This is a genomic window from Natronohydrobacter thiooxidans, from assembly GCF_001884735.1.
GTDB lineage: Bacteria > Pseudomonadota > Alphaproteobacteria > Rhodobacterales > Rhodobacteraceae > Roseinatronobacter > Roseinatronobacter thiooxidans_A.
Genome location: NZ_MJAP01000033.1, coordinates 1 through 111123, shown reverse-complemented (window position 1 = coordinate 111123; position 111123 = coordinate 1). Strand labels below are relative to the sequence as shown.

At 63.6% G+C, this 111123-nt stretch carries 117 protein-coding genes and 4 tRNA genes (1 of these 121 only partly in view); 59 read left to right on the top strand and 62 right to left on the bottom strand.

From position 1 onward, the window contains the following. Nucleotides 1-332: the 5' portion of an MFS transporter gene (locus BG457_RS14425; protein ID WP_071797906.1), read on the bottom strand. 916 nt of this gene lie to the left of the window's left edge; only the first 332 of its 1248 coding nucleotides appear in the window; the start codon lies at nt 330-332; its stop codon lies beyond the left edge, outside the window. An 84-nt stretch (nt 333-416) separates the two neighbouring features. Then, nucleotides 417-1466: a tRNA preQ1(34) S-adenosylmethionine ribosyltransferase-isomerase QueA gene (gene queA, locus BG457_RS14420; RefSeq protein ID WP_071797904.1), complete on the bottom strand. Its 1050-nt coding sequence runs from the start codon at nt 1464-1466 to the stop codon at nt 417-419. A gap of 99 nt (nt 1467-1565) precedes the next feature. Here queA and BG457_RS14415 point away from each other — a divergent pair, with 99 nt between their 5' ends. The 4 genes from BG457_RS14415 to BG457_RS14400 all read left to right on the top strand — a co-directional run bounded on the left by BG457_RS14415 (nt 1566) and on the right by BG457_RS14400 (nt 5050). Next, nucleotides 1566-2027 carry a peroxiredoxin gene (locus tag BG457_RS14415; RefSeq protein ID WP_071797902.1) on the top strand — a complete coding sequence of 154 codons (462 nt, stop codon included), beginning with the start codon at nt 1566-1568 and terminating at the stop codon, nt 2025-2027. Continuing rightward, nucleotides 2024-2836: a ferritin-like domain-containing protein gene (locus BG457_RS14410; RefSeq protein ID WP_084657656.1), complete on the top strand. Its 813-nt coding sequence runs from the start codon at nt 2024-2026 to the stop codon at nt 2834-2836. Before BG457_RS14415 ends, BG457_RS14410 begins: the two co-directional genes overlap by 4 nt. 308 nt (nt 2837-3144) lie before the next feature. Further along, nucleotides 3145-4488 (top strand): DUF5930 domain-containing protein, encoded by a 1344-nt coding sequence (locus BG457_RS14405; protein WP_071797899.1) that lies wholly within the window; start codon nt 3145-3147, stop codon nt 4486-4488. Then, nucleotides 4478-5050 (top strand): bactofilin family protein, encoded by a 573-nt coding sequence (locus BG457_RS14400; protein WP_071797897.1) that lies wholly within the window; start codon nt 4478-4480, stop codon nt 5048-5050. The genes BG457_RS14405 and BG457_RS14400 overlap by 11 nt, the downstream gene beginning before the upstream one ends. A gap of 99 nt (nt 5051-5149) precedes the next feature. On the opposite strand, the gene BG457_RS14395 is transcribed toward BG457_RS14400, so the two are convergent. Beyond that, nucleotides 5150-5233: transfer RNA gene (locus BG457_RS14395), tRNA-Leu, on the bottom strand. Nucleotides 5234-5451: 218 nt separating this feature from the next. Here BG457_RS14395 and BG457_RS14390 point away from each other — a divergent pair. Continuing rightward, a complete protein-coding gene (locus BG457_RS14390; protein ID WP_071797895.1) occupies nt 5452-6888 on the top strand; it encodes a DEAD/DEAH box helicase in 1437 nt (478 codons plus the stop codon). 58 nt (nt 6889-6946) lie between these two features. Here the strand turns inward: BG457_RS14390 and BG457_RS14385 are convergent, their stop codons facing one another. The 5 genes from BG457_RS14385 to BG457_RS14365 form a co-directional block, all read right to left on the bottom strand. After that, nucleotides 6947-8038 (bottom strand): ABC transporter ATP-binding protein, encoded by a 1092-nt coding sequence (locus BG457_RS14385; protein WP_071797893.1) that lies wholly within the window; start codon nt 8036-8038, stop codon nt 6947-6949. Between the two features lie 19 nt (nt 8039-8057). Then, a complete protein-coding gene (gene bglA, locus BG457_RS14380) occupies nt 8058-9710 on the bottom strand; it encodes a beta-galactosidase BglA (RefSeq protein ID WP_084657654.1) in 1653 nt (550 codons plus the stop codon). Nucleotides 9711-9721: 11 nt separating this feature from the next. Further along, nucleotides 9722-10873, bottom strand: a complete 1152-nt coding sequence (locus tag BG457_RS14375; RefSeq protein WP_071797891.1) for a carbohydrate ABC transporter permease — start codon at nt 10871-10873, stop codon at nt 9722-9724. 16 nt (nt 10874-10889) lie between these two features. After that, a complete protein-coding gene (locus BG457_RS14370; protein ID WP_071797889.1) occupies nt 10890-11867 on the bottom strand; it encodes a carbohydrate ABC transporter permease in 978 nt (325 codons plus the stop codon). Nucleotides 11868-11993: 126 nt separating this feature from the next. Continuing rightward, the gene (locus BG457_RS14365) at nt 11994-13346 is read right to left on the bottom strand and encodes an ABC transporter substrate-binding protein (protein ID WP_071797887.1); all 1353 of its coding nucleotides are present in this window, start codon (nt 13344-13346) and stop codon (nt 11994-11996) included. 272 nt (nt 13347-13618) lie between these two features. Between BG457_RS14365 and BG457_RS14360 the strand changes: the two genes are divergently transcribed. Beyond that, the gene (locus tag BG457_RS14360) at nt 13619-14644 is read left to right on the top strand and encodes a substrate-binding domain-containing protein (RefSeq protein WP_071798016.1); all 1026 of its coding nucleotides are present in this window, start codon (nt 13619-13621) and stop codon (nt 14642-14644) included. Nucleotides 14645-14753: 109 nt separating this feature from the next. Beyond that, the gene (locus BG457_RS14355) at nt 14754-15704 is read left to right on the top strand and encodes a glucokinase (RefSeq protein ID WP_071797886.1); all 951 of its coding nucleotides are present in this window, start codon (nt 14754-14756) and stop codon (nt 15702-15704) included. On the opposite strand, the gene BG457_RS14350 is transcribed toward BG457_RS14355, so the two are convergent. Further along, nucleotides 15686-16306: a Pr6Pr family membrane protein gene (locus BG457_RS14350; protein WP_139257772.1), complete on the bottom strand. Its 621-nt coding sequence runs from the start codon at nt 16304-16306 to the stop codon at nt 15686-15688. The two genes, BG457_RS14355 and BG457_RS14350, sit on opposite strands and share 19 nt — an antisense overlap. Nucleotides 16307-16503: 197 nt before the next feature. On the opposite strand from BG457_RS14350, the gene recO reads away from it, so the two are divergent. Further along, complete coding sequence (gene recO, locus BG457_RS14345) at nt 16504-17223, top strand: DNA repair protein RecO (RefSeq protein ID WP_071797882.1); 720 nt, start codon at nt 16504-16506, stop codon at nt 17221-17223. 144 nt (nt 17224-17367) lie between these two features. Beyond that, entirely contained in the window at nt 17368-19014 is a 1647-nt protein-coding gene (gene xrtE / locus BG457_RS14340; protein ID WP_084657653.1) for an exosortase E/protease, VPEID-CTERM system, read from the top strand. A gap of 79 nt (nt 19015-19093) precedes the next feature. On the opposite strand, the gene BG457_RS19735 is transcribed toward xrtE, so the two are convergent. The 7 genes from BG457_RS19735 to folK form a co-directional block, all read right to left on the bottom strand. Continuing rightward, a complete protein-coding gene (locus BG457_RS19735; RefSeq protein WP_245771012.1) occupies nt 19094-19261 on the bottom strand; it encodes a VPEID-CTERM sorting domain-containing protein in 168 nt (55 codons plus the stop codon). Nucleotides 19262-19480: 219 nt separating this feature from the next. After that, a complete protein-coding gene (gene acpS / locus BG457_RS14330) occupies nt 19481-19882 on the bottom strand; it encodes a holo-ACP synthase (RefSeq protein WP_071797880.1) in 402 nt (133 codons plus the stop codon). A gap of 10 nt (nt 19883-19892) precedes the next feature. After that, nucleotides 19893-20651 carry a pyridoxine 5'-phosphate synthase gene (locus BG457_RS14325; protein WP_071797878.1) on the bottom strand — a complete coding sequence of 253 codons (759 nt, stop codon included), beginning with the start codon at nt 20649-20651 and terminating at the stop codon, nt 19893-19895. A 72-nt stretch (nt 20652-20723) separates the two neighbouring features. Continuing rightward, nucleotides 20724-21311 carry a DUF2062 domain-containing protein gene (locus BG457_RS14320; protein WP_245771011.1) on the bottom strand — a complete coding sequence of 196 codons (588 nt, stop codon included), beginning with the start codon at nt 21309-21311 and terminating at the stop codon, nt 20724-20726. A gap of 89 nt (nt 21312-21400) precedes the next feature. Beyond that, nucleotides 21401-23518, bottom strand: a complete 2118-nt coding sequence (locus BG457_RS14315; RefSeq protein ID WP_071797874.1) for a RelA/SpoT family protein — start codon at nt 23516-23518, stop codon at nt 21401-21403. A gap of 59 nt (nt 23519-23577) precedes the next feature. Beyond that, complete coding sequence (gene rpoZ, locus BG457_RS14310; RefSeq protein ID WP_071797872.1) at nt 23578-23937, bottom strand: DNA-directed RNA polymerase subunit omega; 360 nt, start codon at nt 23935-23937, stop codon at nt 23578-23580. A 31-nt stretch (nt 23938-23968) separates the two neighbouring features. Further along, nucleotides 23969-24661 carry a 2-amino-4-hydroxy-6-hydroxymethyldihydropteridine diphosphokinase gene (folK, locus tag BG457_RS14305; RefSeq protein WP_084657651.1) on the bottom strand — a complete coding sequence of 231 codons (693 nt, stop codon included), beginning with the start codon at nt 24659-24661 and terminating at the stop codon, nt 23969-23971. 72 nt (nt 24662-24733) lie between these two features. Here folK and BG457_RS14300 point away from each other — a divergent pair, with 72 nt between their 5' ends. Continuing rightward, nucleotides 24734-25309 (top strand): LabA-like NYN domain-containing protein, encoded by a 576-nt coding sequence (locus BG457_RS14300; protein ID WP_071797868.1) that lies wholly within the window; start codon nt 24734-24736, stop codon nt 25307-25309. A 132-nt stretch (nt 25310-25441) separates the two neighbouring features. Here BG457_RS14300 and BG457_RS14295 read toward each other — a convergent pair. Then, nucleotides 25442-25517, bottom strand: a tRNA-Thr gene (locus BG457_RS14295). A gap of 177 nt (nt 25518-25694) precedes the next feature. On the opposite strand from BG457_RS14295, the gene BG457_RS14290 reads away from it, so the two are divergent. Further along, nucleotides 25695-26570, top strand: a complete 876-nt coding sequence (locus BG457_RS14290) for a hypothetical protein (protein ID WP_071797867.1) — start codon at nt 25695-25697, stop codon at nt 26568-26570. A gap of 66 nt (nt 26571-26636) precedes the next feature. Here BG457_RS14290 and BG457_RS14285 read toward each other — a convergent pair whose 3' ends face one another. Then, on the bottom strand, nt 26637-26894 hold the full coding sequence (locus BG457_RS14285) for a DUF2312 domain-containing protein (RefSeq protein WP_071797865.1): 258 nt from the start codon (nt 26892-26894) through the stop codon (nt 26637-26639). Nucleotides 26895-27033: 139 nt separating this feature from the next. Here BG457_RS14285 and BG457_RS14280 point away from each other — a divergent pair, with 139 nt between their 5' ends. The 5 genes from BG457_RS14280 to hpaR are packed head-to-tail and all read left to right on the top strand — an operon-like array spanning nt 27034 to nt 31562. Beyond that, nucleotides 27034-27981: a metal ABC transporter solute-binding protein, Zn/Mn family gene (locus BG457_RS14280; protein WP_071797863.1), complete on the top strand. Its 948-nt coding sequence runs from the start codon at nt 27034-27036 to the stop codon at nt 27979-27981. Then, a complete protein-coding gene (locus BG457_RS14275) occupies nt 27978-28724 on the top strand; it encodes a metal ABC transporter ATP-binding protein (protein ID WP_071797861.1) in 747 nt (248 codons plus the stop codon). The genes BG457_RS14280 and BG457_RS14275 overlap by 4 nt, the downstream gene beginning before the upstream one ends. A gap of 1 nt (nt 28725) precedes the next feature. Next, a complete protein-coding gene (locus tag BG457_RS14270) occupies nt 28726-29850 on the top strand; it encodes a metal ABC transporter permease (protein WP_071797859.1) in 1125 nt (374 codons plus the stop codon). Further along, entirely contained in the window at nt 29843-31000 is a 1158-nt protein-coding gene (locus BG457_RS14265) for a metal ABC transporter permease (RefSeq protein WP_071797857.1), read from the top strand. The genes BG457_RS14270 and BG457_RS14265 overlap by 8 nt, the downstream gene beginning before the upstream one ends. A gap of 58 nt (nt 31001-31058) precedes the next feature. Then, a complete protein-coding gene (hpaR, locus tag BG457_RS14260) occupies nt 31059-31562 on the top strand; it encodes a homoprotocatechuate degradation operon regulator HpaR (protein WP_071797855.1) in 504 nt (167 codons plus the stop codon). 97 nt (nt 31563-31659) lie between these two features. Here the strand turns inward: hpaR and BG457_RS14255 are convergent, their stop codons facing one another. The 3 genes from BG457_RS14255 to BG457_RS14245 all read right to left on the bottom strand — a co-directional run bounded on the left by BG457_RS14255 (nt 31660) and on the right by BG457_RS14245 (nt 34896). After that, nucleotides 31660-32871 (bottom strand): beta-ketoacyl-[acyl-carrier-protein] synthase family protein, encoded by a 1212-nt coding sequence (locus BG457_RS14255; RefSeq protein ID WP_071797854.1) that lies wholly within the window; start codon nt 32869-32871, stop codon nt 31660-31662. After that, complete coding sequence (locus BG457_RS14250) at nt 32868-33155, bottom strand: acyl carrier protein (RefSeq protein WP_245771009.1); 288 nt, start codon at nt 33153-33155, stop codon at nt 32868-32870. The genes BG457_RS14255 and BG457_RS14250 overlap by 4 nt, the downstream gene beginning before the upstream one ends. Before the next feature lie 136 nt (nt 33156-33291). Further along, a complete protein-coding gene (locus tag BG457_RS14245; protein WP_071797852.1) occupies nt 33292-34896 on the bottom strand; it encodes a L,D-transpeptidase family protein in 1605 nt (534 codons plus the stop codon). Nucleotides 34897-35288: 392 nt separating this feature from the next. Here BG457_RS14245 and mepK point away from each other — a divergent pair, with 392 nt between their 5' ends. The 4 genes from mepK (at nt 35289) to BG457_RS14225 (ending at nt 40455) form a co-directional block, all read left to right on the top strand. After that, nucleotides 35289-35858, top strand: coding sequence for a peptidoglycan L,D-endopeptidase MepK (gene mepK / locus BG457_RS14240; RefSeq protein ID WP_071797850.1), 570 nt, complete (start codon nt 35289-35291; stop codon nt 35856-35858). A gap of 255 nt (nt 35859-36113) precedes the next feature. Beyond that, entirely contained in the window at nt 36114-36767 is a 654-nt protein-coding gene (locus tag BG457_RS14235) for an ABC transporter ATP-binding protein (RefSeq protein ID WP_071797847.1), read from the top strand. Then, nucleotides 36751-38619 (top strand): KpsE/RkpR family capsule polysaccharide export protein, encoded by a 1869-nt coding sequence (locus BG457_RS14230; protein WP_071797846.1) that lies wholly within the window; start codon nt 36751-36753, stop codon nt 38617-38619. Before BG457_RS14235 ends, BG457_RS14230 begins: the two co-directional genes overlap by 17 nt. Before the next feature lie 174 nt (nt 38620-38793). Further along, the gene (locus BG457_RS14225) at nt 38794-40455 is read left to right on the top strand and encodes an acyl-CoA dehydrogenase family protein (protein WP_071797845.1); all 1662 of its coding nucleotides are present in this window, start codon (nt 38794-38796) and stop codon (nt 40453-40455) included. Nucleotides 40456-40500: 45 nt separating this feature from the next. Here the strand turns inward: BG457_RS14225 and mutL are convergent, their stop codons facing one another. From mutL to BG457_RS14185, 8 genes are all read right to left on the bottom strand, one after another. Beyond that, nucleotides 40501-42333: a DNA mismatch repair endonuclease MutL gene (gene mutL / locus BG457_RS14220; RefSeq protein ID WP_071797844.1), complete on the bottom strand. Its 1833-nt coding sequence runs from the start codon at nt 42331-42333 to the stop codon at nt 40501-40503. A 38-nt stretch (nt 42334-42371) separates the two neighbouring features. Then, nucleotides 42372-43670, bottom strand: a complete 1299-nt coding sequence (locus BG457_RS14215; RefSeq protein ID WP_071797843.1) for a M16 family metallopeptidase — start codon at nt 43668-43670, stop codon at nt 42372-42374. Then, entirely contained in the window at nt 43667-45010 is a 1344-nt protein-coding gene (locus tag BG457_RS14210) for an insulinase family protein (RefSeq protein ID WP_071798011.1), read from the bottom strand. The genes BG457_RS14215 and BG457_RS14210 overlap by 4 nt, the downstream gene beginning before the upstream one ends. Before the next feature lie 109 nt (nt 45011-45119). Further along, complete coding sequence (locus BG457_RS14205) at nt 45120-45644, bottom strand: DUF3035 domain-containing protein (protein ID WP_071797842.1); 525 nt, start codon at nt 45642-45644, stop codon at nt 45120-45122. Nucleotides 45645-45749: 105 nt separating this feature from the next. Then, complete coding sequence (gene lspA, locus BG457_RS14200) at nt 45750-46229, bottom strand: signal peptidase II (protein WP_071797841.1); 480 nt, start codon at nt 46227-46229, stop codon at nt 45750-45752. A gap of 5 nt (nt 46230-46234) precedes the next feature. Further along, entirely contained in the window at nt 46235-47824 is a 1590-nt protein-coding gene (gene purH / locus BG457_RS14195) for a bifunctional phosphoribosylaminoimidazolecarboxamide formyltransferase/IMP cyclohydrolase (protein WP_071797840.1), read from the bottom strand. Between the two features lie 18 nt (nt 47825-47842). Beyond that, complete coding sequence (locus BG457_RS14190) at nt 47843-49588, bottom strand: heparinase II/III family protein (RefSeq protein WP_071797839.1); 1746 nt, start codon at nt 49586-49588, stop codon at nt 47843-47845. 119 nt (nt 49589-49707) lie between these two features. Then, nucleotides 49708-50979, bottom strand: a complete 1272-nt coding sequence (locus tag BG457_RS14185; protein ID WP_245771008.1) for an RsmB/NOP family class I SAM-dependent RNA methyltransferase — start codon at nt 50977-50979, stop codon at nt 49708-49710. A gap of 66 nt (nt 50980-51045) precedes the next feature. Here BG457_RS14185 and BG457_RS14180 point away from each other — a divergent pair, with 66 nt between their 5' ends. Further along, nucleotides 51046-51255, top strand: a complete 210-nt coding sequence (locus tag BG457_RS14180) for a DUF1674 domain-containing protein (RefSeq protein ID WP_071798009.1) — start codon at nt 51046-51048, stop codon at nt 51253-51255. 125 nt (nt 51256-51380) lie between these two features. Here BG457_RS14180 and BG457_RS14175 read toward each other — a convergent pair whose 3' ends face one another. The 4 genes from BG457_RS14175 to BG457_RS14160 all read right to left on the bottom strand — a co-directional run bounded on the left by BG457_RS14175 (nt 51381) and on the right by BG457_RS14160 (nt 55187). After that, on the bottom strand, nt 51381-52208 hold the full coding sequence (locus BG457_RS14175; RefSeq protein ID WP_071797837.1) for an MBL fold metallo-hydrolase: 828 nt from the start codon (nt 52206-52208) through the stop codon (nt 51381-51383). A gap of 399 nt (nt 52209-52607) precedes the next feature. Continuing rightward, nucleotides 52608-53666 carry a M48 family metallopeptidase gene (locus tag BG457_RS14170; RefSeq protein WP_175546805.1) on the bottom strand — a complete coding sequence of 353 codons (1059 nt, stop codon included), beginning with the start codon at nt 53664-53666 and terminating at the stop codon, nt 52608-52610. A gap of 13 nt (nt 53667-53679) precedes the next feature. Further along, entirely contained in the window at nt 53680-54735 is a 1056-nt protein-coding gene (locus BG457_RS14165; RefSeq protein WP_084657648.1) for a YjgN family protein, read from the bottom strand. Between the two features lie 149 nt (nt 54736-54884). Next, on the bottom strand, nt 54885-55187 hold the full coding sequence (locus BG457_RS14160) for a DUF6476 family protein (RefSeq protein WP_071797835.1): 303 nt from the start codon (nt 55185-55187) through the stop codon (nt 54885-54887). Between BG457_RS14160 and BG457_RS14155 the strand changes: the two genes are divergently transcribed. Next, nucleotides 55186-56241 (top strand): RluA family pseudouridine synthase, encoded by a 1056-nt coding sequence (locus BG457_RS14155; protein WP_071797834.1) that lies wholly within the window; start codon nt 55186-55188, stop codon nt 56239-56241. The genes BG457_RS14160 and BG457_RS14155 overlap by 2 nt on opposite strands. A 125-nt stretch (nt 56242-56366) precedes the next feature. Beyond that, entirely contained in the window at nt 56367-57263 is an 897-nt protein-coding gene (rpoH, locus tag BG457_RS14150) for an RNA polymerase sigma factor RpoH (protein WP_071797833.1), read from the top strand. Between the two features lie 459 nt (nt 57264-57722). Here rpoH and BG457_RS14145 read toward each other — a convergent pair whose 3' ends face one another. Both BG457_RS14145 and msrB read right to left on the bottom strand, forming a co-directional pair. Then, complete coding sequence (locus BG457_RS14145; RefSeq protein ID WP_071797832.1) at nt 57723-59180, bottom strand: protein adenylyltransferase SelO; 1458 nt, start codon at nt 59178-59180, stop codon at nt 57723-57725. Between the two features lie 64 nt (nt 59181-59244). Beyond that, the gene (msrB, locus tag BG457_RS14140) at nt 59245-59688 is read right to left on the bottom strand and encodes a peptide-methionine (R)-S-oxide reductase MsrB (RefSeq protein WP_071797831.1); all 444 of its coding nucleotides are present in this window, start codon (nt 59686-59688) and stop codon (nt 59245-59247) included. Between the two features lie 148 nt (nt 59689-59836). On the opposite strand from msrB, the gene BG457_RS14135 reads away from it, so the two are divergent. Then, on the top strand, nt 59837-60211 hold the full coding sequence (locus BG457_RS14135; RefSeq protein ID WP_071797830.1) for an NADH:ubiquinone oxidoreductase subunit NDUFA12: 375 nt from the start codon (nt 59837-59839) through the stop codon (nt 60209-60211). Nucleotides 60212-60294: 83 nt separating this feature from the next. After that, a complete protein-coding gene (locus BG457_RS14130; RefSeq protein WP_071797829.1) occupies nt 60295-60684 on the top strand; it encodes a DUF2155 domain-containing protein in 390 nt (129 codons plus the stop codon). On the opposite strand, the gene aat is transcribed toward BG457_RS14130, so the two are convergent. From aat to ribB, 4 genes are read right to left on the bottom strand one after another with little or no spacing between them, the layout of a single operon-like run. Next, the gene (gene aat / locus BG457_RS14125; RefSeq protein WP_071797828.1) at nt 60648-61286 is read right to left on the bottom strand and encodes a leucyl/phenylalanyl-tRNA--protein transferase; all 639 of its coding nucleotides are present in this window, start codon (nt 61284-61286) and stop codon (nt 60648-60650) included. The two genes, BG457_RS14130 and aat, sit on opposite strands and share 37 nt — an antisense overlap. Before the next feature lie 9 nt (nt 61287-61295). Continuing rightward, entirely contained in the window at nt 61296-61787 is a 492-nt protein-coding gene (gene nusB, locus BG457_RS14120; protein WP_071797827.1) for a transcription antitermination factor NusB, read from the bottom strand. Next, on the bottom strand, nt 61784-62329 hold the full coding sequence (locus tag BG457_RS14115) for a 6,7-dimethyl-8-ribityllumazine synthase (protein WP_071797826.1): 546 nt from the start codon (nt 62327-62329) through the stop codon (nt 61784-61786). Before BG457_RS14115 ends, nusB begins: the two co-directional genes overlap by 4 nt. Nucleotide 62330: 1 nt before the next feature. After that, nucleotides 62331-63458 (bottom strand): 3,4-dihydroxy-2-butanone-4-phosphate synthase, encoded by a 1128-nt coding sequence (gene ribB, locus BG457_RS14110; protein ID WP_175546804.1) that lies wholly within the window; start codon nt 63456-63458, stop codon nt 62331-62333. A gap of 160 nt (nt 63459-63618) precedes the next feature. Here ribB and BG457_RS14105 point away from each other — a divergent pair, with 160 nt between their 5' ends. Beyond that, nucleotides 63619-64218 (top strand): holin-associated N-acetylmuramidase, encoded by a 600-nt coding sequence (locus BG457_RS14105; RefSeq protein ID WP_071797824.1) that lies wholly within the window; start codon nt 63619-63621, stop codon nt 64216-64218. Continuing rightward, the gene (locus BG457_RS14100; RefSeq protein ID WP_071797823.1) at nt 64215-64730 is read left to right on the top strand and encodes a holin family protein; all 516 of its coding nucleotides are present in this window, start codon (nt 64215-64217) and stop codon (nt 64728-64730) included. Before BG457_RS14105 ends, BG457_RS14100 begins: the two co-directional genes overlap by 4 nt. Nucleotides 64731-64737: 7 nt before the next feature. Here the strand turns inward: BG457_RS14100 and BG457_RS14095 are convergent, their stop codons facing one another. From BG457_RS14095 to BG457_RS14070, 6 genes are all read right to left on the bottom strand, one after another. Next, on the bottom strand, nt 64738-65067 hold the full coding sequence (locus BG457_RS14095; protein WP_071797822.1) for a DUF3775 domain-containing protein: 330 nt from the start codon (nt 65065-65067) through the stop codon (nt 64738-64740). Between the two features lie 84 nt (nt 65068-65151). Further along, the gene (locus BG457_RS14090; protein ID WP_071797821.1) at nt 65152-65889 is read right to left on the bottom strand and encodes an SDR family NAD(P)-dependent oxidoreductase; all 738 of its coding nucleotides are present in this window, start codon (nt 65887-65889) and stop codon (nt 65152-65154) included. After that, nucleotides 65886-66446, bottom strand: a complete 561-nt coding sequence (locus tag BG457_RS14085; RefSeq protein ID WP_071797820.1) for a DUF3833 domain-containing protein — start codon at nt 66444-66446, stop codon at nt 65886-65888. The genes BG457_RS14090 and BG457_RS14085 overlap by 4 nt, the downstream gene beginning before the upstream one ends. Before the next feature lie 2 nt (nt 66447-66448). Continuing rightward, nucleotides 66449-67705 carry an MFS transporter gene (locus BG457_RS14080; protein ID WP_071797819.1) on the bottom strand — a complete coding sequence of 419 codons (1257 nt, stop codon included), beginning with the start codon at nt 67703-67705 and terminating at the stop codon, nt 66449-66451. Next, nucleotides 67702-68472 carry a DUF1365 domain-containing protein gene (locus tag BG457_RS14075; RefSeq protein WP_071797818.1) on the bottom strand — a complete coding sequence of 257 codons (771 nt, stop codon included), beginning with the start codon at nt 68470-68472 and terminating at the stop codon, nt 67702-67704. The genes BG457_RS14080 and BG457_RS14075 overlap by 4 nt, the downstream gene beginning before the upstream one ends. After that, nucleotides 68469-69770 carry an NAD(P)/FAD-dependent oxidoreductase gene (locus BG457_RS14070; protein WP_071798007.1) on the bottom strand — a complete coding sequence of 434 codons (1302 nt, stop codon included), beginning with the start codon at nt 69768-69770 and terminating at the stop codon, nt 68469-68471. Before BG457_RS14070 ends, BG457_RS14075 begins: the two co-directional genes overlap by 4 nt. Before the next feature lie 254 nt (nt 69771-70024). Between BG457_RS14070 and BG457_RS14065 the strand changes: the two genes are divergently transcribed. The 3 genes from BG457_RS14065 to BG457_RS14055 all read left to right on the top strand — a co-directional run bounded on the left by BG457_RS14065 (nt 70025) and on the right by BG457_RS14055 (nt 71638). After that, a complete protein-coding gene (locus tag BG457_RS14065) occupies nt 70025-70567 on the top strand; it encodes a sigma-70 family RNA polymerase sigma factor (RefSeq protein ID WP_071797817.1) in 543 nt (180 codons plus the stop codon). Nucleotides 70568-70581: 14 nt separating this feature from the next. Continuing rightward, nucleotides 70582-71232 (top strand): ChrR family anti-sigma-E factor, encoded by a 651-nt coding sequence (locus tag BG457_RS14060; RefSeq protein ID WP_071797816.1) that lies wholly within the window; start codon nt 70582-70584, stop codon nt 71230-71232. A 67-nt stretch (nt 71233-71299) separates the two neighbouring features. Then, the gene (locus BG457_RS14055; RefSeq protein ID WP_071797815.1) at nt 71300-71638 is read left to right on the top strand and encodes a carboxymuconolactone decarboxylase family protein; all 339 of its coding nucleotides are present in this window, start codon (nt 71300-71302) and stop codon (nt 71636-71638) included. 155 nt (nt 71639-71793) lie between these two features. Here the strand turns inward: BG457_RS14055 and BG457_RS14050 are convergent, their stop codons facing one another. The 4 genes from BG457_RS14050 to BG457_RS14035 form a co-directional block, all read right to left on the bottom strand. Next, complete coding sequence (locus BG457_RS14050; RefSeq protein WP_071797814.1) at nt 71794-72897, bottom strand: site-specific DNA-methyltransferase; 1104 nt, start codon at nt 72895-72897, stop codon at nt 71794-71796. A 106-nt stretch (nt 72898-73003) separates the two neighbouring features. Next, nucleotides 73004-73633, bottom strand: coding sequence for a ribonuclease HII (locus BG457_RS14045; protein ID WP_071797813.1), 630 nt, complete (start codon nt 73631-73633; stop codon nt 73004-73006). 76 nt (nt 73634-73709) lie between these two features. After that, entirely contained in the window at nt 73710-73958 is a 249-nt protein-coding gene (locus tag BG457_RS14040) for a hypothetical protein (RefSeq protein ID WP_071797812.1), read from the bottom strand. Between the two features lie 133 nt (nt 73959-74091). Next, entirely contained in the window at nt 74092-74706 is a 615-nt protein-coding gene (locus BG457_RS14035; protein WP_071797811.1) for a hypothetical protein, read from the bottom strand. Nucleotides 74707-74856: 150 nt separating this feature from the next. Here BG457_RS14035 and BG457_RS14030 point away from each other — a divergent pair, with 150 nt between their 5' ends. From BG457_RS14030 to BG457_RS14005, 6 genes are all read left to right on the top strand, one after another. Then, on the top strand, nt 74857-75147 hold the full coding sequence (locus BG457_RS14030) for a hypothetical protein (RefSeq protein ID WP_071797810.1): 291 nt from the start codon (nt 74857-74859) through the stop codon (nt 75145-75147). After that, nucleotides 75122-75826 carry a winged helix-turn-helix domain-containing protein gene (locus BG457_RS14025; protein WP_071797809.1) on the top strand — a complete coding sequence of 235 codons (705 nt, stop codon included), beginning with the start codon at nt 75122-75124 and terminating at the stop codon, nt 75824-75826. Before BG457_RS14030 ends, BG457_RS14025 begins: the two co-directional genes overlap by 26 nt. A gap of 66 nt (nt 75827-75892) precedes the next feature. Further along, nucleotides 75893-77338, top strand: coding sequence for an aldehyde dehydrogenase family protein (locus BG457_RS14020; RefSeq protein ID WP_071797808.1), 1446 nt, complete (start codon nt 75893-75895; stop codon nt 77336-77338). 4 nt (nt 77339-77342) lie between these two features. Continuing rightward, nucleotides 77343-77726, top strand: coding sequence for an HIT domain-containing protein (locus BG457_RS14015; protein ID WP_071797807.1), 384 nt, complete (start codon nt 77343-77345; stop codon nt 77724-77726). Between the two features lie 37 nt (nt 77727-77763). Beyond that, nucleotides 77764-77837, top strand: a tRNA-Cys gene (locus BG457_RS14010). 141 nt (nt 77838-77978) lie between these two features. Next, nucleotides 77979-78401 (top strand): DUF4177 domain-containing protein, encoded by a 423-nt coding sequence (locus BG457_RS14005; protein WP_071797806.1) that lies wholly within the window; start codon nt 77979-77981, stop codon nt 78399-78401. Nucleotides 78402-78410: 9 nt separating this feature from the next. Here BG457_RS14005 and BG457_RS14000 read toward each other — a convergent pair whose 3' ends face one another. Next, nucleotides 78411-78668, bottom strand: coding sequence for a BolA family protein (locus BG457_RS14000; protein ID WP_071797805.1), 258 nt, complete (start codon nt 78666-78668; stop codon nt 78411-78413). A gap of 121 nt (nt 78669-78789) precedes the next feature. On the opposite strand from BG457_RS14000, the gene BG457_RS13995 reads away from it, so the two are divergent. Continuing rightward, nucleotides 78790-79425 carry a J domain-containing protein gene (locus BG457_RS13995; protein WP_071797804.1) on the top strand — a complete coding sequence of 212 codons (636 nt, stop codon included), beginning with the start codon at nt 78790-78792 and terminating at the stop codon, nt 79423-79425. Nucleotides 79426-79717: 292 nt separating this feature from the next. On the opposite strand, the gene BG457_RS13990 is transcribed toward BG457_RS13995, so the two are convergent. After that, complete coding sequence (locus BG457_RS13990; protein WP_071797803.1) at nt 79718-79930, bottom strand: hypothetical protein; 213 nt, start codon at nt 79928-79930, stop codon at nt 79718-79720. A gap of 189 nt (nt 79931-80119) precedes the next feature. Here BG457_RS13990 and BG457_RS13985 point away from each other — a divergent pair. Both BG457_RS13985 and BG457_RS13980 read left to right on the top strand, forming a co-directional pair. Further along, a tRNA-Gly gene (locus BG457_RS13985) sits at nt 80120-80194 on the top strand. 382 nt (nt 80195-80576) lie between these two features. Next, a complete protein-coding gene (locus BG457_RS13980) occupies nt 80577-84224 on the top strand; it encodes a vitamin B12-dependent ribonucleotide reductase (protein WP_071797802.1) in 3648 nt (1215 codons plus the stop codon). Nucleotides 84225-84292: 68 nt separating this feature from the next. On the opposite strand, the gene BG457_RS13975 is transcribed toward BG457_RS13980, so the two are convergent. Both BG457_RS13975 and dapB read right to left on the bottom strand, forming a co-directional pair. After that, entirely contained in the window at nt 84293-84646 is a 354-nt protein-coding gene (locus tag BG457_RS13975) for a hypothetical protein (protein ID WP_071798005.1), read from the bottom strand. Nucleotides 84647-84746: 100 nt separating this feature from the next. Further along, on the bottom strand, nt 84747-85553 hold the full coding sequence (gene dapB / locus BG457_RS13970) for a 4-hydroxy-tetrahydrodipicolinate reductase (RefSeq protein WP_071797801.1): 807 nt from the start codon (nt 85551-85553) through the stop codon (nt 84747-84749). Between the two features lie 108 nt (nt 85554-85661). Here dapB and rbfA point away from each other — a divergent pair, with 108 nt between their 5' ends. The 4 genes from rbfA to BG457_RS13950 are packed head-to-tail and all read left to right on the top strand — an operon-like array spanning nt 85662 to nt 88279. Then, on the top strand, nt 85662-86084 hold the full coding sequence (gene rbfA / locus BG457_RS13965; RefSeq protein ID WP_071797800.1) for a 30S ribosome-binding factor RbfA: 423 nt from the start codon (nt 85662-85664) through the stop codon (nt 86082-86084). Beyond that, nucleotides 86074-86820 carry a phosphodiester glycosidase family protein gene (locus BG457_RS13960; RefSeq protein WP_425434932.1) on the top strand — a complete coding sequence of 249 codons (747 nt, stop codon included), beginning with the start codon at nt 86074-86076 and terminating at the stop codon, nt 86818-86820. The genes rbfA and BG457_RS13960 overlap by 11 nt, the downstream gene beginning before the upstream one ends. Nucleotides 86821-86849: 29 nt before the next feature. Continuing rightward, nucleotides 86850-87758 (top strand): tRNA pseudouridine(55) synthase TruB, encoded by a 909-nt coding sequence (gene truB, locus BG457_RS13955; protein WP_071797798.1) that lies wholly within the window; start codon nt 86850-86852, stop codon nt 87756-87758. Beyond that, nucleotides 87758-88279: a DUF1643 domain-containing protein gene (locus BG457_RS13950; RefSeq protein WP_071797797.1), complete on the top strand. Its 522-nt coding sequence runs from the start codon at nt 87758-87760 to the stop codon at nt 88277-88279. The genes truB and BG457_RS13950 overlap by 1 nt, the downstream gene beginning before the upstream one ends. Here BG457_RS13950 and BG457_RS13945 read toward each other — a convergent pair. From BG457_RS13945 to BG457_RS13925, 5 genes are all read right to left on the bottom strand, one after another. Next, nucleotides 88276-89079, bottom strand: coding sequence for an SPOR domain-containing protein (locus tag BG457_RS13945; protein ID WP_071797796.1), 804 nt, complete (start codon nt 89077-89079; stop codon nt 88276-88278). The two genes, BG457_RS13950 and BG457_RS13945, sit on opposite strands and share 4 nt — an antisense overlap. A gap of 78 nt (nt 89080-89157) precedes the next feature. Beyond that, the gene (upp, locus tag BG457_RS13940) at nt 89158-89793 is read right to left on the bottom strand and encodes a uracil phosphoribosyltransferase (RefSeq protein ID WP_071797795.1); all 636 of its coding nucleotides are present in this window, start codon (nt 89791-89793) and stop codon (nt 89158-89160) included. Beyond that, the gene (locus BG457_RS13935) at nt 89790-90764 is read right to left on the bottom strand and encodes an adenosine deaminase (RefSeq protein WP_071797794.1); all 975 of its coding nucleotides are present in this window, start codon (nt 90762-90764) and stop codon (nt 89790-89792) included. The genes upp and BG457_RS13935 overlap by 4 nt, the downstream gene beginning before the upstream one ends. Then, complete coding sequence (locus BG457_RS13930) at nt 90761-91963, bottom strand: phosphopentomutase (protein ID WP_071797793.1); 1203 nt, start codon at nt 91961-91963, stop codon at nt 90761-90763. The genes BG457_RS13935 and BG457_RS13930 overlap by 4 nt, the downstream gene beginning before the upstream one ends. After that, on the bottom strand, nt 91963-92355 hold the full coding sequence (locus BG457_RS13925; RefSeq protein WP_071797792.1) for a cytidine deaminase: 393 nt from the start codon (nt 92353-92355) through the stop codon (nt 91963-91965). Before BG457_RS13925 ends, BG457_RS13930 begins: the two co-directional genes overlap by 1 nt. A 163-nt stretch (nt 92356-92518) precedes the next feature. On the opposite strand from BG457_RS13925, the gene BG457_RS13920 reads away from it, so the two are divergent. From BG457_RS13920 to BG457_RS13880, 9 genes are all read left to right on the top strand, one after another. After that, a complete protein-coding gene (locus BG457_RS13920) occupies nt 92519-94798 on the top strand; it encodes an NADP-dependent malic enzyme (protein ID WP_071797791.1) in 2280 nt (759 codons plus the stop codon). Nucleotides 94799-94996: 198 nt separating this feature from the next. Next, a complete protein-coding gene (locus BG457_RS13915) occupies nt 94997-96895 on the top strand; it encodes a propionyl-CoA synthetase (protein ID WP_071797790.1) in 1899 nt (632 codons plus the stop codon). 152 nt (nt 96896-97047) lie between these two features. Then, nucleotides 97048-97407, top strand: coding sequence for an Hpt domain-containing protein (locus BG457_RS13910; RefSeq protein ID WP_071797789.1), 360 nt, complete (start codon nt 97048-97050; stop codon nt 97405-97407). Continuing rightward, nucleotides 97404-98777 (top strand): sigma-54-dependent transcriptional regulator, encoded by a 1374-nt coding sequence (locus BG457_RS13905; RefSeq protein WP_071797788.1) that lies wholly within the window; start codon nt 97404-97406, stop codon nt 98775-98777. Before BG457_RS13910 ends, BG457_RS13905 begins: the two co-directional genes overlap by 4 nt. Beyond that, nucleotides 98752-99606, top strand: coding sequence for an SDR family oxidoreductase (locus tag BG457_RS13900; protein WP_071797787.1), 855 nt, complete (start codon nt 98752-98754; stop codon nt 99604-99606). Before BG457_RS13905 ends, BG457_RS13900 begins: the two co-directional genes overlap by 26 nt. Nucleotides 99607-99686: 80 nt before the next feature. Further along, complete coding sequence (locus BG457_RS13895) at nt 99687-99893, top strand: twin transmembrane helix small protein (RefSeq protein WP_071797786.1); 207 nt, start codon at nt 99687-99689, stop codon at nt 99891-99893. A 1-nt stretch (nt 99894) separates the two neighbouring features. Continuing rightward, a complete protein-coding gene (locus tag BG457_RS13890) occupies nt 99895-100467 on the top strand; it encodes a cob(I)yrinic acid a,c-diamide adenosyltransferase (RefSeq protein WP_071797785.1) in 573 nt (190 codons plus the stop codon). Between the two features lie 120 nt (nt 100468-100587). Next, entirely contained in the window at nt 100588-101349 is a 762-nt protein-coding gene (locus tag BG457_RS13885; RefSeq protein WP_071797784.1) for an electron transfer flavoprotein subunit beta/FixA family protein, read from the top strand. Continuing rightward, nucleotides 101349-102275 carry an electron transfer flavoprotein subunit alpha/FixB family protein gene (locus BG457_RS13880; RefSeq protein ID WP_071797783.1) on the top strand — a complete coding sequence of 309 codons (927 nt, stop codon included), beginning with the start codon at nt 101349-101351 and terminating at the stop codon, nt 102273-102275. Before BG457_RS13885 ends, BG457_RS13880 begins: the two co-directional genes overlap by 1 nt. 141 nt (nt 102276-102416) lie before the next feature. On the opposite strand, the gene BG457_RS13875 is transcribed toward BG457_RS13880, so the two are convergent. After that, nucleotides 102417-103406 carry a P1 family peptidase gene (locus BG457_RS13875; RefSeq protein WP_071797782.1) on the bottom strand — a complete coding sequence of 330 codons (990 nt, stop codon included), beginning with the start codon at nt 103404-103406 and terminating at the stop codon, nt 102417-102419. Then, nucleotides 103403-103732, bottom strand: coding sequence for a hypothetical protein (locus BG457_RS13870; protein WP_071797781.1), 330 nt, complete (start codon nt 103730-103732; stop codon nt 103403-103405). Before BG457_RS13870 ends, BG457_RS13875 begins: the two co-directional genes overlap by 4 nt. A 289-nt stretch (nt 103733-104021) precedes the next feature. Here BG457_RS13870 and mbhE point away from each other — a divergent pair, with 289 nt between their 5' ends. From mbhE to mnhG, 7 genes are read left to right on the top strand one after another with little or no spacing between them, the layout of a single operon-like run. Next, nucleotides 104022-106289: a hydrogen gas-evolving membrane-bound hydrogenase subunit E gene (gene mbhE, locus BG457_RS13865; RefSeq protein ID WP_071797780.1), complete on the top strand. Its 2268-nt coding sequence runs from the start codon at nt 104022-104024 to the stop codon at nt 106287-106289. Then, a complete protein-coding gene (locus BG457_RS13860) occupies nt 106286-106708 on the top strand; it encodes an MnhB domain-containing protein (RefSeq protein WP_071797779.1) in 423 nt (140 codons plus the stop codon). The genes mbhE and BG457_RS13860 overlap by 4 nt, the downstream gene beginning before the upstream one ends. 1 nt (nt 106709) lies before the next feature. Continuing rightward, a complete protein-coding gene (locus BG457_RS13855) occupies nt 106710-107075 on the top strand; it encodes a Na+/H+ antiporter subunit C (protein ID WP_071797778.1) in 366 nt (121 codons plus the stop codon). Continuing rightward, a complete protein-coding gene (locus BG457_RS13850) occupies nt 107072-108571 on the top strand; it encodes a Na+/H+ antiporter subunit D (RefSeq protein ID WP_071797777.1) in 1500 nt (499 codons plus the stop codon). The genes BG457_RS13855 and BG457_RS13850 overlap by 4 nt, the downstream gene beginning before the upstream one ends. Continuing rightward, on the top strand, nt 108568-109047 hold the full coding sequence (locus BG457_RS13845) for a Na+/H+ antiporter subunit E (protein ID WP_071797776.1): 480 nt from the start codon (nt 108568-108570) through the stop codon (nt 109045-109047). The genes BG457_RS13850 and BG457_RS13845 overlap by 4 nt, the downstream gene beginning before the upstream one ends. Beyond that, on the top strand, nt 109044-109373 hold the full coding sequence (locus BG457_RS13840) for an MrpF/PhaF family protein (RefSeq protein WP_071797775.1): 330 nt from the start codon (nt 109044-109046) through the stop codon (nt 109371-109373). Before BG457_RS13845 ends, BG457_RS13840 begins: the two co-directional genes overlap by 4 nt. Next, nucleotides 109366-109668 (top strand): monovalent cation/H(+) antiporter subunit G, encoded by a 303-nt coding sequence (gene mnhG / locus BG457_RS13835; protein ID WP_084657644.1) that lies wholly within the window; start codon nt 109366-109368, stop codon nt 109666-109668. Before BG457_RS13840 ends, mnhG begins: the two co-directional genes overlap by 8 nt. A gap of 70 nt (nt 109669-109738) precedes the next feature. Here the strand turns inward: mnhG and BG457_RS13830 are convergent, their stop codons facing one another. Continuing rightward, nucleotides 109739-109945 (bottom strand): cold-shock protein, encoded by a 207-nt coding sequence (locus BG457_RS13830; protein ID WP_071797773.1) that lies wholly within the window; start codon nt 109943-109945, stop codon nt 109739-109741. A 161-nt stretch (nt 109946-110106) separates the two neighbouring features. After that, a complete protein-coding gene (locus BG457_RS13825) occupies nt 110107-111084 on the bottom strand; it encodes a type I glyceraldehyde-3-phosphate dehydrogenase (RefSeq protein WP_071798003.1) in 978 nt (325 codons plus the stop codon). Nucleotides 111085-111123: the final 39 nt, after the last annotated feature.

Below are 111123 nucleotides of genomic sequence, written 5' to 3'. Positions count from 1 at the left end.
ACCCCGGAAAAGGCAAATCCGATCAGCACGCGCAGCAGCGTCCAGGCCACCCAGTCAGGGATTGCGGCATACAGCACCAGCACCGCCGAAATCAGCGAGCCGAGTGCCGCAAAGACCCGCACATGGCCCACGCGCCGGATCATTTCCGGCGTGGCGCGCGATCCGATCAGGAAGCCAAGGAAATAGGCCGACATGACAATCGACATCTGCGTGGTCGAGAAGCCCTCGATCGCGCCACGGATGCCCAGCAGCGTACCCTGCACGCCGTTGCCCACCATCAGGAACAACATGCCGAGCAAAAGCGCCCATGATGCCGTGAAAACCTTGAACATTCCTATACCCTGATTTGATGCCGCCCCACATTAGCCCGAGACTCGTCTCAGAACCATGACGAATACGACCGGCCCCGGTTCCATTCACGGCAAGAGAAGCGAGGCATCCCCGTAAGAGAAGAACCGATACCCGCGCGCAATCGCGTGGTCATAAATCGCCATGATCCGCGCGCGCCCCATCAGGGCAGAGACCAGCATCATCAATGTGGATTTCGGCAGATGGAAATTCGTCATCAACCCGTCGGCCAGTTGAAACCGGAAACCGGGCGTGATGAAGATATCGGTCTTGCCGGTCCATGCCTCGATCCGGCCGGGCGCGGTGGCGGCCGTCTCGATCAGGCGCAGCGCCGTGGTGCCCACCGGGATCACGCGACCGCCAGCCGCTTTGGTAGCCATGATCCGTGCTGCCGCCTCGGGCGTGACCTGCCCCCATTCGGCGTGCATCTTATGGTCGCGCACATCATCCACCTTGACCGGCAGGAACGTACCCGCGCCCACATGCAATGTCACTTCTGCAAAGCCCACGCCCATGGCGCGCAGCCGCTCCAGCAACCCCTCATCGAAATGCAGCGACGCCGTGGGCGCCGCCACCGCCCCCGCATCCCGCGCGAAAACCGTCTGATAATCCTCGCGATCCTGCGCATCCGCGGCGCGGCGTCCGGCAATATAGGGTGGCAGCGGCATCTGCCCGGCAAGGTCCAGCGCCGCGTCGAACGCATCCCCGCTCAGGTTGAAGCGCAGCACCACATCCTCTGGCCCGCGCTCGATCACCTCGGCGCGCAACTCGCCGGTGAAGAGGATCTCCTCGCCCGCCGCAAGTTTGCGCAACGGCTTGGCCAGCGCACGCCAGCTTCCATCGGGCTGCGGCTCGGTCAGGGTGATCTCGACACGCGCGCTGACCGGCCCTTGTGCTGTATTGCGCGGGCGCTGGCCTGTCAGCCGTGCGGGAATGACCTTGGTCGTGTTGATCACCAGCAGATCACCGGGACGCAGGATATCCGGCAGATCCGCAACATGGCGATCCGATATCGCATCCCCCTCGGCCAGAAGCAGCCGCGCCGCCGGACGCGGGCGCACCGGGCGCGTCGCGATCAGCGCTTCCGGCAGGTCGAAATCGAAATCCGACAGTTTCATCCCCTGCCCCTTTTGCGCGAGATTTTCGGTGCTGGCCCTTTAACTTGGGCGCAAGGTCGCTACAACAGGCGCAACGCTTTCGTGAGAAGGAGATGGAAAATGCCCGACACTGGCGAGATGGCCCCTGATTTCACCCTGCCCGCCAATGGCGGCGGCGAGGTAACACTATCAGCGCTGCGACCCGCGCATGTGGTGGTCTATTTCTACCCGCGCGACGACACGCCCGGCTGCACCACCGAAGCGCAGGAGTTTACCGCGCAGATCGCCGAATTCGAAGCCGCAGGCGCAAAGGTCATCGGCATCTCGAAAGACACTGTGGCCAAGCATGACAAATTCGCAGCCAAGTATGATCTGGGCGTGATCCTGGCCTCGGATGCAGAGAGCGATACCTGCGAGCGTTATGGCGTCTGGGTCGAGAAGAACATGTATGGCAAGACCTCGATGGGGATCGAGCGCGCGACATTCCTGATCGATGGTGACGGCCGGATCGCGCGGGTCTGGCGCAAGGTGAAGGCCAAGGGCCATGCAAGCGAGGTGCTTGAGGCGCTGCGCAACGCATGAGTCTGAGCTTGCGGGAAATGGCGGTGGCGGTTCTGACCACCGCCGATGGGCGCGCGAAAACCGCGCTTTCGCGCCAATACGCGGCGACATGGTTCGCCGCTCGCAAGGCGAGCACGCCGGTGCCCTTGGGCATGGCGACACCCCCCGACTTTCCCGCGCGCCCGGATAAGCCCGAATTGCTGGACCCGCGCGACGTGCCCAAACGCAAGCCCGGCAGCCCGGAAGGGCGTATCGCGCTTCTGCACGCGATTGCACATATCGAACTTAATGCAGTCGATCTCCACTGGGATATGGTCGCACGCTTTCACAAAACCGATATGCCGCTCGGATTCTTCGATGACTGGGTGAAAGCGGCGGATGAGGAATCGAACCACTTCAACCTGATCTGCGATTGCCTGGAGGCGCAGGGCAGCCACTACGGCGCCCTGCCCGCCCATGCCGGAATGTGGCGCGCCGCCGAAGATACGGCAGATGACATTCTGGGCCGCCTCGCGGTCGTGCCGATGGTGCTGGAGGCGCGCGGGCTGGATGTCACACCCGGCATGATCGAAATCTTCAAACGCGCGAAAGACACCCGATCCGTGGCCGCGCTCGAAGTGATCTATGCCGAGGAAGTGGGCCATGTCGCCTATGGCTCTAAATGGTTCAACTTCCTCTGCGGGCGCGACAATCTGGACCCGCAACCGGTCTTTCTCGACCTCGTGCGCCGCTATTTTCACAGCCCCCTGCGCCCGCCCTTCAACGAGGAAAAGCGCGCGCAGGCCGGTCTGCCCCCCGATTTCTACTGGCCGCTGACCGAAACCGGCTAGCACAACCATAGCGCGAAAACATTTGAGCACGCCCTGAACAAACAGGGACAATCCTCTGATTTGCCCGCGTCACATCGGCAGGTTCCCGCCCATTTCGGCCCTATCGCCCCCCGACAGCGCAGAAAATGCCGATAGCGGGTTGCCCGCCCGGTCACCGCCTCTTAACAGAAGTTAGTTTTGCTCTTGTTCGCCGGGGCGCTCGTGGCTCTGGCGTGTATGTGTCGAGTGTCAATGCGGTTTGTCAGAGCAAAGATCAGCGTTGGCCGCCCCGGCCTTCAAACGAGATAGCGGAAAACGGGACGCTTGCCTTGAAAAGACTACTTGTTCGCGCGAATCAGCGGCTTGAACGCCACCTGCCAGAACAACGCCTATTCCTGCGTTCAGACAAGACGACCCGGTATGTCCGGTTGCGTCCGATCACGCAGGCGGTGACGATCGCCTCGGTGGCCAGCTTCTTCGCCTGGGGCGTGATCGCCACCTCGATCCTGCTAATGGATGCCATCGGCTCGGGCAATCTGCGCGATCAGGCCCTGCGCGATCAGGCGAATTACGAACAACGCCTGAACCAGCTCGCCACGGAACGCGACATGCGCGCCGTGGAAACTGAAGCTGCGCAATCGCGCTTCGCCGAAGCAATGGAACGCATCTCGGAAATGCAGATGCAGCTTCTGGCCTCGGAACAGCGCCGACTGGAACTCGAAACTGGCATTGACGCGATCCATAACACCATCCGCCGCGTCACCCGCGAACGCGACGAGGCCCGCGCGCGTCTGACCGAAGTGACGCAGACACTGGAGGCCGAAACCGGCTCCAGCCGCACCGCCGCAGACCGCAGCCGCGACACCGAGGAGATGCTCGACTACCTGCTGGTCGCGATGGACCGCGCCTCGAAAAACACCCATGAACTGGGCATCGACGCCGAACAGGCGCGCATTCAGGCCCAGCATCTCGCGCTTGAAAACGAGCTTCTCAAGGACCGCAACCACGTCATCTTCTCGCAGCTCGAAGAGGCGCTCGATACGGTCGTGGCCCCGCTGGAGCGCGTGTTCCGCAGCGCCGGGGTCTCGCCTGACCAGATCCGCCGCCTTGTCCGTCAGGGGGCGAATTCACAGACCGAAGCGCTGCGTCCGATTGCCGTGTCGACCTCGGGCACGATGGGGCCAAGCCAGGACATCGCCCGCGCCAATGCCATACTGGACCGCATGGCAGATGTGCACGCCTATCGTCAGGGCATCGACCGCCTGCCGGTGGCACGCCCGGTCAGCGCCGGTGCGGTGCGCCAGACCTCGGGCTTCGGGATGCGCCGCCATCCGCTGACCGGTCGTTCGACCATGCATAACGGGCTCGACTGGGCCGGACCGCGCGGCACCGCCATCGCGGCCTCGGCCGATGGTGTCGTCAAAAGCGCCGGGCGTCAGGGCGGTTACGGCAATCTGGTGATCATCCAGCATGACTTCGGAATCGAGACCTATTACGCGCATTTGAACAGCATTGACGTGCGCCCCGGACAAAGGGTCTCGCGCGGCCAGAGGATTGGTGGTATGGGCACCACAGGGGCGTCGACCGGCGTGCATCTGCACTATGAGGTGCGTGTGAACGGTCGGGCCGTCAATCCGATCACCTACATAAGGGCTGGACAGCATGTTTTCTAAAAGTCGTATCAATGAACCGGGTCCGAAGGCAGCGCCGGAAGCCGCGCCATCCAAATCTGTGGACACCGCACCGTCTTTCATGCGCTCGGCCCCTGCTGATTCGGGTTCCACCCATGTCACCAAGTCAAAACCCGCCGCGTCGGTACTGGCTGCCGATCTGACTGTCACGGGCAATCTGAAAACCACCGGCGATATCGTCATTGAGGGTGTCGTGGACGGCGACATTCGTGCGCATCTTCTGACCGTTGGCGAAACAGCGACCATCCGCGGCGAGATCGTGGCCGATGACATCGTCATCAATGGCCGGGTGATCGGACGGGTGCGCGGGCTGAAAGTGCGACTGACCTCTTCGGCTCAGGTCGAAGGCGATATCATCCACAAGACCATCGCCATCGAATCCGGTGCGCATTTCGAGGGGTCCGTGCAGCGCCAGGACGACCCGCTGCAAACCAATCGCGAATCCGCGCAAGCGCCTGCACCGGCACCTGCACCGCAGCCGCGCAAAGAAGGTTCTGAGATCGTGAAGCAGGCCGCAGAGGCCAAGAAAAGCGTCACCTCCTGAGCGCATCGCGCGATCAGTGACCATAGAAAAACCGCGCCGGGTGGCGCGGTTTTTTCATGTCTCGCGAATCAGTATCCCGTGACATTTTCAGATCAGGGCTGGTGCGGGTGGAGAGACTCGAACTCTCACGCCTTGCGGCGGAGGATTTTGAATCCTCTGCGTCTACCGTTCCGCCACACCCGCAGCGCCAGCGAGGCTTGGATACTCTGGAACAGCGCGACCTGCAACTGCCCATCTGCGCGCATGACGAAAATGATGGAAAAACCTGTGCAGATTGACCTTTCGGCCCGGATAGGCTATGCGCGAGGGCACTGTCGACTGACGACAGTCCCGATAGCGGGGCGCGGTGAAAATGCGTCCCAGAACAGATCACGGCCCGATGCCGTATCAGATGGACGCATATGACTCAATTTTCTGACCTGAAGCTGGACCCCAAGGTCCTCAAAGCCATTCATGAAGCTGGCTACACCACCCCCACCCCGATCCAGGCGCAAGCCATCCCGCACGCGCTTGAAGGGCGCGATGTGCTGGGGATTGCCCAGACCGGAACCGGCAAGACCGCCTCTTTTACCCTGCCGCTGATCACCCGTCTGGGGCGGGGCCGCGCGCGGGCACGGATGCCGCGCAGCCTTGTGCTGGCGCCGACGCGCGAACTGGCCGCGCAGGTGGCCGAGAATTTCGACACCTATGCCAAACATACCCGGCTGACCAAGGCGCTCTTGATCGGCGGCGTGGCCTTTGGCGAACAGGACAAGCTGATCGACCGCGGCGTGGATGTGCTGATCGCCACTCCGGGCCGCCTGCTCGATCATTTCGAGCGCGGCAAGCTGCTGCTCACCGGCGTCGAGGTCATGGTCGTCGATGAGGCCGACCGCATGCTCGACATGGGCTTCATTCCCGATATCGAGCGCATTTTCGGCCTGACCCCCTTCACCCGGCAGACCTTCTTCTATTCCGCGACCATGGCGCCCGAGATCGAGCGCATCACCAATACCTTCCTGTCCAATCCCGCCCGGATCGAGATTGCGCGTCAGGCCACCGCGTCGGAAACCATCGCGCAGGAACTGATCGAGCTGCCCGCCACGCGCCGCGATACCGCAGCCAAGATGAAACGCGACGCCCTGCGCGCGATCATCGCCGCAGAGGGTGACAAGATCGAGAATGCGGTGATCTTCTGCAACCGCAAGGTCGATGTGGATATCCTCGCGAAATCGCTGGCCAAATATAAACTGGACGCCGCCCCCATTCATGGCGACCTGGACCAGTCCATGCGCACCCGCACGCTGGAGAAGTTCCGCGCCGGTGAATTGCGCCTGCTGATCGCCTCTGACGTGGCCGCACGCGGGCTGGACGTGCCCTCGGTCAGCCATGTGTTCAATTTCGACCTGCCCTCCCATCCCGAAGATTATGTCCACCGGATCGGGCGCACCGGCCGGGCCGGGCGCTCGGGCAAAGCCATCTCGCTGATGGTGCCTGCCGATCAGAAATATCTCGAACAGATCGAGAAACTGCTGCAGAAAGCGCTGCCGCGCGGCACCGCCCCCGAGCTTGACGCACCGGCGGCCCCCGCCCGCGCTCAGGAAGAACGCCCCAGCCGCGCACGCAGCCACAAGATCAAGACCCCGCAACCGTCCGAGCCCGCCGCGAACGCCTCAGTCGCCCCCGTGGCCAAGACGCCGGAGCCCGCACGCCCCGAGCCGCAGCGCGCCGCCCCCCAACGCCGCGAACCGCGCGAGCGCGATCAGGGGCGCAACCGGCGCGACACCAACCGCGACTCCGTGGTGGGCATGGGCGATCATGTGCCCGATTTCCTGATGCGGGAATTTCGCGTCGCCTGACATGCCATCAAAAAAGCCGCCCCGTTGAGGCGGCTTTTTTATCGGCTGTCCCGCATGCTCAGCGATAGAGAAGCGACACCTTGTTATGAAACAGGTGGATCTTGGACGGATCCGCCTTCAGCTTCACCGAGCGCGCCTTCAGGTCCGTGTGGATCCCCGCCAGCTTCGCCAGCACAGGTGCCGCACCCGCACTTTCCGGGCGGAAATACAGCACGGTCAGTTCGCCCAGCGCTTCCAGCAACTCGACCTCGCCCTGATACAGGAAATCATCCCCGTCCGTGGCCACCAGATCCTCGGGTCGCGCCCCCACATTGACTTTCAGCCCCATATCAGCCGCAGTCGTGGGGATATTCGCCACTGCCTGGCCGCCGCCATCCAGCTTGACCGTGGTCTGTGCGCCGGTGCCGACAATCTCGCCGGGCAGCAGGTTCATCGCAGGCGAGCCAATGAACTGCGCGACAAATTCCCCGTTGGGGCGCTCGTAGAGTTCCAGCGGTGTGCCCACCTGCGCAATCCCGCCTCCGGCCAGAACCACGATCCGCGAGGCCAGTGTCATCGCCTCGACCTGATCATGGGTCACATAGATCATGGTCGAATTGGGCATCGACTCCTTGAGCTTGGCGATCTCGATCCGGGTCGCGACACGCAAGGCCGCGTCAAGGTTTGAAAGCGGCTCGTCAAAGAGATAGACCTTCGGATCGCGCACAATCGAGCGGCCGATCGCCACCCGCTGCCGCTGCCCACCCGAAAGCGCCTTGGGCAGACGGTCAAGATACGGGGTCAGTTGCAGGATATCGGCCGCGCGCGCCACCGCCGCATCGATCTCGGCCTTGGACTTCTTGGCGATCTTCAGCGCGAAGCTCATATTGTCGCGCACGGTCATATGCGGATACAGCGCATAGGACTGGAACACCATGGCAATCCCGCGCTGCGAGGGCGGAATGTCATTGACCACCGTGCCGTCAATTTCCAGCGTCCCGCCGGTGATCTTCTCCAGACCCGCAATCATGCGCAAAAGCGTCGATTTTCCGCAACCCGAAGGCCCGACAAAAACGATCAACTCGCCCTGCTTGATATCCAGATCGATATTCGACAGCACCTTGACTTCGCCATAGGCCTTCGCGACATCCGTAAGCTTCAGATCGGCCATGATGCCTCCTCCCCCGTTGTTACCGTTTTACGACCAGGCAAGGCTGCCATGGCCCAAGATGCACCAGCCCGTCCTCTCCCGGACCAGAGCTGTTCAGTTCCTGCCCGACCGCCAGCCAGTTTCCCTTCGGCAGGCGCAGGGTCGCAGGATCGTGGCTCAGGTTGAACGCGCAGAACACTGTCTCGCCCGCCTCTTCGCGCAGGAAGGACAGCACATCGCCCTCAGCCGTGATCTCGGTCATCGCCCCGCGCATCAGCGCCGGATGGGCATGCCGCAGCGCAATCGCACGCCGGTAGTGATGCAACAGCGCGTCGGGCGCGCGCTCCTGCGCGTCCACGGCCAGATGCAGATGTTCCCGCGCGACCGGCAACCACGGATTGCCCTGCGTGAACCCCCCGTTCTGATTGTCCGGGGCCCAGACCATTGGCGTTCGGCACCCGTCGCGGCCCTTGAATTCGGGCCAGAACTCGATGCCATACGGATCCCGCAAATCCTCAAAGGCCAGTTCGGCCTCCTGCAACCCCAGTTCCTCGCCCTGATACAGGCAAACCGACCCGCGCAGGCACAACAGTAATGTGGCATAGCAGCGCGCTGCGGCGGGTGTCAGATCCCAGCGCGTGATATGGCGCATGACATCATGATTGGAAAACGCCCAGCAGGCCCAGCCCTCGGGCGCCGCCGCGTCAAGCTGGCCGATGACTGCGGCAAAATACGCGGCTTGCGGTGCCACGGGCGACAGGAATTCGAACGCGTAGCACATCTGCACCTTGTCGCCACCCGATGTGTACTCGCCCAGAATCTCCAATCCGCGCTGCGCATCGCCCACTTCGCCGACCGCCGCCGCGTCATACTCGTTCAGAACCGCACGGAAGCGGCGCAGGAACTCCAGATTCTCGGGGCGGTTCTTGTCGTAAAGGTGCTCCTGATGGTTATAGGGATTCACGGCAGGCGCGATGGTGGCATTGCGCATCTCCGGGGGCAGCGCCGGATTGTTGCGCAACTCAGCGTCATGGACGTAGAAATTGATCGTATCCAGCCGGAACCCGTTCACCCCGCGTTCCAGCCAGAACCGCGCCACGTCCAGAAGCGCCTCCTGCACCTGCGGCTCGTGGAAGTTCAGATCGGGCTGCGAGGTCAGGAAGTTGTGCAGGTAGTATTGCAGGCGCGTGGCATCCCATTGCCATGCCGATCCGCCAAAGATCGACAGCCAGTTGTTGGGCGGCGTCCCGTCCGGCTTGGGATCGGCCCAGACATACCAGTTCGCACGCGCATTCTCACGGCTGGAGCGGCTCTCAATGAACCACGGATGCTGGTCAGAGGTATGCGACAGCACCAGATCGATCAGCACCTTGATGCCCAGCCGATGCGCCGTCGCCACCAGCGCGTCGAAATCCGCGAGCGTGCCGAACATCGGATCTACATCGCAGTAATCCGACACATCATAGCCGAAATCCTTCATCGGCGAGGTGAAGAAGGGGCTGATCCAGATCACATCGACCCCAAGCGAGGCGATATAGGGCAGCCGCTCCATGATCCCACGCAGATCGCCGATCCCGTCGCCATTGCTGTCCTGATAGCTGCGGGGATAGATCTGATAGATCACCGCCCCGCGCCACCAATCCGGGGTGTGCTCCAGCCCCGACCGGGGCTGCAACAGGGTTTGAGCAGTCACGTTGTCATTCCTTACTTGACAGAGCCAGCCAGAAGGCCGCGCACCAGATAGCGTTGCATTGTGAAGAAGACGATCAGCGGCACGGCAATCGAGACAAAAGCCGCCGTCGCCAGGATGCCCCAGTCGCCGCCGCGAGACCCCAGCAGGTCATCGGCGATCTTGACCGTCATCACCTGACTTTCCGCACCCGATGGCAGGAATACCTTGGCCACCAGCAGGTCATTCCATGTCCAGAGGAACTGGAAGATCGCGAAAGAGGCGAGTGCAGGGAAGCTGAGCGGCAGGATGATACGCACGAAAATCTGGAAATCCGTGGCCCCGTCCACCTTGGCGCTCTCGATGATATCGCGCGGCAGCCCGACCATATAGTTTCGCAAGAGATAGACCGCGAGTGGTAAGCCAAAACCCGTATGCGCAAGCCATATGCCAAGGAAACTCTGGCCGATGCCGATTTCCGTATGCAGCTTCAGCAGCGGCACCAGCGCAAGCTGCAAGGGCACGACCAGCAGCCCCACCACAGCGGCGATCAACAGCCCGCGTCCGGGGAAATCCATCCAGGCCAGCGCATAGGCTGCAAAAGCCGCGATCAGGATCGGGATGATCGTTGCCGGTATGGTCACGGTCAGGGTGTTGATGAAAGCGCGGTCCATCCCGTCGGCGAAAAGCACGGTCCGGTAATTGTCGAGCGTGAATTTCGGCGGCGTGCGCGCCTCGAAATAGAGTGTCGGGCCACGATCCAGCGGCTCGGCAGTCTCGATCCGGTAGCTGCCATCCGCGTTGACAACCAGCGTTCCGTCGCCGCGCAGCTCGGTCACCTCACCTGCGGGAAACTCGCCCGGTGCAACCGCGCGCGTGCCAAATGCGGAGACAGTACCCGCGCTGTCAGGGAAATTCGCGCGCAGCGCGGGGTCAGCAAAGACATTCCCCTCCAGAATGAAGACCCCATTCTCCTCGCGCGCTCCATCGGTCGCAATCCGCGTGCGGAAGTTCAGATCGACCGCCATCGGCGCCTGCCACCAGCCCGAATTGGAAATCTGGTCGCGGTCGCGGAAGCTTGACACAAACAGCCCGATGGTCGGCAGAAGCCACAGCACCACGAGGATGAAGACAGTGATATTCGCGGCGAATTTGTTGCTCGCGTTTTGTCCGGCGATATTGTCCATATCTCTCCCCTCCCCCTCAGCGCATTTCTTTCCGGGCCTGCCGGATATTCGAGATCATCACCGGCAGCACGAGGATCATGATGACAAAGGCCACCGCCGTCGCGCGCCCGTCATCGCGGAACATGTAGGTCATCATGTAGCTGGGCAGGATATGCGTGCCGAAATTGCCGCCCGTCATGGTGTAGACAATATCAAACACCTTCAGCGTCAGGATCGTGATCGTGGTCCAGACCACGATGATCGTCCCCATGATCTGCGGCACCTTGATCTTGAAGAAGACCTGAAACGGATTGGCCCCGTCGATAATCGCCGCCTCAATCGTTTCCTCGGGGATCCCGCGCAGCGCCGCGGACAGGATCACCATTGCAAAACCGGTCTGGATCCAGACCAGGATGAACATCAGGAAGAAATTATTCCAGAACCGCACCTGCAACGGATCCAGCGCCACCATCCCCATACTGTCGCGGATCGCGTTGATGATGCCGATATCCGGGTTGGCCGAATAGACAAACCGCCAGATCAGCGAGGCACCGACGAAGGAAATCGCCATCGGCATGAAGATCAGCGATTTCGCGATATTACCCCAGCTCAGCCGGTCGGTCAGCTGCGCGATCAACAGCCCGAAGAAGGTCGCCGCCGCCGGCACGAAGAGCACCCAGAGCAGGTTGTTGAACACCGCCGTGCGGAACGCACCCTCGTTGAACAGGTCGAAGTAATTCCCCAGCCCGATGAAATTCGCCCCCGACCGGTCAAAGAGCGAGCGCCAGAACGATCCCACCACGGGATAGGCCAGATAGAGCCCCAGCGCGAACATGGCGGGAAACAGGAACAGCCAGGGTCGTACCTGATTGGCGCGGTTGATATTGCGCCCGGCCTGCGGTCCCTTCGCCGGGAAGATCACCTTGTCGAGGATCATGTTCGAAAAGTAGAAATAGCCCACACATCCACCGACACCGATGATGATGGTCAGCATACCCTGCACGACTGGCGACATCTTCCCCTCCCCTGACCTGTCAGCGACCGCACCCTCCCGGCGCGCGCCCCTTGGTCACTTATGCTGTTCTGCAAAGCCGAAACTGCGCAACAGGGCCGCATTACGCGGCCCTGTCGAGATTGCTGCTTACCGCATCGCGTCCCAACGCGCCTGAATGGCGTCGGCCGCAGCTTGCGCATTCCCTTGCGTGGTGTAATCCACCATCCCTGTCCAGAAGGCGCCTGCACCGATCTCGCCCGGCATCAGATCGGATGCGTCAAAGCGGAAGGTCGTGGCATCCAGAAGGATCTGGTTCATCGCCCGCAGCGCATCCGTCGAGAACACATCGAGATTCACACCCGTATGCGGCGTCAGGAAGCCCGACTGCGCCATCCAGACCTCATGCGCGATGGGCGTCTTGAAGAACTCGATCAGACCACGTGCGGCAGGGCTGTCATTGGTGATACCAAAGAGCGTGCCCGCGCCAAGCACCGGGTTGCCCAGATCACGCTCGGCCGAGGCCGGGAAGTAGAAGAAGTCATAATCCTCGCCATAGACCGAACCATCCGGGAAGAAGGTCGGGATGAACGAGGCCTGCTTGTGCATGTAGCAGGCAGGCGGGATCTGGAACAGGCCCGCCGGGCTGTCACGGAAATCGGTCGTGGCGGATGCTTCCGCCCCACCCTGCGCCCAGCCATCCGAACGCACGAAAGTGCCATAAAGCTCGATGGCTTCGACGACTTCGGCCGAGTTGAAGGGCAGCTCATTCGTCACCCACTGGTCATAGATCTCGGGCTCATGCAGGCGCAGCATCATGTCCTCGACCCAGTCGGTCGCAGGCCAGCCTGTCGCGGCGCCCGATCCCAGACCGATGCACCAGGGCGTGCCGCCATCATCGACGATCTGCTGCGACAGGGCTTTCAGATCTTCCAGCGTCTCGGGGATATCATAGCCCGCCTCGTCAAACTGATCGGGCGAATACCAGACAAGCGATTTCACATCGACCTTGTAGAAGAAGCCGAAGAAGTCATCCTCGCCATCCGGCCCGGCAAAGCTGCCCAGATCGACCCAGGACTGACCCGCCGCGTAATTCTCGACCATCCAGTCCGCCGCTTCCTGCCCCAACGGGGCCAGTGCACCGCGCCCGGCCAGATCCGCCGCGAGACCCGGCTGCGGAAAGACCGCAAGGTTCGGCGCGGAATTGGCCTGTACTGCGATCACGATATCCTGCTCGAAACTGTCAGAACCCGAATAGCGCACATCCGCGCCCGTTGCTGCCGCGAAATAGGCCAGCATGTTGTTGACCATCTGACCATCTGCCCCGGTCCAGGGGCCGGTGATCGTCAGCGTCTGACCGGAAAAATCATTCGCTTCGGCAAAAGCGTCAAAGCTGTCCCAGTTGAATCCCTCGGTGCCCTGCTCGATGATCAGATTCTGCGCATTCGCGCCAGCGGCCATCAGGGCAAGCGTGGCCACGCCTGCGTAAAGTCCAGATTTCATTGTCATCCTCCCCGGTTGACTTCATTTTTGCGCAGGTCTTTCGCCCGCACCCAATCCATCCCAGCGGCGCGGAATCACATCCCCAAACCGCTTTGGATTGTCTCACTTATGCCCATGTCTGACGGGCTGTCAAACAAATTGTCGCAAAGCCCCTGTATTTGCTGGTCATTTCGCAGGTGCAGAAAATATTGAACATGCGAAAAACTCTTTTCAGCAGGTGCAGAATTTGCATAGTATCCCCGCAATCCAATACGGTTTGAAGAACAATGAGCGTGACTTTGAAACAACTTGCGGCCTCGCTGGGCCTGTCGCCCACGACGGTCAGTCGCGCGCTCAATGGCTTTCCCGAGGTCAATGCCGCCACCCGCAAACGCGTGCAGGACGCAGCGGAACGCGCCAATTACCGCCCCAACACCCGCGCCAAATCACTGGCCACCGGGAGATCCATGGCGATCGGGCATGTGATCCCGGTCTCGACCAGCCATGAAATCGTGAACCCGGTCTTTGCCGATTTCATCGCCGGTGCAGGCGAGACCTATTCGCGCGCTGGCTATGAAATGCTGATGCGCGTCGTCCCCGATGCCGATGAGGCTCAGGCGTATCGCGATCTGATCGCGCGCGGCGCGGTCGACGGGATCATGGTACATGGCCCCCGGCTCAAGGATGCGCGGGTCGATCTGCTGGCGGAACTGGGCATCCCCTTCATGATCCACGGACGTACCAGCCAGATCGAGCGCCCCTATTCCTGGCTCGACATCAACAACCAGCGTTCGTTCCGGCGCGCGACACAGTTCCTGATCGATTTCGGGCATCGCCGCATCGCGCTGGTCAATGGTCTGGAGGATCTGGACTTCGCGACCCGCAGGCGGCGCGGCTATCTTGACGGGCTCGAATCCGCCGGGATCACGCCGGACCCGGCGCTGATGCGCCAGGCCGAGATGACCGAGCCCTATGGCTATCGCGCGCTCATGGACATGATGCGCCTGCCCGAGCCGCCGACCGCCTTCCTCTCATCCTCGATGATCGTGGCCTATGGGTTGCGGCGCGGATTGTCGGATCTGGGGCTGAAACTGGGGCGCGATGTTTCGATCATCACCCATGACGATGACCTCTCATATCTGCCCAATGACGGCGATGTGCCGATGTTCACCGCCACGAAATCCTCTGTGCGCGAAGCCGGTCGGCGTGCCGCGCGGATGCTGCTGCGTCTGGTGGAAGATCCGCAATGCGGCCCGCTGACCGATCTGATGGAGGCCGCGCTGATGGTCGGGGCCTCGACCGGACCCGCGCCGCGATGAGCCCGTCCCGACGCAGGCCCGCGCATATTGGCGGCTTGAAGCGCAACGCAAAAGCATCGTATCAGGCTGCCTGCAAGCGCCTGCCACCCGCAAGTCACGAAGGAACGCCATGACCACCGAAAACAGCCCGGTTCTCGTTGTCGATGTGGGCGGCACCAATACGCGCGTGGCGCTGGCGCGTGGGCGCACGCTGGTTGCAGGCTCGACCGAGCGGTTCCGCAACGCCGATCATCCCGGTCTGGATTCGGTGCTCGCGCAATATCTGTCGCGCCACAGCCTGACCCCGGCGCGCGGCGCCGTGGCGCTGGCAGGGCCCGTGCGCGGCAGCCATGCCGAGATGACCAATCTGGGCTGGTCGGTCGAAGCCGAAACGCTGGCCGCCCATCTGGGCATGCAGGAAATCGCACTTCTCAACGACCTGCAGGCGCAGGGCCACGCATTGGCCCATCTGCCCGAAACCCATCTGCGCCGGGTCCGTTCGGGCCAGCCCGAGGATGGCCCCAAACTCGTCGTGGGCCTGGGCACCGGCGTCAATGCCGCCCCGGTCTATCCTTCCGGCGCAGGCCATGTCGTCCCCGCCGCCGAGGCAGGCCATATCCACCTGCCCCTGCACGGCCCCGAGGATTACCGCCTCGCCGACTGGCTGATCGCGCGGCGCGGCTTTGCCTCGGTCGAGGATGTGCTGGCCGGATCGGGGCTGGAACGCCTCTATGCCTATCACGCGCAGGACGCCCATTCCGGCAAAAGCCTGGATGCAGGCGCGATCATGGCCGCGATGGACAGCGGCGACGCGCTCGCGCAATCCGTGGGCAAGCATTATGTCCGGCTTCTGGCCCATGTTCTGGCCGATCTGTCACTGATCACCCTGCCCTTTGGCGGGATCTATCTGATCGGCGGCGTCAGCCGCGCCTTCGCGCCCTGGCTGGAGCGCTTCGGGTTCGAGGCCGCCTTCACCGATATGGGCCGCTTCTCGGATCTGGTCGCGCGCTTCCCCGTCGCCATCGTCGAGGATGACTATGCCGCCCTTGCCGGATGCGCCGCCTATCTGGATGCGCGCTGATCCCGGAGCGGCATACTCTGCCCGATGAAATACAGCGCATAGGCCAAAGCGGCGAAACCCAGCAGCAGCCCGGCCATGGTCATCGCGACCGTGGCCAGCCCCAACTGGTCGACATTCAGAAACGGATAGGAATAGCGCCCCGAGAGCGCCCCGCGCAGCATGGCATAGACCGCGTAGCCCGCAGGCCAGATCAGCCATGTCAGCGGCTGCCCCGCGCGCGGCGCGTGGCGGCTGGTCTCCATCAGCCAGAACCACAGCATCACTGCAGGCAGGATCGTGTGCAGCGCCTGATCGATCCACCAGCGCAATCCGCTGAGGATGAACAGATGCGCCAGCAGCATGTGATAGACCAGCCCGACCATGATCATCGAGACAGTGAGCATGCTCATCCACCCAAAGGACATCCGCCGTCCCGTCACGGCAATGGTCAGCATGGTCAAGGCCATCAGCAGATTGGTCAGGATGGTGAAAAACCCCGCCAGCCCCCAAAGGGCAGTCCACAGATCCACCCCTCGCGCCAGCCACAGGTAAAGCTGCGTGCCAAGAGCGGAGAGGCCAAGTGCACCGATCAATCCGGCCGTGATACGATATTTCGGGTCCATGAGTTTTCCATCTGCCATCACAAGGCATTATCTAAAGCGTTTCGACGTGTCATTGAATCGTCGAAACGCTTTAACCCTTGTTCTGTCGCAGTTGCGAACTGAAAAAGTCTATCAACTTTTTCTGAAATTGTTTTGACGCGCCCCGTGGCGATGAAAATCCCTTGCCGTGACTTCCTGCAGGCGGCAAGCCTTGGCGCATGGATTGGCGAGATGAAGGAATATTGCTGCGCACACAACGTCATGGCGAAGCCACGGCGATCATCGAGGTATTCTCGGCCCTGCATGGACGCCATGCCGGGGCAGTGCGCGGGGGCGGATCGCGCAAGATGGCTGCGACCCTGCAACCGGGCGCCCAGCTCGATCTGACATGGCGCGCGCGGCTGGAAGAGCATCTGGGCAGTTTCTCGGTCGAACTGCTGCAGGCGCGCGCGGGCCGGATCCTCGGCGACCGTCTGGCGCTTGCCGCGCTGAATTCGGTTTGCGCACTCTGCCGCTATGCCCTGCCCGAGCGGATGGCCTATCCGGGATTTTACGCCCGGACGGTCGATCTGCTGGACCAGTTGGGCCAGCCGGGCTGGCTGCGCCTCTATGCGCTGTGGGAAGTGCATCTGCTTGAAACCGCAGGCTTCGGGCTGGATCTGCAGCAATGCGCGGTCACCGGTGCGCAAAGCGGTCTGGCCTATGTCTCGCCCCGCACCGGGCGCGCCGTAACCGTCGCAGGTGCCGGCGCCTATGCCGACCGCCTGCTGACCCTGCCCGCCGCGCTGATTGACGCGCGCGCAGGTTTCAGCACCACAGAGTTGCGGCAGGCCCTGCATCTGACCGGCTATTTCCTGCAGCACTGGCTGGCGGAAAGCACAGGCCGCGCCCTGCCCGAGGCCCGCGCCCGATTAGTGGCCCTGCTCGAAACGCCCTGACCGTCACGGTTCGGAAACAGACCGCGGTATTCCCTGAAATTGTTGCGCAATCAGCGAAGATTGCCGCCCCAATGCCAAAATATGGCCGTTATTCGCCTGCAAGAACTCCCGATCCGCCCGCAAACCGCATAACAGACCGAAGCCATGTTTCCTGCCCAGAGCCGTTCCGAACCCGCCCTTGAGGCCACGCAACCCCGCAGTGGCCTGCGGCTGCATCGCGCGTTCTATCTCGCCGGGATCGTGCTGCTACAACTGGTTGCGCTTGCAGGGCTCTATCAATTCGTCATCGAAATCGACTGCGCAGCGACCGGCTCCTTTGAGCTTTGTCGTGGCCTGCGTTCCGCGCTCGGCCGCGGACTGGCCCTGATGACAGGGATCGGTGTTCTGGTGCTCGCGCGCCCGGCGATTTTCGCCGCTTTCGCACGCCGCGCCGCGATCACATCCCGCACCACCCTTCTCGCCGGGCTGGGCGCATGGGCCGGTTTTGCCGTGCTTCTGCTGCCTGCCCTGCTGCTGGCAAAGGGGGCAGGCCCTGAGGAATTCGCGCGCGCCGTGCCGGTCTGGCTGCTGGGCGGCGCGCTGATCATCCCCGCCACATTGCGCTGGACCGCGCGCTGGTCTGACTGGGCATGGCTCTTGCGACAACTGGGCTGGCTCGGTGCCGCAGTTCTGGCTTTCGTCATGATCATGCCGGAACTGGCGCAGGCGGTGCAGCCCTTGTGGAATATTCAGGCCCTGACCTTCCTGACCTTCGCGCTGGTTTTCGTGCTCCTGCGCCTGCTCGGAACCGATGCTTTCGCCGATCCCGACACCTTCATTCTGGGCGTCAATGATTTCGCAGTCCATATCGCCGCGCAATGTTCCGGCGTCGAGGGTTTCGTGCTGGTGGGGGGCTTTGTTGCGCTCTATGCGGTGCTGTTTCACGCCACGATCCGCCATGGCCGCTTCTGGCTGATCGTGCTGCCGCTGGCGCTGCTGGCCAGTTGGGTGCTCAATATCATCCGCATTGCGGTGCTGGTGCTGCTGGGCGCGCATGTCTCGCCCAAATTGGCCGTGGACGGGTTTCACAGCTATGCGGGCTGGATTTTCTTCACCCTGCTGGCACTGGCCATTCTGGCGCTGGTGCACCGCTCGAACGCCTTGCACCGGACCGAGGCCCGCGCGCCCTCGACCCCGATCACCAGGGATATGACCGCCGCGCAGATCCTGCCTTTCGTGGCCTTCATGGTCTCGGGCCTGATCGCGGCGGCGCTGTTCGATCCTGCCGCCCTTGGCTATCCGCTGCGCGTGGCGATCATGGCGGCCGCCATCATCCCCTTTCTGGCGCTGCTCCGCGCCCTGCCCTGGCGGATGGATCCCCTCTCCTGGGCGCTGGGCGGGGGCGTGGGGCTGCTCTGGATCGCATCGCAAGGCGGCGCATCGGCATCGGGGGCAGAACTGGCCGCGATGCTGGGGGGCATGTCACTGGCGGCGGCTGTGGGCTGGAGCGTGCTGCGCCTGATCGGCACGATCCTTCTGGTGCCACTGATCGAAGAGCTGTTCTTTCGCGGCTATATCCTGTCGCGGCTGGATGGTGACGGCTGGCCCCGCAAGCTGCTGGCCGTCACCGTCTCGACGGCGGTCTTTGCCGTCCTGCATGGCCGCTATCTGGAAGCCACGCTGGCCGGGCTGGTCTTCGCCTGGTGCGCCCTGCGCCGGGGTCGGGTCACTGATGCCGTGCAGGCGCATATCGCTGCGAATGCCGTGGTCGCACTGGGGGCGGTGATCACCGGCGATTGGGGATTAATTTGAAAAACGATTTCACCAGATGAAAAAACGCGCCGTGGCAGCACAGCGCGTTTTTTTCCATTTTATGCTTTGCGTATCAGGACTATTTGCCCGCAGCCATCCGCCGACGACGTTCCCAGGCAAAAAGCACCGCCGCGCCAACCGCCGCCATCGCCAGCAGCCCGGTGGAGGCGTCAATCTCGGGCACTGCAGCAACATTGGTGTGCGAGCCACTGCCACCTGATCCGAACCAATTCCAGAAATTGAACATGATGCACCTTGTATCGGTTGTCTGTAGTTCCGTGGTGCACTCGAATCGCGGCATTTCGCAAGCATTTTATGGGATTTGACGCATGCGACAGAGACCTGATGTAAACTTGAGCGGCTATTCGTGAACAATTCATCGGAGTTGAGCAGAATTGATCACAGAGCCGAAAGAATGACTCCCGCAGGCACTCGGGAAACAGGCGAGAGAAAACTGATCACCGACTCAGGGCAGCTTGCGCGCCTCGATCACCACGAAAGCCTGCGCCCAGGGGGCATCATCGGTCAGGCTGACATGGATCACCGCCTCATGCCCTTCCGGCGTCAGCGCTGCAAGACGTTCCGCCGCCCAGCCCGAGACATGCATCACCGGCTGCCCGCCTTTCAGGTTGGTGACCCACATGTCGCGCCAGGATATGCCCATCGCCAGCCCTGTGCCCAGCGCCTTGGAGCACGCCTCTTTCGCGGCCCAGCGCTTGGCATAGGTCGCGACATCATCCCCCCGCCGCGCGGCGCGCGCGCGCTCTTCCTCGGTGAAGACGCGGGCGCGGAAGCGGTCGCCGAAACGCGCAAGCGTACCCGCGATCCGGTCGATATTGGCCAGATCCGTGCCGATGCCGATGATCATGCCCGCGCCCTCACATACGCGCGAGGTTCATCTGCCGGCGCATTTCCCGAATCGCGGCTTCCAGCCCGACGAAAATGGCCTCGCCCATCAGGAAATGGCCGATGTTCAACTCTACCACTTCGGGAATCGCCGCGATCGGGCCGACATTGACGAAGTTCAGCCCATGCCCGGCATGAACCTCCAGCCCGATATCCTGCGCGAGCGAGGCGGCGGCAAAAAGCCTGTGCAATTCAGCATCACGCGCCGCATCGTCCCCAGAGGCGCAATGCTCGCAATAGCTGCCCGTATGCAATTCGACCACCTGGGCGCCAACCTGCGCCGCGGCTTCGACCTGCGCCTCATCGGGCGCGATGAACAGCGAGACCCGCGCCCCCGCCGCGGCAAGCGGCGCAATAAAAGAGGTCAGCCGCGTGGCATCGCCCGCCACTTCCAGCCCGCCCTCGGTGGTGCGTTCCTCGCGGCGTTCGGGCACCAGACAGATCGCATGCGGACGATGCGCAAGAGCGATGGCCTGCATTTCGGCGGTTGCGGCCATCTCCAGATTGATTGGAATCTGCACGGCCTGCAGGATCGCGGGCAGATCGGCGTCGATGATATGGCGACGATCCTCGCGCAGATGCAATGTGATCCCGTCCGCGCCCGCCTGCTGCGCCAGAAGTGCCGCGCGGGCCGGGTCAGGGTCCACCCCGCCCCGCGCATTGCGCAACGTGGCCACATGGTCGATATTCACCCCCAGCCGAAGGGGCGCATCCGGTCTCGGCAGCGTCATGGTCGATCCTCATTCCTGATATGTCCGACAATACGGCAGTTGCACAGGAACTCAATAAGCCTGCCGCTGAAATTACTGGTTCTTTTCCCGCTGTTTGCGCGCAAGTTCAAAGCGTTCCTGCAGTTTCTTCAACCTGCGATTGCGATAGGCCCGGATCACCGGTAGCGACAGGAAATAGGCGGGCACTGCACAGATCACCCCGATGATCACCCCGCCCAGCATATAGGGTGCGAAGATCTCCCAGCCGAATCTGGCCAGCTTTTCCCAATGGAACGGCGCATCCGTGAAGACGGCGAGAAAATTCCGGCCGAATTCGCCCCAGATCTCGCCAAAGGCGCGGATCGCCTCGGGGGCCTTGGTCGAGCGCTCGCGCCCCAGAAGAAAGCTGCCCAGTTCGAGGGCGGACACCGCAATCACCGGAAAAGTGAAGGGATTGCCGAAGAACGTGGCCAGGAGCGAGGCAAGAATATTGCCGCGCAAGGCCCATGCCAGCGAGGCGGCGGCCACGAAATGCAGCCCGAAAAGCGGCGTGCAACTCACCGCAACCCCTGCCGCGATCCCCTTGGCGATCCGTTCCGGGCTGTCGGGCAGCCTGCGCAGACGGTGCATGACGTAGTTCGCAGACCGGCCCCACCCGCCACCGGGGATCACCAGGTTCACCAGCTTCTCGCGGAGATTCCTCGGAGATCGACGTTTGAAGACCAAACCCGCTCACTTCCTCTATTCGATGCCTGCCCCACAGGTGCAGGTCAGGGGCGCAGGGACGAATCCTGCGACCGCGCGACCTGTGCGACAGCGGTTTCTGCCTCCAACGCCGTCAAGACCTGATGCAGATGCGATATGCCCTGCAGATTCACCTCTAGCAACAATCGGTAAAAATCAGGCTTGCGGTCAATGAAGCGCAGGTCAGAGATATTGGCCTTATGCTCGCCAATCAAGCTGCAGACACGCCCAAGTACGCCAGCGTCATTGGAAATCGTCAGATCCAGTGTCACGCCATAGACTGCCGGATGACTGCCGTCGAGCCAGCGCAGGTCGATCCAGCGTTCGGGCTGGTCCTCGAAATCCGCCAGCGCCTCGCAATCCATGCAATGCGCGACAACGCCCTTGCCGCGATAGGTGATGCCGATGATCCGTTCACCCGGCAGCGGCTGGCAGCAGGGGGCGCGGCGGAAGGACTGATCCGCCTCCAGCCCGGCGACCGGGCGCGAGGCATCAACCTCGGGCTGGGACAGGCCGATTTCGGGATAAAGTGCCGTCACCACGCGGCGGGCACTGATCTCGGCCGCGCCCACGCGCGCGCGCAATTCACCGGCATCGGGGATGTTCAGAAGCTTGGCGGCGGTGGTCAGCGCCTTGGGGCTGAGATCGCGCCCGGCGGATTCAAACGCCAGACGCAGAAGCTCGTTGCCCAGACGGCTGAAGCGCTCGCGATCCTCGTCGCGCAGCGCGCGGCGGATGGCGGATTTCGCGCGCCCCGTCACCACGATATCGATCCAGCTTGATTGCGGGCGCTGGCCCTCGGCGGTGATGATCTCGACCGACTGGCCGTTGCGCAGCCGGGTCCAGAGCGGCACGCGCAACCCGTCCACCTTGGCCGAAACGCAGCTATCGCCGATCCTTGTATGGATGGCATAGGCGAAATCGAGCGGTGTCGCGCCGCGCGGGAGCTGGATCACATCGCCCTTGGGCGAGAAGCAGAAGACCTGATCCGAATACATCTCAAGCTTCACATGCTCAAGGAAGGCATCGTAATCGTCTTCCGAATCAAACCCTTCGGTCAGGGTGTTGATCCATTTTGCCGGGTCCACGGCAAAGGGGTTCTCCGAACGCTGGCCATCGCGGTAGGCCCAATGCGCGGCAACCCCGGCTTCGGCCACTTCATGCATCTCGCGCGTGCGGATCTGGATTTCCACGCGCTTGCCGTCGCGCCCCGAGACTGTGGTATGGATCGAGCGATAGCCGTTCGATTTGGGCTGGCTGATATAATCCTTGAACCGCCCCGGCACCGCGCGCCAGCGCGCATGCACGGCCCCCAGCACGCGGTAGCAATTGTCCGGCGTGTCGGTGATGATGCGGAAGCCATAGATATCGGACAGACGCGAGAAGGCCAGTTCCTTCTCCTGCATCTTGCGCCAGATCGAATAGGGTTTCTTCGCGCGCCCGTAGACATCGGCCTCTATGCCCGTGCGGTCGAGTTCGGCGCGGATATCGGCGCTGATTCGATGCACGACATCACCGGCCTCGCGTTGCAGCGTGATGAAGCGGCGCAGGATCGAGTTGCGCGCTTCGGGGTTGAGCACGCGGAAGGACAGGTCTTCCAGTTCCTCGCGCATCCATTGCATACCCATCCGACCCGCAAGGGGGGCGTAGATATCCATGGTCTCGCGCGCTTTCTGGGCCTGTTTCTCCATCCGCATCGAGCGGATGGTGCGCATGTTGTGCAGCCGGTCGGCGAGCTTTACCAAAATCACCCGCAGGTCGCGCGACATGGCGATCAGGAGCTTGCGGATATTCTCGGCCTGCTTGGCTTCGGAGGAGGAGAGCTGAAGATTGGTCAGCTTCGTGACACCATCGACCAGTTCGGCAATCTCTGCGCCAAACAGCCGCGCGACTTCGGAGAAGGTCGATTTCGTGTCCTCTATCGTGTCGTGCAGAAGGGCCGTGATGATGGTCGCATCATCCAGCCGCATTTCGGTGAGAAGCGCCGCGACCGCGACAGGATGCGTGAAATAGGGCTCGCCGGAATGGCGGAACTGCCCTTCATGCATGCGCGCGCCATAATCCCAGGCCTGCCGGATCAGGGCCTCGTCGCAGCGTGGATTGTAATTGCGCACAAGCGCGACCAGATCATCCTGCGAGATCACGCCTGTGGCCCTTTCTGCCCCTCACGCCTGCCGATCACGCCTGCCAAGGCAGGCGACGATCAGCCAGCCTGCCCCTGCGCCTCCATCAGAGCGCGCAGCATCTGGGCTTCATTCATCCCGTCCTGCTCGGGCTGATCGTTCTCGGCCCCGCCAAGCAGCAGCGCCATATCGTCATCCTCGGGCATGTCGACTTCGATCTGGGTCTGCAGGCTCTCGATCATGCGCTCGCGCAGTTGATCGGCAGCCTGGGTTTCCTCGGCAATCTCACGCAGGGCCACGACCGGGTTCTTGTCGTTGTCGCGGTCAACCGTGATTGGCGCACCCGCCGCAATCTCGCGGGCACGATGCGAGGCAATCGCCACCAGCTCAAAGCGGTTGGGCACCTTGTCGACGCAATCTTCCACCGTCACGCGGGCCATAAGCAAGCTCCATCTCGTCTGAAAATCCGGATCAAGCGCCGTCCTTACTGCGATGCGGCGCGCATGACAAGCCATCGCGCGGCAAAACCCCGTGAATTTCATGTGAAACCGGCGTAATCTGGTCCAGATCCGCGGCGGGAAGCCCGGCAAGCATCTGCGTAACGCTCTTGCCCAGCACCGGGTGACGCCAGTCCGGCGCGATATCGGCCAGTGGCACCAGCACAAAGGCCCGGTCCTGCAGGCGCGGATGGGGCAGGATCAGCGTCTCGGGCGTGTGGATGCGCTGCGCCTCGGCGGGCAGCGTGCGCCAGTGATTGTAGCGCTCCGGATCCGGCAACACCAGATCGCCCACGGCCAGCAGATCGATATCGATCACCCGCGGCGCCCAGCGCGCGCCTCTGGCGCGCCCGGCCTGCTCTTCGATCTGGTGCAGGCGCGCAAGTATCTCTGATGGTGGCAGGGCGCTGCGGCACGCGACCGCCGCATTCACGAAATCGGGACCGGAACCGGGTGGAAAAGCGGGCGTACGCCAATATCTGCTGATGGAAGCAAGTCCAAGATCCGCTGCGGAAATTTCGGCTATCGCCGCGTCGATCTGCGCAATGGGGCTATCCATTTGCCCTTTCAGGTTACCCCCTAACGCCAACAGCACGAGATTGCATTTCTCTTCATGCTGGTTATCTATCGTGCTATGTTGGGACGCAATGGTGTTTGATGGGCTCATTTTCATCCTGAGGCTTGGGGGTCCGGCTACTGCGTTTTCTCCCTGAACTCTACTTCTTACAAGGTCACCGAAATGTTCTATAAAGACGAACGGCTTGCGCTGTTTATAGATGGGGCGAACCTCTATGCTGCCGGCAAGGCACTGGGGTTCGATATCGACTACAAGCTCTTGCGGCAAGAATTCATGCGTCGCGGCAAGTTGCTGCGCGCCTTTTATTATACCGCGCTGCTTGAGAATGACGACTACTCCCCGATCCGCCCGCTGGTCGACTGGTTGCACTATAATGGTTACAATATGGTGACAAAGGCCGCGAAAGAATACACAGATTCCATGGGCCGCAGAAAAGTCAAAGGCAATATGGACATCGAACTGGCCGTGGATGCGATGGAACTCGCGCCGCGTCTGGATCATGCCGTGTTGTTCTCCGGCGACGGCGACTTCCGGCCGCTCGTTGAGAGCCTGCAGCGTCAGGGCGTGCGCGTCTCGGTGGTCTCGACCATCCGCAGCTCTCCGCCAATGATCGCGGATGACCTGCGTCGGCAGGCCGACAATTTCATCGAGCTGGATGAATTGCGCGACGTGATTGGCCGACCGCCTCGCGAACCCCGGTTCGAACGTGAGCCAAACGCGGAACTGACCGACCAGTAATTGCGGCTGTGACAGATGCTTGCGGAGGGGCTGCCCGAAAAGGCGGCCCCTTTGTCATATCACGGGACCGCATGAAAGGGACTGCGCCAAAGGATGTCGCCTGCAGGCCGGTAGTTCGGACACGTCGGGATCTGGTGCCGGCTGAGGGACTCGAACCCCCGACCTTCGGTTTACAAAACCACTGCTCTACCAACTGAGCTAAGCCGGCCTCTGGGGCCTCCATAAGGGTAATCGCGCTCCGGCTCAATATGTGAAAACGCCGGAAGACGTCGTGTTTGACGATTCACGACCCGTTAACATTCGTCATACTGTGGCCTTTATCATGTCCAAAGGCGGTCACATTCCAATGGCAAGTTTTCCGCACTAGCAGGAAGGCGCAAGCACCATGGAAATCGCATTGCATCTGGGCGCACATCTGACGGACGATTCGCAGTTGCGGGATTGTCTGATGGCGAATTCGGACATGCTTGCCGCGCAGGGGATACTGGTGCCGCGGGCGCGCGACTTTCAGTCTCTGCTGAACGACGCAGCGGATCATATCGCTTCGGGCCATGGCGCACCGAGAGCCTTCGAGCGGCTTCTGACCGCCACCGGGGCCGGGGCAGATACACGCAGGCTGGTGCTCTCGGCGCAACGCCTCTTGTCGCGGCTGCCCGATTGCCTTGATGAACGCCGCTTCTACCCCGGTGCCGCGCGGCGAATCGCGGCCTTGCGCAATATCTTCGCAGGTCATCAGGTCGAGATATTCCTTGCCGTGCGCAACCCCGCCTCTTTCGTTCCCGCTTATCTGAGCAATGGTCAGGTGCAGGCGCAGGGCGGACCCAGCCTGCAGATCGCGGGCACGGATCTGCGCTGGTCGGAACTGACCGAGGAATTCCGCCTGATCTGGCCAGAGGCGAAACTGACGCTCTGGTGCGACGAGGATACGCCCTTCATCTGGCACCGGGTGCTGCGGCTGGTCGCGGGCTACAGCCCCGAGCAGGAATTCGAGAACAGTTTCAACTGGTTTGACACTGTGCTTGTCGATGGCGCGTCGCAGAAACTGGCGGCCTATCTGGCGGCCTCTCCGCCGGTGGATGACGCGCACCGCCAGAAGGTGATTTCGGTCTTTCTCGACAAGTTCTGTGACGATCAGAAGCTGGATGTCGATGTCAGCGCGACGGGCTGGGACGAAGCCCATGTCGATCTGCTGACGGAGCTTTATGAAGAAGACACCGCGCGGATCGCGGCGATGGAGGGTGTGTCCCTGATCCAGCCCTGACGCTGATGCGGGCCGCCCGAAGCGCCATCCCGGCCCCTGTCCGGAGGCCGGGATGGCGAATTCCGCTTATTCCATGCCCAGAGCGGCCTTGTAGAGCTCAAGCACCGCTTCTTCCTCGGCAATCTCGTCGGGCTTGCGTTTGCGCATGGCGATGATCTTGCGCAGCACCTTGGTATCGTAGCCGCGCCCCTTGGCCTCGGCCATCACTTCCTTTTGCTGGTCGGTGATGTCTTTCTTCTCGGCTTCCAGATGCTCGTAACGCTCGATGAACTGGCGCAGTTCATCGGCGGTGACGTTATAGGCGTCCTGGGTGATATCGCTCATGCTCGGATCCTGTCCTGATTTGTCAGTTATGCGGTGGTGATGCCCAATCACGCGGGGCGCTGCAAGACTTGAAAGAGGAATTGACATGCGCCGTTTTTGAGAATAATTCTCATTTGCAATTCAACCACAGGAGATCCTCATGCGATATCTGGCCGCCCTCACGGCGCTTGCCCTGCCCTATCCCGCCCTCGCGACAGAGCCTTTGCGGGTGCTGTCCACAATCGGGATGCTGTCTGACATGGTGCAGGCGATTGGCGGGGAATGCGTGGCCGCCGAGGCGCTGATGGGGCCAGGCAGTGATCCGCATCTCTACACCCCGCGCGCGTCGGATATCGGTCGGCTCGATCAGGCGGATGTGATCCTCTATCTGGACCCCGCGCTGGAGGCGCAGATGACCCGCCCGCTGGAGGCGATGCGCGGGCGCAAGCCGGTTCTGGGGGTTCTGGCCGCGACCTATGCCCCCGAAGATCTGCTGGATGATGACGGCCAGCCCGATCCGCATGTCTGGATGGCGGCCGGTCTCTGGGCGCAGGCCATCCCGCAGGTATCGCAACTCCTGTCCAAGGCGCGACCGGATTGCGCGGAGGCCATGGCGCAGAATGCCGCCGAATATTCCGCCCAGCTGGAAGCGCTTGATGACTGGGCACGCCTCGCGATAGACTCGATCCCGGAAGAGACCCGGCTTCTGGTGACAGCGCATGATGCCTTCAACTATTTCTCGCGTGCCTATGAGATCGAGGCCTCGGAGGCCGTTGCCGGGATCAGCACGGATGCCGAACCCTCGATTGCTGATATCCGCGAGGTTGCGGCATTCGTCGTCGAACATGGCGTCCCGGCGGTATTCGTGGAAACCACGATCAACCCGCGCAGCATCGAGGCGCTGGTGGCCGAGGTCCGGGCGCAGGGGCATGAGGTGGTGATCGGGGGCGAGCTGTTTGCCGATGCCATGGGCGAGCCCGGCCAGTTGGGCGAGGATTATATCGGCATGATCTGGTCGAATATCGCCACGATCACGGCCGCGCTTGGCGGCACCCTGCCCCCGGTGCCCGAGGCACTGGCCGATTGGGCGGAACAGGCGTTGCGATGAGCGATCTGCACGAGCCGCAATTCGCGCTGCATGTCGAGGATCTGACGGTCACCTACGGGGCGGAACCCGCCCTGTGGGATATCGACATTGACGTGCCGCCGGGGGTAATGGCGGCCATTGTCGGACCGAATGGCTCGGGCAAATCGACGCTGATCAAGGCGGCTCTGGGGCTGGTGCCCCCTGTCGCGGGGCATATCCGCCTGTTCGGCCAGCCCATAACCCGCATGCGCAAGCGCATCGGCTATGTCCCGCAGCGCTCGACCGTGGATTGGGATTTCCCGACCGATGTGCTGGATGTGGTCACGATGGGGCTCTACGGGCAGCTGGGCTGGTTGCGCCGCCCCGGCGCGCGCGAGCGCGAGAAGGCGATGGAGGCGCTCCGTGCCGTCGGCATGCAGGATTACGCCCGCCGCCAGATCAGCCAGCTTTCAGGCGGCCAGCAACAGCGGGTGTTCATCGCCCGCGCGCTGGTGCAGGATGCCGATCTCTATTTCCTCGATGAACCCATGGCGGGCGTCGACCGCCCGACCGAGGATATCATCATCGCGCTGCTGAAATCCCTGCGCGACCGGGGCAAGACCCTGATCGTGGTGCATCATGACCTCTCGACGGTGGAGCAGTATTTCGACTGGCTGGTGATGCTAAACACAAGAATCGTGGCGCAAGGCCCGCTGCGCGCGACCTACACGCCCGAGAACCTGCGCCAGACCTATGGCCATAGTGCCGCACTGATCCGGGGCTGAGATGGGCGCAGTTCTTTCGAGCCAGATTGTGCAGACCGTTCTGCTGGGCGCGGCGCTTCTGGGGCTGATCAGCGGGGCGTTGGGCGCCTTTGCGCTGCTGCGCGGTCAGAGTCTCCTGGGCGATACGGTCAGCCATGCCGCCCTTCCGGGGATCGTGCTGGGCTTTCTGATTGCAGGCGGGCGCGATCTGGGCGCGATCCTGACCGGTGCCGCACTCTCGGGCGGGCTGGCGGCGCTGGCCGTGATCGCGATCACAAGGCAGACGCGGCTGAAACCCGATGCGGCGCTGGGTGTGGTGCTGGGGGTGAGTTTCGCCATCGGCATCGTGCTGCTCAGCCATGCGCAGGGGCAGTCGGGCGCAGCCAGTGCGGGCCTGTCTGCCTTTCTGTTCGGGCAGGCCGCCGCGACCCTGCGCAGTGATCTGTGGATCATGGGCGGGCTGGCACTGGCCGCGCTGAGCATCCTTGCGCTGGTCTGGAAAGAGGCGAAGCTCGTGAGTTTCGATCCCGATTTCGCGCAGGCGATCGGCCTGCCTGTCGGGGGCGTGCAGGCCCTGCTGACGGTGATGGTGGCGCTGGCCATCGTCGCCGGGTTGCAGATGGTGGGGGTGATCCTGATGGTGGCGCTGCTGATCGCGCCTGCAGCGGCGGCCCGGCAATGGGCGCGCTCGCTGGGGGCGATGGTGTTTCTGTCGATGGGATTTGCCGTCGCCTCGGGCGTGATCGGCGCGCTGATCAGCGCAGGCGCGCGGGGGCTGGCCACTGGGCCGGTGGTCGTGTTGGTGGCGACGGGTTTTGTCGCGCTCTCGATGCTGGCAGCACCGGGGCGCGGGCTGGTCTGGCAGGAACTTGCCCGGCGCAGGCGCGCGCGCAATCTGCGCTCGGATCAGGTGCTGGGCACGATCCATGCGCTGGCCCGTGCCCATGATGACCCGGATTACCCGGCCGAACAGGGGATGCTGCGTCTGGAACACCGGGCCGCGACCGATGCCGCGCTGTCGGATCTGACCGCGCGCGGATTGCTGCGCGAAACCACCCATGCGCCCGAAACCACGCCGCATTGGCAACTGACGCCCAAGGGCCGCGCCCGCGCCGAGGCATTGGAGAAAGGCGCAAAGGATGCTTGAGGCGTTTTTCACCTCAATCCCGGCGATGATCCTGACGACCGGGCTATTGGTGGGGCTGTCCGGCGCACTACTGGGCTGCTTTCTGATCCTGCGCGGTGCGGCGATGCTGACCGATGCGATCAGCCATGCGATTGTTCTGGGGATCATCACGGTCTGGATGCTGACCGGCCATCTGCATGGGCCGGTGCAACTGGCGGGGGCGGTTGTCACCGGGCTGATCACGGTGGCGCTGACCCAGCTTGTGCACCGCACCCGGCTGGTGCAGATGGATGCCGCCATCGGGCTCGTGTTTCCGGCCATGTTCGCGCTGGGGGTGCTGCTGATCAACCTCAATGCGCGCAACCTGCATCTGGATGTCGATGCGGTGCTTCTGGGTGAAATCGCCTTTGTCTGGATCGACACGATGCCGGTTCTGGGCCAGCCCGTGCCCGTGGCCACGCTGGCGCTGGCCGTGGTCTTCGCCATCAACCTGACTTTTGTGAGCCTGTTCTGGAAGGAACTGAAACTCGCGAGTTTTGACCCGGCACTGGCCACGGCGCTGGGGTTCGCGCCGGGGCTGATCTTCTATGCGCTGCTCGCGCTGACCTCGGTCACGGCGGTCGCGAGCTTCGAGGCGGTGGGGGCGATCCTGTTCATCGCCTTCGTGATCACGCCCCCCGCCACGGCCTTTCTGCTGACGCGCCGACTGGCGCCCATGGTGCTGATCGCCGCCGCCCTGTCGGCCCTGTCTTGCGTGACCGGCTATGCGCTTGCGCAGCATTGGGATGTCAATATCGGCGCCATGATGGCCGCCATGACCGGGGTTTTCTTCACCTTGGCGCTGGTTCTCAGCCCGCAGGACGGGCTGATCACACGCCGCCTGCGCGCCGGGCAGAACCAGCGCCGCATCGACAGCCTGACCCTGATCCTGCATCTGGCGGCGCATGAGGGCTCTGCCCATGCCGCGACCGAGAACAGCCGCGCGGCACTTGTGTCGCATCTGGGCTGGCCGGAAAAGCGCGCCCGCGCCGCGCTGCGCCGCGCGCTTGATGACGGGCTGATCCGGCGCAGCCTTGATGCGGGCGCGGATCAGCCCAGCCTGCACCTGACCGAGGCCGGTCGCGCCCGCGCGCAAAGCCAGATGCGGTTTTTTTCCGCAGATGCAAAATAGTTTTCATTTGAAAATACGCCGCAGGCTGGTAGAGTTCCAAAACTTTGGAAAGTGACCCATGGCGCCACAGCACAAGACATCGCTCAGAAAATTCGAGAAATCCCTGCCCATCGCGCTCTTGCGCTCGCGCGAGGCGACGACGCGGCTCTTCAAACCCTTTATCGACAGCCATGATCTGACCATGCCGCAATGGCGCGTGTTGCGCGCGCTGGCCGAGGCCGAGGCGCTGGATGCCAAGACCCTCGCCGAACGCTGCGTGATCCTGCCGCCATCGCTGACGCGCATCTTTCGCTGCCTGACCCAGCGCGGGCTGATTGCACAGGTCGATTGCAATGACGCACGCCGCCATATGGTGCGGCTTACCGATGCGGGCCGGGCGCTGTTCGAAGAGGTGGTCGAGGAATCCGAGCCCAGCTACCGCCGCCTTGCCGAAGCTTTCGGGGCCGAGCGCCTGGATATGCTGCTCGACCTGCTGAATGAATTGCGCGACACAGTGCAGCAGATGGACAATACCCCCATGGAAGACGCCCTGCCCCCGCTGCGACGCGCGGCGGGCCGCTGATCGGCAAGGCATTCTACCCGGATATACCGCAGCGCAGCCCGGCGCGCAGGATCCCGCCTCTGGCGACAGGGGCAGCGCGCCCCTTGCCAGCTCGGGATCAGGTATACCGCTTCAGGATCAGCACCGCGTTCAGCCCGCCAAAGGCAAAGGCATTCGACATCACCGCATCAACCCGCGCCTCGCGCGCGGTATTGGGCACCGGGTCGAGGGCAATCTCGGGGTCGGCTTCGGTGAAATTGACCGTGGGTGCGATGATCCCGTCGCGCAGCGCCATCACCCCCGCCAGCAATTCCACGGCGCTGGTGGCCCCGATCAGATGGCCATGCATGGATTTTGTCGAGGACACCGGCACCCGGTCCAGATGATCGCCCAGCACCGCGCGCAAGGCGCGCGCTTCAACCCGGTCATTCGCCGCCGTGCCGGTGCCATGCGCATTGACATAGCCGATATCTTGCGGCGCCAACCCGGCATCGGCAAGCGCTGCACGCATCGCGCGGACCGGGCCGTCCAGATCCGGCATGACGATATCGCCCGCATCCGAACTCATCCCGAAGCCTGCGACTTCGGCCAGTATCTCGGCGCCACGCGCGCGGGCATGGTCCAGTTCCTCGAACACGAAAACTGCTGCGCCCTCGCCCTGCACCATGCCGGAGCGATCCTTCGAGAACGGGCGGCAGGTGTCGCGCGACATGACGCGCAGCCCTTCCCAGGCCTTGATGCCACCGAAACAGAGCATCGCCTCTGACCCGCCGGTCAGCATGATATCCGCCACGCCGCCCCGGATCAGCTGCGCCGCCTGCCCCATCGCGTGATTGGCCGAGGCACAGGCGGTCGAAACGGTGAAACTCGGCCCCTTCAGCCCGAATTCCATCGCCAGATGCGAGGTCGCGGCATTATGCATCAGCCGCGGCACCACGAAAGGGTGAACGCGGTTCTTGCCCTCTTCATAGACCGTGCGGTAATTGTCATCGACCGTGGTATTCCCGCCCCCGGCCGTGCCAAGGATAACGCCCGCGCGCAGCGCCGCATCGGCAGACAGATCCAACCCCGCCTGCCCCATCGCCTGCCGCGCAGAGACCAGCGCGAACTGGCTGAACCGGTCCAACAGGGTGAGTGTATTGCGGGCGAAATGCGCTTCAGGGTCGAAACCGCGCACTTCCGCGCCGATCTGGACCGAAAGTCGCTCGACATCGCGGCAGGTCAGCGGCCCGATGGCGCAGTGACCGGCCTGCATGGCGGCGAAACTCGCAGACACGTCCTCGCCGAGCGGGTTGAGCGTGCCCGCCCCCGTGATGACAACGCGCCTCATGCCGCCCGGCGTGCCACCAGCTTTTCCACTTCGGCGATGATCGCGCCGACCGACGAAATATCAAAGCCCGGCTGATCCGGCGTATTGGCATTGAACGGCACGGTGATCCCGAAGGCTTCTTCGATCCCGAAAATGCACTCGACCACCCCAAGGCTGTCGATGCCCAGTTCAGCGAGTTGAGAGTCCTGCGTGATATCCTCGGGCTCCAGCATCGCCTGTTCTGCAATAATCGCGATCACGCGTTCGGCAACCACATCCATCTCTTGCCTGATATCGAGTCCCATGGGAGGCGCTCCTGTATGTATTGACCCCATCCCTTTTCTCCGCTGGAACTGTAACAGTTTCGTAACAGCGGGCAACTCAAAATCTCGCGTGTGCGGCAAAAGAGGACACCATGCCTGTGGTGCCCCCGCCGTTTTTTCAGATTCGCAGATCGTCCCGCACCGCCCCGGCCCGGCGCAGCGCCTCGAAGATTTTCGCGTCGCGGCCATACATGTCGTTGCGGAAATTCAGCTCGCCGCGCACATTGGTAAAGGCCGTGCGATAGACCAGATGCACAGGGACGGGCTCGTCCAGATAGACGCGGGTCTGCTGCCCGGTGTTCAGGGTGCGGTGATACAGGCCCTGCGGGTCATCGGTCTGACGCGACAGTAACTCATAGGCAAAATCGCGCGGATCGTTCAGCCGGATGCAGCCTGAGGAATGGGTGCGCACGGTGGTGCGGAACAGGTGCCGCTCGGGCGTGTCATGCAGATAGATCGCATATGGATTGGGGAACATGAATTTCACTTCGCCCAGCGCGTTGCTCGGCCCGGGGGGCTGGCGCACGTTGAAGGGAAAATTCGCCGGGGTGTAGCGCGCAAAATTGATCGCTTCGCGCGGCACGACACGACCGCGCGCATCGACGACCTGCAAATGCCGCGCGCCCCCTGAGGCCAGCGCCCCCCAATAGGAACGGGCCAGAATCGAGCGCGGCAGCGTCCAGTCGGGATTGATCTCCAGATAGCGCATCATGTCGGAGAATTCCGGCGTCTGGCGATCATCCGCCTGCGCACCGACCACCGAGACCGTTTCAAAAGTCACCTGATCGTTATCAATGATCTTCGAGGTGAAATCCGTGAGATTCACCCAGATATGCCGTTCGCCACGCGGGATATTCAGCCAGCGCTCGCGCTCCATCGCGACGATCACCGATTTCAGCCGCTCTTCGGGGGGCACATTCAGCGCGCGGATCGTGGCGCCTCCGGCGATCCCATCCGCATCTATCCCGTGATTGATCTGGAAGTTCATCACTGCCATTTGCAGGGCCGAATCATAACTTGCCGCAGCGGAGCGCTCCAGATAGCCCATCGCAATCAGACGGTTGCGCAGCGCGACGACCTCTGCGCCCGAGGTGCCGGGGGCGAAGCGGGCTTCAGGGACGCGCGCGCCCCAGCCGCCCTGCGCGATCACTTCCTCCAGCGCCTTGCGCGCGCGCAGGAGCCTGCCATATTCCGGCGCGACCGGGATCAGGTTACGCAGCACCGAGGTCGCGGGCGACTGGTGCAGCTTATGCAACAATTCCTCCGGGTCCGGGCGCGGCAGGGCACGCACGATACTGCGGTCAATCGTGCGCGGATCCAGCACGCCGCTGGTGATATCGCGGGCATATTGCAGGAAAACCTTGGTCACTTTCGCTTCAAGCAGCGCGCGGTCGCGCTCGCTTTCGACCTGCTCGAAAGCCGCAATCAGGCCCGGCAGGTCATAGCGCCCTGCTGGCAGACCGTGCTCCGGGGCCCGTGACAGCGCGCTCAGCAGCGCCTCGCGCCGCGCGGCACTGTCCGCGCCGGTCCAGAGCGGCGCATAGTCCGTGTCGCGATAGAAGGCGGAGACCTTGCTGTTCTCGGAAACCTGCTCGGCCAGCGCCTGCCGGAAGGCCGGAAACTGCTGGGCCTCGACAGGACCGGCAAATCCAAGCGTCACTATGAGCGCAAGCGCCGGTGCCAGCCCTGCCCCGCCGCGCGGCTTTCCAGAAAAATTCAGCATTTCACATCCCTTAATGCACAGACTGCAATCTAGGCAGATTATCGCTCAAGGCGTCCATTCACAAGCGCGCGAGGGGAAACAGCGGGTTTCGGGACGTGACGTTCAGCTTTCGTGAAGGAATTTATCCTATCCCGGAACCTATGGCATATCGACACGTTCATGACTCTGGCCTGCCGCACGGCATGCACCCGGCGGAAAACCGGCAAAAATCCGCTCAAAACAGGGTGCTGGAGGCACTGTTGCCCGGAAACCACTTGGGCAAGCCGGGTTTTTATGGCACCAAGCTCGCGCGAGGCAGAGACTGCCAAGGAAGAGGGACCGTGCCAAAGATCCGCCAAGACGGCATCGCCGCAAGGACGGGCACGATACAGGGACAAAGGACCAGCCGTTTCATGCTTGATGCAGCGACGACTTCCATGACGCGCCGTGCGATCCTCGGGGCGTTCGCGGCGACAGCCATCAGCGCAGCACCATTTTTCCCCGGCGTGACAGCCTATGCGCGTGGCGCGGGCGATATCCGCCGGATCCGCTTCTACTCCGGGCGAACCGGCGAGAACGTCAATATCATCTACTGGATCGACGGGCAGTACATTCCTGAATCCATGGGCGAAATCAATCACTTCTTCCGGGATTGGCGCAACAATCAGGTCCATAACATCGACGTGCGCACCATCGATTTTCTGGCCGCGGCGCATAACATCCTGCGGGTCAGCGAACCCTATATGCTTCTGTCGGGCTACCGCTCGCCTGCCACCAATGCCATGCTGCGCGCCCGCTCGAACAATGTCGCACAGGATTCGTTGCATCTGCGCGGACAGGCGGCGGATGTGCGCCTGAATTCGCGATCGGTCAATCAGATCGCCCAGGCCGCCATCTCCTGCAATGCCGGGGGCGTCGGGCGCTATTCGGGTTCGAATTTCGTGCATTTCGATTGCGGCGCAAACCGGTCCTGGGGGCGGTAACGCATCTGGCATGCCTTGGCCGGACGCGGCCCGAACACGGCAACATGCCCCTTCAAGCCCATGATGCACCTGTCTTTTTCCGAACAGGCTTCACACCCACTTTACCTGTGCAATGCCAGGATTGCCCGGACCCCTGTTCGGGGCGTATAGTCCGGGGTGACGGGGCCTGCGCACGGATGGTCTGGCGCGGGCTTTCCGGCTATTATCGGTATTTTGCCATTTGCTCTGGCAAACTGGCCCGCAAGGCGTGCAGGCATGTTGGAATTTGATAATGTCAGCAAGTCCTTCTGGACAGGAAGACAGCGCAAGATCATCCTTGATAAGGCGAGTTTCACCGTCCGTCGCGGCATGAATCTGGGGATTCTTGCAAAGAACGGCACCGGCAAGACCACTGTCATCAACATGATGGCCGGTCTGGAAAAGCCCGATGAAGGGCGCATCCATCGCCGCTGCAGCGTCTCTTTCCCGCTTGGCTTCATGGGGGGGCTGGATAACAAGCAGTCGGGCACCGAGAATGTGCGCTATATTGCATCGCTCTACAGTCTGGACCCGGATGAGGTTGAAGCCTTCTGCCGCTGGCTGTGCGATATCGGCGAATATTTCAGCATGCCTATTGGCACCTATAGTCAGGGGATGCGCGCGCGCCTGTCGCTGGCGCTGATGCTGGCCATGAATTTCGACCTCTATCTTGTCGATGAAGGCATGCCCTCGACCACCGATGTGGCGTTCAATCGGCGGGCGGGCGCGGTGATGCGCGAGAGATTTGAATACTCGACGCTGGTGATCGTGTCACATCAGATGGAAATTCTGCAAAAATTCTGCAATTCTGCTGCTGTCCTCTGCGACGGGAAGCTTTTTTTCTTCGACACGCTCGAAGAAGCCAAGGAACTCTATGACTACACAAGTTAAATCCAAGCGTTTCCGTCTGCGCCGCACCGCTTCGGCGCAAGACAGTGTTATCCCCCCTGCACAGGGGGCATCGCAGGTCTTGCCGCCGCGCAGCACGCCTTTCATGGCCCCAGCGCAGGTCTACGAGGCGGAGCTTGCAGATGAGGACAGCCCTGCCCCGCCCGCAGCGCCGGAACCCCCGCGCGCATCGGATGCGCCGGTGCAGATCCGCAAGGAATCGCGTAACGCGCCCAAGGAACGCACGCGCGAGTCGGACCCCGAGCAGGCCGATGCCGCTCCGCCGGAACAGCCCGAGAAAGCCCCGCAGGAGAAGACCGCCGAGACTTCCGGCCCGGCTGCGGAAGCGGCGGGGCAGGATCAGGCCGCGAATACCGATCTCGAAGGCAAGCCCGAGGTGCTGGACACGATCGAATCCGTCCGCGCCGAGGGGTTGACCGGGCGGCAATTGCGTATGGCGATGCGTGTGGCGCAGAAGCACGGGCTGCGCCCGACCTCCTCCCATGACGCAGTGCTGATGCTGCGCGAACGCGGCATTGATCCTTTCACCCGTGGCAAGATCCTCGATCTGGTCAGCACCGACCAACCCGAACAGAGCCGCGCGCTGACCACCCGGCCGGAGACAAGCCCGGCAACGCAGGAGGATGCCTCTGACCCTGTGTCAGTCGCCAAGGACCGTATGGCGCGACTGGCGGCGGATCGCGAAAAGGAATTGCGCAAGGTTCAGCGCGACATCGCCCGGCGCCGCCGCAAGCGGCTGTTGCATCTGGGCGCGCGCCTGCTCGTGTTCGTGACCCTGCCCACATTCATTGCGACATGGTATTTCTACGTCATGGCGACGCCGATGTATGCCACCGAAAGCCAGTTCGTGATCCAGCAGGCCGATGGCGGCGCACCGGGGGATCTGGCCGGCATGCTGCCTTCGGCGGCGGGCATGGGGCTTGGGGGGCAGAATGAAGCCGCCTCGGTGCAGAGCTATCTGCAATCGCGCGCGGCGATGCAGCGGCTGAACAACGAGGAAGGGTTCAAGGATCATTTCATCGACGACCGTATCGACCTGTTGCGCAGGCTTCCGGCGGATGCGACCGACGAGGCCGCTTTCCGCCTGTTCAAGCGCCATGTGCTGATCGGCTATGACCCGACCGAAGGTGTGGTCCGGCTGGAAGTGATCGCCGCCACGCCCGAGGACAGTGAGCGGTTTTCGCGCGCGCTGATCCGCTTTGCCGAAGAGCATGTCGATATGATGACCCAGCGCCTGCGCGACAGCCAGATGAATGAGGCGCGCCAAAGCCTGGAAGACGCGCAGCAAAAGCTGATCGAGGCGCGGCTTGCGGTGGTCGATCTGCAAGAGCGCTCTGCGGTCATGTCGGGCGAGGTGGAATTGTCGCTTCTGTCGCAGCAGATCGGCGCGCTGGAGGCGGAACTGACCCAGACCCGGCTGAGCCTGCAGGAAATGCGCTCGAATCCCCGGCCAAACCCCGCCCGGCTGCAACCGCTGGAGCGACGCGAAGAAGCGCTGCGCGCGCAGATCGAGGCCTTGCGCGGCTCGATGACGCGCGATTCGAATGACGGTGCGTCGCTCGCGCGGACGCAAAGCCAGTTGATCATGGCCGAAGCCGAGGTCCAGACGCGCGAGATGATGCGCGCGCAGGCGATGCAGCAACTGGAATCCGCGCGGATCGAGGTCAGTCGGCAGGTGCGCTATCTGGCGCTTTCAGTCGAACCCGTCGCCCCGGATGAGCCGACCTATCCGCGCAAGCTGGAAAACTCGGCACTGGCTTTCCTGATCTTCCTCGGGATCTATCTGTTTGTCTCGATGACCGGATCGGTGCTGCGCGAGCAAGTCACGGGCTGAGCGCCATCGGGACGGGGCGCATGGCTTCGGCAAGCGCCCGGAATTGGCGCTTGCCCTGCGACATAAATGCAAAGAATGTAAAACCTGCGCGTATTTTTGTTGCGCAGCCGATCTTGGGGGCCTATGTAATGCTGCAATTGCATAATACCCGGATGACAAGGATCGGAGTGACCCATGCCGCATGATGGACAAGCCCTGCCCGCGCCCGTGATCGCAGACCTGCTGAGCGTGACCCGCGCCGCCCTTCCCCCGGCAGAGCATGTGCTGGAGCAGGCGCTTGTGGCAATGCGCGCCCGCGTCGCCCCCGGCGGCAAGGTCGATGCGACGCTGCTGGAGACCGATCAATATGCGACACATGGGCTGGCTTGGCTTGCCACCTATGTCGAAAGCCTGCGCCAGATGCAGGGCTGGGCCGAGCGTCTGCAGGATGAAGGCCGCTTTGGCGAGATGGAACAACTGATCCTGCAAATCGGCTTTGGCGAATATCTGAACCAGATCGCGGGCGGCATCCCGATGAATCAGGGCGAGGTTGCGCGCCTGTCGGATCTGGGCGTGACAGGTGATCTCGACAGCGGCGCCTGCGGCCAGTTGCGCCGCGAGGGCAATACGGATGCCGCCCGCATGGCGCTGGTGGCGCTGATGCGCTCGAACCATGGCCGCGCGACCTTTGGCGCGACAGGGCTGGACGAAGAGCTGGAAATGATCCGCGACCAGTTCCGCCGCTATGCCGATGAACAGGTCGTGCCCCATGCGCATGACTGGCATCTGAAGGATGAGCTGATCCCGATGGAGGTGATCGGGCAATTATCCGACATGGGGATCTTCGGCCTGACAATCCCGGAAGAATATGGCGGGCTGGGCATGCCCAAAGCCGCGATGGTGGTGGTCTCGGAAGAGCTTTCGCGCGGCTATATCGGGGTGGGCAGCCTTGGCACGCGCTCGGAAATCGCGGCGGAACTGATCCTCTGCGGCGGCACTCAGGAGCAGAAGGAACAGTGGCTGCCGAAACTCGCCTCGGGGGAGATTCTGCCGACGGCGGTGTTTACCGAGCCCAATACCGGCTCTGATCTGGGCAGCCTGCGCACCCGCGCGGTCAAAGAGGGCGATGACTGGGTGATCAACGGCAACAAGACCTGGATCACCCATGCCGCCCGCACCCATGTCATGACGGTTCTGGCACGCACCATCCCCGACACCAAGGATTATCGCGGGCTGTCGATGTTTCTGGCGGAAAAGACGCCCGGCACGGATGAGACCCCCTTTGTCGATCAAGGGCTTTCGGGCGGCGAGATCGAGGTTCTGGGCTATCGCGGCATGAAGGAATACACGGTCAATTTCGACGATTTCAAGGTCAAGGGCGAGAATCTGCTTGGCGGCGTCGAGGGTCAGGGCTTCAAGCAATTGATGCAGACTTTCGAGTCCGCGCGCATCCAGACCGCGGCCCGCGCGATCGGGGTTGCGCAGAATGCGCTGGAAGTGGGGATGCAATATGCCGAGGATCGCAAGCAATTCGCCAAATCGCTGATCGAGTTTCCGCGCGTGGCGGCGAAACTGGCGATGATGGCAGTCGAGATCATGATCGCGCGGCAACTGACCTATTTCAGCGCCCGCGAAAAAGACGCCGACCGGCGCTGCGATCTGGAAGCGGGCATGGCGAAACTCTTGGGCGCGCGTGTGGCCTGGGCCTGTGCGGATAATGCGCTGCAGATCCATGGCGGCAACGGCTTCGCGCTGGAATATCAGATCAGCCGCATCCTCTGCGATGCGCGTATCCTGAATATTTTCGAGGGCGCGGGCGAAATTCAGGCGCAGGTCATCGCGCGCCGCCTGCTGTGACATTCCCGCCTGTGCGCGCGCGCCCCGCGCGCACAGGCCGCGCGCCTATCTGCGCCCGAATAGCTTCTCGATATCCGCCAGCGACAGCGTGACCGAGGTGGGCCGCCCATGGTTGCACTGGCCCGAAAGCGGCGTGGCTTCCATCTCGCGCAACAGCGCATTCATTTCCTCGACCCGCATCTGGCGCCCCGAGCGCACCGAGCCATGACAGGCCATGCGCGAGAGCACCGCGTCAATCCGCGCCTCCAGCCCCTGAGAATGGCCCAGATCGGTCAGTTCATCCAGGATATCGCGGATCAGCCCGCGCGCATCGACCTGCCCCAGAATGGCAGGCGTCTCGCGCACCATGATGCTGCTGCCGCCAAAGCCCTCGATCACCAGACCAAGCTGCGCCAGATCCGGGGCCAGAGCGAGCATCTGCGCCGCTTCCAGACTGGACAATTCGATGATTTCCGGGATCAGCAGCGCCTGCGCGGCAACCCCGCGCTCTGCGCGCTGGTGCTTGAGGCGCTCATAGACCAGCCGTTCATGCGCGGCATGGGCATCGACAATCACCATCCCGTCGCGCGTCTGGGCGATGATGTAGTTTTCATGCAGTTGCGCGCGCGCAGCCCCCAGCGGGGCGTCAAGGCTGTCATTAACTTCAGGCACCGGGCGGGCCGAAACCGTCTCTGGCGCGGACCAGAGCGCGGGCGCTTCCTGCAGCGCCTGCGGGGCCTGAAGCTGATGGGCGCGGCCCAGAGCATGGCTTGAAGGGCGGTCCACCTGATAGCTCCGGCCGGGCTGTTGCTGCGGCTGCATCGCACCCAGCATTGCCCCCGCAACGGTGCTCGACGCGCGGTGCCCGGCCCCGGCCAGCGCATGGCGCAAGCCACTCACGATCAGCCCGCGGGCAAGCCCCGGATCGCGGAACCGCACTTCGGATTTCGCCGGATGCACATTCACATCCACCAGTTCCGGCGCGCAAGTCAGGAAAAGGGCCACAACCGGGTGCCGGTCGCGCGAGAGCACATCGGCATAGGCCGCCCGCAGCGCGCCCAGCAGCATCTTGTCGCGCACCGGGCGGCCATTGACGAAGAGATATTGCGCAACCGCCGCGCCGCGCGAATAGGTCGGCAGCGCGGCAAAACCCGTCAGATGCAGCCCTTCGCGTTCCGCGTCGATGCGGAGCGCATTGTCGGTGAAATCTCGCCCGATCACGCTGGCCATGCGCTCTTCCAGCGCGTCAAACAGCGCGCCTTGCGCGGCGTCGGCGCGGAAGATCTCGCGCGGCGCATCGGCAGAGACATCGCTGAGGGTGAAGCTGACATAGGGTTCGGCCAGCGCCAGCCGCTTGACCACATCGGCAATCGCCTGCGCTTCGGCCCGGTCGGAGCGCATGAATTTCAGCCGCGCGGGCGTGGCATAGAAGAGATCGCGCAGCGTGACTGTCGTGCCGTAGCGTGCGGCCTCCGGGCGCACGGTGCCCATGCGCCCGCCTTCGACCGAGATGCTTGCGCCCTCCTCGCCCGCCGTGCGGCTGGTGATGCTCAGCCGTCCCACCGCCCCCAGCGAGGGCAGCGCTTCGCCGCGAAACCCGAAGGAATGGATATTCAGCAGATCCGACCCGTCGATTTTCGAGGTGGCATGGCGCGAAAGCGCCAAAGGCAGGTCCGCGCCGCGCATCCCATGGCCATCATCGCTGACGCGGATCAGGGTCTTGCCGCCATCGGCATAGGAAATCCCGATGCGCTGCGCGCCTGCGTCGAGCGCATTCTCGACCAGTTCCTTGACCGCAGAGGCCGGGCGCTCAACCACTTCGCCCGCGGCAATGCGGTTGACGGCAGCTTCGTCGAGCTGGCGGATTTCAGGGCGTATGTTGCGGTCAGGAGCATTCATCCTACAGGATGTAGCATGAATACCCTTGCCCTGCCAAGCTAGTTCAGCCCTACCGGCTGGCCCACGACGACGAAAAACAGCGCTTCGGGGTCATAGAGGCGCGCGGCCATCGCGTTGACTTCTTCGAGCGTCAAGGCGCGGATCAGGTCATTGCGGATATTGACGTAATCCTGATCAAACCCCTGATATTGCATCGAGGCCATGATCGAGGCGATGGAAGCATTGCCATCAAAGCGCAGCGGATAGGCCCCGGTCAAATAGGTCTGGATGCGTTCCAATTCTTCTGCGCTGATCCCGTCACGGGCCATACGCGCCCATTCCTCGCGCAGGAGTTCTATCACTATCTCAACATTGGCATTGTCGGTGGACAGACGCCCCTGATAGCTTTCGCCCAAAGCACCGGCGGATAAAAACGCGCCGATACCGTAGGTAAGCCCGCGCTCTTCGCGTAAAGCGCGCATCAGCCGTGTGCCGAAGCGCCCGCCGCCGAATACTTCATTTACAACATAAGCCGTCAGAAAGTCGGGATCGTCCCGCGCGATCCCGTCATGGCCGAACGCCACCACCGATTGCGGCCCGTCAAAGGGAATGACCTCCAGCCCCGGCCCGGCCAGAAACGCGGCGCGTTCGGGGATCGGGGCGCCGGTTTCCGGGATGCCCTCGAACAGCCGGTCCAGCAGGGCGGCCAGTTCCTCTGCCCCGATATCGCCCGCCGCGCCGATAAACACCCGGTCGCGCGCTATCGCGCCCTGATGGGCGCTGACAAGCGCCTGCCGGTCCAGCGCGGCCACCGTCTCGGGCGTGCCATTGGTTTCGCGCCCGTAAGGATGTGCACCAAAGGCCGCGCGGGCAAAGCCGCGCGAGGCCAGTGTGTTGGGGTCCAGGTTTTCCCGGCGCAGATTAGCCAGAACCTGCCCGCGCACCCGCGCGATGGCCTGCTCGTCAAAGCGTGGTTCGGTCAGGGCAAGGCGCAGATGGTCGATCACGGCTTCCGCATCCTCGGTCAGAAAGCGCGCGGACACCGAAACCGAATCGCGCCCGGAACTGAAGCTGATCCGCGCGGCCAGTTCTTCGGTGCGCGCGGCAAAAGCCTGCGCGTCCAGATCGCCCGCGCCTTCTTCCAGAAGCGCCGTCATCAGATTCACCGCCCCCGCCTGATCGTCGCTTTCAATCGTGGCGCCACCGGCAAAGATCAGTTCCAGCGTGACGAAAGGGATAGAGCGTTCCTCGACCAGCCATGCCTGCAGGCCGGATTCGGAAGTGACCGGGGTGATATCGACCTCTGCGCGCAGCGGAAAAGCGACGACAAGGAAAAGCGCGATCAGGCGTTTCATCAGTTCACCTCGGATGTCTGCGGACGGGTCAGATGGCCGGTGACAGAGGCCCGGCGGTCGAGCAACTCGCGCCCGGCGGCGATGACATCTTCCGGCGTGACGGCTTCCAGCGCCGCGATCCAGCCATCGATATCCGCGACCGTCAGCCCGATGCTCAGGCCGGTGCCATATTGGCGCGCGCGCGATTGCGTATCATCCAGCCCGTAGATTTCCGAGGCCCGGATCTGGCGACGCACGCGCTCGAACTGCTCCAGATCGACGCCGTTTTCCAGAAACCCGGCAACAACGCGGTCCATTGCGGCCTCGGCCTCATCCAGCGAAACGCCCTCGACCGGGACAATGCCCAGCATGAACATGCCATAATCGCGCATCATGCCCGAGTAACTGGCCCAGGCCGACAGCGCGATACCTTCCTCGAAATTCAACTGCCGTTCCAGAACCGAGGTCGTGGCCGACCCGCCCAGCAGCGCCGCAAGCATCTGTAGCGCGGCCGCTTCCGACTGGTCGCCGCTGCGACGTGGCGGCACCAGATAGATGCGGTTGACATAGGGGTTGCCCACGCGCGCATCTTCCATCAGCACCCTGCGTTCAGCCAGATGGGGCGGCTCTGACGGGCGGATCACCGGCGCAATCGCGGGATTGGCGGGGATCGCGCCGTAATGGGTCTCGGCCATCGCCAGCGCCTCTGCCGTATCCACATCCCCGGCAACGACAAGGATCGCGTTGTTGGGCCCGTAATGGGCGGCATAGAATTCCATCGCCATATCGCCGGTCAGCCGCGCCATATCGTGCCGCCAGCCGATGATCGGCACGCCGTAAGGGTGGGATTTGAACAGCGCGGCCAGAAGCGCCTCGTTGAATTGCGCACCGACGCGGCTTTCCAGCACCTGACTGCGTTCTTCCAAAATCACATCGCGCTCGGGGCGCCATTCGGCCTCGGTGAAAGACAGGTTCTGCATGCGGTCGGCTTCCATTTCCATCATCAGCGCCAGCCGGTCAGAGGCGACGCGCTGGAAATAGCCCGTGTAATCCCAGGAGGTGAAGGCATTGTCGCGCCCGCCATTGGCCTCGACCACAGCGGAAAATTCGCCCGGGGCCTGTGTATCGGTGCCCTTGAACATCAGATGTTCAAGGAAATGTGCGATGCCCGATTGCAGCGGCGGCTCATCTGCCGCGCCGACCGGATACCAGACCATATGCACAACGACCGGGGCGCGGCGATCCTCGATGACAACGACTTCCAGCCCGTTTTCAAGCGTGGCATGGGTGACGGGGCTGGCCTTGGCAGCGGCGAGGCTGCCGATAACAAGCAATCCCGCAACGAACAGGCTGCGCGCAAACATCTTCATCCTCCAAAGAGAGTTTCCCGGCAAGCTACCGTCTTCACGAGGGGATTCAAGCCCGCCCACGCAAGCGTGAGCGGGTTCGGGCGTTATTCCACAGTGATTGTGATCACTCGGCAGGCGGCGGGGCCGTCGGTGTCCGCACCCCGGCGCGGCGCCAGCGTTCGAGTTCAGCATATTTGTCAAGCCACATATGCTGATAGGCATTGTGATAGACATTCACCGCGAAAATGCGCTCCAAGAGCCGCCCGCGATTGCGCTGGCGATGCGCCAGATCCTCGGCGGCCAGCTGCTCGCGAATCCCGGCCTCGCGCCCGAAGCGGCTGGCATGGTTGACGATACCGCCATCCACGGCACCGGGGGCCATTGCCACTGCCGGATTGCCGCCCAGCGCGCGGGCGATATCGGCCTCTGGCTGCGGATCGACCCGGTTCACCCCACCGGGATTGGGCGTCGGCAATTCGGTCAGGCTGGGGGGCATTTCAAGCGGGCGTGTGGGCAGGATCGAAAACTCGTCCGGGCCGCGGGTTTCGCTGCCGGCATGCATCAGGATCGGGTTATCCGCGTCCGAGCAGGCCCCGAGCGTCAGGGTTGCAACGCCCAAAGCGGCGAAGATCACCTGTCTGACTGCCATCTGGACCCCCTTTGTCAACTCGTCCGGCGCCTTGGTCTTAGCCTATTCCTCTGGCCGCGTCACGCCCTGCTGTCATCTTTTCAAACCGCCCCGAATCCGGTGGCGCTAGCTGTTCCGGTGATTGCTCCTGCGCCCCGAAAACAGGATCAGCACAAAGGCCCCGGCAAAAATCGCAGCATCTGCAATGTTGAAAGAATACGGATTTCTGAACCCGCAACAAGACATGTTGATGAAATCCGCCACCGCCCCCCAGCGGATGCGGTCGATCACATTGCCCAGCGCGCCGCCGATCAGAAGCCCCGCGCCGATCTGCATCATCCGGCTGGCCCCGTCGCGCCGGACCCAGGCCCAGACCACGACGCAGATCACCAGCGCCAGCGCGATCAGAAACCAGCGCATCACATCGCTGTCGGAGCCGAACAGACCGAAATTGATGCCCTGATTCCAGGCCATCGCGAAGACCAGATAGGGGTCAAACACCGGGATATAGAGGCGCTGATCGAGCGCCATGCGCTCGATCACCCACCACTTGCTGGCCTGATCGACGATTAGGGTCAGCGCCAATGTTCCGGTTGCGATCCGCATGGCGCTCAGTGCCGGAAATGACGCTGGCCGGTAAAGACCATCGCCAGCCCCGCCGCATCTGCCGCCGCGATCACCTCGTCATCGCGCATCGAGCCACCGGGCTGGATGATGGCTGTCGCCCCGGCTTCGGCCGCGGCCAGCAGCCCGTCCGAGAAGGGGAAGAACGCGTCCGACGCCACGACCGAGCCTTGCGTCAACGGCGCGGACAGTTCCAGCACTTCGGCCATGTCGCGTGCTTTCTGCGCCGCGATCCGGGTCGAATCGATCCGGCTCATCTGGCCCGCGCCCACGCCCACGGTTGCCCCATCCTTCACATAGACGATGGCATTGGATTTCACGTGCTTTGCGACCTTCCACGCGAACAGCAGATCGGCCAGTTCGGCCTCGGTCGGCGCGCGTTTCGTCACCACGCGCAGATCATCCGCCGTGATCATGCCATTATCGCGGTCCTGCACCAGAAACCCGCCCGAGACCTGCTTGAAGGCCAGCCCGCGACTTGCCGGATTGGCGAGGCCGGGCGTCGTCAGCAGGCGCAGGTTCTTCTTGCTCTGGAAATGCGCGATGGCGTCATGCGTAGCACCCGGCGCGATCACGACTTCGGTGAATATCTCGGTAATCGCCTGGGCGGTTTCCAGATCCAGCGGGCCATTCACCGCGATAATGCCACCGAAAGCCGAGGTGCGGTCGCAGTCATAGGCGCGCTGGTAGGCTTCGGCCAGCGTCGCGCCGCGCGCCACACCGCAGGGATTGGCGTGTTTGATGATCGCGCAGGCCGGGCCGTCGGAAGGCAGGAATTCAGAGACCAGCTCAAAGGCCGCATCCGTGTCGTTGATGTTGTTGTAGCTCAGTTCCTTGCCCTGATGCTGGGTCGCAGTCGCCACACCGGGCCGGTCCGAGCCATCGCGGTAGAAGGCCGCGGCCTGATGCGGGTTCTCACCATAGCGCAGGGTCTGGGCAATCGTTCCGGCAAAGGCCCGTCTGCGCGGGGCCGCTTCGGAAATCGCGCCCGCCATCCAGGTCGAGACCGCCGCATCATAGGCCGCCGTGCGCGCATAGGCGCGCTGCGCCTGACGCTGGCGGAAAGCCAGCCGCGTCTTGCCGTCCTGCGCATCAAGTTCCGACAGTAGCGGCAGGTAATCCTCGGGATCCGTGACCACGGTAACGAAAGCATGGTTCTTGGCGGCGGCGCGAATCATCGCAGGTCCGCCAATGTCGATATTCTCGATGGCCTCGGCATAATCCGCGCCGCGCGCGACCGTCGCCTCGAACGGATAGAGGTTCACCACCAGCAGATCGATCGCCTTGATCTCATGCGCCTGCATCGCGCCCATATGCGCCTCGTCATCGCGCAGCGCCAGCAGCCCGCCATGTACACCCGGATGCAGCGTCTTGACGCGGCCATCCATCATTTCAGGAAAACCTGTCAGATCCGACACATCCTGCACGCGCAGCCCGGCTTCGCGCAGCGCGCGGGCAGTGCCACCGGTCGAGACAAGCTCGACCTTGCGCGCGGCCAGTGCCTTGGCCAGATCGATCAGGCCGGTCTTGTCGGACACGGACAGCAACGCGCGGCGCAAGGGGGCAAGGTCAGTCATGGGTCATCCTCGGATCATTTAGAGTTGCGGCACGGCCAGCGGGTTGTCCTGTTCCAGATCGCGCAGCGCGGTCGGTGTCTCCTGCGCCTTGGCCATGCTCCAGTTGATCTGCGTCGTATCCTCCAGCGCGCGCAAGGACAACACGATCTGTTGGCTGGGGCGCGGTTTCAGGCGGCCTTTTTCCAGATAGACCGACGGGGCCAGCGTCAGATCCAGCCCTTCGGCGCGGAACACCCAGATCTCACCCGAACGCAGGGCCACCGACACGGCGGTGCCATTCATGTCGAGCGAGGCTTCGGCCTCGGGATGCAGATGAAAACGCAGCGCGAAGGGCACCCCTGCCCCGCCGCTGCGCGCCAGCACGTCACGGAACCGGTGCTTGTCGGCCTTGGTCATGGCGACCAGCGTATCGGCGCCACTCAGCACCCGCCCGTCCGCAGAGAGATCGAGATAGCGCAGATGCTCCAGCCCGTGGCTGGCGAGATAGCCGTCATGCGACAGCGCAACCGCGCGCTTGTGGGGCGCATGGCGCAACTCGACGCCAACATGGCGCGGGCCTTCGGCCAGTTCGGGCCGCGCCTTGGACCGGGCCGCGAAACGCGACGAGGAATAGCCCTCGAAGGCCAGAGTGGAATGCGAGGCAGTGGCACGGCTGGCGCGGTGCCAATCCGCCCCGAAACTGCGCCCGTCGCCGCAGGACACGATCACCGGGCGGCGATTCGAACTCAGTTCAAACGCCAGGGTCGAGGCATGGGCCGACCCGGCCGCCGCGCGGATCGGCGGGGGCGCCGCATCTATGATCACCGTGCAGCGCCCTGCGGCCAGACGCAGATAGCCCATCGCGCGCTCCCCCACCGGGCCAAGCCGCTGCGTGCAAAGGCGGTCATGGATGACCAGCGCTTCGGCCAGCGCGCCCTCGGTGCCGCGCCCGCCGCCGTGAAAGCGCGCAAGCCCGCCATCGGCATGGCGCAGCACCCGCAGGCTGCCCGCGATCCGGTCAAGCTGGTCCAGCAGCGCCTTGGGGGGCGTCTGGCCCTGATCGGCCAGCGCCTGTGCCGCCCAGCCAAGCAGTTCGAAAACCTGCAGCAATTCTTCGGGGTTGCGCGTGGCGATACCGCCATCCTTGTCGATCAGCGCCTCGCTGGCCGCGACCATATGGCGGGTGACGAAAGGCACGGTGCCCGACAGCCCCTCCAACGCCAGCGCGGCATAGAGATGGCCCACCTGCGCCTCGATCCGGGGCAGACCGGGTGCTGCGCGCGCGGCGCGGCGGGCAAGATAATCGGCATGCAGCCCGATACTGTGCAACAGGCGCGTCTGGTCCTGGGCCGCCATCCCTTGCAGCAGAAACAGCGCATGCGCGATCATGCGGATCACCCGCCGCCCGGCAAGCCCCGGCACCCAGCCCGGCCCGGCCCCGCGCCCATAACGTGTGATCCAGTCCAGCACGCCCGATTGCGCCAGTGCGCGTGCCCTGGCATCGCCCACAACCGCCAGATGGTCCAGCCATTCAAACCCGTGCAAGGCATCCACGGCTTCCGCGCTCCGCGCGCTGAAGGGTATGCGGCCCGGCGCCTCGATCAACTCACCCGCGATCAGGAAATTCCCCGCGATCATCTGCCGCCCACGCGCATAATGCCCGACCATGCGCGGCTCGGGATTCGAGACCAGCACCGAGGGCGCAATCCGTACCGCGCGCCAGCGCACCAGAAGCCGGTCGATCAGCCGGACAGGTGTGGTTCCGCTGGAGCTTGGCTCGGTCACTTAGGCGGCGCCTCTCGCAGAGATGAGACCGCGTTCATCTTGCGGTCGGTGCATTCCAGATACCTATATCTGGCCAGCCGGGCAAGGATTCGGCGCGCGTAGCGGATCAGGCGCGGCACTCAGGCCACATGCGCGAGCATGGCCATGAAAAACCCGTCCATTCCGCCGCGCTCTGCCCAGAAATCGGGCCTTGTGCGCAATCCGCCCTGCACCTGCGCCTCGGGGGGCAGGCCGGGCAGGTCAAGGGGCAAAAGCCGCGCGCTGTGGCGCTCAAGGGCGCTTGCGATCTGCTCTTCCCCCTCGGAGGGGAGAAGCGAGCAGGTGCAATAGACCACGCGCCCGCCGGGTCTGAGCAGGCCCTGTGCCGGGTCCAGCACGCGGTCCAGAAGCGCGGCTTGCAGGGATTGCAGCGCCTTCACCTCGTCGCGCGCGCGGATCAGCGGCAATTCGGGGTGGCGGCGGATTGTGCCAGTGGCCGAACAGGGCGCGTCCAGCAGGATCGCGTCAAAGGGCTGATCCGGCTGCCATGTCAGCGCATCCTCGGTCACAAGATCCGCCGCAAGGCCGGTGCGGGTCAGGTTCTCGCGCAGCCGCGCCATACGCGCCGCCGAAATATCGAGCGCCGTCACCTGCGCCCCCCGTGCCGCAAGCTGCATCGTCTTGCCGCCGGGTGCCGCGCAAAGGTCGAGCACGCGCAACCCGGCCACATCCCCCAGCAATTGCACCGGCATTGCGGCGGCGGCGTCCTGCACCCAGAATGCGCCGTCAGTGTATCCGGGCAGCGCCGAAATCTGCCGGGGATCGTGCAGACGCAGGCTGCCGGTCGGCAGCATCTCGCCCTCCAGCCCTGCAGGGATTCCAGCTTTCAGCGTCAGATCGACCGGAGCGGGGTGCTGATGCGCCGCTTCAATCGCCTGCGTGAGTTTCGCGCCATAGGCGTTCTGCAACGCGCCGCGCAGCCAGTCGGGCAGACGCGGCACCGGGGTGGCGTCCCAGCCCCCCACCTCGGCAACCTGCCGCAAAACGGCGTTCACCAGCCCGGCGAGTTTCGGAAATTCCTCGCGCCGCACCAGTTCCACAGCGTCATTGATCACCCCATGCGCCGGGGCACCAAGACCCAGCATCTCGACCACCGCCAGCCGCAGCACCCAGAGGACCGGCTCGGGCGGGGTCTTGCGCATGGCACGGCGCAGCAGCGTATCGGCCCGGCCATGCTGGCGGAATGTCTCGACGGCCAGACGCTGCGCGCGGGCGCGGGCCTCGGGGGGCAGGTCGCGGAAGCTTTCGGGCGGACGTGGCAGCACTTCGCCAAGCCCCATGCGCGTGCCGATCACGCTGGCGATCAGGTCTATGGCCGCCATGCGCGGCGCGAGAGAGGGGCTTTTGGGCATTGCAGTTCTTGTCCTGTGGTGCTGGCGCGGTATATCACGGACCAGCCAGAGGCAAGGAAAAGCGCCATGAGTGAGCCATCAGACACCCCGCCCCAAAGCGAAGAGACCCGCCGCGCCGCCCTGCCCGCCGCGGCCCGCCGGGCGCTGGAAGAGGCCGATGCGCGCCGCGCGGCAGAGGGGCAAGAGCCGCGCCCGGTCGAGCTTGGCGGGCGCAAGGGGCCGGAACCTGTGCGCTATGGCGATTGGGAAAAGAAGGGCATCGCGGTCGATTTCTGAACGCGGGCGGCTGGAATGAGGCGCCGCAGTCGGGCGTAGGATAAGCGGAGCCTCGTCAGGCGCGTTGCTTTGACCGACCTGTGACTGATCCCCCTTTCCCCCGATGGGATCTGGATGCCGGGCGATTAACGGCCCGGCTCCAGCGCGTAGCCCGCGCCCTTGCGCGTCACCCGGTTGAAGGCCGGCTGCAGGAAATGCCCGCCGGTGAAGAGCGTGCCGTCGCTGGCCAGTTGATCCAGCAGGCGCTTGCGGGTGAGGCGGGCGGTTGCCATGTCGATATCGAAGCTGATCCCCACTTCGGGGTCGGGGATCTGCAGCGCGGGGGCGTGGACGATATCGCCGACATGGATCAGGCTCGCGCCGTCACTGTCCAGCCGCCAGCCGGAATGCCCCGGCGTGTGCCCCGGCAACGCGAAGCCGCTCAGCCCCGGCGCGGCCTCCTGCCCCTCCGACAGGATCTCCAGCCGGTCGCCATAGGCGGCCAGCACCGCCTGCGCCAGTTTCGCCCAATCGGCGATGCCCGAGAGCGCCCCGGTAAAATTCGCATCTTCCGACCAGAAGGCGCGGTCCGCCTGCGCCACATGCAGCGTGGCATTGGGAAAGACCGCCTGCCCGTCAGAAGTGATCATGCCCGCCACATGGTCCGGGTGCAGATGGGTGGCCAGAAGCGTGTCCACCTCTTCGGGTTTGACGCCCAGTTCCGCCAGCCCCTCGGGCAGAAAGCCGCAAGTCGGGCCGAAGAGATCGCGTGGCCCTGCATCGGCGAGGATCACGCGCCCCCCGTTGCGGATCAGGACCGCGTTGAAATTCGTCTCGATGGGCGCATCGCCGCGCAGGGCGTCGATATGGGATTCGGAGGTTTCAGGAAACAGATCGGGGGTAAAGGTCACCGCCCCATCCGTGATGATGCTGACCTGCGCGGTGCCGAGTGTTGTGGTGACTGTGCGTGCCATAGGCGATCCTCCCTGTTTGGGTGCAAGAAAGCCAGTTTTCGCCCCCAGACACAACCTTCCACTGCGCAATAAGTCATTGGGGATGAGGGCTGCGGAATGGGACAAAGGGGACGGCCCTGAATACACCCCCAGCGGGCGCAGGTTCGGTCCGGGATTGCACCGCCGCGCGGCGCCCAACCGCGGGTGGGCGCTCCTGCCGGTTCTGGCTGGCAGTTTATGGTGCGGCAAATTCGGGCGGTATCGAGACGCGCGACGGTGAAAAGCGCCCGCCCAGTGGGGCGGTCGGGCGCTGCGCGGCGGCCTGCGGCCTTGATTCCGCGCGGGGCTTCTGAATGATCACCAGCAATGCGCTCAAACCGGTCACTGGATGTCCTCGCTCCTGCGCAGACAGCCCCCCGGCTACCGGGCGGGAAGCGCCGCAATCTGCGCCCGAATCGCTGCCACGCGTTCATCATGCGGCGGATGGGTGCTGCCCCAGGACGGCATCGGATCCACCAGCCCCATCTCGGTCAGATGCTCGAAAAACCGGATCATGCCTTCGGGGTCAAAGCCCGCGCGATGGGTGATCTCGACGGCAAAAGCATCGGCCTCGAATTCATGCTCGCGCGAATAGGCCAGTTGCAGCAGCAGGTTGCCTTCGAGCAGGATCGCTTCAAGGACCGGGCCGGTTTCGCCCGCCAGAAACCCCACCAGCGTGGCAATCCCCAGCGCGCGGTAGATCTGACGCAGGCTGTGACGATGGGTGACATGGCCGATCTCATGGCCCATGACGCCCGCCACCATGTCGGGATCATCGGCTAGCCGCACCAGATCATCGGTCAGGATGACCGTGCCGCCGGGCATGGCGAAAGCGTTCGGTCCGATCGGGCCAGAGCGGAATTCCAGCCGCAGGGGGGTATGCGCCTCGGAAGCGGCGAGAGCCTCGGCAAGACGGACGAAATCCGCCTGCAGCCGGGCTTGCTCGGCCGCGTCCAGCGTCGTCGGCTGCAACATCACACGGTCGAACACCGCCAATGTCTGATCATCAATCACACGGGCGAATTGCGGCGGCGTGATCCAGACCGCAGCACTGACCAGCAGCGCCAGCCCGTAGCGCCAGACCACGAAAGCGGCCAGCAGTGTCAGGGCGACAAAACCGATCAAACGCGGGCGGAAAGCTTCGGCCCCGTGCAACCCCTTGGCGCCGCGCGAGGGGTTGAGCGCATCCAGCGCGGCATGCTCGCTGGTCTCGAAGAGCGCGCCATCGGGCAAGGTGACCCGACGCGGCGCGCGCCCGATCGGGGTCTCGAAGCGCAGTTGCGCCAGATCGCCCGAGGCCCGCACCGTCTCGCTGTCATCTGTCACCGTGAACTGCCCCGGTGCCGTGTACAGCACCGCGTCGATCATGCGCGAGCTTCCCGGCAGCATCAGCTTGCCGGAAATCCTTGCGCGCGCGGGGAGTGTCAGATCTCTGGACAAAAGCACATCCCGTTCAAACTGGCAGCCCGACGTCGATGGCCTCCAGATCCGTATAGGCATCGCCGAATGCGCCACCTTCGGGAATGATATCTCCGATGAAATCATCCAGATCACCATTCACGATCACTTCAGTCTGATCCGCCAGATAGCGCGCCATGCGCACCTTGGCCCAGGGCAGCATCAGCCCCAGCGTCAGGATGATCGCCAGCGCATTGGTCAGGGAAATCCAGACATAGCGCGGAATAGAGACTGTCGAGCGCAACCGGTGCCCGCCCTCGATCCATGTCGCCCCGAACAGGATATTGCGGATGATCGCGGCATAGACGATCCCCGCGATGACGAAAGCCGCAATCACCCCGATATAGGCCTGCACGATCAGCATCATATTGCCCAGAAGAAAGGCGTCATTCTCCAGCAGGCGAATGTCACTGACCAGCGCCAGCAGGACCGGCAGCGCGCTGGCAAGGCTCAGCGCCAGCACGATCAGCACGATCCCGAGAAAGGCGAAAAAGGCGCCGTAAAATTGTCCGATCCCGGCATCCAGCGTGAAGCGCGACTGGCCAAGGCTGTGATGGCCGATGGCATATTTGCGCCGCGCGCGATCCACGAAAGGCCAGGCCAGAAACAGCGTGAAGATCACCAGAAACGGATAGAGCAGATAGACCAGAAACGCGCCCCCGGTCTTGCCATGGAAATTGAAGCGCACATTCGACCAGGATGTAACCCGCGCATTGAAACGCAGCGAGCGCACCAGAAGCCAGGGAAAGACAAAGATAAACGCTACCATGACCACGGCCAGCGCGATGGGAACCAGCGCCAGGATCTGCACGGCAATAAAGCCAAGGACGATGATGATGCGTCCGATCAGGATCTGCCCGCCCGTGGCGTGATAGTCAAACCGCCGCCCGCCAATCTCGGTATTCTGGTAGAAATACTTGTTGGTGCGCACCTTGGCCCAGGCCGAGTAGATGCCCAGGGTGACAATCGACAGCAGCAGATTGACAATCCAGATGCCAAAATACTCTCTGGCCGTGCCGTGAAACTTTACGGGAAATTGGGTTTTGTCCATGTCCTAGTCCTTGCTTTGCAATGAAAAGATTCGAAATCTCGCCGCGCTAGGTGACAGAAGCGCATGGCACAATCAAGAAGATGTTATAATGGCCCTGCAGCACGCAAGGGTTGCGGCCCTGCCCCGCATCCGGTCGCGATGCCGCGCCCTCACTCCACCGCAAGCGTGATGCGATGACGCAGCCTGCCGCTGGCACGGTCATAAAACAGCGCCTCCCCTTCCTGCGTCACCACGATGACCCAGCGCTCGGAGAGGGTCATCGCCTCGACCCGCGCCCCTTCGGGCAAGGACACGCTGTCGGGCAGCGCCAGTGGAGCCGGTGCCAGCCCCAGACGGGTGACAAGCAGGCCGACAATGACTATCAGGCCCAGAATCATCACGCTTGTCAGCACCACGACCAGCCGCTTGATCAGGCGGACTTCGGGGGGCGGCAGATCCGGGGGCATCGTCATGTCTGAGGCACCTTTCAGCGAAATCACGGTCATCATCGGGCCAGAGCCCCCTGCCCGGCTTGATAAGGCGCTTGCGCGCGATGTGCCAGAGGGGCTGGGCCTGTCCCGCTCGCGCCTGTCGAGGCTGATCGAGGAAGGCGCGGTCCTGCGCGCGGGCGCGGCACTGACTGACCCGCGCGCGAAAGTCGCCGAAGGCGATGCGCTGGTGATCCGCATACGCGAAGCGGCCCCGGTCGAGACCCGCGCGCAGGAGATCGCGCTCGAAATCGTCTGGGAGGATGCGGATCTGATCGTGCTGAACAAGCCTGCGGGCATGGTCGTGCACCCGGCCCCCGGCAGCCCCGATCAGACGCTGGTCAATGCGCTGTTGCACCATTGCGGCGACAGCCTGTCAGGCATTGGCGGCGAGAAACGCCCCGGCATCGTGCACCGGATCGACAAGGAAACCTCGGGGCTGCTGGTGGTGGCGAAATCGGATCGCGCGCATCAGGGGCTGGCCGCGCAATTCGAGGCCCATAGCGTCATGCGCCGTTATTTGGCGGTCTGCTACGGGGTGCCGGACGCCAATGACCCGCGCCTGCGCGGCGTGAAGGGCACGAGTTTCGAGCAGGGCAATATCCTGAAAATCCAGAGCCAGCTGGCCCGCAGCAAAAGCGACCGGCAGAAACAGGCGGTGGTCTGGCAAAATGGCCGCCATGCCGTGACCCGCGCGCGGGTGATCGAGGCTTTCGGCACGCCCCCTGCCGTGGCGCTGCTGGAATGCTGGCTGGAGACCGGGCGCACGCATCAGATCCGGGTGCATCTGGCGCATGCAGGCCATGGGCTGGTCGGTGATCCGGTCTATGGCGGGCGGCGGAAACTTTCGGAACGCGCGCTCGGGGCCGCAGGCGTGGCCGCCTGCGCGGGTTTCACGCGGCAGGCGCTGCATGCGGCGACGCTGGGTTTTGTCCATCCGGTGACGGGCGCGGCGCTCGATTTCGCAGCCCCCCTGCCCACGGATATGGCCGGGCTGGTGGACAGTCTGCGCGGATCACAGCGCGACACAATCGAGTGAGGCCTGCGGCGGAAACCCGATGCTCTGCGTATAGAGAGTGTTAGGAAAACAATGCTAAGGCAGGGTTGCAGGCGCAGGATCGCGTTCCTATCTGCAAATGTCGGCCCTTTGGACAGGATGTTTTTATGAGCAGCTATGCCAATCTTCCAGCCCCCAGCCCCGAACAGGGTCTGAACCGCTATATGCAGGAAATCCGCCGCTTCCCCATGCTGGAACCGGAAGAGGAATTCATGCTGGCCAAGCGCTGGGTCGACCATCAGGACACGGATGCCGCGCATAAGCTGGTGACATCGCATCTGCGCCTCGCCGCCAAGATCGCGATGGGCTATCGCGGCTACGGCCTGCCGCAGGCCGAGGTGATCTCGGAAGCCAATGTCGGGCTGATGCAGGCGGTCAAACGCTTTGACCCGGACAAGGGATTCCGGCTGGCCACCTATGCGATGTGGTGGATCCGGGCATCGATTCAGGAATATATCCTGCGGTCCTGGTCTCTGGTGAAACTGGGCACGACCAGCGCGCAGAAAAAGCTGTTCTTCAACCTGCGCAAGGCGAAATCCAAGCTTGGCGCGCTGGAAGAGGGCGATATGCGCCCGGAAAATGTGGCCCGGATCGCACGGGATCTGAATGTGACCGAGGATGAGGTCATCTCGATGAACCGCCGCCTCTCGGGCAGCGATTCCTCGCTCAATGCCACGATGGGCAGCGAGGAAGGCGCGTCAAGCTGGCAGGACTGGCTCGAAGACGAGGATGCCGATCAGGCCGCCGATTACGCCGAACGCGACGAGCTGGAACTGCGCCGCGAATTGCTGATGGAAGCGATGGATGTGCTCAATGAGCGCGAGCGCGACGTGCTGACCCAGCGCCGCCTGAGCGACGAGCCAGTGACGCTGGAAGATCTGTCGCAGCGCTATGATGTGAGCCGCGAGCGGATCCGCCAGATCGAGGTCCGCGCCTTCGAGAAGCTGCAGGGCCGGATGCGCACATTGGCGCGCGAAAAGGGCATGGTGGTGCCGGTCAACTGACGGGCAAGGCGCAACCCGGGTTTTCGGGTGCGCCCCGCACGCGCGAGGGGCGAGCCATGCGTAAGCTGCGCAGAGGGGAACGACTCCGGTGCGCCCCGCGCGCGCGGGGGGCGCACCGCTTCATGCAGTCCCTGCGCCACTGGCAGACCTCGTGTCCCGCACGCGCGGGAGCAATCTCATGGCTTGTCCTTTCCGAATGGCGTGTTGGGTGTGCCCCGCACGCGCGCAGGGGCGATCCCACGCGATCTATAGCGCGGCGCTACAGCATGGCGTGCCCGCGCGCGCGGGCGCGATCATGTGCGGGCTGACGGGACGATTGTGCGGTCAGTGGCCTACCCGCGCGCACGGGGGCGCTGCGCATCGTCAGGCTTGAGTGGTTTCGCCATTCACTCCCGCACGCGCGGGGGGGCGATTCAACGGCGTGGCCCCCCCGAGCCTTCCGCCCCGGTCGCCGCCCGGTCATGTCCCGCAAAAGGTCACGATTTTCGGCGCATCCCCGGGGGCGGGGCGGGCATAGTCATCTGCCCCCGAAACCTCGGTGAACGGGGCCTGAACCCGCTCCAGAAGCGCAAGGAAAGGGGCCATATCACCCTGATCCGAGGCGGCGGCTAGCGCCGCTTCGACCAGATGATTGCGCGGGATATAGAGCGGGTTCACCGCATCAAGCTGCGCCACATCCCCAGCCTGCGCCAGAAAGGCCGCGCGATAGTCCCTGAGCCAGTCAGCCAGCGCCTGATCAGGCGCTTGGAAAAGCGCCGCCACAGCGCTGTCATCACCCCCCAAGACCTGCGGCAAAGCGCGGAAAAACGAGGTGAAATCCACCCCCTGCCCGGTCCAGAGCGCGTGCATCGCCTCGATCAGACCGGCATCGGGGTCACGCAACCCCAGTTTGGCCGCGAAAACCCCCAGCCATTCCTCGCGGTAGCGCGCGCGCGTGGCCTCGATCACCTCGCTTGCCCTTGCGATGGCGCGCGTCTCATCCGCATCAATCAGCCCCAGCAAAGCCTCGGCCAGCCGCGCAAGGTTCCACAAGAGGATCGCGGGCTGGTTGCCATAGGCATAGCGGCCCTGATGGTCGATGGAACTGAACACGGTCGCAGGATCATAGCCCTCCATGAAAGCGCAGGGGCCATAATCGATGGTTTCGCCCGAAATCGTCATATTGTCGGTGTTCATCACCCCATGGACAAAGCCCAGCCCCATCCATTGCGCCACCAGCCGCGCCTGACGCGCGCCCACACGCTCCAGAAAGCGTAATGCCGCATCATCGGCCCCGCTCAAATCCGGGTCATGGCGCGCAATCGCGTACTCCAGCAACAGGCGCAACTTGTCGCCCTCGCCGCGCGCCGCGAAGAACTGGAAGGTGCCGACCCGCAGATGGCTGGCGGCCGTGCGCGCCAGCACGGCGCCGGGCTCCAGCCCGTTCTGGCGCAGCACCCGGTCGCCCGTGGTGCAGACCGCCAGCGCGCGGGTGGTGGGCACGCCCAGCGCGTGCATCGCCTCTGAGATCAGGTATTCGCGCAGCACCGGCCCCAGCACGGCCCGGCCGTCGCCGCCGCGTGCAAAGGGCGTGCGGCCAGAGCCTTTCAGATGCAGGTCGTGGCGCTGGCCCTGCGGATCAACAATCTCGCCCAGCAGCAGCGCGCGCCCATCCCCAAGCTGGGGTGAGAAGCCGCCGAACTGATGGCCCGCATAGGCTTGCGCCAGCGGGCGCGCGCTTGCGGGAAGCCCCTGCCCGGTCAGCAACTGCGCACCTGCATCGCCCTGCAACGCCTGCGCATCAAGGCCGAGGCGTTCGGCAAGAGCCGTGTTCAGCAGCAGCACCTGCGGATCGGGCCAGTCCTGACCCTGCCAGGGCAGGTAAAGCCCCTGCAATTCCTCGGCATAGCTGTTTTCAAACCGGATCGCGACCGACATGGCGTGGCTCCTTCATGGCTTTGCCCGGTCAGGATCTAAGCCCTGACCCCGGTGGGGTCCAGCCTCACCCCTCGACCTGATCCAGCCAGTCGCCATAGCCCTCGGCCTCCATATCCTCGCGCGGGATGAAGCGGAGGCTGGCGGAATTGATGCAATAGCGCATCCCGCCCCGGTCCGGCGGCCCGTCGGGAAAAACATGGCCCAGATGGCTGTCGCCATGGCGCGAACGCACCTCGACCCGCACCATCCCATGCGTGGTGTCGGTTTTCTCGACGACATGTTCCGCGATCAGGGGTTTGGTGAAACTCGGCCAGCCACAGCCCGAGTCGTATTTGTCGCCAGAGGCAAAAAGCGGCTCGCCCGAGACGATATCGACATAGATGCCTGCGCGCTTGTTCTCGTTCAACGCGCCGGTCCATGGGCGTTCGGTGCCATTTTCTTGCGTGACATAATACTGGATCGGGTCAAGCGCCGCGATAACCTCGGGACGGCGTTCGAAACGGGACATGACGGATCTCCTGACTACTCTTCTGTGCAGATAGTCGCATTGCATCACTTTTCCATGCAATGTCCCGTAACAGCGGCCCTTGGCTCTGGATTCTGCGCGCGCCTTGCGGCATAACCCCGCCAAGCCTGCTGTCCCGAGGGAGTCCGCGATGAAATTCCTGCTGCGTTTTCTCACATGGTGGAATTTCTCCACCCTGAACACCGCCTTCTTCACCTGGCGCAACGGCGTCAAGGTCGGCGAGGATGTGCAGGGCAATGTCTATTACCGCTCGCGCGACGGCAAGAAGCGCTGGGTGATCTATAATGGCGAATCCGAGGCGAGCCGCATTTCCCCCGACTGGCATGGCTGGCTGCATCACACCTGGAACGAGACGCCCGATGATCGCCCGCTGGCGCGCAAGTCCTGGGAAAAGCCGCATCAGGAGAACCTGACCGGCACGCCGCTCGCCTATGCGCCCGAAGGCTCGATCCGCCGCGTAAACCCTGCCCCGCGCAAGGATTACGAGGCCTGGAGCCCGGAATGAACCTGAACCGGATGATCCGCCTTTTGCTGAAGCTCTTGCGCATTCAGCAGCGCAATCAGCGCCGCAACCGCCGGAAATAGCCGATGCGCAGATTGTTTCTGGCCTGCGCCCTGATCTGCGTGAACGGCCTCGCGGCACTTGCACAGGATGAAGAGGTGCCCACCGCCTCGGACCGTATCGCGAATGCCGATGGTGCCGTGCTGCGCGGGCTGGATCGCGTCGCGGGCACCAGCGAGGATATCACGCTTGCGCGCGGGGGCGAAGCACGGGTCGGCCATCTGGTCGTCATGCTGGAAGAATGCCGCTACCCGGTCGAAAACCCCGCAGGCGAAGCCTATGCCTGGATCGATATTTTCGACACGCGCGCCGATGAGATGATCTTTTCTGGCTGGATGGTCGCTTCCAGCCCGGCGCTGAATGCCCTCGATCACGCGCGCTATGATCTGTGGGTATTGCGCTGCACCACCTCCTGAGGGGTCGGCAACGGGCAGCGGTCAAAGGCCGCATCCGCCCGCAGAGCCTGCTCCAGCAGGGCGCGATACTGCGCGCGCGGGATCTCGATCCCGCCAAGGCTGGCCAGATGATCGGTCAGATATTGCGTATCAAACAGCGTGAAGCCGCAGCCGCGCAGATGCGTGACCAGTGTTGCCAGCGCGATTTTTGATGCATCGCGGCGGCGCGAGAACATGCTTTCGCCGCAAAACACCCCGCCCAGCGCCAGACCATAGACGCCCCCGACCAGCGCCGCGCCGTCCCAGACCTCGATCGAATGGGCATGGCCCTGTGCGTGCAGCAGGTTGAACTGCGCGGCAATCTCGGCATTGATCCAGGTCGAGGGACGATCCGCACAGCCCGCCAGCACGCCCGCGAAATCCTCGTTCAGGCTCAGGCGGAAAGGCGCGGCCAGTATCCGTCGGCGCAGGGATCGTGACAGCCGGAACCCGTCCAGCGGCAGGATCCCGCGCTGCAACGGGTCGAACCAATAGAGCGTATCCTCCCCCGCGCTTTCGGCCATGGGAAACACGCCCTGCCGATAGGCTTGCAGCAAGATCTCGGGCGTCAGAGCAAGCCGCATCGGCCCGGCTCAGAACTCGGCCGCACGGGCCTCGCGCGCCATATGGTCCAGAACCGCATTGACGAAATTCGCCTCGCGGCCTTCGGGAAAGAACGCGCGCGTGATATCGACGAATTGCGAGATGACGACCCGCGCCGGGGTCTCTGCTCCCAGCATCTCGGCGCCCGCTGCACGGAAGAGCGCGCGCAGGGTCGGGTCAATCCGGGCAATCGGCCATTTCGCCACCAGCGCCCGGTCCGTCAACTGGTCAATCGCGGCCTGCCGGTCCACCGTGATCTCGATCAGGCGGCGGAAATGCGCGAGATCGGCCTCGACCCAGGTTTCCTCGGGCGTTTCCACCCCGATGCGATGGGTCTCGAACTGGCGCGTGATCTCGCCGATCGGCACATCCGAGGCTTCCATCTGAAACAGCGCCTGCACCGCGTAGAACCGCGCCGCCGCCTTGCGTTCGCGCCTCTCATCCTGCGTGGGGCGTTTCTTGCGCGGAGGTGTCTCAGTCATGCGATGGGCCCTTTGGTGCTGGCGATCTGGATCTCGTCGCGCTCCGGCAGAAAGCCCACCGAGCGTTTCGCGCCGCCCCAGCGCCGCGACAGCGCGATCAGATGCAATGCCGCCGCTGCAGCCCCGCCGCCCTTGTTCTGGCCCGCCGCTTCGGCACGCACTTCGGCCTGCGTGCGGTTCTCCACGGTCAGGATACCATTGCCGATACAGGCGCCTTGCAAGCCCAATAGCGTGATCGCACGCGAGCTGTCATTGCACACGGTGTCATAATGCGTGGTCTCGCCCCGGATCACGCAGCCAAGTGCCACGAATCCGTCGAAATGCGCCATGCGGAAGGCCTGCCCGATGGCGGTCGGCACTTCCAGCGCGCCGGGCACCTCGATGGTTTCATGCGTGCCCCCGACCTTCTCGATCTCGGCGCGCGCGCCCGCCACAAGCTGATCGGCAATGTCCTTGTAATAGGGCGCGACCACGATCAGGAGTTTCGGCGCCTGTTCAAAGCTCGGCAGGGGAAGCGTGTAATGTGTCTCATTCGCAGCCATCTCATGCCCCTCGTCTTGCAGGGATCTTGCGCGTACCGGTGATCGACAGCCCGTAGCCATCGAGCCCGACAATGCGCGGTGTGCCGGAATTGGTGAGCAGGATCAGATCATGCAATCCCAGCGAGGACAGGATCTGCGCCCCAAGCCCGTATTGCCGCAAGGTTTGCGGCGAGGCATCGGAAGTAGCCATTTTCATATGCGTGTCGCGCAACAGCACGACCACCCCGCGCCCCTCTTCGCCGATCAGATGCATTGCATCGGCGAATTCATCAGACCGGACAGCCCCCGCCGTTCCCACCATGTCCAGCAGCGGGTCAAACGCATGCATCCGCACCATGACCGGCTCCGGGGTCGTGATATCGCCCTTGATCAGCACGACATGTTCGGCGCCCTGCGTCGTGTCGGAATAGACACGCATCGTCCAGTCGCCCCCATAAGCAGAGGTGATCTGGCTCTCGCTCATCACCCGCACCAGATTGTCATGACGACGGCGATAGGCGATCAGGTCGGAAATCGTGCCGATCTTCAGCCCGTGCCGCTGCGCGAACGCCACCAGATCGGGCAGACGCGCCATCGAGCCGTCTTCCTTCATGATCTCGCAGATCACGCCCGACGGGTTCAGCCCTGCCAGCCGTGAAATATCGACCGCCGCTTCGGTATGGCCCGCGCGCACCAGCACGCCGCCGTCGCGCGCGCGCAGCGGAAAGACATGGCCGGGCGTCGCGATATCGGCAGCCCCCTTGCCCGCGTCGATGGCCACGGCAATCGTGCGGGCGCGGTCATGCGCGGAAATCCCGGTCGACACCCCCTCGCGCGCCTCGATCGAGACGGTGAAGGCGGTTTCATGGCGCGAGGAATTGGAAGATGCCATCAACGGCAGGCCAAGCTGGTCGATGCGTTCGCCCGAGAGCGTCAGGCAAATCAGCCCCTTGCCATGCGTGGCCATGAAATTCACCACTTCCGGCGTCGCCATCTGGGCGGGGATCACCAGATCGCCTTCATTCTCGCGATCCTCGTGATCGACCAGAATGAACATGCGGCCCTTGCGGGCTTCCTCGATGATCTCTTCCGTGCCGGAGATGGCATCCCGCCAGTTCTTCTCGACATCGCCGGGCTGTTCGTACTGCATTGCGCGCATCCTTGGTGGTCTGGCTTTCGCACATAGCCCAAAGGGTCCGGCGGGGAAAGGGGGGCAATCGGCGCGGCCGCACCAAGCGCACGCTCTGGTTACGCGATCTTCCGGCCCGCGCGGCACAGTAACGGGCTGTCGCTGCCATGAGGGGTCTGCCATGAAATCCGTCCGCGAGCTTGCCACCGAGATCGTCGCCCGCGAAGGCGGCTTCGTGAATGACCCCGATGATCCGGGCGGGGCCACGAATTTCGGCGTGACCATCCACACATTGCGTCGCCTGCGCCCCGGCCAGCAGATCGGGGTGAATGAGGTGCGCGCACTCACGCGCGAAGATGCCATCGGGATCTATATCGAGCATTATTTCCGCCGCCCGCGGATTGCCGATTTGCCCGAACCGCTCTGGCCCACGGTTTTTGACATGTATGTGAATGCCGGGGCCAATGCCGTGCGTATCCTGCAACGGTTGTTCATAGAGATGGGACTTCAGATCGCCGCTGACGGGGTGATCGGGCCGCAGACGATTGCGGCGGCGCATCGCGCGCAGGAGATGGCGCCTGCACATCTGGTCGATGCCTATGGGATCGCGCGGCGCGACTATTACTACCGCCTCGCCGATCAGCGCCCCGCCAGCCGCAAATTCGCGCGCCGTCGTGACGGGGGCAAGGGTGGCTGGATCACGCGGGCCGAAGAATTCATCTCGCCCCGCTTTCACCTCAGCGATGCCGAGCATCGCGCACGCATAAGGGGCTGGGCATGATCAGATCGGTTTTCGGATTTCTCTTCGGGGGCGCGCGCAATGCAACCGCGCTGGGCCAGACTGTGACCTCGGTCGCGGAAGTGTTCCGCCCCAATGCCACCCGCGCGCTGGAACTGGGCCATGACGCCTATAAGGCCGCCCATGCCAGCCATACGGCCGAGTTTCAATATGGGCGCGGCGGCTGGTTCGACAGTCTGGTGAACGGGCTGAACCGCCTGCCGCGCCCGTTGCTGGCGCTGGGCACTCTGGGGCTGTTTGGCTATGCGATGCATGATCCGGCAGGTTTTGCCCTGCGGATGCAGGCGCTGGCACATGTGCCGGAACCGCTCTGGTGGCTTCTGGGCGCGGTGGTCGCCTTCTATTTCGGCGCGCGCGAGGCGCATCACCTGCGGGTGACGAAACTGCCGCTGCCGCAAGCTGCCGCGCAGCCCGTGGTCGCGCCGGAGGCAGCGCAGGCCGCAGGAGGGGATGACAACCCGGCGCTGGCGGAATGGAAAACCGGCAGATCCTAGCGGCAGATCACGATCCCTGACGCAGGAAATCCTCTTCCTCGCCCGCCACGTCAATGCCAAGCGCATCGAGCCCGTTTTCCAGATTCTCCGGCAGATGCGGCATGCCAAGCAGGTAGTCAGCCGCCGGAATCGTGGCCTCGGTCAGCACGGTGGCCACGGCCTCATCGTAATCCTCGGGCTCGAAGGCACCGCGCCCGATCCAGGCCACGGCGGTCAGGCTGGCCTGTTCATCCTCGTTCAGCCCGTCGATGAAGGCATGGACCTCGGCGCTGGCGGCATGCCCTTCGCGAGCGAGATAGATGATATGGACGATCTTGCGCGGGCTGATTGAGAGCATGACATCCTCCTGACAGCGAAAGTGTCGCGCAAACTCGATTGCGGCGCAACGGGTTTATCGTAAGGTGCGTGGTCACCACGCACCTTACTTCCCCCCGAAAACGCGGAAATAGGCCCGATCCGGCAGAAGATTAGCCCCCCGGAAGAGGAGCGCGAACAGGCCGGGAAAGGCGCGCTGAAATTTCCGCGAGCGCATCAGGCGCAGCATTTCCTCTGCGGCCTGCTCAGGCTCCATCAGGAAGGGCATGGAAAATGTGTTCTTTTCCGTCAGTCGCGTGCGGATGAAGCCCGGATTGGCCAGTTGTACATCCACGCCAGAGCCGCGCAGATCGGCATGCATGGACTCGGCCAGATGCATCAGCCCCGCCTTGCTGGAACCATAGCCGATGGAACCGGGCAAACCGCGATAGCCCGACAGTGAGCCGGTGATGACAATATGTCCCGCCCCCCGCGCGACCATGCCCGGCACGACCTGCCCCAGCACCCGCGCAGCCCCGGTCAGGTTCACATCGAACATCGCCTCGGCCTGATCCGCCTGCCAGTCCCGCGCCGAAAACGGCCAGTAGAGGCCCGCCAGAAACACCAGCCCGTCGATCTCGCCTGCCTCTTGCACTGCCGCCATGACCGAGGCGCGGTCCGCCACATCACAGGCCACACAGCGCGCAGGCCCCGGCAGGGTCGCGGCCAGTTCCTGCAACCGCACCATGTTGCGCGCGCTCAGGATCAGGCGGCAGCCCGCTTTTGACAGCATCAAAGCCAGTGCCCGCCCCAGCCCTTCGGACGCGCCCACCAGCCAATAGGTCTTGCCTGAGAGCGTTCTCATGCATCGATCCGGCGCATCGTCGCCACCAGTTCCGCGACCTTGATGCCGAATTTGCGGAACTGGCTGCGATTGACGATGGTCCGGTCATCGACCAGATACATCCAGTCCGTCACATCCAGCGCATGCCCCCCGGCACTGTCGGGCAGCCGGATCCGGTAGCGCAGATGCAGCGCCGCGCCCTCTTGCTGGCCAATGCCCTCGCCCAGCAGATCCTCGGCCTCGGCCAGAATACGCCCGTCATTGCCCACGCTCAGCCGCCATTCCCGCGCCTGTGTCGTGCCGCTGTCATAGGTGAAATGTTCGGCGAGCACGCCGCGATTGCCCTCCCAACGCCCCTCCATATCCGCCACGAAACGCGATGTGACCCGCCCGAGCGGCCCATAGATCACACCCTCGCACCGGATCGGCCCCGACAGATGCTTGCGGATATCCAGACGCGGTTCCAGCCCCGCGTAATCCTGCGCGCTCTGCGCCTGAAAACCGCGCAACCGCTGTGCAAGCGCCAAAAGGCCAAGGCTCAGGGCCGCGCCCGTCGCGAAGGTCAGAAAACTGCTCACCGTCAAGTCTCCTTCAAAGGGGTCAGCGCCAGAAGCGCGATGGCAATGGCCTTCAGGGCCGAAGGCAGGGCCGCATAGAGCAGGATCAGCGTCTGCAATGCAGCGGGGCTGTTCCCGCCACCTGCGTCAAACCCTGCAATTTCGAGGACGGGAAAGACCATCAGCGCGGCCAGCGCCAGCGTGGCCTTGGTGACAAAGGCCCAAAGGCCGAAGCCCGGTGCCGCCTCGGACGAGAGCCTCGCCATGCGCTGTGCGAAGATCGCGGGCAAGAGCGTCAGATCCGCCCCGATCCCCGCGCCTGAAATCACACAGATCAGCGCGAACATCGCCAGATCGCCGGGGCCAAGAGTGGTGACAAAGGCAAAGCTGAAAGCGGCCACAGCCATACCCCCCAAAAGCGCCGGTTTCGCCCCGATCCGGCGCGCCAGCCGCGACCAGAGCGGGGCCGAGACAGCCGCAGACAGAAACAGCAGGATCAGGAAGGCACCTTCCATCCCTCCGGTCTGCAACACGGCTTCGGCGTAGAACAGAAACAGCGTCGAGGTGATCGCCACCGGCGTCGCATTCACCAGCGCAATGAGCAAGAGCCGCCGCGCTATAGGATCAGCGAAAACCGCGCGCATGGACGACCCATGCGAGGCGGGGGCCGCGTGGAACGCCGACCACTCGCTGCGCATCGCGACCACAGCGAGGGCTGCAATCATCGCAAAACCCAGCGCGAAGCCGGCGAAAGGCGCGGGCATCACTGCCTCCAGCACGACCGGGGCCGCGGCAGCAAGGCACACGCCCATCAGCGCCCCGGCTTCGCGCCAACCCGCAAGGCGCAGATGCCCGCCCTGCCCAAGAGTTTCGCCGCGCGCAACGCCCGTGGCGTATAAGCTGATCGTCAGGAAGGAATAGCAGGAAAACAGCACCGTCAGCGCGACGGCAAACCACAGGAGCGGCGCAAACAGTGGCGGGATGGCAAAAAGCATCACCATCGCCCCGGCCATCAGCGCCGTTGTCCCGGCGACAGCCCGCCCGCGATGGGCCGCCAGCCGCGCCGAGAGCCAGCCCAGCGCCGGATCCTGCACGAAATCAAGCCCGCGCAGCGCGAAAAGGAGCGTTCCAAGCGCGGCCAAGGACACTCCGTAGCGCTCCACATAGACGTAGGGGGCGTGAATATAGATCGGTAGCCCCGCCATCGCGAGCACTGCGCCAAAGAGCGTATAGCCCCAAAGCCGGGGCGCAGGGGTGCTTGTGAAAACCGCCTGTGTCACTGGCTGACCTCTTGCGCGGGTGGCTTGGGACGCGGGCGGAAGGTCGCCCCCCGCCACCAGAGTTTGAGCGCCTGCCAGTGGATCAGCGCCAGGACCCGGCGCGAGCCCATCCGCCCCGCCATCGCCGCCAGGATCGCGCGGTTGGTCAGCGGTTCGCGCGCGCCGGTCAATGTGGCAACCAGCCCGGCATCCGGAGCCTCATGATCCTGCCGGTAAAGGATGCGGATACTCACTTTCTCGGGCGTGATCGCGAAATGAAAACAATACTCGCCATCCACCGGCTGAAACGGCGAAACATGAAAAATCTTCTGCGCGCGCAATTCATCCGCAGGGGAAATCACCGACCGGTCAGGCTTGACGCAGAGATAGGAATGCCGGTCGCCATAGGTGTTGTTCACCTCGGCGATCACCGCGCGCAGCCCGCCCGCGTGGTCATGGCAGAGCCAGAAACTGACCGGGTTGAACAGGTGCCCCAAGACGCGCGGCTGGGTCAGCAACTGCACCGGGCCATTCGTCACGCCCTCAAGCTGATGCGCCGCCAGAACCTCGCGCACCCAGACCGCGCCCCTGCCCCGCCCCGGTGCGCCGCCATGATCACAGTCGCGCAGCGAGGCGATATTGCGCCCGTTGCGCGACATCAGCCACGGGGTCGTGACCGCGGCCTCGGCATCAAAGATCACATAATCCACCCCATAGCTGAAGCGGTTCGCCACTGGCCCGCGCCGCCCGTGAAAGGTCCGGCCTGCGATATGCTCAACCCCGCTCATGCCACCGGCGCCAGCTTGCGCGCCGGGGCTTCCATCGCGCGAACCACGTCGAGCGCGCTGGCGAATCCATCCTCATGGAAGCCATTGCGCATCCATGCGCCGCAGAACCATGTCCGGTTGGCGCCGTTAAAGCCCCGGATCGCGGCCTGAGCCTCCAGCGCGGCCATGTCATAGACCGGGTGATCAAAGCTGTAGCTGTCGTAGATGCAGTCCTCCCGCAGCGGATGGTTCGCGTTCAGCGTCACGAAGATCGGATCATCCTGCGGAATGGATTGCAGCGAATTCATCCAGTAACTCAGCGAAATCCGGTCGCGATCCTGCGGCCCGCGCTCGGTATAGACCCAGCTTGACCAGCATTTGCGCCGCTTCGGCATGACCGCCGCGTCGCAATGCAGGATCGCCTCATTGGGCTGGTATCTCACCGCGCCAAGATATTTCCTCTCGGCCCCGGTCGGATCCGCGAGCAGGCGCAGCGTCACATCCGAATGCGTCGCGAAGATCACCTCATCGAACTGTTCCTCCTCGCCCCCCTGCGCCCTGACCCGGACCCCCATCGGCCCGCGCCGCACCACCTGAACCGGGGTGGCCGCGCGCAGACTGACCCCTGCGCGGGCCAGATAGGTGCTCAGGCGGCTGACATATTCGACCGATCCGCCCGCGACCGTGTACCATTGATGCTGCCCCGCATAGCCCAGCAGCGCATGATTGCGGAAAAACGCCATCAGCGCATGGGCCGGAAAATCAAGGATCTTCGCGGTCGGTGTCGACCAGATCGCGCCGGAAAAGGGCAGCAGATAGCGGTCGCGAAACCACTCCCCGGTCCCCAGCCGCTGCAAAAGCCCGCCGATGGTCAGCGACGGATCAGCCTGCGCCACCGCCAGCCCATGCTTGTTGAAGCGCAGTATATCGCGGATCATGCCCAGATGGCGCGGATCCAGCAGGTTGGCCCGCGTCGCGAAAATCCCGTCCAGCCCTGACAGCGCATATTCATAGCGCCCCCCGTCCATCGACACGCCGAAAGACATGTTCGACTTGGCGACGGGCACATTCAGCTTCTCGAACATCGCCGTCAGATGCGGGTAGTTCACATGGTTGAACACGATGAAGCCGGTATCCACCGGCTGATCCCCGCGCCTTCCGGCCATCACGGTGCGGGCATGACCGCCAAGGCGCGGCGCGGCCTCGAACAGGGTCACTCGGTGGCGACCGGACATCAGATAGGCCGCCGCCAGCCCCGAGATACCCCCGCCGATCACGGCAATCCTGCGGGCGGGGGTATCGATCATTTCAAAGGGCATGCGCGCCGGTCCTTTTCTGTCGCTGGCAAACAGCAGATCTACGTCTTCCGCGGCGCAGCGGATCATTTCGCAACGCAGGCGATGGCGATTTCTTCTCGCGCCCGCAGCAGAATGATCCGATCCGGCGCCCTGCGCGTAATGCTGGCATGTTTGATATGTCTCGCTCGTCTCTCGCGCCTCGACAAGCGGCCTTCCCCGAGGATAAGCTCCTCGCAGGGCAAGATTTCTTGCACCATGAGAAAGGGCAGAGACGCGTGCAGACAAGAAACGGAGCCGAATGGATTGCCCTGCTGAAACAGGTGGCCGAGGCACAGGATACAGAGGCCTTCACCGCGTTGTTTCAACATTTCGCCCCGCGCATCAAAGCCTTTCTGGTGAAATCCGGGGCCGATCCGGCCATGGCCGAAGAGGTTGCGCAGGACGTCATGGTCACAGTCTGGAACAAGGCCGCACAATTCGATCCCTCACGCGCCAGCGTGGCCACCTGGATCTTCACCATCGCGCGCAACCGCCGCATCGACATGCTGCGCCGCGACCGCCGCCCCGAACCCGAGGAACTCTTCTGGGGACCGGAAGAAGAACCCGACCAGCTGCAACTTCTCGCGCTCCAGCAGGAAAGCGACCAGTTGATCGCCGCCATCGCCGATCTGCCCGAAAAGCAACGGGTCATGATCGAGCGGGCCTATTTCAGCGATCTGTCGCATAGCGAAATCGCGGAAGAAACCGGCCTGCCGCTCGGCACCATCAAATCGCGCATCAGACTGGCACTTGAGCGCCTGCGCCACTCCCTGAGTTGAGAAAGACCACGACCATGATCACCCACCACCTGAGCGACAGATTGTTGATGGCCTATTCGGCAGGCAACCTGCCCGAGGCGTTCAATCTGGTGATCGCCAGCCATATCGCGCTCTGCGACGAATGCCGCGCAAGACTGGCGAGTTTCGACGCCATCGGCGGCGCGATGCTGGAGCAGATGCCGGAAACGGGTCAGGCGCTGCCCGACAGCGCGCTTGCGGCCACATTGGCACGGATCAAGACCACGCCTGTCGCTGCAAAACCGGCCCCGCGCCCCGCGCAGAGCAGGGTCTTGCCCGAACCGCTGGCCAGCTATGTCGGCGGCGATATCGACGCAATCCGCTGGCGCGGCATTGGCGGCGGCGTGCGGCAAGCGATCCTGCCGACCTCGAAAGCGGCCACGGCACGGATGCTTTTCATTCCGGCGGGCAAGGCGGTGCCCGATCATGGCCATAACGGGCTGGAAATGACGCTGGTGCTGCAGGGCGCCTTTGCCGATGCAACCGCGCGCTTCGGGCGCGGCGATATCGAGATCGCGGATGAGGATCTGGACCATCAGCCCATCGCGGAACCGGGCGAGGATTGCATCTGTCTGGCCGTGACCGATGCCCCGCTGAAATTCCGCGCGCTCCTGCCCCGGCTTGCCCAGCCTTTCCTGCGGATTTGACGCAGATCAAGGCAGGCGCACGCGGCGCGGTCCAGATCACATGCAAATTCAGGCATGTGAGGACAGAATGGATTACCCCGCCTTCATCTCCGAGACCCGCGCGAAAAGCCGCAACCTTGCGAAACTGGCCCCTGAGGCCATGAAAGGCTTCGGCACACTCTCCATGGCGGTCAAGCAGGAGGGCGCGCTGGGCTATAAGGAAAAGGAATTCGTGGCGCTGGGCATCGCGATTGCGATCCGCTGCGAGCCCTGTATCGCCTTTCATGTCGAAGCGCTGATCAAGGCCGGGGCCAGCCGCGCGGAACTGGGCGATGTTCTGGCCATGGCGATCCAGATGGGCGGCGGGCCTGCGGTAATGTATGCAGGCAAGGCGCTCGATTGCTGGGACCAGTTGTCAGTCGCGTGATCCAGCGGAGCGGCTGGCGCCGCAGGTTTTTTGCATTCGCCCCCTGACGGGGGCGGTTTTGAGTATTTGAAGCAAGAAAATGACAAAAAAACCCCGCCATGAAGGCGGGGTCAGTAGGCATCCCGGCGGGTAACACGGGACACCGGCGGTAAACTTCAGTCGTGCATCTCGGCCCGGATCTGCTGACGCAGCACGTCGATCGGGATCAACTGGCCATCACGTTTGAACTGCCAATAGGTCCAGCCATTGCAGGAAGGTGCATTTTCCAGCGCCGCCCCCACCTGATGGATCGACCCCCGATGCTCGGCCGAGACAAGCGAGCCATCGACCCGCACCTTGGCCGCCATGCCGCGCGGATTGACCAGCATTTCACCGGGGCGCAACAGGCCACGTTCCACAAGCTGACCAAAGGCCACGCGCGGCTGGGCGCGTTTCGACAAGGTGGTTTCCAGCGCCGCCGCATCCAGCCTGCGCACCTGCCCCAGCCGTTTTGCCGCGACCTTGCGATAGCTTTCCTCGCGCTCGATCCCGATATAGTGGCGGCCCAGCATCTTGGCGACCGCCCCGGTCGTGCCGGTGCCGAAGAACGGGTCCAGCACCACATCACCGGGATTGGTCGATCCCACAAGCACCCGGTGCAACAGTGATTCCGGCTTCTGCGTCGGATGCGCCTTCTCGCCCTGATCATCCTTCAGCCGCTCATGGCCCGAACAGATCGGCAGCACCCAGTCCGAGCGCATCTGGATGCCCTCGTTCAACTCCTTGAGCGCTTCATAATTGAAGGTGTATTTCGCGCCTTCCGATTTCGAGGCCCAGATCATCGTCTCATGCGCATTGGTCAGCCGCTTGCCACGGAAATTCGGCATCGGGTTCGACTTGCGCCAGACCACGTCATTCAGAATCCAGAAGCCCTGATCCTGCAAGGTGGCGCCCACGCGGAAAATGTTGTGATACGACCCGATCACCCAGATCGCACCATTGGGTTTGAGCAGCCGCCGCGCCGCCGCCAGCCAGGCACGGGTGAACTGGTCATAGGCCTTGAAACTGTCGAACTGGTCCCAGGCATCATCCACCGCATCAACGCGGCTGTTATCGGGACGGTGCAACTCGCCCTTCAGTTGCAGATTATAGGGCGGATCCGCGAAGATCAGATCGACACTGGCTTCGGGCAATGCATTCATCACCTCGATGCAGTCGCCTGCAAGAATCTCGTCCAGCGGAAGCATCGCCGCCCCCCGCGCCGTTAATGTTACTGTCATGCCTGCCTCAAGCTCTGCGGGTGTGTTCCCGCTTGTTGGGACAAAGATGAGTCAAAGATGATTCGGCGTCAAATTCTATTTGAATCAGGGTTTTAAAATCTTTTCTTCATGTAAGATCTGGACACAAGATTTTGCGTATCGGCGCGAAAGAGCGTCTATGCTCGGGGGTCACGCCCAGATCCGCTATGGCATTTATGTGACGCTTCGTCGGATATCCGGCATTCCCGGCCCAGCCATAGCCGGGGTATCTGCGGTCCAGATCCGCCATGATCCGGTCGCGTGTCACCTTGGCGATGATGCTTGCCGCGGCGATGGACATCACCTTGCCATCGCCCTTGACCACCGCCTGCGCCGGACAGGGCAGATCGCGCGGCAGGCGATTGCCGTCGATCAGCAGCCGGTCCGGCGCGCGGGGCAGCGCCGCGATCGCGCGCATCATCGCCAGATATGTCGCCTGAAGAATGTTGATCGCGTCGATCTCGGCGGGGCTGGCATGGCCGATCCCGACCTCGGCCCGCGCCATGATCTGCGCGAAAAGCGCTTCGCGCGCGGTGGCACTCAGCCGTTTCGAATCCTGCAGCCCCTGCGGCAGATCCCCGGGATTCAGCCGGACCGCTGCCGCCGTGACCGGCCCCGCCAGCGGCCCGCGCCCGGCCTCATCGACCCCGACGATGCAGGACGCGCCAGTCAGGGCAAGCTGGCTCTCATGGCTGAAATCGGGACGCTGCAGGCTCATACAGCCCTTCTGCCACGAAAAACGGCCGGGGCAAGCCCCGACCGCGCAAAAACCGAACGCCTTTCGACACGGATGTTCAGCACTTGTGATAGAGGCCGGTCTTGGGGTTTTCGCAAAGCCGCGCAATGACCTTGTATTCGGGTTTCTTCGGCGCCTTCGCGCCGCCCCCCAGGACGATCCCGAGCATCGCCGCCCCCACCGCGACGGCCAGCCATTCAGATGCTTTCACCTGCGTGGGCGTCGTTACCACAAGCGCCCCGACAAGCGCACAGATACTCAGGCTCGCGGCCCCGCGCGCCGCAAGGCGCGTCAACAATCCAGTCATGTGAAACCTCCTGTTGGCAGCAAGATAGTGCCATCAGCCTACCACAAGCCCGCGATTCGCCGAACTCCGGTTTCGGTCATGCCTGCCGTCGCGCGGGAAACTGGCGCGGAGATCCCCCCGCGCCGGATCAGCGTCACCGACGGCCATGGCCTTCGCTGCGCAGGCATTGCGCTGCATAGACCTTCCCACCGCTGCCGGCCACCAGACAGGTTGAGGGCAGGTTCCTCACACCGGCCTGCTGCAGGCAGGAGGCGGAATATCCGTCATGCCAGCGCCCGCGATACTGATAGCTGGTCGAGCACCAGCCGGGCAGCCCCGGCCCCCGGCCACGCGCATGCGATGGCGGGCCCCGGCGCGGTGACTGTGCTTCCAGACAGCGCGCGCGATAGACGCTGCGCATGCCGCGATTGGTGCGGATGGTTTCATGGCACTGCGCGGGCAGATTGCGCAGCCCGGCGCGATGCATGCATTGCGCGTTATAGACGACAACATGGCGACCACGGATACTCAGGGTCTCGCGGCAATGCTGCGGCAAGCCTCGGGCGGGCGCTGCCTGCGCGCGCCCCTGCGAGCGCGACGCCGAATGCACGATGATCGCCACCGCCGTCGCCCCCAGCAGGAATTTCAGCAACTGGTCATCCGAGGCAGAGGCCGGGGTCGGGGCCGCGCCGATGGCCGCGACGGCCAGTGCGGAAGCCGCAAGCAGGCTGGTCGTCCGCTGCCTGACTTTCGAGAAACAGGAAAGCATGGGACTGGTCCTTTCAAGACAAAGATCATGCCCCAAGCTTCGCCGCGATACGCCCCGACAGGCAATATCGGGGGGCTGCTATCGGATAACATGGGCAAAACACTGCCCCTGATATTGAATAGCGCCCCGCGAACTGGCAGATCTTCGCCTATGAAACACGCCCTCCGCCTCTTCGCGCTTCTGGCTGGTCTGGCGCTTGCGACGCAAGCCTCGGCCCAGTGCTACGCGGATTTCAAAGCAAAACAGGACAACCCGTTGCGCCTGCAATACGGGATTGTCGAACTGCCTGCCTCGGCCTGTGGCTCGCGGCAGGCGGCCACGGACTACGCCAGAGCTGTAATCGCAGGTTCCGGCTGGACGCTCTTGCAAATCGAGTCCATTTTTGACGCATCCGAGTTTCAGCGCAGGAGCGCCAATGCAGGGGTCATCCATCGTCGCTAGCGACCTGATCCGGCTGGGCAGCCGGGCGGTCATCTGGGGCATTGTCGCGATTGTCGCGGTACTGGCGCTGACCGCTGTGCTGCTGTTTCTCAACCTGCCCGATGCCGGGGCCTTCAATGACCGGGTGGAACGGGTTTTCGTGGAAAACGCCGATCTGACCTCGCAGGCGGAAATCAAACTGCTGGAAATCCTTGCGCAATCGGGCACGGCATTTTCCGAAACGCTGGTCTCTTACCGCATCGTGATCTTCGTGCTGCTGGTCTTTGCCACCGGGCTTCTGGTCACGTCTTTCGTGGTGATCGTGATCCTGATCACGCTGAACCGGCGCATGGCGATGGTCGAGAAACAGGGGCTGCAGATCTCGCAGCTGGTGATCGACCGGGCCACGAATTCGGTCGCGATCAATGACATGGAATTCAAGCTCACCCCCGCCGCTGTCGAAACGCTCGCTGTTCTGGCCGAAGCCCGGATCGACGATGACGTGCTCTCGGGCGCGGCCATCGAGGCGGTGATATCGGGCCGCAGCGAGGCCGATTGCGACGAAGCCGCGGGCGCGACCCGCATCAAGCGGCTGCGCGACACGCTGGGCAATCAGTTGATTTCCGAAGTGCTGGTCAAGAATATCGCGCGGCAGGGCTATATGCTGGCGATAGACGCCAAGGTGATCAGCCTGCGCTGATGCGCCCGCCCTTGCACATGCCGCGCCCCGGTGCAAATGTTGCACAAGTGAACAGGGAGCAAGACCATGCTGGACAAGCGGCAATTCTATATCAACGGCACATGGTGCGACCCCATCGCCGGGCAATCGCTGGAAGTGATCGACCCTTCCACCGAAGAGCCCTGCGCGGTTATCTCGCTGGGCGGCGCCGCAGATACCGATCTGGCCGTGGCGGCAGCGAAAGCCGCCCTTCCCGGCTGGATGCATAGCGACCCGCGCGAGCGGCTCGAATTGGTCAAGCGCATCCTGGAGATCTACGAATCCCGCGCCGAGGATATGTCGCAGGCCATCAGCACCGAGATGGGCGCACCGATTGATCTGGCACGCGAGTCCCAGTTCACCTCCGGCACTTGGCATATCACGAATTTCATCACGGCCTTCGAGAAGATCGAATTCATCGCCCCCTTGGGCGATCACGCCCCCGAGGACCGGATCATCCGCGAGGCCGTGGGCGTCTGCGCCCTGATCACGCCCTGGAACTGGCCGATGAATCAGGTCACGCTCAAGGTGATCCCGGCGCTGCTTGCGGGCTGCACGATGGTGCTGAAACCCTCCGAAATCGCGCCGCTCTCCTCGATGGTCTGGACCGAGATCATGCATGAGGCCGGAACCCCCAAGGGCGTCTATAACATGGTCAATGGTGACGGTCCGGGCGTCGGTTCGCAGCTTTCCGGCCACCCCGACGTCGATATGGTCAGCTTCACCGGCTCCACCCGCGCCGGCATCGCGATTTCCAAAAATGCCGCCGAGACGCTCAAGCGCGTGCATCTGGAACTGGGCGGCAAGGGCGCGAATCTGGTCTTTGCCGATGCCGACGAGAAGGCGGTGAAACGCAGCGTCGCGCATTGCTTCCAGAATTCGGGCCAGTCCTGCAACGCCCCCACCCGTATGCTGGTGGAACGCGCGATCTACGACCAGACCGTCGAACAGGTCCGCGAACTCGCCGAAGCCACAAGCGTCGGCCCGGCCAGCGAAAGCGGCAAGCATATCGGCCCGGTGGTCAGCCAGATGCAATTCGACAAGATTCAGGATCTGATCCAGAAGGGCATGAGCGAGGGCGCAAGGCTCGTCGCCGGGGGTCTGGGTCGCCCCGAGGGGCTCAATCGCGGCTATTTCGTCCGCCCCACCGTCTTTGCCGATGTGACCAATGACATGACCATCGCGCGCGAGGAAATCTTCGGCCCGGTCCTGTCGATCCTGCCATTTGACACCGAGGAAGAAGCCCTGCGCATCGCCAATGACACAGTCTATGGCCTGACCAATTATGTCCAGTCGCAGGATGGCGCGCGGCGCAACCGGCTGGCGCGGCAGTTGCGCGCGGGCATGATCGAGATGAACGGCAAGTCGCGTGGGGCCGGTGCCCCCTTTGGCGGCATGAAGCAATCGGGCAACGGGCGCGAAGGCGGTGTCTGGGGGATCGAGGATTTTCTGGAAGTCAAAGCCGTCGCAGGCTGGGCGAATGACGCGGAGTAAGGCAATGGAGTATCAGTATGACGACCAGAACATCTTTGCGAAAATCCTGCGCGGCGAAATCCCCTGCAAGAAACTCTACGAATCCGAGCACAGCCTTGCCTTCAGCGATATCGCGCCCAAAGCGCCGCATCATGTGCTGGTGATCCCCAAAGGGCCCTATGTCTGCTACGACCATTTCGCCCGCACGGCCACCGATGCCGAGATCCTCGATTACACCCGCGCCATCGGGGCCGTCTGCGACGAACTGGGCGTGGCACCGGGCACCGGGGGCAATGGCTACCGGATGATCGCCAATGCGGGCAATGACGGGGTGCAGGAAGTGCCGCATCTGCATGTGCATATTCTGGCCGGGCGCAATATCGGCCCGATGGTGCTGATGCGCCCTTGACGCGCATCCCGCGCGCCTCTAATCAGGCGCGCAGGCTGGCGAGTTGGCGGAGTGGTTACGCAGCGGATTGCAAATCCGTGAACACCGGTTCGATTCCGGTACTCGCCTCCAGCCTCTCCCGAAATCACGCATTCCCCTGCTGACACCCGGCTGTCGCGAATGTGCACCGGCGGCGGTTGCGCGCCGGGGGGTTCTGTTCTAAGGCTCCGGAACCTTGCACCATATGACCCGGACAGAGACACAGGACAGCCGATGCAGATGTATGAGTATCTCGCCCTGCCCGCCCCGCGAAAGGGCAGCAAGGTCAAGAGCCTGAAAACGCCCGCAGAGCGTTTCGCCCATGCCGTCACCGAGCTGATGAACGAACTCGCGGCCGAAGGCTGGGAATTCTGGCGCAGCGAAACCCTGCCCAGCGATGAACGCAAGGGCTTTCGCGGCTCGGTCGTGGTGGAAAACCACCTGATGATCTTCCGCCGCCCCAGCGCCGAAACACTGGCCGAGCATCTGAGCGAACGCGACGCGGCCCCTGCCACGCCCAGCATCGCACCGCCTGCCCGCGCGGAACGGGTCGACCCGGTGCTGCTGGACCGCCCCAACGCTGAAAAACCGGTGCATGACAGCCGCCGCGAGCCGATGTTCCGCCCGCAGGCCACCGGTTCCGAGGACGCCCGCTAAGCGGGCTTCTCAGCCCCGGATATCAAGCGCGAGCGCATGGATCCGGCCCACCAGATCGGCCCCGAGTGCGGCATGCACGGCGCGATGGCGCGCAACGCGACTCATCTCGGCGAATTGGGGCGCACGGATCAGAACGTTGAAATGCGTCTCGCCGCCCTCGCGCCAGCCGCCATGCCCGCGATGGCTTTCGCTGTCATCCTCGACCTGCAGCATCTCGGGCGAAAAGGCCGCGCGCAGCCGGTTTTCAATTTCATCACAAATACGCATCTGCTTTCCCTTGGGCCTTCAAACCTTTGCAAAAGATACATAGACTGCTGCCTCCGAGTCGGAAAGTCCCCGGACCGCTTTCACTCGGACGCGCAGGGCACAAGACCAGACAGGACGACGCATGGACCGCAAACCGCTCTTTGATTTCGACATTCGCGCATCGAGTGACAAGAAGAAGCGCGCGCGCGGACGTCGCGGCATGTCGGGGGCATGGGAAACATCGGTGCGTCAATGCGAGCATCCGGGCTGCACCGAGGATGGCAAATACCGCTGTCCGAAATCCTCGGATGCGCTGAATGAATATCTGTGGTTCTGCAAGGATCACGCGCGCGAATACAATCTGAAATGGAACTATTTCGAAGGCCAGACCGAATCGGAGATGCTGGACGAAATGGAGCGTGATCGCGTCTGGGGCCGGGCCACCAAACCGCTGGGGCGCGATGACGAGCGGCTGGCATGGCAGCGGCTGGGGATCGAGGATCCGCATCAGGTGCTGGGCGAGAAGGCCACACAGAATCCCGGTCGCACCTCGCCCATGGGCGGCACCCGCAAACTACCCCCGACCGAGCGCAAGGCGCTGGAGATCCTTGATGCGCGCGACAGCTGGTCGCGCGGCGAGATTCGCAAGCAATACAAGAGCCTGGTCAAAGACCTGCATCCCGACCGCAATGCCGGTGCGCGCACGGATGAGGACCGGCTGCAGGAAGTGGTCTGGGCCTGGGACCAGATCAAGGACAGCCGCAACTTCCGCGACTGAAGCGCATTGCCGGATCTCGAACCCGCCTGATCGAAACCCGCCCGATCTGAAGCCGACCGGTGATTGGTCGGCGCGGCAGCCCGCTCACGCGCGGATGGGGTCAGCAAGGCTCAGGTTCACCGGCGACCGAGGCCACCGCCGACTGGCGTCACCTGCGCCTGACTTCACCTGCGACCGGACTCACTGGCGCTTGGGCCGGATATGCCGAGACCGGGCCATATCCCCAGAACCGGGCCGCGCGTCAGGCGGGAACGCCCCGACCGCAGCCAGAATCGGCCTCAGAGCCCCGCCCTCAATCACGCGGCAGGGCGCGCAATCGCGCAAGCCGCTTCTCCAGCCCCCGCGCCATCTGCCCCAGACTCAGCCGCTTCTGCGGGGCCTCGACCTCGAAACTGTCCAGCCGGTCGATCACGCCTTCAAGCTGGCGCAGGACGCGCAAATCTTCCGAGAGCGTCGCGCGCGGTGCGGTGGCCCGTAGCCAGTGTTGCGATTGTCCTTGCATCATCCTTTCCCCCGCTCGCTGCAGCGCGGGCACCGAATCTGCAGATAGCACGCCGCGCTGGCCAAGGATTGCGCAGCAATCGTTAAACCTGCGTTAGACCCGCAGACCGGGCGCGAAAAAAACACGCGCAGAATGGCTTTTTCCTCTTGCAGGGGGTGGGGAGAGTTTGTAAATCCGCGACACGTCAACGGGGCGGGCGTAGCTCAGGGGTAGAGCATAACCTTGCCAAGGTTAGGGTCGTGAGTTCGAATCTCATCGCCCGCTCCAATCAAAAAACCGCGATCTTCGGATCGCGGTTTTTTGGTTTTCAGCCCCGCGCTTCATTAACTTTCGAGTCGCCCCAAGGGCTTAGCCCGACTGCGGCAGGGTCAAGCGAATTTTCATGTCCCAAGGGGTGAATTTTCCGTTGACGAGTCCCCTATTCATACGTCAGATTGTGGAGGTTCTCAGGGCAACCACTACATCTGGTATAATGCGAAAAGCAGGCTGGTGGCGCCCGGGACAGGGATACAGTGAACGACATCACCACTCATTGAGCAGTCCATGCCAATGGAACCGGCGTTTTGGCCGCGGGTTGCGCGTGATCTGATCCCATCAGGAATTTGGGTCACCGAGATATCGGGACAGAGACAAGAAGGGCCAAGGCACCATGATCATCGAGCGGCATTTCACCACGGACGGAAAAGACGCCTATGCGGCGCTGGATTTTACCACCACGGTTTCCGAAATCCGCAACCCCGATGGCACGGTGGTGTTCCGCAATGACAAGGTTGAAGTGCCCGGCAGCTGGAGCCAGGTCGCCTCGGATGTGATCGCGCAGAAATATTTCCGCAAGGCTGGTGTGCCCGCAGCCCTCAAGCGCGTGCCCGAAGAAGGCGTGCCGGAATTCCTGTGGCGCTCGGTCGCCGATGAAAAAGCCCTCGCCGCCCTGCCCGAGGACGAACGCTATGTCGGCGAATCCTCGGCCAAGCAGGTCTTCGACCGCCTTGCGGGCACATGGTGCTACTGGGGCTGGAAGGGCGGCTATTTCGCCACCGAATCGGATGCCCGCGCCTATTTCGACGAGATGCGCTTCATGCTGGCCGCGCAGATGGCCGCGCCCAACAGCCCGCAATGGTTCAACACCGGCCTGCATTGGGCTTACGGCATCGACGGCCCGTCGCAGGGCCATTTCTATGTCGATCCTTTCACCCACAAGCTGGTGAAATCGAAATCAAGCTATGAACACCCCCAGCCGCATGCTTGCTTCATCCAGTCTGTCTCGGATGATCTGGTCAATGACGGCGGCATCATGGATCTCTGGGTGCGCGAAGCGCGCCTGTTCAAATATGGTTCCGGCACCGGGACCAATTTCAGCTCACTGCGTGGTGAAGGTGAGAAGCTGTCGGGCGGCGGTAAATCCTCCGGGTTGATGGGCTTTCTCAAGATCGGTGATCGGGCCGCTGGCGCGATCAAGTCGGGCGGGACCACGCGCCGCGCGGCCAAGATGGTCATCTGTGACATGGACCATCCCGATATTGAGGAATTCATCAACTGGAAGGTGATCGAAGAACAAAAGGTCGCCTCGCTTGTTGCCGGCTCCAAAGCGCACGAAGCGCGTCTGAATGATATTTTCGGCGCAATCCGGGCGTGGGACGGCAGCACGGAGGATGCCGTCGACCCCAGCAAGAACCCCGCGCTGAAATCCGCGATCAAGGCGGCGAAGAAAGCCCTGATCCCGGAAACCTATGTCGGCCGCGTGCTGCAATATGCGCGTCAGGGCTATGACAGCATCGAATTCCCGACCTATGACACGGATTGGGATTCGGAAGCCTATATCACCGTCTCGGGCCAGAACTCGAACAACTCGGTGCGTGTGACCGATGCTTTCCTGCAGGCGGTCAAGGATGACGCCGATTGGGAGCTTCTGCGCCGCACCGATGGCAAGGTCGCAAAAACCGTCAAGGCGCGCGAGCTGTGGGATCAGGTTGGTCATGCCGCATGGGCCTGCGCCGATCCGGGCATCCAGTTCCATGACACTGTGAACGCCTGGCATACCTGCCCCGCCGATGGGGCGATCCGTGGCTCGAATCCCTGCTCGGAATATATGTTCCTCGATGACACGGCCTGCAATCTGGCCTCGATGAACCTGCTGAAATTCTACGACGGCACGCGCTTCAATGCCGAAGCCTATATGCACGCCACCCGGCTCTGGACGATCACGCTCGAAGTCAGCGTGATGATGGCGCAATTCCCGTCGAAGGAAATCGCGCAGCGCTCATATGAGTTCCGCACGCTGGGTCTGGGCTATGCCAATATCGGCGGTCTGCTGATGAACATGGGCTATGGCTACGACTCGACCGAAGGCCGCGCGCTCTGCGGGGCGCTGACCGCGCTGATGACCGGTGTCAGCTACGCAACCTCGGCGGAAATGGCGGGCGAATTGGGCGCCTTCCCCGGCTACAAGAAAAACGCCGACCATATGCTGCGCGTGATCCGCAACCATCGCCGCGCGGCGCATGGCGAAAGCGATTATGAGCAGGTGAATGTCGCCCCCGTGGCCCTCGACGCCAAGGGCTGCCCCGACCAGCGGCTGATCGAACTGGCCCGCGCCGCATGGGATGAAGCGCTGGCGCTTGGCGAACAGCACGGCTTCCGCAACGCACAGGCCACAGTGATCGCCCCCACCGGCACCATCGGTCTGGTGATGGATTGCGACACCACCGGGATCGAGCCCGATTTCGCGCTGGTGAAGTTCAAGAAACTGGCCGGGGGTGGCTATTTCAAGATCATCAACCAGTCCGTGCCTGCGGCTTTGCGCAAACTCGGCTATCGCGAATCCGAGATCGGCGAGATCATCGCCTATGCGGTCGGTCACGGCTCGCTGGGTCAGGCCCCCGGCATCAACCATACCAGCCTGATCGGCCATGGCTTCGGCCCGAAAGAGATCGAAAAGATCGAGGCAGCACTCCCTTCGGCCTTCGACATTCGCTTCGTGTTCAACCAGTGGACGCTGGGTGAAACCTTCTGCCGCGAAACCCTTGGCATCCCGGCGGCCGAGCTCAACAACCCCACCTTCGACCTGCTGCGCCATCTGGGCTTCACCCGCGCACAGATCGACGCCGCGAATGATCATGTCTGCGGCACGATGACGCTCGAAGGGGCGCCGCATCTGAAGCTCGACCATTACAACGTCTTCGATTGCGCCAATCCCTGCGGCAAGAAGGGCACGCGCTACCTGTCGGTGGACAGCCATATCCATATGATGGCGGCGGCGCAGAGCTTCATCTCGGGCGCGATTTCCAAGACGATCAACATGCCCAATTCAGCCACGATCGAGGAAACGCTGGCGGCCTATGAACTCTCATGGTCGCTGGGGATCAAGGCCAATGCGCTCTATCGCGACGGCTCGAAACTGTCGCAACCGCTGGCCGCCGCGCTGATCGAGGATGACGAAGAGGCCGAGGAAGTACTGGAAACCGGCACGCCCCAGCAGAAGGCGCAGGTCATTGCCGAGAAGATCGTCGAGAAGGTGATCGTCAAGGAAGTGATCCGCCGCCACCGCGAGAAACTCCCCGAGCGCCGCAAGGGCTACACCCAGAAAGCCATTGTCGGCGGCCACAAGGTCTATCTGCGCACCGGCGAATATGGCGACGGCAAGCTGGGCGAGATCTTCATCGACATGCATAAGGAAGGCGCCGGGTTCCGGGCGATGATGAATAATTTCGCCATCGCGGTCTCGGTCGGCCTGCAATATGGCGTGCCGCTGGAAGAATTCGTCGATGCTTTCACCTTCACCCGGTTTGAACCGGCAGGGATGGTGCAGGGCAATGATTCGATCAAGAATGCGACCTCGATCCTCGACTATATCTTCCGCGAACTGGCGGTCAGCTATCTGGACCGCACCGATCTCGCCCATGTCAAACCCGCAGGCACCGCTTTCGACGATCTCGGCGCGGGCGAGAATGAGGGCACGCGCAATGTCGCGGAAGTCTCGGACGATGCGGCGTCGCGCTCGCTGGAAGTGCTGCGCCAGATCAGCTCGACCGGCTATCTGCGCAAGCGGCTGCCGACCGAACTGACCGTGCTGCAGGGCGGGCAATCCGTGACCTCTTTCGCCACGGACGGGGTATCGGCCATCGCCATGCAGGCGGTCGAGAGCGAGACGATGACCGTGGCCCCGCTTGACGCGCGGGCAAGGGCGAAGATGCAGGGCTATGAGGGCGATCCCTGCGGCGAATGCGGCAACTACACGCTGGTGCGCAACGGGACTTGCATGAAGTGCAATACTTGTGGCGGGACGAGCGGGTGTAGCTGACCGCTCCGACCACCAGAAAAGCCCCCTGTCGCGCGCAGGGGGCTTTTTTCATCCCATGAAATCCGGTTTCATCTGACGCGGAAATCCGCGCGGTCGCCCCGGCCCTGATCCGAGATGAAGCGCAGCCTGTCTCCGTTGCGCAGAACCAGTTGGCAATTATACGGATCTCCCCCCGAGCCCCATTCCAGCGTGCGGCAGAAATACCCGTCGCGCCATTCCCAGACGCCGCCCACCGTCTGACCAAACCCGCGCCCGCTGATCAGCCCCTCGGGCAGCACCTGCAAGCGCACGGCAAAACGGGTCAGTTCCGCCCCTTCGACAAGCGCGCGGAAACTGGCTTCTTCGCGCACGGGCTGAAAATCCGCCCAGACCGGGCCAGCCAGCGTGATCCCGGCTGCGAGTATTACGGCAAGACCTTTCATGGACCCCTCCGGTTTTCGGTTGTCATCTGCATTACGCGCACGCGGCGCGGTCAGATGACTCGCGAAACCCGCCAGAGGGGTCACTTCAGCGAACTCTCGCTCAGCGGCTGGACAGGCCCAGCACATCCAGCATGGAATATTCCCCCGGCCCCTTCCCGTCGAGCCAGAGCGCGGCCTTCAACGCGCCGCGCGCGAACAGCGCCCGGTCCGAGGCGACATGGCGCAGCGTGATCCGCTCGCCCTCGCCCGCGAAGATCACATCATGCTCGCCGATGAAATCCCCGCCCCGGATCGCGTGAAAGCCGATGGCACCGGTCTCGCGCGCGCCGGTGATCCCGTCGCGCCCCCGATCCGCCACGTCGCCAAGCGCCACACCACGCCCCTCAGCCGCCGCCTCGCCCAGCATCAGCGCCGTGCCGGAGGGGGCATCGACCTTGTGGCGGTGATGCGCCTCGACAATCTCGATATCATATTCCGCGCCCAGTGCCGCCGCGACCTGCCGGGTCAGCGTGACCAAGAGATTGACGCCAAGGCTCATATTGCCCGCGCGCACGATCCGGCCCCTTTCGCCGGATTCCGCAATCGTGGCCAGATCGACCTCCGAAAACCCGGTCGTGCCGATCACATGCGCCACACCGGCCACCGCCGCCGCCTGCGCCAGAGCCACGCTCACCGCGGGCGAGGTGAAATCAATGATCGCATCGCTGGCCGCGAGCGCCGCCGCGACCTCATCGGTCACAACGATCCCACGCGCGGCGCCGCCCATCACCTGCCCCAGATCGCGCCCGATCCAGTCATGGCCCGCGCGCTCGACCACTGCCGAAAGCGTCGCCTGATCGCTCTCGTCGATCAGCCGCACCAGCATCTGCCCCATGCGCCCCGAAGCGCCCATCACTGCCATCCGCATATCCTGCTCCCTCTCGCGTGGTCACATTCGCGCGTCTGTCCTATCGGGCGCGCGGGAAAATGGCAAAGCCTCGTTGCGCGGGGGCGGGGATTCCCTTACATCAGGTCCATGGGAAATCGCAGATTTGACAACACTCAAGGACCGTCTCAGCGCCAGTTGCGCGTGGGTGAGCTGATCCGCCGCGAACTGGCCGATGTGCTGGCGCGCGGCGATGTGCATGATGCCGAGCTGTCGCGGGTGCCGATCACGGTCAGCGAGGTGCGCACCTCGCCCGATCTGAAAATCGCCACCGCCTATGTCATGCCGCTGGGCGGACAAGGGCAGAAAGAGGCATTGACCGCCCTGCGCCGCAACAAGGCCGAGCTGCGCCATCTGATCTCGCGCGGGCTGACGCTGAAATACGCCCCCGACCTGCGCTTCCAGCTGGATGAGACTTTCGACCGGATGGATGAAACCCGGCGGCTGTTTCAGGACGAACGCGTGCAGCGCGATCTCGCTTCAGGGCAAGAGGATGATACGGCTGAACGCTAGAATCGCGGCGCTGCTGGCGCTGCTGTTCGGAACAGGTGCCGCACAGGCGGATTGCGCGCGCACTGACTATCGCGACCAGAGCTTCACCTATTGCGAAGCCAGGGCAACGGATGACATCCGGCTGTTTCTCTTCGCCAATGAGACCCAGGTCTATGGCAATTTCCGCAATATCGACGAGGCGCTTTCCCGCGACGGCAAGAAGCTTGCCTTCGCCATGAATGGCAGCATGTATCACCCCAATCGCAGCCCGGTCGGGCTGTATATCGAAGAGGGGGAAGAGGTCTCGCGCATCGTCACCTCGGAAGGGCCGGGAAATTTCGGCCTCTTGCCCAATGGGGTGTTCTGTATCGAAGAGGGCCGTTTCACCCTGATTGAGAGCCGCCGCTTCGATGCCAACCGCCCGGATTGTCGCTATGCAGCGCAATCCGGGCCGATGCTGGTGATTGATGGCGGCTATCACCCCCGCTTCATCCACGATTCCGACTCGCGGCTGATCCGCAATGGCGTGGGCGTCTCCGCCGATGGCACACGCGCGTTTTTCGTGATCAGCAATGGCCCGGTCAATTTCTACGAATTCGCCCGTTTCTTCCGCGAATATCTCGCATTGCCGCAGGCGCTTTATATTGATGGCAATGTCTCGCGGCTGCATGCGCCGGGCTTGCGGCGCTCGGATTGGGGCACGCTTCTGGGGCCGATCGTGGGCAAGGTGGTTGACGCCCGCGCCCCCTCGAATTAGCACGCGCCATTACATTCAAGGGGCAAGACATGGGACGCAAGCGCAAGGGCCGCGCGATTTCGGGCTGGCTGGTGGTGGACAAGCCTGCAGGCGTGACCTCGACCGCCGTGGTCAACAAGGTGCGCTGGGCGTTGCAGGCGCAGAAGGCCGGGCATGCGGGCACGCTGGACCCTGCGGCAACCGGCGTGCTGGCCGTGGCTTTGGGCGAGGCCACCAAGACCGTGCCCTATATCACGGACGCGCTGAAATGCTACCGCTTCATGGTGCGGCTGGGTCAGGCCACGACCACGGATGACGCCGAGGGCGCTGTGATCGCCGAGAGCGATGCACGCCCCACGGATGCCGCGATCGCGGAAGCGCTCGCCCCGTTTCGGGGTGAGATCATGCAGATCCCGCCGCAATTTTCCGCCGTGAAGGTCGATGGCGAGCGCGCCTATGACATTGCCCGCGCGGGCGAAGAGATGGAACTGGCCGCCCGCCCGCTCTGGGTCGAATCGCTGGAGATGATCGCCCGCCCCGACGCGGATCATGTCGAGCTGGAAATGGTCTGTGGCAAGGGCGGCTATGTGCGCGCCATCGCGCGCGATCTGGGCGCGGCTTTGGGCTGTCACGGTCATGTGGCGTGGTTGCGCCGCATATGGTCGGGGCCGTTCGACGCGAGCGACGGGCTGAGCATGGAACAGATCGACGCGCTCGCGCAATCGCCCGAGTTGGACAGCTATCTGCGCCCGCTGGAACAGGGGCTGGCCGATCTGCCCGAACTGCCCGCGACGCCGGAAGGGGCCGCAAAGATGCGCAATGGCAATCCCGGCATGGTTCTGGCCGCGAATGTGGATTACGGCGATGAGGCCTGGGCCAGCTATCAGGGCCGCGCGGTCGCAGTGGGCGTCTACAAGGCGGGCGAGTTGCACCCCAGCCGCGTGTTCAACCTCGACTGATGGTGGGCGCAGAGACCCTCACCCGCAGCCATGTGAAGGGCGACGCGCCGTCCATCGCGGTCTATTCGCCCTGCGAGAGCTATCGCTACCTGCTGACCCGCGAATGGGCGCCGGATCAGGGGCGGGCGCTGTTTGTCATGCTCAACCCCTCGACCGCGACCGAGGTGCAGAATGACCCCACGGTGGAACGCTGCGAACGCCGCGCACGGGCGCTGGGCTTCGGCGCCTTCCGGGTGTGCAATATCTTCGCCTATCGCGCCACTGATCCGCGGGTGATGCGGGCCGCTGCCGATCCGGTCGGGCCACTGAATGACCGCGCGATCCGCGAAAGCGCGCCTTGGGCCGATCAGATCATCTGCGCCTGGGGCACGCATGGCGCGCATCTGGGGCGTGGGCCACAGGTCGAGGCGCTTTTGCGCGCGACCGGCCTGCCGCTCTGGCATCTGGGGCTCTCGCAGGCGGGCCACCCGAAGCACCCGCTCTATATCGGCTATGCGGTGCAGCCGATGCTTTGGGATTAACGCAGGAAAGCGTCGCTGAACCCCATCCGCCGCACCGAGGACAGCGCGGCATGGGCACTGTCGGGCGTCGCGAAGGGGCCGACTGTCACCACATCCAGCCCGCGCCAGCGATGAATGCGCGCAGGCATTCCGGCATTTTGCAGACGCGCGCGCAGCCGGGTCGCGTTCGAGGGCACGGCGAAACTGCCGACCTGCACCGCGCGCCCGACGCGCGTGGCGGGGCTGGTTGCGCGCGGGGCGAGTGTCGTCGGGGCGGAACTGTCGAAATATTCATCCAGAAACAGCGCCGGGCTGGTCACGCAGCGCACCAGAGGCCGCCCGAGCGCGGTATCCACCAATTGCCCATAGGGCGCGCTGGCCGGGCAATCGGGGTGCCGCCCCGAAGCATCGGCGCGCGGCAGGCGCTGGCGGCTGCGCGGGGCGGGGGCCGCACGGCGGGGCTGGGGTTGCGCCGCTGCCGGGCGGGGCGCGGCCACGGGTGCCGAGGCGACGGGGGCAGAGGCCACAGGCGCGGCTGTCGGCGCAGGTTCGGCCGCGGGTTCAGGCGCGACCTCGGGCGCGGGGGCCGCGATTTCGGTCGGGGTCTCGCCACAGACCGGCATCCGGTCCGGGCCATAGCGCGGGATCCATGTCACCTGCCCGCCAAAGGTCGAGCGCAGAAAGACGCAGCCCTGACTGTCGGTATATTCGCGCCCCTCGAACCCGGCAGGCGGCAATTCCGCCGGGCCGTTGCTTGACTGGGCATGGCCCATCCCCAGACCGGACAGGAAAAATCCAAGCGCCAGCGCCAAATGCTTCATAACAACCCCCTGAAACAGCCCCCTCAGAATGACCCTGAGAGGGGGGACTTGTAAAGCCGATTCGAGGGGCCGACTACTCTATTGTGTGCCAAAGATGCGATCACCCGCATCCCCTAGTCCCGGCACGATATAGCCCTTCTCGTTCAGATGGCTGTCGAGCGAGGCGGTCACGATCCGCACATCGGGATGTTCGCGCGCCATGCAGGCGACGCCTTCGGGGGCGGCAAGCAAACAGATCAATGTGATATCCGTGGCACCTGCCTCTTTCAGCAGCGTCACGGCGGCGGCAGAGGAATTGCCGGTGGCCAGCATCGGATCGACCGCGATCACCAGCCGCCCCGAAATCTCGGGCGGCAGCTTGCAGTAATACTGCACCGGTTTGAGCGTCTCCTCGTCGCGGTACAGCCCCACAAACCCCACTTTCGCCGTGGGGATCACATCCAGCACCCCGTCCAGCAACCCGTTGCCCGCGCGCAGGATCGACACCACCACCGGATCGGCGCCATCCAGCATCGGCGCGTCCATCTCGACCAGCGGGGTGGCAACGCGCACGGTCTTCAGCGGCAGATGGCGCGCGGCCTCATAGGTCAGAAGCAGGCTGATCTCGCGCAGGAGTCTGCGGAAATCCGGCCCCGGCGTGCGCGCATCGCGCATCAGGGACAGCTTGTGCTGCACCAGAGGGTGATCGACGATGGTGAGCTTCGGATGGGTCATGTGGCCTCCAGTCTGGCAGCAATCTTCGCGCGGGTGTCGGCGTCGCAGAAGGCCGCGTCAAGCGCATTGCGGGCGATTTCGTCAAATTCCGGGCTGTCCCAGCCGAAGGTATCGGCCAGCGCGTCATATTCCGCGCGCATCGTGGTGTGAAAAAACGGCGGATCATCGGTCGAGACCGTGACCTTCACCCCCGCGCGCAAGAGCCGGTCAATCGGATGATGCTTCAGGCTCGGATAGATGCCCAGCGCCACATTCGAGCCGGGGCAGACCTCCAGCACCGTGCCCGCTTCGGCCAGTTCCTCCATCAGGCGCGGATCTTCCGCCGCGCGCACGCCATGCCCGATCCGGCTGACCCCCAGATGCCCCAGCGTGTCGCGCACAGCCTGCGGCCCGCCCCATTCACCCGCATGCGCGGTCAGGCCCAGCCCGGCCTCGCGCGCGGCATCAAAAGCGTAGGCGAAATCCTTGGGGTGCAGCATGTTCTCATCGCCCGCAAGCCCCAGACCGGTGATGAAATCGCCCGCCGTTTCCTGCGCGCAACGGGCGATCTGTCGCGCCTGACCGGGGCCGAAATGCCGGATGCAGGTCACGCAACCGCGCAGGGTAATGCCCATCTGCGCCTCGGCTGTCGCCGCAGCCGTCTCGATCGCGGCCAGATAATCGCGCCAGGCGTGCAGATCACCGCCACCGCAGAAATCGGGCGAGAGAAACGCCTCGGTATAGATCACGCCCTCTTGCGCCGATTGCTCCAGCACCGCCAGCGTCAGATCGTGGAAATCCTGCGGGTTGGTCAGGACCGTGCAGGCCGCTTCATAGATGCGCAGGAATTCGGTGAAATCGCGATAGGCGTAATTGCCGTGCTCGTCGAAAATCCGCGACAGATCGACGGATTTGCGCTTGGCCTGCGCGCGGATGAAGGCGGGCGGCGCCGCCCCTTCCAGATGCAGATGCAGTTCCAGTTTCGGGATCATGTCAGAAAACTCCGCCCCGGCCCCTGCGCGGGCACTTGCAGATGCGCGGCGATGCTGGCCGCCACATCGGCAAAACCGCAAAGACCGATTTCGCCCGCGCCAAGCCCCGCGACCAGCACCGGCACCCGCTCGCGCGTGTGATCCGTGCCCGCTGCGGTCGGGTCATTGCCGTGATCAGCGGTGATCACCAGCATATCGCCGGGCTGCAGCCGCGCCAGCGCCTGCCCGGCCACCGCATCGAAGCGTTCCAGCGCGCGGGCATAGCCCGCGACATCGCGGGTATGGCCATAAAGCGTATCAAACTCGACAAAGTTGCAAAAGGTCAAGGATCCGGGCTCTGCCTCGTCAATCAGCCGTAAGAAATGTTCGAAAAGTGCAAGGTCATCCTTGCCCTTATGGATCTGGTCAATGCCCTGCCCAGAGAAGATATCGCCCACTTTGCCGACCGCATGCACCCGCCTGCCCGCGCCCTGCACCCAATCCAGCAGAGTCGGCGCCGGGGGGCGCATGGCATAGTCGCGCCGGTTGCCGGTACGCTGAAACCCCTCGGATTCCGAGCCAAGAAAGGGCCGCGCGATCACCCGTCCCACCCGCATCTCGTGCAGCACCGGCGCGAGATCGGCGCAGAGCCGGTGCAGCCGCTCCAGCCCGAAGGCTTCCTCATGGGCTGCGATCTGAAACACGCTGTCCACGGATGTGTAGCAGATCGGCCAGCCGCTGCGCAGATGTTCGGCCCCCAAATCATTGACGATGGGAATGCCCGCCGCATGGCAATTGCCCAAGATCCCCTCGGTCCCGGCCAGCCTGCAAACCTCTGCCACCAGATCCTCGGGGAAGGCCGGAGTGGCGCGCGGGAAATAGGTCCAGTCCCAGGGCACCGGCACGCCCGCCAGTTCCCAATGCCCCGAAGGCGTGTCCTTGCCGCGCGAGACTTCCGTCGCGGCGCCCCAGAGCCCGGTCGGCGCGGCCCCCAGCCCCGGTGTGTCGGCCCCAGAGGCGAGCCGGATCGCCGCCCCAAGCCCCAGACTGTCCAGCACCGGCAGGCGCAAAGGGCCGCTGCGCCCGTCTTCGGCCTGCCCAGCCGCGCAGGCCTGCGCAATATGGCCTAGCGTATTGGCGCCCAGATCCCCGAATTCCGCCGCATCGGGGGCACCGCCACAGCCGACGGAATCCAGCACCACCAGAAAGGCGCGCGCCATCACACCCCGTCCATATGGCCCGCGCCAAAGGCGCCGGGAAGCAATTCGTCAACGCGCATGACCTGCCGCGCCCCGTTCAGCGCGACCAGCGTGACCTGCACATCGCCACGCGCGAATTCGGCGATCTTCTGGCGGCAGCCGCCGCAGGGCGGCACCGGCGACGGGCTGTCGGCGACGACCAGCATTTCGGTGATCACCGTCTCGCCCGCCGCGACCATGGACGCAATCGCGCCCGCTTCGGCGCAGGTGCCTTCGGGATAGGCGACATTCTCGACATTGCAGCCGGTATAGACCTTGCCCGAAGCCGCGCGCAGGGCCGCGCCGACCTTGAAACGGGAATAGGGCGCATAGGCATTTTCGCGCACCGCGCAGGCGGCGTCATAGAGGGGCATGACAGGCTCCGGTTTTTCGGTCACGATAGCCCCGAGCGGCCACGCTTTGCAAGCACAAGGCTTTGCGCTAACACTCATGCCACATGGCTTGCAAAACGCCGCATTTGCTGCGAATAGAAAACAGTTGTTTAATATTAAACTAAATCCGCGCGAGGGGGACAACATGCCAGAAAACAGCTCCGAGGACAGCCGCCACCCGGCCCTGCTCTATCACGAGTTTCCGCGCCCCGGTAAGCTGGAAGTGCGCCCCACCAAGCCCTTGGCCAATGGTTATGACCTGTCGCGCGCTTATAGCCCCGGCGTGGCCGAGGCCTGTATGGAGATCAAGGCCAACCCCGACGACGCCGCGCGCTACACGGTGCGGGGCAATCTGGTGGCAGTTGTGACCAATGGCACCGCCGTGCTGGGTCTGGGCAATATCGGCGCGCTGGCCTCGAAACCGGTGATGGAGGGCAAGGCCGTCCTGTTCAAGAAATTCGCCAATATCGACTGTTTCGATATCGAGGTGAATGAATCCGACCCGGTGAAACTGGCGGAAATCGTCTGCGCGCTCGAACCCACATTCGGCGCGATCAATCTGGAGGATATCAAGGCGCCGGATTGCTTCATCGTCGAGAAACTGTGCCGCGAGCGCATGGGGATCCCGGTCTTCCACGATGACCAGCATGGCACGGCGATTGTTGTGGGGGCGGCGGCGACCAATGCGCTGCGCGTCGCGGGCAAGGAATTCGCGGATATCAAGATCGTCAGCACCGGCGGCGGCGCGGCGGGCATTGCCTGCCTGAACATGCTGCTGAAACTGGGTGTGAAACGCGAGAATGTCTGGCTGTGCGATCTGCACGGGCTGGTCTATGAAGGCCGCGAGATCGACATGAACCCGCAAAAGGCCGCTTTCGCGCAGAAGACCGACAAGCGCACGCTGGACGAAGTGGTCGATGGCGCCGATCTGTTTCTGGGCCTGTCCGGCCCCGGTGTGCTGAAACCCGAACATGTCGCGCGCATGGCCGCGCGCCCGATCATCTTTGCGCTGGCCAATCCCACGCCCGAAATCCTGCCCGATCAGGTGCGCGAAGTGGCCCCTGATGCGCTGATGGCCACGGGGCGGTCGGATTTCCCCAATCAGGTCAATAACGTCCTGTGCTTTCCCTTCATCTTCCGCGGCGCGCTGGATGTGGGCGCGACCGAGATCAATGACGCCATGCAGATCGGCTGTGTCGAAGGTATCGCGGCGCTTGCCCGGGCCACGACCAGCGCCGAGGCTGCGGCGGCCTATAAGGGCGAGCAACTCAGCTTCGGCCCGGATTATCTGATCCCCAAACCCTTTGACCCGCGGCTGATGGGGGTTGTGGCCAGCGCTGTGGCCAAGGCTGCGATGGAATCAGGCGTGGCCAAGCGCCCCCTGCCCGATCTGGCGGCCTATAAGGCCAAGCTCGATGCCTCGGTCTTCCGCTCCGCCATGATCATGCGCCCGGTGTTCGAGGCCGCCCGCGTCGCCTCGCGCCGGATCGTCTTTGCCGAAGGCGAGGACGAGCGCGTGCTGCGCGCGGCCTCTGCCATGCTGGAAGAAACGACCGAGGTGCCGATCCTGATCGGGCGCCCCGATGTCGTGGAGATGCGGCTTGAACGCGCCGGGCTCTCGATCAAGCCGGGGCGCGATTTCGAACTGGTCAACCCGCAGGACGACCCGCGCTATCGCGATTATTGGCAAGCCTATCACACGCTGATGCAGCGGCGCGGGGTCACGCCCGATCTCGCGCGCGCGATCCTGCGCACCAACACGACCGCCATCGGCGCGATCATGGTGCATCGCGGCGATGCCGACAGCCTGATCTGCGGCACTTTCGGGCAGTTCCTGTGGCATCTGAACTATGTCGAGCAGATCCTTGGCAATGAGGGACGGCACCCTGTGGGCGCGCTGTCGCTGATGATCCAGCAAGAGGGCAACCTCTTCATCGCCGATACGCAGGTGCATCCGAATCCGACGCCCGAACAGATCGCCGAAACTGCGATCGGGGCAGCCCGCCATGTGCGCCGCTTCGGGCTGGCGCCCAAGATCGCCTTGTGCTCGCACAGCCAGTTCGGCAATCTCGACACGCCGTCGGGCCGCAACATGCGCGGGGCGCTGGAAATTCTCGACGCGAAAGGCGTGGATTTCGACTATGAGGGCGAAATGCATGTCGATGCGGCGCTGGATCAGGAATTGCGGGCGCGGCTTTTGCCCAATTCGCGGTTCGAGGGGCCGGCGAATGTGCTGATCTTCGCCACGACCGATGCCGCAAGCGGGGTGCGCAACATCCTCAAGACACGCGGCGGGGCGCTGGAAGTGGGGCCGATCCTGATGGGCATGGGCAATACCGCGCATATCGTGACCCCCTCGATCACCGCGCGCGGGCTGCTGAACATGACGGCGCTGGCCGGAACACCGGTCGCGCAATACGGCTAGGGCGGGTTTGCAAATCCGCCTTGCCACGCCTGCAAATACCGCCTGATCCACAAGAGTTTGCAAATTTTTGCAGATCAGGCGGCGGCTTTCTGCAAAGTTTTTCCGCCTTGCGGCGCCTGTTGCCGGTAACAGCCATTGCGCGCGCGCGGGCCTTGCGTCTATCCCTTCCCCAGCGGCATTTCGAGGGAGGACAGAGCCATGGCTTACGCGGATCTGCATGAAAGATCGATCACTGATCCCAATGGTTTCTGGATGGAGCAGGCGCAAGCGATTGACTGGATCACGCCGCCATCGAAAGCGCTGTTCGACGAGACTGCGCCGCTCTATGAATGGTTCAGCGATGCGCAGGTGAATACCTGCTGGAACGCGCTGGATCGTCATGTCGAGGCCGGGCGCGGCGATCAGGTCGCAGTGATCCATGACAGCCCGGTGACGGGAAGCATTACCAAACTGACCTATGCCGAGATGCGCGAGCGTGTGGCGGCGCTGGCGGGGGCCATGGCCGCGAAGGGCGTGACCAAGGGCGACCGGGTGATCATCTACATGCCGATGGTGCCCGAGGCGCTGATGGCGATGCTGGCCTGCGCGCGGCTGGGGGCGATACACTCAGTCGTCTTCGGCGGTTTTGCCGCGCATGAACTGGCAGTGCGGATTGATGACGCGCAGCCCAAATGCATCATCGCCGGTTCCTGCGGGATCGAGCCGGGGCGCGTTGTCGCCTATAAACCGCTGCTGGATGGCGCGATTGCCGAGGCCCGGCACAAGCCAGATTTCACCGTGATCCTGCAACGCGACGCGCTGGCCGCCGATCTGATCCCCGGTCGCGATCATGACTGGGCAGAGTTCGTCGCCGGTGCCACGCCTGCCGATTGCGTGCCGGTCGCGGGCAATCATCCGGCCTATGTGCTCTATACTTCCGGCACGACCGGCCAGCCCAAGGGCGTGATCCGCGCCACCGCCGGGCATCTGGTCGCGCTGCACTGGACGATGAAGAATATCTACAATGTCGATCCGGGCGATGTGTTCTGGGCGGCCTCGGATGTGGGCTGGGTCGTGGGCCACAGCTATATCTGCTATGCGCCGCTGATTACCGGCAATACGACCATCGTCTTCGAGGGCAAGCCCGTCGGCACCCCCGATGCAGGCACTTTCTGGCGGGTGATTTCCGAGCATGGGGTGAAAAGCTTTTTCACCGCGCCCACAGCATTCCGCGCGGTCAAGCGCGAAGATCCCTCCGGCGAATATGTCGGCAACTATGACCTGTCCTGCCTGAAACAGGTCTATCTGGCAGGCGAACGCGCCGATCCTGACACGATCCTCTGGGCCGAGGCGCAGCTCAAGGTGCCGGTGATCGATCATTGGTGGCAGACCGAAACCGGCTGGCCAATGGCCGCAAATCCGGTCGGTGTCGAATTGCTCCCGGTGAAACTCGGCTCGCCCGCCGTGCCGATGCCGGGCTATGACATTCATGTCCTCGATGAAGGTGGCCATCCGGTCGGGCCGGGTCAGCTTGGCGCGATTGCGGTGAAACTGCCGCTGCCGCCGGGCACCCTGCCCTCGCTCTGGAACGCAGAGGCGCGATTCCGCAAAAGCTATCTGGAACAATTCCCCGGCTATTACGCCACGGGTGACGCGGGCTATGTCGACGCGGATGGCTATGTCTATATCATGGCCCGCACCGATGACGTGATCAATGTGGCAGGCCATCGGCTGTCCACCGGCGCGATGGAAGAAGTGCTCGCCAGCCACCCGGATGTGGCCGAATGCGCCGTGATCGGGGTCAGCGATGATCTCAAGGGCCAGTTGCCGCTGGGCTTTCTGTGCCTCAACAAGGGCGCAACCCGCGACACGGCCGATGTGATCCGTGAATGCGTGCAACTGGTGCGCGATCAGATCGGCCCGGTCGCGGCCTTCAAACTTGCAGTGGTTGTGGACCGCCTGCCCAAGACCCGCTCGGGCAAGATCCTGCGCGGGACCATGGTCAGCATCGCCGACAGCAAACCCTTCAGGATGCCGGCGACAATCGACGATCCGGCCATTCTGGACGAGATCGCGATGGCGTTGCGCAGGCTGGGATATGCCACCGCGTCCGCCTGAGCCGGATTAATGCAGAACGTGGTCCTTCTGCGCGTCTAAACGGGTTGAAGCTCAAGCAGAAATCATCGTAACGTACAATCGCTATGGTTGAATTCGATCATGGCGATCGAAAGACTGGCAGCACGCCTGTCCTATGTGCGAGTTTTGATTTCATGGTTGAACCCCGGCTTGATACCGCGCTGCTCGACTCCCTCGTGGAGATGGGGGGCGAAGATCTGCGCGCGCAGCTTCTGGCTGATTTGCAGAATTGCGAAACTGCGCTGAAAGCGCTGTGCTTTTCGGATCAGCAAATCGTGCCGGGTGCCATGTCGGGGGCGGCGCAGGTGCTTCATACCCTGCGCGGGCTTGCCATGACCATCGGGGCCACAGCACTGGTGCGCAACTGCATGCAGGCGGAAGAACTGGGCAGCGCCGTCGGGCGCGAAACACTTGTGCAAAGTCTGGTGACTGTCGTGCAGGAATGCGCATCGGTCTGCGCGTATCTCGAATACCGCCCGGATCGTGACGCATGAAACCGGCAAAGGCAAAACTCGGGCTGATGCTGGTCGAGGACACACCCTCGCTGCAGATGCTGTATCGTACCGTACTCAAGAAGGCAGGGTACGACCCCATTTGCGCCTCGACCGGCGCAGAGGCGCAGGCGCTCTTTGCCGCAGAGCGCCCCCCGGTCGTGTTGCTGGATCTTGTCCTGCCCGATTGTGACGGGCTTACACTGCTGACCGAGATGCTGGCCGAAGCGCCAGAAACCCGCGTCATCGTCATCACGGCAAACGGCTCGGTCGCGAAAGCGGTTCAGGCCACCCGCAAGGGCGCTTTCGATTTTCTGGTCAAGCCGCTCGGCGATCTGCGCATGATCGGGGCGGTCGCGAATGCGATGACGGAATATCAGTCGATCACGCAGGGCGCCGGCAAAGGCATGTCGCACGCGATTCGATCGCGTCAGGACGCGTTTGTCGCCCAATCCGAACCCATGCGGCAGGTCACGACGGTAATCGACGCCGTTGCCCGCTCGAACGCGCCGGTCTTCATCATCGGCGCAAGCGGCTCGGGCAAAGCGGCCTGCGCGGAAATGATCCATCTGCGATCCTCGCGCGCGGCCAAGCCGCTGATCCAGGTGGATTGCGGACTGCCGGACACACAGGCGCTGGAAGCCATGCTCTTCGGCACCGGCCCGCAAGGCGACACATCTCAGAGCGCCATCCAGCGCGCCAAGGGCGGCACCCTGTTCCTGCGCAACCCGCAGAAGCTTACGCCGCTCCTGCAGGCGCGTTTGCTGTCGGTGCTCAATACCGGCAAAAGCGCGGAATCCCAGCCCGGCGATGCCCCTGTCGATATCCGGATCATATCCGCTGCTCGACGCGACCCGCTGGAAGCGATCCGCGCGGGCGAAATGGAGGAAGCACTCTATTACCGGCTCTTCGTGCTGCCCCTGACCCTGCCCCCGCTGCACGCCCGGCCCGAGGATTTGCCCGTGATCGCAGCGCAGTTCCTGCTGGAAATCGCGCAGCAGGAAGGCAAGCAGTTCAAGCGGATCACGCCAGAGGCGCTGGCCCTGCTGCAGGCCCAGCCCTGGGAAGGCAACCTGCACGAATTGCGCAATGTGCTGCGTCAGGCGGTGGTGCTGCATGATGGCCCGGATCTGACGCCTGCGATGCTGCCTCATATGTCGCGCGAGCCGAATCACGCCTCACCCGGCGCGCCGGTGATCCTTGACCTTGATACGGCGCTTGCCGGGCTCACCATGGCCGAAATCGAAGCGCGCGCGATTCGTGCGGCAATTGCGCGCAATGGCGGGTCGATCCCGCGCGCCGCGCAGGAACTGGACATCGCGCCCTCGACGATTTACCGCAAGCGCGATGACTGGGAAAAAAACGCTCACTGAGCACAGACGCGCAGTTCTGATCACGGGCTGTTCCTCCGGGATCGGCTATCATGCAGCCCATGCACTGGCCGCGCGCGGCTGGCAAGTTCTGGCCACCTGCCGCAAGCCGCAGGATTGCGCCCGGCTGCAGGCCGAAGGTCTGGAGTCATTCGTGCTGGATTACACCGATACGGCCTCGATCCGCGCCGCTGTGCAGGACGCGCTCGCGCGCACCGGTGGGCGGCTGGATGCGCTGTTCAACAACGGGGCCTATGCCATCCCCGGCGCGACCGAGGATCTGCCGACCGATGCGCTGCGCGCGCTGTTCGAGACCAATCTTTTCGGCTGGCATGAACTGACCCGGCAGGTTTTGCCGGTGATGCGCGCGCAAGGGCATGGCCGGATCGTGCAGAATTCCTCGGTGCTGGGGCTGGCTGCGTTGCAATGGCGCGGTGCCTATGTGGCCACGAAATTCGCGCTCGAAGGTCTGAGCGATGTGCTGCGGCTGGAAATGACCGGGACCGGGATCGAGATCATTCTCATCGAGCCGGGGCCGGTGACCTCGAAAATCCGCGAGAACTCGATCCCGCATTTCGAGAAATGGATCGACTGGGAAGCAAGCCCGCGCGCGCAGGAGTATCGCGACGGGCTGCTGGCGCGGCTTTATGATAAGCGCGAACCGGATTTCTTTGAACTCCCGCCCGAGGCCGTGACCCGCCGCCTGATCCATGCGCTCGAATCCCGCCGCCCCCGCGCGCGCTATTATGTCACCACGCCGACAAAGGTGCTGGGCACCGCGCGCCGCCTGCTGCCGACACGGGCGCTGGACTGGTTGTTGCGGAAATTCTGACCTATCTTGTATCCCGCAGGTCGCAATTCCGGCCCGTCGCGCCAGATTGCCCGTCACCCCACAGCCGAAAGGATCCCGCCATGCTCTCTGATCCGCTTTTTCTACTGGCCGCCGCCGCCGCGCTGGGGGTGCTGGTCATTCTGGCCGTGGGCATCGGCGGCTTCGCACGCGGTGGCGAGTTCAACCGCAAGAATGGCAACCGCATGATGCGCTGGCGGCTCTATGCGCAATTCGCTGCGGTGGTGCTGATCATGATTTTCGTCTATTTCCGGCAAAAAGGGGCCTGATATGGTCGTACTGAACAAGATTTACACCCGCACCGGCGATGCGGGCGAAACCGCGCTTGGCAATGGCGCGCGCGTGGCCAAGCACAGCCAGCGCGTGACCGCTTACGGCACGGTGGACGAGTTGAACGCGGTGATAGGTCTGGCGCGGCTGCATGCCACGGGCGAGATGGAAGCCGCGTTTGCCCGCATCCAGAATGACCTGTTCGACTTGGGCGCGGATCTCTGCCGCCCGGAAATGGAACGCGACGCCGAGGCCGAATATACTCCCTTGCGCATCGTGCCCGCGCAGGTGGACCGGCTGGAGCGCGAAATCGACGCGATGAACGCCAAACTCCAGCCGCTGCGCAGTTTCATCCTGCCCGGCGGCGCAGCGCTGGCCGCGCATCTGCATCTGTGCCGCACGGTCGCGCGCCGGGCGGAGCGCGAAACCGTGGCGCTGGCCACGATCGAGGGGGTGAACGAATCGGCGGTGAAATATCTCAACCGCCTGTCGGACTGGTTCTTTGTGGCGGGACGCATCGCCAATAATGACGGGGCCGATGACATTCTCTGGGTGCCCGGCGCAAACCGTTAGCGCCCACATTTCCTGAGACGCGGCGTCGCAGTCCAAAGATATGTCGATTTTGCACTGTTTTCCCGGCAGTCGGGTCGCTAGAAGCTGTGGGAATAGGTTTTCTGAGGGAGAAACACGCTGATGAAGGTACTCGTGCCGGTCAAGCGCGTGATCGACTATAACGTGAAAGTCCGTGTGAAAGCGGATGGCAGCGGGGTCGATCTGGCGAATGTGAAGATGTCGATGAACCCGTTTGACGAGATTGCCGTGGAAGAGGCAATCCGCTTGAAGGAAAAAGGCGTCGCGTCGGAAATCGTGGCAGTGTCCATCGGCGTGAAACAGGCGCAGGAAACCCTGCGCACAGCGCTGGCGATGGGGGCGGATCGCGCCATCCTGATCGTGGCCGCGGATGATGTGCATACCGATATCGAGCCGCTGGCCGTCGCCAAGCTGCTGAAAGCGGTGATCGACGCGGAAGCGCCGGGTCTGGTGCTCTGCGGCAAGCAGGCGATCGACAATGACATGAACGCGACCGGCCAGATGCTGGCCGCGCTGACCGGCTGGGCGCAGGCGACTTTTGCTTCCGGCGTCAGCATCGATGGCGACAGCGCCACCGTGACGCGCGAAGTCGATGGCGGTCTACAGACGATCAAGGTCAAGCTGCCCGCGATCATCTCGGTGGATCTGCGCCTGAACGAGCCGCGCTATGCCTCGCTTCCGAATATCATGAAGGCGAAGAAAAAGCCGCTCGATGAAAAAACGCCCGCCGATTACGGCGTCGATGTCAGCCCGCGCCTGAGCGTGATCAAGACCACAGAACCGGCGGCGCGCGCGGCTGGCGTCAAGGTCGGATCGGTGGATGAGCTGGTGGCGAAACTCAAAGACGAAGCAGGGGTGATCTGATGGCGGTTCTTCTTCTGGCAGAAGTCACCGATGGCGTGCTGAATGTGGACGCCACCTCGAAAGCCGTGACCGCCGCGAAACAGCTTGGTGATGTGACCGTGCTCTGCGCCGGGGCCAAGGCCGCTGATGCGGCTGCACAGGCGGCCACCATCGAGGGCGTGGCCAAGGTGCTCTGCGCCGAGGATGGCGCGCTCAGCCACCGTCTGGCCGAACCCACTGCGGCGCTGATCCTGTCGCTGGCGGGCGATTACAGCCATATCGTCGCCCCCGCGACCACGGATGCGAAAAACATCCTGCCGCGCGTGGCCGCCCTTCTGGATGTGATGGTGATCTCGGATGTCTCGGGCGTGGTCGATGCCGACACGTTCGAGCGCCCGATCTATGCGGGCAATGCGATCCAGACCGTGAAATCCTCGGATGCGACCAAGGTCATCTCCTTCCGCACCTCGACATTCGAGGCCGCAGGGACCGGCGGCAGCGCCGCGGTCGAGAGCATCTCGGTTCCCGCCAATCCGGGCCTCTCGGAATGGGTGGAAGACAAGGTTGCCGAATCCGACCGGCCCGAACTGACCTCGGCCAGGATCGTGGTCTCGGGCGGGCGCGGCGTCGGCTCGGAAGAGGATTTCAAGATCATCGAAGGGCTGGCCGACAAGCTGGGTGCAGCGGTCGGCGCCTCGCGCGCGGCGGTCGATTCGGGCTATGCCCCGAATGACTGGCAGGTGGGCCAGACCGGCAAGGTTGTGGCGCCTGACCTCTATATCGCCGTGGGCATTTCCGGCGCGATCCAGCACCTTGCGGGGATGAAGGACTCGAAAGTTATCGTCGCCATCAACAAGGACGAAGAAGCGCCGATCTTCCAGGTGGCCGATTACGGGCTGGTGGGCGATCTCTTCACGGTTGTCCCGGAACTGACCGAAAAGCTCTGATCCCGCCGGATCAGGCGTGAAGGCCGCCCCGCAACGGGCGGCCTTTTTCATTGCCCGCCCATGCTCACTGCCCGATGCAAGGCATCGGGCAGCGCCCGCGAAGCGTGCAAGGGCGGGCGGGTGGGCATGCTGAGCGGGCGCTCACCCCGCCTGCCCGAAGCGCGCCCGCCAGCTTGGAAGCAGATCGCCGGGCATGGTCTGTGCCTCATAGACCCCGCGCGCAATGGCGCGGGCCAGACAACAGGCGGCAGCATGGCCGATATCCAGCAGCGCGGGCGCCTCCACCGCTGCCCCTTCGCCGGTCGAGACCGCAAAGACCAGATCCCCGTCAAAGGGCGTATGCGCCGGCACAATCGCCCGGGCGATCCCGTCATGCGCCGCAATCGCCATCCGCGTCAGCTGCGCCTGTGACAGCGCCGCATCGGTCGCCACAATCGCAATCGTCGTGGCCTCGCGCGCGAGTTTCGTCACCGGCACCGTATCCGCCACCCCCATGCCAAGCCCGCCGAATTCTGCGCCCTGCTCGAAGGGGGCAGCCCAGAATTCCGGCCCCTGCCCCATGGTCACGCAGCCCACCGGATTGACTGCGACCGCCGCCCCGACCGTCACGCCATCGGGCAAGACCCAGGAGGCCGAGCCAAACCCGCCTTTCAGCCGCGCGGTTGTTGCGCCATAGCCCGCCCCCGCGCTGCCCAGAGCGAAATCGCGCGCTGCGGCCGCCAGCGCCGCGCGGCCCAGCCCCGCATAGGGATTATGCGCCCAGTCCTTCGCGCCGCCATTGCCCAGATCGAACAGGATCGCCGCGGGCACGATGGGCACGCGCATATCGCCCACGGCAAAGCCCCGCCCCATCGCGCGCAAGCCCTCGGTCACGCCTGAGGCCGCATCCAGCCCGAAGGCCGATCCCCCCGAGAGCACCAGTGCGTCCACCTCCTGCACCAGCCGGTCCGGGGCGAGAAGCTCGGTCTCGCGCGTGCCCGGTGCGCCCCCCATCACATGCACGCCCGCGCGCATCGGCTGCTCCGCCACCAACACGCTGACCCCGCTGCGCAGACGTGCATCCTGTGCATGCCCGAGCGCGAGCCCCGCCACATCCGTGATCAGATTACGCGCCCCCGGTCTGCCGCTCATCCGCCGCCCCCGTCGCGCGCCCAATGCGAGAAGAGATCGCCCGTTGTCGCATGCGGGCGTCCCAAAACCGCAAGGTAATGCACCTCGGCGGCGACCAGTGCCGCCTGTTGCCAGACCACCTGCGCCCGCGCCGCGCAGGATCCGGGGGCGCGGAACATGGATTGCACCGCTTCCGCCGCCGAGGCCAGCGCCACGGTCAGTTCCAGCGCCGGGGCTTCGGGCCATGCCGTCGCAAGCTCTGTCGGCAATCCGGCCAGATCGTATCCGGTATCGCAGATGCGGGCCACCGCGCGTTCTATCATCTGATCAAGCCGCCCGCCGCTCATGGATCAGCCCTTGTGCATCTGCAGGATCGGACGCGCACCGTTGCTTCCTCGCATCATCGCATATGGCCGCATCCGGCCCCGGTCAGTGCGGATTTATGGGGGGCAAATGTCGCTTTCGCAAGGTGAGGGCGCGAAAACATCGCAAAAACCGACATAAACTGCGCCGAATCGAATTGTGTCTTGGGACGCAAGATGTGAAAAAGCACTTTGACGCCGGGGTAAAACGGACGAATGTCCTGCCCTCCGGCCCATGTGTAAGCACTTTTCACGAAGGAGCCCGACCCCGACCATGGCGGAACATTCGGACCCCAACGCCCCCTGGAAAACCCTTTCCGGCATCGGCACGACCGCAATCACTGCAGCGCTTTTCCTGTTTTTCCTTCAATATCTGCCGACCGTCGCCGCTGGCGAGCCCGTGCGCTGGGTGATCCCCTGGATCCCCTCGCTCGATGTGCATCTGTCCTTCTGGATCGACGGGCTGAGCCTGATGTTCGCGCTGCTGATCACCGGGATCGGTGCTCTGGTGATGCTTTACGCAGCGAAATATCTCGCGGGCCATCCGCAATATGACCGTTTCGCGCTCTATCTCTTTGCCTTCATGCTCTCGATGCTGGGCGTGGTGCTGGCCGATAACCTGATTGCGCTGTTCGTGTTCTGGGAATTGACGACTTTCACCTCTTACCTGCTGATCGGCTTCGGCCATGCCGACCCGAAATCGCGGCGCAATGCGCTGCAGGCCCTGCTGCTGACCGCGACCGGGGGGCTTGCGCTGCTGGCGGGCTTCATCCTGATGGGCGTCACGCAGGGCAGTTTCGAGATGTCGCAGATCAACGCGGCAGGCAGCCTTGTGGGCAAGGAATTCTACACGCTGATCCTGTTTCTGGTGTTGGCGGGTGCCTTCACCAAATCCGCGCAGGTGCCGTTCCATTTCTGGTTGCCCAATGCCATGGCCGCGCCCACCCCGGTCTCGGCCTATCTGCACTCGGCCACCATGGTCAAAGCCGGTGTCTATCTGCTGGCGCGCACCCATCCCGCCCTCTCCGGCTCGGATCTGTGGATCTGGATCCTCTCGATCTTCGGGGCGGTGACGGCGGTTTTCGCCTCGCTGATGGCGCTGCGCCAGACCGATCTGAAACAGACGCTGGCCTATACCACGCTGATGGCGCTCGGCACGCTGGTCATGTTCCTTGCGGGCAGCACCGGCTATGCAATCACCGCCGCCATGACCTTCCTGCTGGTGCATTCGCTCTACAAGGCAGGGCTGTTTCTCACCATCGGCGTGATTGACCATGCCACCGGCACGCGCGACGCGAATCTGCTGGGCGGCCTGAAAAAGGCCATGCCGATCACCGCCATGGCTGCGGCGGTCGCGGGCCTTGCCATGGCCGGTATCCCGCCCTTCCTTGGCTTCATCGCCAAAGAGGTCGCCTATTCCGGCGCGCTGGAGATGCATCTGTGGCTTTTCGTCGTGCCGATGGCGCTGATCGCCTTCGCGCTGATGTTCGCGGTCGCCGGGATCGTGGCCTACAAACCCTTCTACGGCCCGCAGGGCGAGTTGCCCCATGCCCCGCATGAAGGCCCCTGGCCCATGCTGCTGGGGCCGGTGGTGCTGGGCGTGCTGGGCCTGCTGTTCGGCCTGATGCCGGGCATCGCCGCCCATTATCTGATCGAGCCTGCGGTTCATGCCGTCATGGGCGCACCGGATCGTGGGGGCCGCGTCAAGCTCTGGGCCGGGTTCAACATGGCGCTTCTGCTCAGCCTTGTGACCTTCGCCCTCGGCTTCCTGATCTATCTGCGCCACCAGTCCCTGCGCGAACGCCTTGCGCGGATCGAGGCGAAATCGCCCGATCTCGATGCAAGCTGGGATCGCTTCCTCGACTGGTTCGTGCGCTTCTCCAAGGTCCAGACAGGGCTGATCCAGACCGGCGTGCTGCGCCAGTACATGTTCGCGACCTTCACGGTCTTTGCCGTGACCGTGCTTGTCACGCTGGTCGCGCGCGGGGCCGGTCCCTTGCGGGTGAGTTTCAGTGGTCTGGGGATCATGGAATGGGGCATCGCGGCGCTGATCACGGCGGGCACTGTGCTGGTGCTGATGACCTCATCGCGGATCACGGCGCTGGTGGGGCTCGGGACCGTGGGGATCGGCGTGGCGCTGGTCTTCATCACCTATTCGGCCCCGGATGTCGCCATCACGCAGCTTCTGGTCGAATTGCTGGTGGTGGTGCTGCTGGCGCTCGCGCTGCTGAAAATGCCCTATCTCGACAAGGGCAATGTGCAGAAACACAGCTTCCCGAATGCGGTTCTCGCGATTGCGGTCGGCGCGCTGACGACATGGGTTCTGCTCTTGGTCGTCGATCAGCCCTTTGACCGCCGCCTGACCGAGTTTTTCGAGGGCGCAAGCTGGACGCAGGCCTTCGGACGCAACATCGTCAATGTGATCCTTGTGGACTTCCGCACGCTCGACACATTCGGCGAGATTGCCGTGGTGCTGATCGCGGCCCTGGGCGCCTTCGTGCTGCTCAAGGGGATGCGCGCCACCAAGGAGGAGAAGAAATGAACTCGATCATCTTCACCGCAGGCGCCCGGATTCTGGTCGCGCTGGTCTTTGTCTTCTCGCTCTTCATGCTGCTTCGCGGCCATCACCTGCCCGGCGGCGGCTTCATCGGCGGGCTTCTGGGGGCGGTGGCCTTCATCATCTACTCACTCGCCAGTGGACCCGAGGAAACCCGCCGCGCGCTGCGCGTCTCGCCCGAAGTCATCGCCATCCTTGGCCTTGGCATCGCGCTTCTGGCGGGGCTGGTGTCCTTCTTCATGGGGGATCCGTTCTTCACCGGGCAATGGTACTGGGTCGGCGGCGACAGCTACGAGACCGCAGCCTTCTCGATCAACTCGGTTCTGGTCTTTGATATCGGGGTCTATCTGGTCGTCCTTGGCGGCATCCTGTCGCTGACATTCGCATTCGAGGAGGAGACCTGAGATGGAAACCCTCGCCGCTCTCATCATCGGCGTGCTGACCGCCGCTTCAGTCTATCTGATGCTGGCGCGCACCTTCATGCGCTTCCTCTTCGGGCTGATCCTGCTGTCCAATGCCGTGAACCTGACGATCTTCGCTTCGGGGCGCATGACCAAGGGACATCCGGCGCTGGTGCCCTATGGCGCCGATGCGCCGCTGGTGGCGGTGGGCAACGCCCTGCCGCAGGCGCTGGTGCTGACGGCCATCGTGATCGGCTTCGGGCTGCTGGCCTTCGCGCTGGCGCTGGCTTTCGAGACCTTCCGCCGCACCGGCACAATCGAGACGGATGAACTGCGCTTTGCCGAACCCAAGGAGGACACGCAGCAATGAACTGGGTTCTGGTCATGCCCATCGCCGTGCCGTTTGCCACGGCGGTGATCGTCTATCTTGCGCGCAATTACCCTGCCGGGCGCTGGATTTCGCTTGCGGGCTCGGTGCTCTCGCTGATCGCCTCTGCCGCGCTCATGGTCGCGGTGCTGCGCGAAGGCGTGGTCGCGGCGCAAATGTCGAATTGGGACGCGCCTTTCGGGATCACGCTGGTCTCGGATTACCTGAGCGCGGTGATGGTGGTCATCACCGCCATCACCGGGCTGGCAACCGCGATCTACGCGCTGGGCGAGGTGCCCGAGGAAACCGAGCGTCTGGGCTTTTACGCGCTGTTTCAGGTGCTGATCGCCGGTGTGACCGGGGCTTTCCTGACCGGCGACCTGTTCAACCTCTATGTCTGGTTCGAGGTGATGCTGATCGCCTCTTTCTCGCTTCTGGTCATCGGCGGCGGCAAGGAGCGGCTGGATGCGGGCATCAAATATGTGGCGCTCAACCTTGTCTCGACACTGGTCTTCCTGTCGGGGATCGGGCTTCTCTACGGGGTCACCGGCACACTGAACATGGCCGATCTGCGCGGCGCTGTGGCGGCATCGGACAATCAGGGGCTGATCACCGTCATCGCCATGATGTTCATGGTAGGCTTCGGCGTGAAGGCCGCCATGTTCCCGCTCTTCTTCTGGCTGCCTGCCAGCTATCACACGCCCTATTTCGCCATCTCGGCGGTGTTTGCGGGGCTGCTGACCAAAGTGGGCGTCTATGCGCTGATGCGCATGTTCACGCTGGTATTCGTGGGCGATGTGGGCTTCACCCATGAGATCCTGATCTGGGCCTCGCTTCTGACCATGTTCACCGGGGTTATCGGCGCTGCGGCGCAGATGGATTTCCGCAAGATCCTGTCCTTCCACATCATCAGCCAGATCGGCTATATGACGCTGGGTCTGGCACTTTATACCCCGCTCGCGCTGATGGGGGGCGTGTTCTACCTCGTTCACCATATCATCGTGAAGGCAAACCTCTTCTTCGTCGCGGGTCTGGCGAAGCAATATGCGGGCAGCACGGATCTCAACCGCCTCGGGGGCTTGTATAAATCCGCGCCGCTTCTGGCCGCCCTTTTCATCATCCCGGCCTTCTCGCTCGCAGGCTTCCCGCCGCTCTCGGGCTTCTGGGCGAAATACCTGATCGTGAAAGCCGCGATCGAACTCGATATGTGGTTCGTGACCTTTGTCTCGCTGCTGGTCGGGCTGCTCACCATCTATTCGATGACGAAAATCTGGGGCTATGCCTTCTGGAAACCCCATCCCGAAGGTTATGATCCGACCCCCGACCGCGCGCCCGCGCGCGTGACGGCGACCATGATCACCCCCATCGCCGGGCTGGCCGCCATGACCATTATCATCGGCTTCTTCCCCGAACCCTTCGTGCAATTCGCGCAGACCGCGGCCATGCAGCTTCTGGAGCCCACCGATTATGTCACCACAGTTCTGGGGGTGCAGCCATGAACGGACTTGTGCTGAACCTGCTTCTGGCCTTCGCCTGGGCGGCAATGACGGCGGATTTCAGCTTCGCCTCGCTGGCAACCGGGGCGGTGCTGGGCTTCGTCGCGCTCTGGATATCCTCGCCGCTGACCGGCATTGATGACCTCTATTTCAAGCGCTTCCGCCGCTCGATCTATCTGGCGCTGTTCTTCCTGTGGGAACTGCTGCTGTCCTCGATCAAGGTCGCCTGGGATGTGATCCGCCCGGTGCCGCAGAACAAACCCGCCCTGATCGAAATACCGCTGACGGTGAAGGGCGATTTCGAAATCCTGCTCCTGACCAATCTGATCTCGCTGACCCCCGGCACGCTCAGCGTGGACGTGTCCGAGGATCGCAAAACGCTTCTCGTGCATGCCATGTTCGGGGATGATGCCGAGGAGCTGATCGACGATATCAAGAACGGTTTCGAGCGGCTGATCATGGGGGTATTCGAACAATGACCGCAGCCGGTTTTCTGCAAGTGGCCGCGCAACTGGCGCTGGTCATGATCCTGATCGGCATGGCCGTGGCCTTCGTCCGGCTGGCCAAAGGGCCGTCACTCGCCGACCGCGTGGTGGCACTCGACATGATGACCGTCACGATCATCTCCTTTTGCGGCGTCTATGCCGTGATCATGGATGAACCCTCGCTGCTGGATGTGGCCATCGTGCTGGCGCTGGTGGGGTTCCTCGCCACTGTGGCACTGGCGCGCTATGCCGAACGCCGGTTCGAACGCAGCGGCAAACAGCAACGCAAGGTCAGCGACGGGGAGCTTGAAAATGATTGATATCCTGACCGGCCTGTTTCTGCTGGCAGGCGCCGGTTTCGTGATGATCGCCGCCATCGGCATTGTCCGCCTGCCTGATCTCCTGACGCGCATGCATGCCTCGACCAAGGCGGGCACCCTGGGCGCGCTTCTGGTGTTGGTCGGGTTGGCCTTTCATCAGGGCACGGGCGAGGTGGTCAGCAAGGCCGTCGCGACCGCGCTGTTCCTGCTGCTGACCGCGCCCATCGCTGCGCATATGATCGGACGCGCCCATGCGCGGCTGATCCAGAAGCTCAAGCCGAAATCCGGGGCCTGACACGCAGCTATAGACAGCAAAAAAAGCCGCCCCTAGGGGCGGCTTTTTCAATCCGTATCGCGACCTGAGATCAGGCGAGCGACAGATTGCTGGCCGATTCGCGGCCGTCGCGGCCTTTTTCCAGATCGAAGGTCACTTTCTGACCGTCGTCCAGACCACGCAGGCCTGCGCGCTCAACAGCCGAAATGTGCACGAACACATCTTTCGAACCGCCATCGGGTTGAATGAAGCCAAAACCTTTGGTTGCGTTGAACCATTTCACTGTGCCAGTGGCCATGTGAAGTCTCCTGTCAAATGCTGCCCACACCTTGCGGCAGCCCGGCGCAGTCAGTGCAAGATCGAAGTGACTGTGGCCGAAACGGAGAACAGTGGTCGATAGTGGTAACGTCGCGCCCTATACATGGCCCCTGCGCCCACGCATTGCAAGAAAATTCGCACTTACAGGCGGGAAATGCGCCGGGCCATATCCAGCATCCGGCAGGAAAACCCCCATTCATTGTCGTACCAGCCAAAGACCCGCAGCAGCCCGGCATCGGTCATCTGTGTCTCTGGCAGGGCCATGACAATGCTCTCTGGCCGCGCCCGCAGATCGACCGAGACCAGTGGCCGCTCGGTCCAGCCGATCACCCCTCCTGCCCCGCTCAGGGCCGCGTTCACATCCGCGACTGTGGCCCGGCGTTCCAGCAGCACCGTCAGATCCACGGCCGAAACCGAAGCGGTCGGCACCCGCACCGCCGCCCCCAGAAGCCGCCCTTCCATCTGCGGCAGGACACGTTCCAGCAGGCGCTGCGCGCTGGTCGTCGTCGGCACCATCGACAAGGCGGCGGCGCGCGAGCGCGCCGGATCGCCGCGCGGCGCATCCACTGTGGGCTGACTGCCGGTGTAGCAATGCACCGTGGTCATGAAGCCGGTGGCGATCCCCCATTGGTCATGCAGGAGCCGCGCCAGAGGGGCCAGCGCATTGGTGGTGCAGGAGGCATTCGAGATCAATTCGTGCTCTGGCCGCAGTTCCGCTTCATTCGCCCCCAGAACAAGGGTGATTTCCGCCGCCTCGGACGGGCCGGAAATCAGCACCCGCCGCGCCCCCGCACGGATACCGCGCCGCGCGACTTCGGTACGATCCGCGCGCCCGGTGCATTCCATGACCAGATCGATATCCGACAGATCCACCTCGGACAGATCGGCGGCATGGGTCAGGCGCAGCGCGCGTCCGCCCACCACAAGCGCGCCGTCACGCAGCGCGACATTCTGCGCCAAAGGCCCGAAAACACTGTCATATTCCAGAAGATACGCGCAATCCTCGGGCGATGCGATATCGTTGATGGCAACAATCTCGACCTCTGGCCAGCCCCCTTGCAGCCAGGCACGCAAAACCGTCCGTCCGATACGACCAAACCCGTTTAGTGCGACGCGCAACCCCTGTCCCCCCTTGCCTGACCGCTGACCGCTGACCGC

Excerpts from the sequence above, each read along its gene's own strand:
- BG457_RS14290 (WP_071797867.1), top strand. The coding sequence starts at position 25,695 with ATGGAAATCGCATTGCATCTGGGCGCACATCTGACGGACGATTCGCAG.
- dapB (WP_071797801.1), bottom strand. The coding sequence starts at position 85,553 with ATGCGGATGGCAGTGATGGGCGCTTCGGGGCGCATGGGGCAGATGCTG.
- BG457_RS14375 (WP_071797891.1), bottom strand. The coding sequence starts at position 10,873 with ATGGACAATATCGCCGGACAAAACGCGAGCAACAAATTCGCCGCGAAT.
- BG457_RS14225 (WP_071797845.1), top strand. The coding sequence starts at position 38,794 with ATGCCGCATGATGGACAAGCCCTGCCCGCGCCCGTGATCGCAGACCTG.
- BG457_RS14130 (WP_071797829.1), top strand. The coding sequence starts at position 60,295 with ATGCGCAGATTGTTTCTGGCCTGCGCCCTGATCTGCGTGAACGGCCTC.
- BG457_RS14365 (WP_071797887.1), bottom strand. The coding sequence starts at position 13,346 with ATGAAATCTGGACTTTACGCAGGCGTGGCCACGCTTGCCCTGATGGCC.
- folK (WP_084657651.1), bottom strand. The coding sequence starts at position 24,661 with ATGAGCCCATCAAACACCATTGCGTCCCAACATAGCACGATAGATAAC.
- purH (WP_071797840.1), bottom strand. The coding sequence starts at position 47,824 with ATGACTGACCTTGCCCCCTTGCGCCGCGCGTTGCTGTCCGTGTCCGAC.
- BG457_RS14235 (WP_071797847.1), top strand. The coding sequence starts at position 36,114 with ATGTTGGAATTTGATAATGTCAGCAAGTCCTTCTGGACAGGAAGACAG.
- BG457_RS14090 (WP_071797821.1), bottom strand. The coding sequence starts at position 65,889 with ATGAGAACGCTCTCAGGCAAGACCTATTGGCTGGTGGGCGCGTCCGAA.
- BG457_RS14415 (WP_071797902.1), top strand. The coding sequence starts at position 1,566 with ATGCCCGACACTGGCGAGATGGCCCCTGATTTCACCCTGCCCGCCAAT.
- BG457_RS14275 (WP_071797861.1), top strand. The coding sequence starts at position 27,978 with ATGAGCGATCTGCACGAGCCGCAATTCGCGCTGCATGTCGAGGATCTG.
- BG457_RS13830 (WP_071797773.1), bottom strand. The coding sequence starts at position 109,945 with ATGGCCACTGGCACAGTGAAATGGTTCAACGCAACCAAAGGTTTTGGC.
- BG457_RS13925 (WP_071797792.1), bottom strand. The coding sequence starts at position 92,355 with ATGCCCCTCTATGACGCCGCCTGCGCGGTGCGCGAAAATGCCTATGCG.
- BG457_RS14210 (WP_071798011.1), bottom strand. The coding sequence starts at position 45,010 with ATGTTTGCGCGCAGCCTGTTCGTTGCGGGATTGCTTGTTATCGGCAGC.
- mbhE (WP_071797780.1), top strand. The coding sequence starts at position 104,022 with ATGGCGGAACATTCGGACCCCAACGCCCCCTGGAAAACCCTTTCCGGC.
- BG457_RS14155 (WP_071797834.1), top strand. The coding sequence starts at position 55,186 with ATGTCTGAGGCACCTTTCAGCGAAATCACGGTCATCATCGGGCCAGAG.
- BG457_RS14280 (WP_071797863.1), top strand. The coding sequence starts at position 27,034 with ATGCGATATCTGGCCGCCCTCACGGCGCTTGCCCTGCCCTATCCCGCC.
- BG457_RS14400 (WP_071797897.1), top strand. The coding sequence starts at position 4,478 with ATGTTTTCTAAAAGTCGTATCAATGAACCGGGTCCGAAGGCAGCGCCG.
- BG457_RS14030 (WP_071797810.1), top strand. The coding sequence starts at position 74,857 with ATGAAACACGCCCTCCGCCTCTTCGCGCTTCTGGCTGGTCTGGCGCTT.
- BG457_RS14185 (WP_245771008.1), bottom strand. The coding sequence starts at position 50,979 with ATGCCCAAAAGCCCCTCTCTCGCGCCGCGCATGGCGGCCATAGACCTG.
- BG457_RS14055 (WP_071797815.1), top strand. The coding sequence starts at position 71,300 with ATGGATTACCCCGCCTTCATCTCCGAGACCCGCGCGAAAAGCCGCAAC.
- BG457_RS14175 (WP_071797837.1), bottom strand. The coding sequence starts at position 52,208 with ATGGCACGCACAGTCACCACAACACTCGGCACCGCGCAGGTCAGCATC.
- BG457_RS14095 (WP_071797822.1), bottom strand. The coding sequence starts at position 65,067 with ATGCTCTCAATCAGCCCGCGCAAGATCGTCCATATCATCTATCTCGCT.
- BG457_RS14350 (WP_139257772.1), bottom strand. The coding sequence starts at position 16,306 with ATGGACCCGAAATATCGTATCACGGCCGGATTGATCGGTGCACTTGGC.
- BG457_RS14285 (WP_071797865.1), bottom strand. The coding sequence starts at position 26,894 with ATGAGCGATATCACCCAGGACGCCTATAACGTCACCGCCGATGAACTG.
- BG457_RS13950 (WP_071797797.1), top strand. The coding sequence starts at position 87,758 with ATGGTGGGCGCAGAGACCCTCACCCGCAGCCATGTGAAGGGCGACGCG.
- BG457_RS13920 (WP_071797791.1), top strand. The coding sequence starts at position 92,519 with ATGCCAGAAAACAGCTCCGAGGACAGCCGCCACCCGGCCCTGCTCTAT.
- BG457_RS14390 (WP_071797895.1), top strand. The coding sequence starts at position 5,452 with ATGACTCAATTTTCTGACCTGAAGCTGGACCCCAAGGTCCTCAAAGCC.
- BG457_RS14100 (WP_071797823.1), top strand. The coding sequence starts at position 64,215 with ATGATCAGATCGGTTTTCGGATTTCTCTTCGGGGGCGCGCGCAATGCA.
- BG457_RS13910 (WP_071797789.1), top strand. The coding sequence starts at position 97,048 with ATGGTTGAACCCCGGCTTGATACCGCGCTGCTCGACTCCCTCGTGGAG.
- BG457_RS13860 (WP_071797779.1), top strand. The coding sequence starts at position 106,286 with ATGAACTCGATCATCTTCACCGCAGGCGCCCGGATTCTGGTCGCGCTG.
- BG457_RS14370 (WP_071797889.1), bottom strand. The coding sequence starts at position 11,867 with ATGTCGCCAGTCGTGCAGGGTATGCTGACCATCATCATCGGTGTCGGT.
- BG457_RS13905 (WP_071797788.1), top strand. The coding sequence starts at position 97,404 with ATGAAACCGGCAAAGGCAAAACTCGGGCTGATGCTGGTCGAGGACACA.
- BG457_RS13995 (WP_071797804.1), top strand. The coding sequence starts at position 78,790 with ATGGACCGCAAACCGCTCTTTGATTTCGACATTCGCGCATCGAGTGAC.
- msrB (WP_071797831.1), bottom strand. The coding sequence starts at position 59,688 with ATGTCCCGTTTCGAACGCCGTCCCGAGGTTATCGCGGCGCTTGACCCG.
- BG457_RS14300 (WP_071797868.1), top strand. The coding sequence starts at position 24,734 with ATGTTCTATAAAGACGAACGGCTTGCGCTGTTTATAGATGGGGCGAAC.
- BG457_RS14325 (WP_071797878.1), bottom strand. The coding sequence starts at position 20,651 with ATGACGCTGCCGAGACCGGATGCGCCCCTTCGGCTGGGGGTGAATATC.
- BG457_RS14355 (WP_071797886.1), top strand. The coding sequence starts at position 14,754 with ATGACCACCGAAAACAGCCCGGTTCTCGTTGTCGATGTGGGCGGCACC.
- BG457_RS13870 (WP_071797781.1), bottom strand. The coding sequence starts at position 103,732 with ATGAGCGGCGGGCGGCTTGATCAGATGATAGAACGCGCGGTGGCCCGC.
- BG457_RS14165 (WP_084657648.1), bottom strand. The coding sequence starts at position 54,735 with ATGGACAAAACCCAATTTCCCGTAAAGTTTCACGGCACGGCCAGAGAG.
- BG457_RS14230 (WP_071797846.1), top strand. The coding sequence starts at position 36,751 with ATGACTACACAAGTTAAATCCAAGCGTTTCCGTCTGCGCCGCACCGCT.
- BG457_RS14145 (WP_071797832.1), bottom strand. The coding sequence starts at position 59,180 with ATGTCGGTCGCGATCCGGTTTGAAAACAGCTATGCCGAGGAATTGCAG.
- BG457_RS14115 (WP_071797826.1), bottom strand. The coding sequence starts at position 62,329 with ATGGCTGCGAATGAGACACATTACACGCTTCCCCTGCCGAGCTTTGAA.
- lspA (WP_071797841.1), bottom strand. The coding sequence starts at position 46,229 with ATGCGGATCGCAACCGGAACATTGGCGCTGACCCTAATCGTCGATCAG.
- BG457_RS13990 (WP_071797803.1), bottom strand. The coding sequence starts at position 79,930 with ATGATGCAAGGACAATCGCAACACTGGCTACGGGCCACCGCACCGCGC.
- BG457_RS13840 (WP_071797775.1), top strand. The coding sequence starts at position 109,044 with ATGACCGCAGCCGGTTTTCTGCAAGTGGCCGCGCAACTGGCGCTGGTC.
- rpoH (WP_071797833.1), top strand. The coding sequence starts at position 56,367 with ATGAGCAGCTATGCCAATCTTCCAGCCCCCAGCCCCGAACAGGGTCTG.
- BG457_RS14015 (WP_071797807.1), top strand. The coding sequence starts at position 77,343 with ATGGAGTATCAGTATGACGACCAGAACATCTTTGCGAAAATCCTGCGC.
- BG457_RS14385 (WP_071797893.1), bottom strand. The coding sequence starts at position 8,038 with ATGGCCGATCTGAAGCTTACGGATGTCGCGAAGGCCTATGGCGAAGTC.
- mnhG (WP_084657644.1), top strand. The coding sequence starts at position 109,366 with ATGATTGATATCCTGACCGGCCTGTTTCTGCTGGCAGGCGCCGGTTTC.
- BG457_RS14135 (WP_071797830.1), top strand. The coding sequence starts at position 59,837 with ATGAAATTCCTGCTGCGTTTTCTCACATGGTGGAATTTCTCCACCCTG.
- BG457_RS14105 (WP_071797824.1), top strand. The coding sequence starts at position 63,619 with ATGAAATCCGTCCGCGAGCTTGCCACCGAGATCGTCGCCCGCGAAGGC.
- BG457_RS14025 (WP_071797809.1), top strand. The coding sequence starts at position 75,122 with ATGCAGGGGTCATCCATCGTCGCTAGCGACCTGATCCGGCTGGGCAGC.
- truB (WP_071797798.1), top strand. The coding sequence starts at position 86,850 with ATGGGACGCAAGCGCAAGGGCCGCGCGATTTCGGGCTGGCTGGTGGTG.
- BG457_RS14005 (WP_071797806.1), top strand. The coding sequence starts at position 77,979 with ATGCAGATGTATGAGTATCTCGCCCTGCCCGCCCCGCGAAAGGGCAGC.
- BG457_RS14410 (WP_084657656.1), top strand. The coding sequence starts at position 2,024 with ATGAGTCTGAGCTTGCGGGAAATGGCGGTGGCGGTTCTGACCACCGCC.
- BG457_RS14245 (WP_071797852.1), bottom strand. The coding sequence starts at position 34,896 with ATGCTGAATTTTTCTGGAAAGCCGCGCGGCGGGGCAGGGCTGGCACCG.
- rpoZ (WP_071797872.1), bottom strand. The coding sequence starts at position 23,937 with ATGGCCCGCGTGACGGTGGAAGATTGCGTCGACAAGGTGCCCAACCGC.
- BG457_RS13890 (WP_071797785.1), top strand. The coding sequence starts at position 99,895 with ATGGTCGTACTGAACAAGATTTACACCCGCACCGGCGATGCGGGCGAA.
- BG457_RS14075 (WP_071797818.1), bottom strand. The coding sequence starts at position 68,472 with ATGAGCGGGGTTGAGCATATCGCAGGCCGGACCTTTCACGGGCGGCGC.
- BG457_RS14265 (WP_071797857.1), top strand. The coding sequence starts at position 29,843 with ATGCTTGAGGCGTTTTTCACCTCAATCCCGGCGATGATCCTGACGACC.
- recO (WP_071797882.1), top strand. The coding sequence starts at position 16,504 with ATGGATTGGCGAGATGAAGGAATATTGCTGCGCACACAACGTCATGGC.
- BG457_RS13895 (WP_071797786.1), top strand. The coding sequence starts at position 99,687 with ATGCTCTCTGATCCGCTTTTTCTACTGGCCGCCGCCGCCGCGCTGGGG.
- BG457_RS13975 (WP_071798005.1), bottom strand. The coding sequence starts at position 84,646 with ATGAAAGGTCTTGCCGTAATACTCGCAGCCGGGATCACGCTGGCTGGC.
- BG457_RS14205 (WP_071797842.1), bottom strand. The coding sequence starts at position 45,644 with ATGGCAGTCAGACAGGTGATCTTCGCCGCTTTGGGCGTTGCAACCCTG.
- mepK (WP_071797850.1), top strand. The coding sequence starts at position 35,289 with ATGCTTGATGCAGCGACGACTTCCATGACGCGCCGTGCGATCCTCGGG.
- BG457_RS14050 (WP_071797814.1), bottom strand. The coding sequence starts at position 72,897 with ATGACAGTAACATTAACGGCGCGGGGGGCGGCGATGCTTCCGCTGGAC.
- BG457_RS13845 (WP_071797776.1), top strand. The coding sequence starts at position 108,568 with ATGAACGGACTTGTGCTGAACCTGCTTCTGGCCTTCGCCTGGGCGGCA.
- BG457_RS13880 (WP_071797783.1), top strand. The coding sequence starts at position 101,349 with ATGGCGGTTCTTCTTCTGGCAGAAGTCACCGATGGCGTGCTGAATGTG.
- BG457_RS13980 (WP_071797802.1), top strand. The coding sequence starts at position 80,577 with ATGATCATCGAGCGGCATTTCACCACGGACGGAAAAGACGCCTATGCG.
- BG457_RS13915 (WP_071797790.1), top strand. The coding sequence starts at position 94,997 with ATGGCTTACGCGGATCTGCATGAAAGATCGATCACTGATCCCAATGGT.
- ribB (WP_175546804.1), bottom strand. The coding sequence starts at position 63,458 with ATGCAGTACGAACAGCCCGGCGATGTCGAGAAGAACTGGCGGGATGCC.
- aat (WP_071797828.1), bottom strand. The coding sequence starts at position 61,286 with ATGCGGCTTGCTCTGACGCCCGAGATCTTGCTGCAAGCCTATCGGCAG.
- BG457_RS13850 (WP_071797777.1), top strand. The coding sequence starts at position 107,072 with ATGAACTGGGTTCTGGTCATGCCCATCGCCGTGCCGTTTGCCACGGCG.
- rbfA (WP_071797800.1), top strand. The coding sequence starts at position 85,662 with ATGGGAAATCGCAGATTTGACAACACTCAAGGACCGTCTCAGCGCCAG.
- BG457_RS14160 (WP_071797835.1), bottom strand. The coding sequence starts at position 55,187 with ATGACGATGCCCCCGGATCTGCCGCCCCCCGAAGTCCGCCTGATCAAG.
- BG457_RS13875 (WP_071797782.1), bottom strand. The coding sequence starts at position 103,406 with ATGAGCGGCAGACCGGGGGCGCGTAATCTGATCACGGATGTGGCGGGG.
- xrtE (WP_084657653.1), top strand. The coding sequence starts at position 17,368 with ATGTTTCCTGCCCAGAGCCGTTCCGAACCCGCCCTTGAGGCCACGCAA.
- upp (WP_071797795.1), bottom strand. The coding sequence starts at position 89,793 with ATGACCCATCCGAAGCTCACCATCGTCGATCACCCTCTGGTGCAGCAC.
- BG457_RS13945 (WP_071797796.1), bottom strand. The coding sequence starts at position 89,079 with ATGAAGCATTTGGCGCTGGCGCTTGGATTTTTCCTGTCCGGTCTGGGG.
- nusB (WP_071797827.1), bottom strand. The coding sequence starts at position 61,787 with ATGACTGAGACACCTCCGCGCAAGAAACGCCCCACGCAGGATGAGAGG.
- BG457_RS14255 (WP_071797854.1), bottom strand. The coding sequence starts at position 32,871 with ATGAGGCGCGTTGTCATCACGGGGGCGGGCACGCTCAACCCGCTCGGC.
- BG457_RS13885 (WP_071797784.1), top strand. The coding sequence starts at position 100,588 with ATGAAGGTACTCGTGCCGGTCAAGCGCGTGATCGACTATAACGTGAAA.
- mutL (WP_071797844.1), bottom strand. The coding sequence starts at position 42,333 with ATGAATGCTCCTGACCGCAACATACGCCCTGAAATCCGCCAGCTCGAC.
- BG457_RS14040 (WP_071797812.1), bottom strand. The coding sequence starts at position 73,958 with ATGACTGGATTGTTGACGCGCCTTGCGGCGCGCGGGGCCGCGAGCCTG.
- BG457_RS14045 (WP_071797813.1), bottom strand. The coding sequence starts at position 73,633 with ATGAGCCTGCAGCGTCCCGATTTCAGCCATGAGAGCCAGCTTGCCCTG.
- BG457_RS14070 (WP_071798007.1), bottom strand. The coding sequence starts at position 69,770 with ATGCCCTTTGAAATGATCGATACCCCCGCCCGCAGGATTGCCGTGATC.
- BG457_RS14035 (WP_071797811.1), bottom strand. The coding sequence starts at position 74,706 with ATGCTTTCCTGTTTCTCGAAAGTCAGGCAGCGGACGACCAGCCTGCTT.
- BG457_RS14020 (WP_071797808.1), top strand. The coding sequence starts at position 75,893 with ATGCTGGACAAGCGGCAATTCTATATCAACGGCACATGGTGCGACCCC.
- BG457_RS14270 (WP_071797859.1), top strand. The coding sequence starts at position 28,726 with ATGGGCGCAGTTCTTTCGAGCCAGATTGTGCAGACCGTTCTGCTGGGC.
- BG457_RS19735 (WP_245771012.1), bottom strand. The coding sequence starts at position 19,261 with ATGTTCAATTTCTGGAATTGGTTCGGATCAGGTGGCAGTGGCTCGCAC.
- BG457_RS13935 (WP_071797794.1), bottom strand. The coding sequence starts at position 90,764 with ATGATCCCGAAACTGGAACTGCATCTGCATCTGGAAGGGGCGGCGCCG.
- BG457_RS14180 (WP_071798009.1), top strand. The coding sequence starts at position 51,046 with ATGAGTGAGCCATCAGACACCCCGCCCCAAAGCGAAGAGACCCGCCGC.
- BG457_RS13900 (WP_071797787.1), top strand. The coding sequence starts at position 98,752 with ATGACTGGGAAAAAAACGCTCACTGAGCACAGACGCGCAGTTCTGATC.
- BG457_RS14000 (WP_071797805.1), bottom strand. The coding sequence starts at position 78,668 with ATGCGTATTTGTGATGAAATTGAAAACCGGCTGCGCGCGGCCTTTTCG.
- queA (WP_071797904.1), bottom strand. The coding sequence starts at position 1,466 with ATGAAACTGTCGGATTTCGATTTCGACCTGCCGGAAGCGCTGATCGCG.
- BG457_RS14060 (WP_071797816.1), top strand. The coding sequence starts at position 70,582 with ATGATCACCCACCACCTGAGCGACAGATTGTTGATGGCCTATTCGGCA.
- BG457_RS13855 (WP_071797778.1), top strand. The coding sequence starts at position 106,710 with ATGGAAACCCTCGCCGCTCTCATCATCGGCGTGCTGACCGCCGCTTCA.
- acpS (WP_071797880.1), bottom strand. The coding sequence starts at position 19,882 with ATGATCATCGGCATCGGCACGGATCTGGCCAATATCGACCGGATCGCG.
- BG457_RS14250 (WP_245771009.1), bottom strand. The coding sequence starts at position 33,155 with ATGGGACTCGATATCAGGCAAGAGATGGATGTGGTTGCCGAACGCGTG.
- hpaR (WP_071797855.1), top strand. The coding sequence starts at position 31,059 with ATGGCGCCACAGCACAAGACATCGCTCAGAAAATTCGAGAAATCCCTG.
- BG457_RS13930 (WP_071797793.1), bottom strand. The coding sequence starts at position 91,963 with ATGGCGCGCGCCTTTCTGGTGGTGCTGGATTCCGTCGGCTGTGGCGGT.